Source organism: Neisseria sp. P0024.S006 (assembly GCF_051956595.1).
Lineage (GTDB): Bacteria > Pseudomonadota > Gammaproteobacteria > Burkholderiales > Neisseriaceae > Neisseria.
Genome location: NZ_JBQCXH010000002.1, coordinates 346,030 through 458,781 on the forward strand (window position 1 = coordinate 346,030; position 112,752 = coordinate 458,781).

General features: G+C 50.9%; 107 protein-coding genes, 1 other RNA gene and 2 pseudogenes (1 of these 110 only partly in view). 50 read left to right on the top strand and 60 right to left on the bottom strand.

The features are described 5' to 3' along the window. From nuoG to truC, 11 genes are all read right to left on the bottom strand, one after another. On the bottom strand, positions 1-1,571 hold the 5' portion of the coding sequence (gene nuoG / locus ACTHUF_RS05415; RefSeq protein WP_315093268.1) for an NADH-quinone oxidoreductase subunit NuoG. The gene continues 691 nt to the left of window position 1, outside the view; the window shows 1,571 of its 2,262 coding nt (coding positions 1-1,571); it begins with the start codon at positions 1,569-1,571; its stop codon lies beyond the left edge, outside the window. Positions 1,572-1,629: 58 nt separating this feature from the next. After that, positions 1,630-2,925, bottom strand: coding sequence for an NADH-quinone oxidoreductase subunit NuoF (nuoF, locus tag ACTHUF_RS05420; RefSeq protein WP_036492317.1), 1,296 nt, complete (start codon positions 2,923-2,925; stop codon positions 1,630-1,632). Positions 2,926-3,082: 157 nt separating this feature from the next. Next, positions 3,083-3,688 (bottom strand): cold shock domain-containing protein, encoded by a 606-nt coding sequence (locus ACTHUF_RS05425; RefSeq protein ID WP_440407302.1) that lies wholly within the window; start codon positions 3,686-3,688, stop codon positions 3,083-3,085. Between the two features lie 95 nt (positions 3,689-3,783). Next, a complete protein-coding gene (nuoE, locus tag ACTHUF_RS05430; protein WP_440407303.1) occupies positions 3,784-4,257 on the bottom strand; it encodes an NADH-quinone oxidoreductase subunit NuoE in 474 nt (157 codons plus the stop codon). Further along, positions 4,257-5,513 (bottom strand): NADH dehydrogenase (quinone) subunit D, encoded by a 1,257-nt coding sequence (gene nuoD, locus ACTHUF_RS05435; protein ID WP_440407304.1) that lies wholly within the window; start codon positions 5,511-5,513, stop codon positions 4,257-4,259. Before nuoD ends, nuoE begins: the two co-directional genes overlap by 1 nt. Further along, complete coding sequence (locus ACTHUF_RS05440; protein WP_440407305.1) at positions 5,503-6,096, bottom strand: NADH-quinone oxidoreductase subunit C; 594 nt, start codon at positions 6,094-6,096, stop codon at positions 5,503-5,505. The genes nuoD and ACTHUF_RS05440 overlap by 11 nt, the downstream gene beginning before the upstream one ends. Positions 6,097-6,108: 12 nt before the next feature. Then, complete coding sequence (locus tag ACTHUF_RS05445) at positions 6,109-6,591, bottom strand: NuoB/complex I 20 kDa subunit family protein (RefSeq protein ID WP_002215610.1); 483 nt, start codon at positions 6,589-6,591, stop codon at positions 6,109-6,111. Next, the gene (locus tag ACTHUF_RS05450) at positions 6,582-6,938 is read right to left on the bottom strand and encodes an NADH-quinone oxidoreductase subunit A (RefSeq protein WP_003747867.1); all 357 of its coding nucleotides are present in this window, start codon (positions 6,936-6,938) and stop codon (positions 6,582-6,584) included. The genes ACTHUF_RS05445 and ACTHUF_RS05450 overlap by 10 nt, the downstream gene beginning before the upstream one ends. Positions 6,939-7,263: 325 nt before the next feature. Continuing rightward, the gene (locus ACTHUF_RS05455; protein WP_003747865.1) at positions 7,264-8,721 is read right to left on the bottom strand and encodes an oligopeptide:H+ symporter; all 1,458 of its coding nucleotides are present in this window, start codon (positions 8,719-8,721) and stop codon (positions 7,264-7,266) included. 200 nt (positions 8,722-8,921) lie between these two features. Further along, positions 8,922-10,025 (bottom strand): peptide chain release factor 2, encoded by a 1,104-nt coding sequence (prfB, locus tag ACTHUF_RS05460; RefSeq protein WP_314060387.1) that lies wholly within the window; start codon positions 10,023-10,025, stop codon positions 8,922-8,924. A 97-nt stretch (positions 10,026-10,122) separates the two neighbouring features. Next, positions 10,123-10,839, bottom strand: coding sequence for a tRNA pseudouridine(65) synthase TruC (gene truC, locus ACTHUF_RS05465; protein WP_314060389.1), 717 nt, complete (start codon positions 10,837-10,839; stop codon positions 10,123-10,125). A gap of 140 nt (positions 10,840-10,979) precedes the next feature. Here truC and ACTHUF_RS05470 point away from each other — a divergent pair, with 140 nt between their 5' ends. Next, complete coding sequence (locus ACTHUF_RS05470) at positions 10,980-11,708, top strand: TIGR00730 family Rossman fold protein (RefSeq protein WP_003747857.1); 729 nt, start codon at positions 10,980-10,982, stop codon at positions 11,706-11,708. Positions 11,709-11,817: 109 nt separating this feature from the next. Here ACTHUF_RS05470 and ACTHUF_RS05475 read toward each other — a convergent pair whose 3' ends face one another. Together ACTHUF_RS05475 and sstT are read right to left on the bottom strand one after the other, a co-directional pair. After that, positions 11,818-13,674, bottom strand: a complete 1,857-nt coding sequence (locus ACTHUF_RS05475) for an ABC transporter ATP-binding protein (RefSeq protein WP_440407306.1) — start codon at positions 13,672-13,674, stop codon at positions 11,818-11,820. A gap of 227 nt (positions 13,675-13,901) precedes the next feature. Beyond that, complete coding sequence (gene sstT, locus ACTHUF_RS05480) at positions 13,902-15,125, bottom strand: serine/threonine transporter SstT (protein WP_440407307.1); 1,224 nt, start codon at positions 15,123-15,125, stop codon at positions 13,902-13,904. A gap of 447 nt (positions 15,126-15,572) precedes the next feature. On the opposite strand from sstT, the gene ACTHUF_RS05485 reads away from it, so the two are divergent. After that, on the top strand, positions 15,573-17,414 hold the full coding sequence (locus ACTHUF_RS05485; RefSeq protein ID WP_440407308.1) for an autotransporter assembly complex protein TamA: 1,842 nt from the start codon (positions 15,573-15,575) through the stop codon (positions 17,412-17,414). A gap of 78 nt (positions 17,415-17,492) precedes the next feature. Then, positions 17,493-21,641, top strand: a complete 4,149-nt coding sequence (locus tag ACTHUF_RS05490) for a translocation/assembly module TamB domain-containing protein (protein WP_440407309.1) — start codon at positions 17,493-17,495, stop codon at positions 21,639-21,641. Between the two features lie 239 nt (positions 21,642-21,880). Here ACTHUF_RS05490 and ACTHUF_RS05495 read toward each other — a convergent pair whose 3' ends face one another. The 10 genes from ACTHUF_RS05495 to gltX all read right to left on the bottom strand — a co-directional run bounded on the left by ACTHUF_RS05495 (position 21,881) and on the right by gltX (position 30,379). Beyond that, the gene (locus ACTHUF_RS05495) at positions 21,881-22,054 is read right to left on the bottom strand and encodes a hypothetical protein (RefSeq protein ID WP_003747841.1); all 174 of its coding nucleotides are present in this window, start codon (positions 22,052-22,054) and stop codon (positions 21,881-21,883) included. 12 nt (positions 22,055-22,066) lie between these two features. Continuing rightward, positions 22,067-22,645: a sigma-70 family RNA polymerase sigma factor gene (locus ACTHUF_RS05500; RefSeq protein WP_440407310.1), complete on the bottom strand. Its 579-nt coding sequence runs from the start codon at positions 22,643-22,645 to the stop codon at positions 22,067-22,069. A gap of 142 nt (positions 22,646-22,787) precedes the next feature. Further along, positions 22,788-23,474, bottom strand: a complete 687-nt coding sequence (locus ACTHUF_RS05505; protein ID WP_440407311.1) for an HvfC family RiPP maturation protein — start codon at positions 23,472-23,474, stop codon at positions 22,788-22,790. After that, positions 23,464-24,306: an HvfB family MNIO-type RiPP peptide maturase gene (locus tag ACTHUF_RS05510; protein WP_314061214.1), complete on the bottom strand. Its 843-nt coding sequence runs from the start codon at positions 24,304-24,306 to the stop codon at positions 23,464-23,466. Before ACTHUF_RS05510 ends, ACTHUF_RS05505 begins: the two co-directional genes overlap by 11 nt. Positions 24,307-24,392: 86 nt before the next feature. Then, complete coding sequence (locus ACTHUF_RS05515) at positions 24,393-24,665, bottom strand: hypothetical protein (RefSeq protein ID WP_440407312.1); 273 nt, start codon at positions 24,663-24,665, stop codon at positions 24,393-24,395. Between the two features lie 98 nt (positions 24,666-24,763). Continuing rightward, on the bottom strand, positions 24,764-25,213 hold the full coding sequence (locus ACTHUF_RS05520) for an HvfX family Cu-binding RiPP maturation protein (protein WP_440407313.1): 450 nt from the start codon (positions 25,211-25,213) through the stop codon (positions 24,764-24,766). 223 nt (positions 25,214-25,436) lie between these two features. Next, positions 25,437-27,746, bottom strand: a complete 2,310-nt coding sequence (gene recQ / locus ACTHUF_RS05525; RefSeq protein WP_440407314.1) for a DNA helicase RecQ — start codon at positions 27,744-27,746, stop codon at positions 25,437-25,439. Between the two features lie 216 nt (positions 27,747-27,962). Beyond that, entirely contained in the window at positions 27,963-28,298 is a 336-nt protein-coding gene (locus ACTHUF_RS05530; RefSeq protein ID WP_003747824.1) for a zinc ribbon domain-containing protein YjdM, read from the bottom strand. 59 nt (positions 28,299-28,357) lie between these two features. After that, a complete protein-coding gene (locus tag ACTHUF_RS05535; protein ID WP_049333033.1) occupies positions 28,358-28,696 on the bottom strand; it encodes a hypothetical protein in 339 nt (112 codons plus the stop codon). Positions 28,697-28,984: 288 nt separating this feature from the next. Next, complete coding sequence (gene gltX / locus ACTHUF_RS05540) at positions 28,985-30,379, bottom strand: glutamate--tRNA ligase (RefSeq protein ID WP_440407315.1); 1,395 nt, start codon at positions 30,377-30,379, stop codon at positions 28,985-28,987. Positions 30,380-30,538: 159 nt separating this feature from the next. On the opposite strand from gltX, the gene ACTHUF_RS05545 reads away from it, so the two are divergent. Next, entirely contained in the window at positions 30,539-31,633 is a 1,095-nt protein-coding gene (locus ACTHUF_RS05545; RefSeq protein WP_440407316.1) for an ABC transporter substrate-binding protein, read from the top strand. 106 nt (positions 31,634-31,739) lie between these two features. Further along, positions 31,740-31,991: a hypothetical protein gene (locus ACTHUF_RS05550; protein ID WP_315093232.1), complete on the top strand. Its 252-nt coding sequence runs from the start codon at positions 31,740-31,742 to the stop codon at positions 31,989-31,991. A 70-nt stretch (positions 31,992-32,061) separates the two neighbouring features. On the opposite strand, the gene ACTHUF_RS05555 is transcribed toward ACTHUF_RS05550, so the two are convergent. Next, positions 32,062-32,718 carry a YdcF family protein gene (locus ACTHUF_RS05555; RefSeq protein WP_315093230.1) on the bottom strand — a complete coding sequence of 219 codons (657 nt, stop codon included), beginning with the start codon at positions 32,716-32,718 and terminating at the stop codon, positions 32,062-32,064. A gap of 25 nt (positions 32,719-32,743) precedes the next feature. Continuing rightward, complete coding sequence (gene arsC, locus ACTHUF_RS05560; RefSeq protein WP_004519164.1) at positions 32,744-33,103, bottom strand: arsenate reductase (glutaredoxin); 360 nt, start codon at positions 33,101-33,103, stop codon at positions 32,744-32,746. 169 nt (positions 33,104-33,272) lie between these two features. Here arsC and ACTHUF_RS05565 point away from each other — a divergent pair, with 169 nt between their 5' ends. The 9 genes from ACTHUF_RS05565 to ACTHUF_RS05605 all read left to right on the top strand — a co-directional run bounded on the left by ACTHUF_RS05565 (position 33,273) and on the right by ACTHUF_RS05605 (position 42,270). After that, the gene (locus ACTHUF_RS05565) at positions 33,273-33,755 is read left to right on the top strand and encodes a TlpA disulfide reductase family protein (protein WP_440407317.1); all 483 of its coding nucleotides are present in this window, start codon (positions 33,273-33,275) and stop codon (positions 33,753-33,755) included. A 248-nt stretch (positions 33,756-34,003) separates the two neighbouring features. After that, entirely contained in the window at positions 34,004-34,654 is a 651-nt protein-coding gene (gene ftsE / locus ACTHUF_RS05570) for a cell division ATP-binding protein FtsE (RefSeq protein ID WP_004519169.1), read from the top strand. Further along, entirely contained in the window at positions 34,651-35,568 is a 918-nt protein-coding gene (ftsX, locus tag ACTHUF_RS05575) for a permease-like cell division protein FtsX (RefSeq protein WP_440407318.1), read from the top strand. Before ftsE ends, ftsX begins: the two co-directional genes overlap by 4 nt. Positions 35,569-35,764: 196 nt before the next feature. Continuing rightward, positions 35,765-37,018, top strand: coding sequence for a UDP-N-acetylglucosamine 1-carboxyvinyltransferase (murA, locus tag ACTHUF_RS05580; RefSeq protein WP_314553346.1), 1,254 nt, complete (start codon positions 35,765-35,767; stop codon positions 37,016-37,018). Between the two features lie 263 nt (positions 37,019-37,281). Further along, on the top strand, positions 37,282-37,761 hold the full coding sequence (locus ACTHUF_RS05585; protein WP_036493921.1) for a hypothetical protein: 480 nt from the start codon (positions 37,282-37,284) through the stop codon (positions 37,759-37,761). Positions 37,762-37,827: 66 nt separating this feature from the next. After that, positions 37,828-38,547 carry a hypothetical protein gene (locus ACTHUF_RS05590; RefSeq protein WP_003747791.1) on the top strand — a complete coding sequence of 240 codons (720 nt, stop codon included), beginning with the start codon at positions 37,828-37,830 and terminating at the stop codon, positions 38,545-38,547. Beyond that, positions 38,544-39,866: a lipase family protein gene (locus tag ACTHUF_RS05595; RefSeq protein WP_315093219.1), complete on the top strand. Its 1,323-nt coding sequence runs from the start codon at positions 38,544-38,546 to the stop codon at positions 39,864-39,866. The genes ACTHUF_RS05590 and ACTHUF_RS05595 overlap by 4 nt, the downstream gene beginning before the upstream one ends. Positions 39,867-39,994: 128 nt before the next feature. Continuing rightward, positions 39,995-42,052, top strand: a complete 2,058-nt coding sequence (gene metG / locus ACTHUF_RS05600) for a methionine--tRNA ligase (protein ID WP_440407319.1) — start codon at positions 39,995-39,997, stop codon at positions 42,050-42,052. Between the two features lie 23 nt (positions 42,053-42,075). Further along, positions 42,076-42,270 carry a virulence regulator gene (locus tag ACTHUF_RS05605; protein ID WP_314598416.1) on the top strand — a complete coding sequence of 65 codons (195 nt, stop codon included), beginning with the start codon at positions 42,076-42,078 and terminating at the stop codon, positions 42,268-42,270. A gap of 108 nt (positions 42,271-42,378) precedes the next feature. Here the strand turns inward: ACTHUF_RS05605 and rsgA are convergent, their stop codons facing one another. After that, a complete protein-coding gene (gene rsgA / locus ACTHUF_RS05610; protein WP_440407320.1) occupies positions 42,379-43,245 on the bottom strand; it encodes a ribosome small subunit-dependent GTPase A in 867 nt (288 codons plus the stop codon). 150 nt (positions 43,246-43,395) lie between these two features. Between rsgA and ACTHUF_RS05615 the strand changes: the two genes are divergently transcribed. From ACTHUF_RS05615 to ACTHUF_RS05635, 5 genes are all read left to right on the top strand, one after another. Then, a complete protein-coding gene (locus ACTHUF_RS05615) occupies positions 43,396-44,013 on the top strand; it encodes a tellurite resistance TerB family protein (protein WP_049349212.1) in 618 nt (205 codons plus the stop codon). 99 nt (positions 44,014-44,112) lie between these two features. Continuing rightward, positions 44,113-45,033: a patatin-like phospholipase family protein gene (locus ACTHUF_RS05620; protein WP_440407321.1), complete on the top strand. Its 921-nt coding sequence runs from the start codon at positions 44,113-44,115 to the stop codon at positions 45,031-45,033. Positions 45,034-45,141: 108 nt separating this feature from the next. Then, complete coding sequence (locus ACTHUF_RS05625; RefSeq protein WP_440407322.1) at positions 45,142-46,998, top strand: ribonuclease catalytic domain-containing protein; 1,857 nt, start codon at positions 45,142-45,144, stop codon at positions 46,996-46,998. A gap of 135 nt (positions 46,999-47,133) precedes the next feature. Next, positions 47,134-47,361 carry an exodeoxyribonuclease VII small subunit gene (locus ACTHUF_RS05630; protein WP_003681131.1) on the top strand — a complete coding sequence of 76 codons (228 nt, stop codon included), beginning with the start codon at positions 47,134-47,136 and terminating at the stop codon, positions 47,359-47,361. Continuing rightward, positions 47,345-48,241 (top strand): farnesyl diphosphate synthase, encoded by an 897-nt coding sequence (locus ACTHUF_RS05635; protein ID WP_315093211.1) that lies wholly within the window; start codon positions 47,345-47,347, stop codon positions 48,239-48,241. The genes ACTHUF_RS05630 and ACTHUF_RS05635 overlap by 17 nt, the downstream gene beginning before the upstream one ends. A 155-nt stretch (positions 48,242-48,396) precedes the next feature. Here the strand turns inward: ACTHUF_RS05635 and ftsY are convergent, their stop codons facing one another. Together ftsY and ACTHUF_RS05645 are read right to left on the bottom strand one after the other, a co-directional pair. Next, positions 48,397-49,704 (bottom strand): signal recognition particle-docking protein FtsY, encoded by a 1,308-nt coding sequence (gene ftsY, locus ACTHUF_RS05640; RefSeq protein ID WP_440407340.1) that lies wholly within the window; start codon positions 49,702-49,704, stop codon positions 48,397-48,399. Then, positions 49,705-49,917 (bottom strand): annotated as a pseudogene (locus ACTHUF_RS05645) (signal recognition particle-docking protein FtsY); the annotation flags it as partial. 145 nt (positions 49,918-50,062) lie between these two features. On the opposite strand from ACTHUF_RS05645, the gene msrAB reads away from it, so the two are divergent. Further along, complete coding sequence (msrAB, locus tag ACTHUF_RS05650; RefSeq protein WP_315093206.1) at positions 50,063-51,631, top strand: bifunctional peptide-methionine (S)-S-oxide reductase MsrA/peptide-methionine (R)-S-oxide reductase MsrB; 1,569 nt, start codon at positions 50,063-50,065, stop codon at positions 51,629-51,631. Between the two features lie 130 nt (positions 51,632-51,761). On the opposite strand, the gene purB is transcribed toward msrAB, so the two are convergent. Next, a complete protein-coding gene (purB, locus tag ACTHUF_RS05655) occupies positions 51,762-53,132 on the bottom strand; it encodes an adenylosuccinate lyase (RefSeq protein WP_036492421.1) in 1,371 nt (456 codons plus the stop codon). A 211-nt stretch (positions 53,133-53,343) separates the two neighbouring features. On the opposite strand from purB, the gene ACTHUF_RS05660 reads away from it, so the two are divergent. Next, on the top strand, positions 53,344-53,784 hold the full coding sequence (locus tag ACTHUF_RS05660; protein WP_063068604.1) for a surface-adhesin E family protein: 441 nt from the start codon (positions 53,344-53,346) through the stop codon (positions 53,782-53,784). 224 nt (positions 53,785-54,008) lie between these two features. Here ACTHUF_RS05660 and ACTHUF_RS05665 read toward each other — a convergent pair whose 3' ends face one another. Both ACTHUF_RS05665 and purD read right to left on the bottom strand, forming a co-directional pair. Further along, a complete protein-coding gene (locus ACTHUF_RS05665) occupies positions 54,009-54,578 on the bottom strand; it encodes an L-threonylcarbamoyladenylate synthase (RefSeq protein ID WP_440346513.1) in 570 nt (189 codons plus the stop codon). Positions 54,579-54,649: 71 nt separating this feature from the next. Next, positions 54,650-55,921 carry a phosphoribosylamine--glycine ligase gene (purD, locus tag ACTHUF_RS05670; RefSeq protein WP_440346511.1) on the bottom strand — a complete coding sequence of 424 codons (1,272 nt, stop codon included), beginning with the start codon at positions 55,919-55,921 and terminating at the stop codon, positions 54,650-54,652. Between the two features lie 140 nt (positions 55,922-56,061). Here purD and ACTHUF_RS05675 point away from each other — a divergent pair, with 140 nt between their 5' ends. Further along, complete coding sequence (locus ACTHUF_RS05675; protein ID WP_036492429.1) at positions 56,062-56,373, top strand: DUF4298 domain-containing protein; 312 nt, start codon at positions 56,062-56,064, stop codon at positions 56,371-56,373. Between the two features lie 54 nt (positions 56,374-56,427). Here ACTHUF_RS05675 and ACTHUF_RS05680 read toward each other — a convergent pair whose 3' ends face one another. From ACTHUF_RS05680 to ACTHUF_RS05700, 5 genes are all read right to left on the bottom strand, one after another. Then, the gene (locus ACTHUF_RS05680; protein ID WP_440407323.1) at positions 56,428-57,039 is read right to left on the bottom strand and encodes an IMPACT family protein; all 612 of its coding nucleotides are present in this window, start codon (positions 57,037-57,039) and stop codon (positions 56,428-56,430) included. A gap of 61 nt (positions 57,040-57,100) precedes the next feature. Next, a complete protein-coding gene (locus tag ACTHUF_RS05685) occupies positions 57,101-58,033 on the bottom strand; it encodes an electron transfer flavoprotein subunit alpha/FixB family protein (protein WP_440407324.1) in 933 nt (310 codons plus the stop codon). A gap of 10 nt (positions 58,034-58,043) precedes the next feature. After that, the gene (locus tag ACTHUF_RS05690) at positions 58,044-58,793 is read right to left on the bottom strand and encodes an electron transfer flavoprotein subunit beta/FixA family protein (protein ID WP_003686610.1); all 750 of its coding nucleotides are present in this window, start codon (positions 58,791-58,793) and stop codon (positions 58,044-58,046) included. A 185-nt stretch (positions 58,794-58,978) separates the two neighbouring features. Then, on the bottom strand, positions 58,979-59,947 hold the full coding sequence (gene waaC / locus ACTHUF_RS05695; RefSeq protein WP_315117054.1) for a lipopolysaccharide heptosyltransferase I: 969 nt from the start codon (positions 59,945-59,947) through the stop codon (positions 58,979-58,981). Positions 59,948-59,993: 46 nt separating this feature from the next. Beyond that, positions 59,994-60,629: a nicotinamidase gene (locus ACTHUF_RS05700; RefSeq protein ID WP_315117056.1), complete on the bottom strand. Its 636-nt coding sequence runs from the start codon at positions 60,627-60,629 to the stop codon at positions 59,994-59,996. A gap of 170 nt (positions 60,630-60,799) precedes the next feature. Between ACTHUF_RS05700 and tsaA the strand changes: the two genes are divergently transcribed. After that, the gene (tsaA, locus tag ACTHUF_RS05705; protein ID WP_315117058.1) at positions 60,800-61,474 is read left to right on the top strand and encodes a tRNA (N6-threonylcarbamoyladenosine(37)-N6)-methyltransferase TrmO; all 675 of its coding nucleotides are present in this window, start codon (positions 60,800-60,802) and stop codon (positions 61,472-61,474) included. 95 nt (positions 61,475-61,569) lie between these two features. Here the strand turns inward: tsaA and gap are convergent, their stop codons facing one another. Next, a complete protein-coding gene (gene gap / locus ACTHUF_RS05710; RefSeq protein ID WP_003747744.1) occupies positions 61,570-62,574 on the bottom strand; it encodes a type I glyceraldehyde-3-phosphate dehydrogenase in 1,005 nt (334 codons plus the stop codon). 650 nt (positions 62,575-63,224) lie between these two features. Here gap and lpxC point away from each other — a divergent pair. Beyond that, complete coding sequence (lpxC, locus tag ACTHUF_RS05715; RefSeq protein ID WP_315093187.1) at positions 63,225-64,139, top strand: UDP-3-O-acyl-N-acetylglucosamine deacetylase; 915 nt, start codon at positions 63,225-63,227, stop codon at positions 64,137-64,139. Between the two features lie 81 nt (positions 64,140-64,220). On the opposite strand, the gene ggt is transcribed toward lpxC, so the two are convergent. Continuing rightward, on the bottom strand, positions 64,221-65,990 hold the full coding sequence (gene ggt / locus ACTHUF_RS05720) for a gamma-glutamyltransferase (RefSeq protein ID WP_440407325.1): 1,770 nt from the start codon (positions 65,988-65,990) through the stop codon (positions 64,221-64,223). Positions 65,991-66,472: 482 nt separating this feature from the next. On the opposite strand from ggt, the gene gnd reads away from it, so the two are divergent. Beyond that, positions 66,473-67,921: a decarboxylating NADP(+)-dependent phosphogluconate dehydrogenase gene (gene gnd / locus ACTHUF_RS05725; RefSeq protein ID WP_315093183.1), complete on the top strand. Its 1,449-nt coding sequence runs from the start codon at positions 66,473-66,475 to the stop codon at positions 67,919-67,921. A 195-nt stretch (positions 67,922-68,116) separates the two neighbouring features. Here gnd and ACTHUF_RS05730 read toward each other — a convergent pair whose 3' ends face one another. Further along, positions 68,117-69,067 carry a D-2-hydroxyacid dehydrogenase gene (locus ACTHUF_RS05730; protein WP_315093181.1) on the bottom strand — a complete coding sequence of 317 codons (951 nt, stop codon included), beginning with the start codon at positions 69,065-69,067 and terminating at the stop codon, positions 68,117-68,119. A 198-nt stretch (positions 69,068-69,265) separates the two neighbouring features. On the opposite strand from ACTHUF_RS05730, the gene ACTHUF_RS05735 reads away from it, so the two are divergent. From ACTHUF_RS05735 to dinG, 4 genes are all read left to right on the top strand, one after another. Beyond that, positions 69,266-69,484, top strand: coding sequence for a hypothetical protein (locus ACTHUF_RS05735; protein WP_003743387.1), 219 nt, complete (start codon positions 69,266-69,268; stop codon positions 69,482-69,484). Between the two features lie 125 nt (positions 69,485-69,609). Continuing rightward, positions 69,610-70,194 carry an SMI1/KNR4 family protein gene (locus ACTHUF_RS05740; protein ID WP_070829737.1) on the top strand — a complete coding sequence of 195 codons (585 nt, stop codon included), beginning with the start codon at positions 69,610-69,612 and terminating at the stop codon, positions 70,192-70,194. Positions 70,195-70,228: 34 nt separating this feature from the next. Beyond that, positions 70,229-70,447 (top strand): DUF2061 domain-containing protein, encoded by a 219-nt coding sequence (locus ACTHUF_RS05745; RefSeq protein WP_070826381.1) that lies wholly within the window; start codon positions 70,229-70,231, stop codon positions 70,445-70,447. Positions 70,448-70,611: 164 nt separating this feature from the next. Beyond that, complete coding sequence (gene dinG / locus ACTHUF_RS05750) at positions 70,612-72,762, top strand: ATP-dependent DNA helicase DinG (protein WP_440407326.1); 2,151 nt, start codon at positions 70,612-70,614, stop codon at positions 72,760-72,762. A gap of 68 nt (positions 72,763-72,830) precedes the next feature. Here dinG and ACTHUF_RS05755 read toward each other — a convergent pair whose 3' ends face one another. Beyond that, positions 72,831-73,286 (bottom strand): GNAT family N-acetyltransferase, encoded by a 456-nt coding sequence (locus ACTHUF_RS05755; RefSeq protein WP_070873670.1) that lies wholly within the window; start codon positions 73,284-73,286, stop codon positions 72,831-72,833. A gap of 167 nt (positions 73,287-73,453) precedes the next feature. On the opposite strand from ACTHUF_RS05755, the gene ACTHUF_RS05760 reads away from it, so the two are divergent. Continuing rightward, positions 73,454-73,720: a DUF3079 domain-containing protein gene (locus tag ACTHUF_RS05760; RefSeq protein WP_003686685.1), complete on the top strand. Its 267-nt coding sequence runs from the start codon at positions 73,454-73,456 to the stop codon at positions 73,718-73,720. An 83-nt stretch (positions 73,721-73,803) separates the two neighbouring features. On the opposite strand, the gene ACTHUF_RS05765 is transcribed toward ACTHUF_RS05760, so the two are convergent. Beyond that, positions 73,804-74,286, bottom strand: coding sequence for a dihydrofolate reductase (locus tag ACTHUF_RS05765; RefSeq protein ID WP_003747727.1), 483 nt, complete (start codon positions 74,284-74,286; stop codon positions 73,804-73,806). 198 nt (positions 74,287-74,484) lie between these two features. Between ACTHUF_RS05765 and ACTHUF_RS05770 the strand changes: the two genes are divergently transcribed. Further along, a complete protein-coding gene (locus tag ACTHUF_RS05770; protein WP_315093453.1) occupies positions 74,485-75,282 on the top strand; it encodes a factor H-binding protein in 798 nt (265 codons plus the stop codon). 89 nt (positions 75,283-75,371) lie between these two features. Here ACTHUF_RS05770 and asd read toward each other — a convergent pair whose 3' ends face one another. Then, entirely contained in the window at positions 75,372-76,487 is a 1,116-nt protein-coding gene (gene asd / locus ACTHUF_RS05775) for an aspartate-semialdehyde dehydrogenase (RefSeq protein WP_049333106.1), read from the bottom strand. A 240-nt stretch (positions 76,488-76,727) separates the two neighbouring features. Between asd and ACTHUF_RS05780 the strand changes: the two genes are divergently transcribed. Both ACTHUF_RS05780 and mltA read left to right on the top strand, forming a co-directional pair. After that, on the top strand, positions 76,728-77,300 hold the full coding sequence (locus ACTHUF_RS05780; RefSeq protein ID WP_070587859.1) for an RDD family protein: 573 nt from the start codon (positions 76,728-76,730) through the stop codon (positions 77,298-77,300). An 89-nt stretch (positions 77,301-77,389) separates the two neighbouring features. After that, the gene (gene mltA / locus ACTHUF_RS05785) at positions 77,390-78,712 is read left to right on the top strand and encodes a murein transglycosylase A (RefSeq protein ID WP_049344924.1); all 1,323 of its coding nucleotides are present in this window, start codon (positions 77,390-77,392) and stop codon (positions 78,710-78,712) included. A 107-nt stretch (positions 78,713-78,819) separates the two neighbouring features. Here mltA and rnpB read toward each other — a convergent pair. The 7 genes from rnpB to ACTHUF_RS05820 form a co-directional block, all read right to left on the bottom strand. Continuing rightward, positions 78,820-79,181: RNase P RNA component class A (gene rnpB / locus ACTHUF_RS05790), an RNA gene on the bottom strand. Between the two features lie 53 nt (positions 79,182-79,234). Continuing rightward, the gene (locus ACTHUF_RS05795) at positions 79,235-79,945 is read right to left on the bottom strand and encodes a hypothetical protein (protein WP_315093171.1); all 711 of its coding nucleotides are present in this window, start codon (positions 79,943-79,945) and stop codon (positions 79,235-79,237) included. A 54-nt stretch (positions 79,946-79,999) separates the two neighbouring features. Next, positions 80,000-80,233, bottom strand: a complete 234-nt coding sequence (locus ACTHUF_RS05800) for a hypothetical protein (RefSeq protein WP_049322987.1) — start codon at positions 80,231-80,233, stop codon at positions 80,000-80,002. A 13-nt stretch (positions 80,234-80,246) separates the two neighbouring features. Next, positions 80,247-80,831, bottom strand: a complete 585-nt coding sequence (gene ruvA, locus ACTHUF_RS05805) for a Holliday junction branch migration protein RuvA (RefSeq protein ID WP_070646431.1) — start codon at positions 80,829-80,831, stop codon at positions 80,247-80,249. A 98-nt stretch (positions 80,832-80,929) separates the two neighbouring features. Next, positions 80,930-81,649: a septal ring lytic transglycosylase RlpA family protein gene (locus tag ACTHUF_RS05810; protein WP_315093167.1), complete on the bottom strand. Its 720-nt coding sequence runs from the start codon at positions 81,647-81,649 to the stop codon at positions 80,930-80,932. A 48-nt stretch (positions 81,650-81,697) separates the two neighbouring features. Beyond that, positions 81,698-82,162 carry a tRNA (uridine(34)/cytosine(34)/5-carboxymethylaminomethyluridine(34)-2'-O)-methyltransferase TrmL gene (gene trmL / locus ACTHUF_RS05815; protein WP_036492475.1) on the bottom strand — a complete coding sequence of 155 codons (465 nt, stop codon included), beginning with the start codon at positions 82,160-82,162 and terminating at the stop codon, positions 81,698-81,700. 64 nt (positions 82,163-82,226) lie between these two features. After that, the gene (locus ACTHUF_RS05820; RefSeq protein WP_440407327.1) at positions 82,227-82,943 is read right to left on the bottom strand and encodes a ComF family protein; all 717 of its coding nucleotides are present in this window, start codon (positions 82,941-82,943) and stop codon (positions 82,227-82,229) included. Between ACTHUF_RS05820 and bioH the strand changes: the two genes are divergently transcribed. Both bioH and ACTHUF_RS05830 read left to right on the top strand, forming a co-directional pair. Next, the gene (bioH, locus tag ACTHUF_RS05825; protein WP_070624861.1) at positions 82,942-83,688 is read left to right on the top strand and encodes a pimeloyl-ACP methyl ester esterase BioH; all 747 of its coding nucleotides are present in this window, start codon (positions 82,942-82,944) and stop codon (positions 83,686-83,688) included. The genes ACTHUF_RS05820 and bioH overlap by 2 nt on opposite strands. 60 nt (positions 83,689-83,748) lie before the next feature. Next, on the top strand, positions 83,749-84,555 hold the full coding sequence (locus ACTHUF_RS05830; protein ID WP_440407328.1) for a methyltransferase: 807 nt from the start codon (positions 83,749-83,751) through the stop codon (positions 84,553-84,555). Positions 84,556-84,624: 69 nt separating this feature from the next. Here ACTHUF_RS05830 and ACTHUF_RS05835 read toward each other — a convergent pair whose 3' ends face one another. The 3 genes and pseudogenes from ACTHUF_RS05835 to ACTHUF_RS05845 form a co-directional block, all read right to left on the bottom strand. After that, on the bottom strand, positions 84,625-84,873 hold the full coding sequence (locus ACTHUF_RS05835) for a BolA family protein (protein WP_003686612.1): 249 nt from the start codon (positions 84,871-84,873) through the stop codon (positions 84,625-84,627). A 125-nt stretch (positions 84,874-84,998) separates the two neighbouring features. After that, entirely contained in the window at positions 84,999-85,328 is a 330-nt protein-coding gene (locus ACTHUF_RS05840) for an FKBP-type peptidyl-prolyl cis-trans isomerase (RefSeq protein ID WP_094192864.1), read from the bottom strand. 139 nt (positions 85,329-85,467) lie between these two features. Next, positions 85,468-86,642, bottom strand: a pseudogene (locus tag ACTHUF_RS05845) (cytochrome-c peroxidase). A 395-nt stretch (positions 86,643-87,037) separates the two neighbouring features. Between ACTHUF_RS05845 and efeU the strand changes: the two are divergent. The 3 genes from efeU (at position 87,038) to efeB (ending at position 90,442) form a co-directional block, all read left to right on the top strand. Further along, positions 87,038-87,862, top strand: coding sequence for an iron uptake transporter permease EfeU (gene efeU, locus ACTHUF_RS05850; protein ID WP_036492490.1), 825 nt, complete (start codon positions 87,038-87,040; stop codon positions 87,860-87,862). Positions 87,863-87,874: 12 nt separating this feature from the next. Beyond that, positions 87,875-89,041: an iron uptake system protein EfeO gene (efeO, locus tag ACTHUF_RS05855; protein ID WP_049335642.1), complete on the top strand. Its 1,167-nt coding sequence runs from the start codon at positions 87,875-87,877 to the stop codon at positions 89,039-89,041. Positions 89,042-89,176: 135 nt separating this feature from the next. Then, positions 89,177-90,442 carry an iron uptake transporter deferrochelatase/peroxidase subunit gene (gene efeB / locus ACTHUF_RS05860; RefSeq protein WP_128582165.1) on the top strand — a complete coding sequence of 422 codons (1,266 nt, stop codon included), beginning with the start codon at positions 89,177-89,179 and terminating at the stop codon, positions 90,440-90,442. Positions 90,443-90,522: 80 nt separating this feature from the next. Here efeB and ACTHUF_RS05865 read toward each other — a convergent pair whose 3' ends face one another. The 3 genes from ACTHUF_RS05865 to ACTHUF_RS05875 form a co-directional block, all read right to left on the bottom strand. Then, positions 90,523-90,990 (bottom strand): CinA family protein, encoded by a 468-nt coding sequence (locus ACTHUF_RS05865; RefSeq protein WP_070695222.1) that lies wholly within the window; start codon positions 90,988-90,990, stop codon positions 90,523-90,525. A gap of 76 nt (positions 90,991-91,066) precedes the next feature. Beyond that, positions 91,067-91,912 (bottom strand): mechanosensitive ion channel family protein, encoded by an 846-nt coding sequence (locus ACTHUF_RS05870; protein ID WP_070587831.1) that lies wholly within the window; start codon positions 91,910-91,912, stop codon positions 91,067-91,069. Between the two features lie 111 nt (positions 91,913-92,023). Further along, positions 92,024-93,025 (bottom strand): thiamine ABC transporter substrate-binding protein, encoded by a 1,002-nt coding sequence (locus tag ACTHUF_RS05875; RefSeq protein WP_440407329.1) that lies wholly within the window; start codon positions 93,023-93,025, stop codon positions 92,024-92,026. 64 nt (positions 93,026-93,089) lie between these two features. Between ACTHUF_RS05875 and ACTHUF_RS05880 the strand changes: the two genes are divergently transcribed. From ACTHUF_RS05880 to ACTHUF_RS05910, 7 genes are all read left to right on the top strand, one after another. Further along, the gene (locus ACTHUF_RS05880) at positions 93,090-93,737 is read left to right on the top strand and encodes a pyrimidine 5'-nucleotidase (RefSeq protein WP_440407330.1); all 648 of its coding nucleotides are present in this window, start codon (positions 93,090-93,092) and stop codon (positions 93,735-93,737) included. Positions 93,738-93,798: 61 nt separating this feature from the next. After that, positions 93,799-94,074 (top strand): membrane lipoprotein lipid attachment site-containing protein, encoded by a 276-nt coding sequence (locus ACTHUF_RS05885; RefSeq protein ID WP_039861930.1) that lies wholly within the window; start codon positions 93,799-93,801, stop codon positions 94,072-94,074. A 64-nt stretch (positions 94,075-94,138) separates the two neighbouring features. Then, entirely contained in the window at positions 94,139-95,512 is a 1,374-nt protein-coding gene (gene glmU, locus ACTHUF_RS05890) for a bifunctional UDP-N-acetylglucosamine diphosphorylase/glucosamine-1-phosphate N-acetyltransferase GlmU (RefSeq protein ID WP_188211804.1), read from the top strand. A gap of 301 nt (positions 95,513-95,813) precedes the next feature. Next, positions 95,814-96,209, top strand: a complete 396-nt coding sequence (locus ACTHUF_RS05895) for a hypothetical protein (RefSeq protein ID WP_440407331.1) — start codon at positions 95,814-95,816, stop codon at positions 96,207-96,209. A gap of 162 nt (positions 96,210-96,371) precedes the next feature. Next, the gene (gene glmS / locus ACTHUF_RS05900) at positions 96,372-98,210 is read left to right on the top strand and encodes a glutamine--fructose-6-phosphate transaminase (isomerizing) (protein ID WP_315093148.1); all 1,839 of its coding nucleotides are present in this window, start codon (positions 96,372-96,374) and stop codon (positions 98,208-98,210) included. A gap of 72 nt (positions 98,211-98,282) precedes the next feature. Continuing rightward, complete coding sequence (locus tag ACTHUF_RS05905; RefSeq protein WP_440407332.1) at positions 98,283-99,140, top strand: hypothetical protein; 858 nt, start codon at positions 98,283-98,285, stop codon at positions 99,138-99,140. A gap of 133 nt (positions 99,141-99,273) precedes the next feature. Continuing rightward, a complete protein-coding gene (locus ACTHUF_RS05910) occupies positions 99,274-100,554 on the top strand; it encodes a calcium-binding protein (RefSeq protein WP_440407333.1) in 1,281 nt (426 codons plus the stop codon). Positions 100,555-100,692: 138 nt separating this feature from the next. Here the strand turns inward: ACTHUF_RS05910 and ACTHUF_RS05915 are convergent, their stop codons facing one another. Further along, positions 100,693-101,991: a M16 family metallopeptidase gene (locus ACTHUF_RS05915; RefSeq protein WP_283121523.1), complete on the bottom strand. Its 1,299-nt coding sequence runs from the start codon at positions 101,989-101,991 to the stop codon at positions 100,693-100,695. A gap of 58 nt (positions 101,992-102,049) precedes the next feature. Beyond that, a complete protein-coding gene (locus ACTHUF_RS05920; RefSeq protein ID WP_315093134.1) occupies positions 102,050-103,399 on the bottom strand; it encodes a pitrilysin family protein in 1,350 nt (449 codons plus the stop codon). A gap of 194 nt (positions 103,400-103,593) precedes the next feature. Here ACTHUF_RS05920 and ACTHUF_RS05925 point away from each other — a divergent pair, with 194 nt between their 5' ends. Beyond that, positions 103,594-104,772, top strand: a complete 1,179-nt coding sequence (locus ACTHUF_RS05925) for a phosphoglycerate kinase (protein WP_036493913.1) — start codon at positions 103,594-103,596, stop codon at positions 104,770-104,772. 95 nt (positions 104,773-104,867) lie between these two features. On the opposite strand, the gene yccS is transcribed toward ACTHUF_RS05925, so the two are convergent. The 3 genes from yccS to ACTHUF_RS05940 form a co-directional block, all read right to left on the bottom strand. Next, positions 104,868-107,009, bottom strand: a complete 2,142-nt coding sequence (gene yccS / locus ACTHUF_RS05930; RefSeq protein ID WP_440407334.1) for a YccS family putative transporter — start codon at positions 107,007-107,009, stop codon at positions 104,868-104,870. A 163-nt stretch (positions 107,010-107,172) separates the two neighbouring features. Continuing rightward, positions 107,173-108,402 (bottom strand): PilT/PilU family type 4a pilus ATPase, encoded by a 1,230-nt coding sequence (locus tag ACTHUF_RS05935; protein WP_070646398.1) that lies wholly within the window; start codon positions 108,400-108,402, stop codon positions 107,173-107,175. Between the two features lie 86 nt (positions 108,403-108,488). Beyond that, positions 108,489-109,535, bottom strand: coding sequence for a type IV pilus twitching motility protein PilT (locus ACTHUF_RS05940; protein WP_004519239.1), 1,047 nt, complete (start codon positions 109,533-109,535; stop codon positions 108,489-108,491). Between the two features lie 117 nt (positions 109,536-109,652). Between ACTHUF_RS05940 and ACTHUF_RS05945 the strand changes: the two genes are divergently transcribed. From ACTHUF_RS05945 to dksA, 4 genes are all read left to right on the top strand, one after another. Beyond that, positions 109,653-110,351, top strand: coding sequence for a YggS family pyridoxal phosphate-dependent enzyme (locus ACTHUF_RS05945; RefSeq protein ID WP_315093129.1), 699 nt, complete (start codon positions 109,653-109,655; stop codon positions 110,349-110,351). A gap of 75 nt (positions 110,352-110,426) precedes the next feature. Then, complete coding sequence (gene proC, locus ACTHUF_RS05950; protein WP_315093127.1) at positions 110,427-111,224, top strand: pyrroline-5-carboxylate reductase; 798 nt, start codon at positions 110,427-110,429, stop codon at positions 111,222-111,224. 2 nt (positions 111,225-111,226) lie between these two features. After that, entirely contained in the window at positions 111,227-111,784 is a 558-nt protein-coding gene (locus tag ACTHUF_RS05955) for a YggT family protein (RefSeq protein WP_049349128.1), read from the top strand. A gap of 232 nt (positions 111,785-112,016) precedes the next feature. Next, complete coding sequence (gene dksA, locus ACTHUF_RS05960; RefSeq protein ID WP_003747644.1) at positions 112,017-112,433, top strand: RNA polymerase-binding protein DksA; 417 nt, start codon at positions 112,017-112,019, stop codon at positions 112,431-112,433. The last annotated feature ends 319 nt before the right edge of the window (positions 112,434-112,752 follow it).

Consider the following 112,752-nt stretch of genomic DNA (forward strand, 5'->3'; position numbering starts at 1 on the left):
ACGTTGAGCAGCAAAACTGCCTGTTTCGGCGCGTTTGCCATTTCAACAACGCTCTCGCCGGAGTTTACGCCCAAGACATCCGCACCGACGCTGTTGGCAGCTTGCGGCAAAATGCCCAGCACTGCGCCGGTCGCATCTGCCAGCTCTTGCGCGGCGGCATAAATAGCGGCGGAATCAGGATGGTTTTGCACTTCCGCGCCTAAAATCACCGCTGCTTTTTCAGCGTTTTTCAGGCTGGCGGTAACGGCGTGTTCCGCATTGGCAGACAGGTTTTTCAGACGGCCTGCCCACTCGTCGGGATGCACCGCTTCTTGAGACAGAAGCGGCATAAACAATTCTTCTTTACTGCTGGCCAATACGCTCAAGGCCATACGGTCTTTGGCGGCGCGGCGCAGACGGGCGGTCAGGAGCGGCTGTTCTTTGCGCAAGTTCGCACCAACTACCAATACGGCATCGTTGTCAGCCAAAGATTCGATGCTTTGTCCCAACCATTGCGCACCTTTAAGGCCGTCTGAAAGACGTTTGTCTTGTTGGCGCAAACGGGTGGCAAAGTTTTTAACGCCCAAACCGTCGGCAAGTTTTTTGGCCAGATACAGCTCTTCAACCGTATTCATCGGATTGGCCCAAACGCCGACTTGGTTTTGGTTGCCGTCTTTGGCGATACATTCAATCGCGCTGCGGACATATTCCAACGCAGTTTTCCAATCCACGTCCATCCACTCGCCACCCTGCTTGATTTTCGGGTTTTTCAGACGGCTTTCGTGATACAGACCTTCATAGGCAAAACGGTCGCGGTCGGACAGCCAGCATTCGTTGATGGCTTCGTTTTCCAACGGCAACACGCGGCGGACTGTATGGTCTTTGGTCTGCACAATCAGGTTGCTGCCCAAAGCGTCATGGGCGGAAACGGATTTGCGGCGGTTCAGCTCCCAAGTACGCGCGTTAAAGCGGAACGGTTTGCTGGTCAATGCACCGACAGGACACAAATCGATGACGTTGCCTGATAATTCGGTTTCCACTGCTTTGCCGATAAAAGGCATGATTTCGGAATGTTCGCCGCGGTTGGCCATGGCGATTTCTTGCACGCCGGCGATTTCTTCAGTGAAACGAACGCAACGGGTACAGTGGATACAACGGCTCATTTCCTCGGCGGAAATCAAAGGACCCATGTCTTTGCCGACGACGGAACGTTTTTCTTCGGTATAACGGCTGGTATTTTTGCCGTAGCCCATCGCCAAATCCTGCAACTGGCATTCGCCGCCTTGGTCGCAGGTCGGACAATCAAGCGGATGATTGATGAGCAGGAACTCCATCACGCCTTCTTGCGCCTCTCGGGCTTTTGCCGAATGCGTACGCACGATCATGCCGTCTGTAACCGGCGTGGCACAGGCGGGCAGAGGTTTGGGGGCCTTTTCCACGTCCACCAAACACATACGGCAGTTGGCAGCGATGGAAAGTTTTTTGTGGTAACAGAAATGCGGGATATAAGTACCGAGCTTGTGCGCGGCTTCAATCACCGTCGCGCCCTGCTCCACAGATACCTGTTTGCCGTCGATTTCGATTTGTAACATGGTTCGTTCCTAGTTACGGGTATTTAATAAATAATTCTTTTAGAGGCCGTCTGAAAACTTAGCACCACTTATTCGGTTTCATCGGTCCGCCGTGTTCGATGTAATGCACAAACTCATCACGGAAATGCTTGGTAAAGCTGCGGACGGGGAAGACGGCGGCATCGGCGAGGGCGCAGATGGTGCGACCTGCCATTTGGTTGCCGACAGAATCCAGCAGATCCAAGTCTTCCATGCGGCCTTTGCCTTCTACGATGCGGTGGACGATGCGATAGAGCCAGCCTGTACCTTCTCGGCAAGGCGTACATTGGCCGCAAGACTCGTCGTAGTAGAAGTAGCTCAGGCGCTCAAGGGCTTTGACCATGCACACGTCTTCGTCCATGACGATAATCGCGCCGGAACCCAGCATCGAGCCTGCTTTGGAAATCGAGTCATAGTCCATATTGGTCTGCATCATGATATCGGCAGGCAACACGGGCGCGGACGAACCGCCGGGAATGACAGCTTTGAGTTTTTTACCGCCGCGCATACCGCCTGCCATTTTCAGGATTTCGGCAAACGGCGTACCCAATGGCACTTCATAGTTGCCCGGACGTTCAACGTGGCCGGAAATACAGAACAATTTGGTACCGCCTGCATTCGGAATACCTTTGTCGGCAAACGCCTGTCCGCCGTCACGGATAATGAATGGAACGGAGGAGAACGTTTCGGTATTGTTGATGGTGGTCGGTTTGCCGTACAGGCCGAACGAGGCGGGGAATGGCGGTTTGAAGCGCGGCTGGCCTTTTTTGCCTTCCAGCGATTCGAGCAATGCGGTTTCTTCACCGCAAATATATGCGCCGTAGCCGTGGTGGGCGAAGAGTTCAAATTCAAAATCCGAACCCAAAATATTTTTACCCAAAAAACCTGCAGCACGCGCTTGGGCAAGTGCGGCCTCAAAGCGTTGGTAGCCTTCGAAAATTTCGCCGTGAATGTAGTTGTAGCCCGCTTTCGCACCCATCGCGTAACCGGCGATAATCATGCCTTCAATCAGGGCATGGGGATTGAACATGATGATGTCGCGGTCTTTAAATGTACCCGGCTCGCCTTCGTCGGTATTGCAGACGACGTATTTTTCGCCCGGGAAGGAACGGGGCATAAAGCTCCATTTCAAACCGGTCGGGAAGCCCGCACCGCCACGACCGCGCAAGCCGGAGGCTTTGACCTCGTCAATCACATCGCTTTGCGAGATGTTTTCGGACAGGATTTTACGCAGGGCGGTATAACCGCCACGTTTGACGTATTCGTCCAATGTCCAGCAATCGGGATTGGCGGTATCCACTTGGTCAAAAATCACGCCTGATTGGTAAATAGCCATTTTTGGTGTGCCTGTTCGTTTTCGTATAAGTTGCAGCCGTTGTTTCAGACGGCCTAATATACCTTTGTATATCGATTACATGCCGACTAAATAAAAATATTGGTTTATAAAATTGATATTTCAGACGACCTTGTGTTTCGTTTTCATGGTTGTAGACCTAGCCTACTTTGCTGAAGTTATTACCATCCACCGCATTTATCTTCACATGGAATACCATCACCATCACCATCCATTTTGGTATCAGAACAATTCTGTAAAAACCATTTAGCCTCTTCACATGACACCATCTGGGAACAATATTGCCTACCATCACAACGATATTTATTACTATTGTTTTTTTAGCTTGTATCGCAGCTGGATCATTAAGCTCTACTGGTGCATTAGTTTGTTTAGGGACTAATTTTGCTGCGGCGAATTGATATATCTGATAACCAATTAACCCGAAAAGTGCCAACCCTACCAATTTCGTCAATATGGAAGACGACGTATCTAAGGCAAAAAATGATTTTTTCTTTGCACTCGAACGATGGTTATGATTCCGCTTAAAATCTCTTGCCTCACGATTCAAGTAACGAATCTGTTTAGCAACATTTTTTCCTTTTCCGTTAGAAGATACTTCAAAGCCAACCGCCTCATTAAGTTCAGGACGAGGGCTTCTTTGGGAAAAGTCAGAAATATGGCAGAAAATTTCTTGTTTACTACCATCTATCCGTATAAAACCATAACCTTTTTCATCATCCCACTTAACAATTATCCCTTTCATTAACCGCTTCCCTTTTTATTGTTACTTTTAAATCACAATTTAAAATTTTGGAATAACTAGTAAGTTTGATTACAAACCGAATATGTTCAGACGATCTATTCTAATTCTGCTAATTTTTTCTCAATTGCTTCTTCGGTCATAAAGCTGCACATGCTGTGGTTGTTGACCAGCATGACCGGTGCATCGCCACATGCGCCCATGCATTCGCCTTCGACAAGGGTAAATTTACCGTCGGGCGTGGTTTCACCGTAGCCGATACCGAGTTTTTTCTTCAGGTATTCGCCGGTATCCATACCGCCGCGCAGGGCGCAAGGCAGGTTGGTACAAACGGTTAATTTGTATTTGCCGACAGGCTCAAGGTTGTACATATTGTAGAAAGTAGCGACTTCGTAGGCTTGTGCAGGCGAGATGCCGATATAGTCTGCGACAAAGGCGATGGTCTCGGGAGCGAGCCAGCCTTTTTCGGTTTGGGCGATACGCAATGCACCCATAATCGCGGAGCGACGTTGGTCAGCAGGATATTTTGCCAACTCGATGTCAATTTGTTTTAAAGATTCTGCGGATAACATTATCGGTCAACCTCCCCGAATACGATGTCCTGCGTACCGATGATAGCAACAACGTCGGCCAGCATGTGGCCTTTTGCCATTTCGTCCATGCCTTGCAGGTGGGCGAAGCCGGGTGCGCGGATTTTCAGGCGGTAGGGTTTGTTCGCGCCGTCTGAAATGATGTAAACGCCGAACTCGCCTTTCGGATGTTCGACAGCGGTGTAGGTCTCGCCCTCAGGAACGTGCATACCTTCGGTAAAGAGTTTGAAATGGTGAATCAGGTCTTCCATACCTGTTTTCATTTCGGTACGTTTGGGCGGAGCGAATTTGTGGTTTGTGGTAATGACCGGACCCGGATTGACACGCAACCACTCGGAACATTGTTTAATGATGCGTACGGATTGACGCATTTCTTCCATACGGCAGAGGTAACGGTCGTAGCAGTCGCCGTTCACACCGACGGGAATATCGAAATCCATTTTGTCGTACACTTCGTAAGGCTGTGTCTTACGCACGTCCCATTCCACGCCCGAACCGCGCAACATGACGCCGGTAAAGCCTTTTTGCATGGCGCGCTCAGGAGAGACAACGCCGATGCCGACGGTACGCTGTTTCCAAATGCGGTTGTCGGTCAGGAGGGTTTCGAGTGTATCGATGTTTTTTGGGAAACGTTCGCAGAAGGCGTCAATAAAGTCGAGCATGGTGCCTTCGCGGGATTCGTTAAGCTGCTTCAATACTTTGGCGTTGCGGAATTTGCTGCTCTCGTATTTGGGCATGAAGTCGGGCAGGTCGCGGTAAACGCCACCGGGACGGAAGTAGGCGGCGTGCATACGCGCGCCGGACACGGCTTCGTACAAGTCCATCAACTCTTCGCGGTCGCGGAAGGCGTAAAGGATGGCGGTCATCGCGCCGATGTCGAAGGCGTGCGAACCGATGCCCATCAGGTGATTAAGGATGCGCGTTACTTCGGCGAACATGACGCGGATGTATTGGGCGCGGACAGGTACATCGATACCGGCGAGTTTTTCTACTGCCAAACAATACGCCTGCTCGTTAACCATCATGGAAACGTAGTCCAAGCGGTCCATATAGGGCAGGGCTTGCAGATAGGTTTTGGTTTCAGCCAGTTTTTCAGTACCGCGGTGCAGGAGACCGATATGCGGGTCGGCACGGACGATTTGTTCGCCGTCCAACTCCAAAATCATACGCAATACGCCGTGCGCCGCAGGGTGTTGCGGACCGAAGTTGATGGTGTAGTTTCTTAATTTATTGGCCACCGTAGTTCTCCTCACGGACGATACGCGGCGTGATCTCGCGCGGCTCAATGGTAACAGGTTGATAAATCACGCGTTTTTGCTCTTCGTCGTAACGCATTTCGACATAGCCGGAAATCGGGAAGTCTTTGCGGAACGGATGTCCGACAAAGCCGTAATCGGTCAGGATGCGGCGCAGGTCGGGATGGTTGTTGAACATGATGCCGTACATATCGAAGGCTTCGCGTTCGTACCAATCCGCGCTGTTGTAAATATCGACTATGGATTCGACTACGGGGAAGTCGTCGTCTGAAACCCAGACGCGTACGCGGATGCGTTGATTGTTTTTAACGGAAAGCAGCTGGCTGACGACGGCAAAGCGTTTGCCCTGCCATGCTTCGTTTTTGTAAGTGCTGTAATCGACGCCGCACAAGTCAACCAGAAGCTCGAAATGCAAATCTTCATGGTCGCGCAATGCGGTCATGACTGAAATATAATGTTCGGGCAGACACTCGACAGTAATCTCGCCCAAAGCGGAAATGACTTTGCTTGCCTGCTCGCCGAGCACGCCGACGACGGTCTCGTATAAGTTTTGAATGCTTGCCATATCGTCCTCTCCTTACTCGTCACGCGCGATGGTGGAAGTGCGCTTGATTTTTTGCTGGAGCTGAATCAGGCCGTAAATCAGGGCTTCCGCAGTCGGCGGACAACCCGGCACATAAACGTCTACCGGCACGACACGGTCGGCACCGCGCACGACGGAATAAGAATAGTGGTAATAGCCGCCGCCGTTGGCACACGAGCCCATAGACAATACCCAGCGCGGTTCGGCGAGCTGGTCGTACACGCGGCGCAGTGCGGGCGCCATTTTGTTGGTGAGCGTACCCGCCACAATCATCAGGTCGGCCTGACGGGGGGACGGACGGAAAATGATACCGAAACGGTCAAGGTCATAACGCGCCATACCCGCGTGCATCATTTCCACGGCGCAACAGGCCAAACCGAAAGTAACCGGCCACAATGAACCGGTACGCATATAGTTCAGCACCGTATCCGCGCTGGTGGTGATGAAACCTTTTTTCAAAACGCCTTCTATTCCCATTCCAGCGCACCTTTTTTCCATTCGTAAACAAAGCCTACCGTCAAAACGACGATAAACACCAGCATAGACCAGAAGCCGTATGTACCCAATTCTTTAAATACCACTGCCCACGGCAGCATAAACGCGACCTCCAAATCGAATAGGATAAAGAGGATGGCGACGAGGTAATAACGTACGTCGAACTTCATCCTTGCGTTTTCAAAGGCTTCGAAACCGCATTCGTAAGGCGCATCTTTTTCGGCGTAGTGGTGTTTCGGACCCAAAATCGTGCCGAGCAGGATAAACAGCACACCGGCCGCAAGGCCGACGAGGATGAATACGAGGACGGGAAAATAACTGGCCAACATGGTCGTACCTAACTGGTTGACAGACAAATCTTAAAAATAGATTACCATTTTATCGAATTTCAAAAGCCATTTAAAGGTAAATATCAGCAAATCAGCAAAAAAACCTCAATAAATTCAATAAAGTTATGAGAACAATTCTTATTTGTATTTAATATTTCCAAATTTTAATTTCGGTTTAATCATGTATCATTTCATTCGGATTCTCCGCCTATCCGATTTATGCCCCGAATCCGCCCTCTTTCCAATTCCCAATAAAACATGAGGCCGTCTGAAATAGATTATTTTCAGACGGCCTGCGTACATCACATCCATTTAAATGGAAAAATCAATCGACACCTTTGAGCATGCGGTTCAATACCGGGGCGAGTACCAACAGGATACCGCAGGTTACCGCGCCGATGGTGGCCAGCATCCAGTAGAAATCCAATGGCGACTGAGCATTGTAGTAGTCTTTAAACAACACTCCGCCCAAGGTAAAGCCGATGGACAATGCCAAGAAATTCAAAGCAACCATTTGTGTTTTAAACATGCTCGGTGCGATTTTGGTAGAAAACGACAGCGAAATCGGCGACAGCATCAGCTCGCCTATCGTAATCGCCAGCAACACCAGCATAAACACGATAATCGGCATCGGGGTTCCGGATGAAATATATGGAATAAAACTCAAATAAGAGACGCCGGTTACCAACATGGCCAGTGCAAACTTCAACGGCGTTTTAGGTTGGCGTTTGCCCATTTTCGTCCACACCGCCGCCATCACGCCGGAAAATAGGACCACCCACATGGCCTGTATTGAATCTTTCCATGAGACAGGCACGGTAAAGCCGAAGAAAGTACGGTCCACCGTTTCGTCAAAATAGACCGTCGCAACGGTGTACACCTGAAACCAAACCGCCCAGAACATACAAATGGTCAAAAACAGCGGAATATAGGCCACAATATAGCGTTTATTGGCCGCTTCAACGTGGCTGCTGCCCAACAGGCGCGCGAAATAAGCGACGACGGTAACGATAACCACGCCCAAGAGCCAGCGGGAGAAGTTTTCAAGGGTGAGCGCGCCGGAAGCAATCACGCTGCCCAACACCAAAACCAGCAACACGCCGACAGCCATGGCGGTCTGCACCTTTTCAGGGCGTAACGGATTGGGAACCGGCGTATGCGGCAGGTTTTTACGGCCGCGCGAATACCACAGCAGGCCGAATGCCATGCCGACGGCCGCCGCGCCGAAACCGTAATGGAAACCCATCCTGTCTTGCAAAATACCGGTCAACAACGGGCCTAAGAAGCCGCCGATATTGATGGAAATATAGAAAATAGAGAAACCGGCATCGCGCAATTCGCGCAGGTCTTCCCGTTCATACAAAGAACCGACCATCGAACCGGCAGACGATTTCACGCCGCCGCTGCCCAGCGCGATAAATACCAAGCCCAACAGCAATCCCATTAAACCCGGTACGATTGCCAATAAAATATGGCCGGTCATCACGACGATGCCGGCGATAAACAGGGTACGCTCCGCACCCCAAATGCGGTCGGCCAACCACGCACCGAGAATGGTGGACAGGTAAACGCTGCCGCCGTACGCGCCGACAATGCCTCCGGCCAAGGCTTTATCCATACCCAAACCGCCTTGACTCGCGGTGTAATACAGATAAATCAGCAGGATGCCCTGCATACCGTAGAAGGAAAAACGCTCCCACAGCTCAATATGGAATAGGGTGGATAATTGCAAAGGATGGCCGAAGAAAGTTTTCTCGGCAGAAGACAGCTTTTGACCGGACATTTAATAAGTTCTCCTAATTATATTGGACAGGATCAGGCTTCAGACGGCCTATTGCACCTACCAATCATTTTTATAGAAACTATATATTACCGCCAATCTTTGCATTTGCAAAACATGTTTTAATATTTGCAAAATATTGTTTCTTTCAAACTGAAAAATGCCGTCTGAAATCTTTCAGACGGCATTTTATGTTTTACGGTTTATACGCCTTGTTTCAGGCTGGCTTCGATGAAGCCGTCCAAGTCGCCGTCCAAAACGGCTTTGGTGTTGCCGACTTCGTAGCCTGTGCGCAAGTCTTTGATGCGTGAGGAGTCCAAGACGTACGAACGGATTTGGCTGCCCCAACCCACATCGGACTTGCCGTCTTCCAAGGCCTGTTTCTCTTCGTTGCGTTTGCGCATTTCCAATTCGTACAGTTTGGATTTCAACATTTCCATCGCGGCGGCTTTGTTGGCATGTTGCGAGCGGTCGTTTTGACACTGCACCACAATTCCCGTCGGCTCGTGGGTAATGCGCACGGCGGAGTCGGTTTTGTTAATGTGCTGACCACCGGCACCGGATGCGCGGTAAGTGTCGATACGCAAATCGGCCGGGTTGATTTCGATTTCGATGGAATCGTCGATTTCGGGGTACACAAACACGGATGAAAAAGACGTATGGCGTTTGTTGTTCGAGTCAAACGGCGAATAGCGCACCAAGCGGTGAACGCCAGTTTCGGTACGCAGCAAGCCGTAGGCGTATTCGCCTTCCACGCGGATGGTGGCGCGGTTGATGCCCGCGATTTCGCCGTCGTCTTCTTCAAGGATTTCGATTTTGAAGCCTTTGCGCTCGGCGTAGCGGCTGTACATGCGGAACAGCATGCCCGCCCAGTCTTCGGCTTCGGTACCACCCGCGCCTGCTGTGATGTCGATAAAGCAGTTGTTCGGGTCGGCAGGCTGGTTGAACATTCGTTTGAATTCGAGGTCGGCCATTTGTGTTTCCAAACCGGCCACATCTTCCTGCACGGCGGCGAAACCTTCTTCGTCGTTTTCTTCGACGGCCATTTCAATCAGCATGCGGTTGTCTTCAATGCCTGAGGCGATGTTGTCGAGCGTCAACACGATGCCTTCGAGGATTTTGCGCTCTTTGCCGATTTCTTGGGCGCGTTTGGGGTCGTTCCAGAGTTCCGGGTCTTCGGAAAGGCCGATGACTTCTTCCAATCGGTCTTTCTTGCCTTGATAGTCCATGTAGACGCGGATGTCTTCGCTGCGCTTCTCCAAGTCGTTTAGGGTGTTGTTAAGCTGGTTGATTACTTCGGCTTCCATGATTCTTGTGTTCTTTCAAAATTTTAGGGGCGTATTGTAAGGGATTTGCCTGTTTTTTTCCATGACCGGGCCGTCTGAAAATGTGCGGTTTGGATTTTCAGACGGCCTCGGTTTTGAATTTTTTCAACCAAAGCCGCCAGTCGTTGTCTATCGGCGCTTGTACGGTTATCCGGCTGCCGTCTTCTATGCTTTGAAAACTGAGGCTTTGCGCGTGCAACATCAGGCGTTGCGTGCCGACATGTTCGGCAACGGCATGGTTTTGGCGCAAATCGCCGTAGTTGGTGTCGCCGACGATGGGGTGGAAAATGTGTTTCATATGGCGGCGGAGTTGGTGTTTGCGGCCGGTGTGCGGCGTGAGTTCGGCCCACGAATAACGCGAGGTCGGATAACGCAGGGCGGATTGGAACGGCAACTCGGTTTGCGCCAGACAGCGGTAGGCGGTTTGCGCTTCCTGCAATGTGGCTTCGGTCTGCGCTTCGGCGATTTTGTCGGGCATATATTTGAGGGCATAATCAATCAGGCCGTCTGAAGGCAGATGGCCGCGGACAATCGCCCAATAGGTTTTTTCGATGGTTTTGTTTTCAAACTGCTGCGTTAATAATCGTGCGGCTTCCGTATCGAGGGCAAACAGCAAGACGCCGGAAGTCGGGCGGTCGAGGCGGTGGACGGGATAGACGTGCTGCCCGATTTGGTCGCGCAGGGTCTGCACGGCAAAACGGGTTTCATGTTTGTCTAACCAGCTTCGGTGCACCAGCATTCCGGCAGGTTTGTTGACGGCGATGGTGCGGCTGTCGCGGTGGATAATATCGAGCATGGCGGAGCAGTCGGAATAAAAGCAGATATTGTAACGGGCTTTTGAAAATGTGGCAGGTACACTTGCCTCCGAAACCCGACTTTCAGACGGCCCGCCCCTTTCGGGTTACAATACGGCACACAAAACACGAAGGAAAAGCCGTGAGCCTGCTCAAAAAACTGCCCAAACCCATGCTGCCCGACGAAACCCGCCGCGATATTCAGGCGCGCGAGTCGTATCATGTATTGAAGATTATTTCCGAATTTGTCGAAGCCGGCGAAGAATTGCGCGCCATTCAGCCGGCCGTCAGCATTTACGGCAGCGCGCGCACGCCCGAAAACCATCCCGACTACGCGTTCACATTGCGCTTGGCGCGCAAGCTGTCGGATGCCGGATTTTCCGTCATTTCCGGCGGCGGGCCGGGCATTATGGAAGCGGCCAACAAAGGCGCGTTTGCAGGCGCAAGTCCGGCGGTGGGGCTGAATATCGTGTTGCCGCACGAGCAAAAAGCCAATCCGTATCAGGATTTGTCGATTAAATTCCAACACTTCTTCCCGCGCAAAGTCATGTTCGTCAAACACGCCGTGGCGTATGTCGTCATGCCCGGCGGTTTCGGCACGTTGGACGAATTGTTTGAAAGCCTGACTTTGGTGCAAACCGGCAAAACGCCCGACCGCCCGATTATCTTAGTGGGCAAAGCATTTTGGGCGGGACTGTTGGACTGGATACGCGAGCAGTTGCTGGGCAGAAACCTGATTTTGGAAGAGGATTTGAACCTGATCCGCGTCATCGACGACGAAGACGAAATCATCGAAGAAATCTTCGCCCATTACGAAAACCGCTTGGAAGACTTGTCCGAACACCAAAATGCTTGGTCGCTGGGGCTGTAAAAAACTAAGGTTTCAACTGAAAAAGCAGTTATCCCGCCTGCCCTTTGCTTCATGAATAAAGGCCGTCTGAAAATGTTTTCAGACGGCCTTTTATCTTCTTTCAAAGCGTTTAATTGTTTTCCCACTCGACATGCTCACTCAAGAAGCCGCCGCTTTGATGCGCCCAAAGTTTGGCGTACAGGCCTTGTTTCGCGAGTAACTCAGTGTGGCTGCCTTCTTCGATGATGCGGCCTTTGTCCAAGACGATGAGGCGGTCCATCGCGGCGATGGTGGAGAGGCGGTGGGCGATGGCAATCACGGTTTTGCCTTCCATCATTTTGTCGAGGCTTTCTTGGATGGCGGCTTCGACTTCGGAGTCGAGCGCGCTGGTGGCTTCGTCAAGCAACAGAATCGGCGCGTCTTTGAGCATAACGCGGGCGATGGCGATGCGTTGACGCTGGCCGCCGGAAAGTTTCACGCCGCGTTCGCCGACGTGTGCGTCATAACCGCGCCGGCCTTTGGCGTCGGAAAGGTTAGGGATGAAATCGGCGGCTTCGGCGCGTTCGGCGGCGGAAATCATTTCGGCGTCTGTGGCGTCGGGGCGGCCGTAGATAATGTTGTCGCGCACGGAGCGGTGCAGCAGGGAAGTGTCTTGCGTCACCAGACCGATTTGGGCGCGCAGGCTTTCTTGGGTTACGCTGTCCACGTTTTGCCCGTCAATCGAAATCGTGCCGCTTTGCGGTTCGTAAAAGCGCAGGAGTAGGTTGACGATGGTGGATTTGCCCGCGCCGCTGCGGCCGATCAAGCCGACTTTTTCGCCGGGTTTGATGTTCAAGTTAAAGCCGTTGAGGAGCGGTTTGCCTGCTTCGTAGGAGAAATCGACGTGTTCAAACTTGATTTCGCCCCGGGTGACTTTCAGCGGCAGGGCTTGCAGCTTGTCAAGGATGGTGTGGGGTTTGGACAGAGTGGCCATGCCGTCGTTGACGGTACCGATGTTTTCAAACAATCGGGCGGATTCCCACATAATGTATTGCGACAAACCGTTCACACGCAATGCCATGGCCGTGGCGGTGGCTACCGCGCCCACGCCGACTTGGCCGTGATACCAAAGCCAAATGCCCAAGGCGGTCGTGCCGACGGTCAGCGAGCTGTTGACGATAAAGCTGCAGGTGTGAAGCAGCGTTGCCAAACGCATTTGGGCATGGACGGTTACCATAAACTCTTCCATCGACTGCTTGGCATAAGCGGCCTCGCGTGCGCCGTGTGAGAAGAGTTTGACGGTGGCGATATTGGAATAGGCGTCGGTAATGCGGCCGGTCATCAGCGAGCGCGCATCGGCCTGACGCGCAGCGGTTCTGCCGAGCTTGGGAATCAGGAAACGCATAATCATGGCAAATCCAATCATCCAGCAAATAAACGGCACGATAAGCCAAGCATCGAATGAGGACAGAATCACGCCGGAAGTGATGAAGTACACCAACACATACACAACCATATCGGCAACGGTCATCACGACATCGCGCAACGCCAGCGCGGTTTGCATGACTTTGGCGGACACGCGGCCGGCAAACTCGTCCTGATAAAAGCCCAGGCTTTGACCCAGCATCAGGCGGTGGAAATTCCAGCGCAGGCGCATGGGGAACACGCCTTGCAGAGTTTGCAGGCGCACATTGGAAGCGAAAAAGGTCCAAACGGCAAAAAATGCCACCATGGCCATCATGCCGATTAATGCATGGCCTTTTTCAACAAAAAGCGTTTGCGGCGTATAAGCGCCGAGCCAGTCGACCACCTTACCCATAAATTGGAACATCAAGGCTTCCATAATGCCGACGCCGACCGTAAACACGGCCAACACGGCAATCCATTTGCGCACGCCTTCAATATTGCTCCAAATAAACCGCCACAACCCTTTTTCAGGCGTTTTCGGGGCGGCTTCGGGATAAGGGTCGATGCGGGACTCGAACCATGAAAATATTTTTTTAATCATTGTTTTTGCAAATTTGATAAGACGGCCAGGCCGTCTGAAAAGGATAACTCAAATACATTCAAGACTGTATTTTACGGGAAAAATCCGACTGATGACAGCAGATACCGTCAGTCCGACCAAACCAATCTATCGATTTGTCCATCTAAAAATCCCTTTGCTTTGCCCAAAACAAAGGCCGTCTGAAACTTTTCAGACGGCCTTTGCTGGATTTAGGCTAATCCTAAAAATTACTCTTTACGTTGGCGGCCCAAATCGGCAGCGGCAGTGAACAAAACGTCGGTGGAAGAGTTCAACGCAGTTTCTGCAGAGTCTTGAATCACACCGATAATGAAGCCGACAGCAACCACCTGCATGGCCACATCGTTGTCGATACCGAACAGGCTGCACGCCAAAGGAATCAGCAACAACGAACCACCGGCCACACCGGACGCGCCACACGCGCTGACGGTAGCCACCAGGCTCAACAGCAGGGCGGTGGCGAAGTCAACCGTAATGCCTTGCGTGTGCGCCGCAGCCATCGCCAAAACGGTAATGGTGATTGCCGCACCGGCCATATTGATGGTTGCACCCAATGGAATGGAAATAGAGTAAGTGTCTTCGTGCAGACCCAGTTTTTTCGCCAATGCCATGTTCACAGGGATGTTGGCGGCGGAAGAACGGGTGAAGAAGGCGTACACGCCGCTTTCGCGCAGGCAGGTAAACACCAGTGGGAAAGGATTGCTGCGGATTTGCGTCCACACAATAATCGGATTGACCACCAACGCGATAAACAGCATACAGCCGAGCAATACGGCCAACAGCTGCATATAACCGGAAAGCGCTTCAAAACCGGTTTCCGCAATGGTAGAAGACACCAAGCCGAAAATACCCAGCGGCGCAAAACGGATAATCCATTTCACAACGGTCGAAACGGTATCGGCCAAATCGGCCGCCACTTGGCGGGTCGTATCCGAACCGTGATGGCGCAAAGCCGCACCCAATATCAGGGCCCAAGCCAAAATGCCGATATAGTTGGCATTGGCCAGCGCGTTAATCGGGTTGGCCACCAAATTCATCAGCAGCGTTTTCAACACTTCGATAATACCGGAAGGCGGTGCAACGGATACATCGCCGGCCGCATGCAGAATCAGCGTGGTCGGGAATACCATGCTGGCGACAACCGCCACCACAGCCGCTGCAAACGTACCAAAAATATACAAAATCAAAATCGGTTTGATGTAGGCCTGATTGCCTTTTTGGTGTTGCGCGATGGCGGCAGTCACCAAAACAAATACCAAAATCGGCGCGATAGCCTTAAGCGCACCGACAAACAGACTGCCCAGCAGTCCTGCGCTGATACCGACTTGCGGCGAAACTGCGCCCACAAGAATACCTAAAACCAAGCCGATGGCGATTTGTGCCACCAGGCTGACGCGATTGAGCGCGTTCAAAAGCGGATTGCCACTTGCCATATCCGTTCCTTCAATTTAAAGATATGTTAAAAAAGTCTTACATTCTAAAATAAAAAATCATTTGTCGGCGAGGTTTTCATGCACACCTCACAAAAACGGCATTAAAGTTTAGCATTTATGACACAGTTAGCACTTTATGCCAAAAATATAGCAAAACCCACTCAAACCCTAATTTAAAGCATACCCATACCATTGCCTTATCCCTCTGTAGCTTGATTTCAGACGGCCTGAAATCTGCGCCATAAGGCCGAATACAAAGGCAACTTCATCAGTCAAAATACAAAAACATAAGTATTACAATCGTATAGAAACAAACCAAAATCTTCCCTTAAGTCGCATTTGGCAACATTATCGCGCTAAATTTCCGTTTATAACCATAGCCTGAAACCTTGCAGAAATAATGTTAAAATCCACAGACTGAAGAATTGTCGCTGTCGAACACACATCATGACCAAACTGACCTACCCTGTTTTATTCGCATCTTTGGCGCTCGCCTACGGACACGCGTTGGCAGTAGATACTTCCGTTCCCAAAGCGGAAGACTACGAGGCCGTCCCCGAATCCGAAATGCCCAAGCAGCCCAAAGACGACCAAACAGGCAAACTCAAGCCCAAATTCCCCGTCAAAATCGACACCCAAGACAGCGAAGTCAAAGAAATGCTTGAAGAATACCTGCCGCTGATTACCCAGCAGCAGGACGAAGAGCTGGACAAAGAGCAGGTCGGCTTCCTCGCCGAAGAGGCGCCCGACAACGTCAAAACCATGCTCCGGACCAAAGGCTACTTCAACAGCAACGTTAATATTCAAGACCATGGCGAGAGCTACACCGTCAACGTTACCCCCGGCCCGCGCACCAAAATCGACAACGTCAGCGTGGCCATCCTCGGCGACGTATTAAATGATGAAAATCTGGCCGAGTACTACCAAAATGCGATGGAAAACTGGCAGCAGCCCATTGGCGAAAACTTCGACCAAGACGGCTGGAATGCGAGTAAAACCTCCGTCCTCAGCGCGGTAACGCGCAAAAAATACCCCTTGGCGAAACTCACCACCACCCAGGCCACCATCAATCCCAATACCCAAAAAGCCGACTTGAACGTCATCGTGGAGAGCAACCGCCCCATTTACTTTGGCGATTTCCAAATCACCGGCACACACCGCTACCCTGAGAGCGTGGTTTCCGGCATGGCGCGTTTCCACCCCGGTTCGCCTTACGACTTGGACAAAATCCTCGACCTGCAACAGGCGCTAGAACAAAACGGCCACTATTCCGGCGCGTCCGTACAAGCCGATTTCGACCAACTGCAAGGCGACCGCGTTCCCATCAAAATCAACGTGACCGAAGTCAAACGCCACAAACTGGAAACCGGTATCCGCTACGACTCCGAATACGGAATCGGCGGCCGCATCGCCTATGACTATTACAACCTCTTTAACAAAGGTTACATCGGTTCCATCGTTTGGGACATGGACAAATACGAAACCACGCTGGCCGCCGGTATCAGCCAACCGCGCAACAACCGCGGCAACTACTGGACAAGCAACGTTTCCTACAACCGCTCAACCACGCAAAACCTTGAAAAACGCGCCCTGACCAGCGGTATTTGGTATGTCCGCGACCGCAACAATATCGATGCCCGCTTCGGCCTAGAATTCATTACCGAAGACCGCAAAGTCCCCGACACCAGCTACGATTTGGGCCGCAGCCATGCCACCATGCTGACCGCCTCATGGAAACGGCAAAGCATCGAAACCGAGCTGCACCCTCAAAACGGCTACTACCTCGACGGCAAAATCGGCTCGACCTTGGGCAAACTCCTCTCCTCCACCCAAATGGCGCGCGCTACAGCACGCGCAGGCTATTTCTTCACACCTGAAAACAAAAAAATCGGTACGTTCATCGTACGCGGACAGGCAGGCTACGTTTATGCCCGCGAAGGCGAAGAAGTGCCGTCCAGCTTGATGTTCCGCACCGGCGGCGCAACTTCCGTACGCGGTTACGAACTCGACAGCATCGGCTTGGCAGGCCCCAACGGCTCCGTCCTGCCGCAACGCGCCTTGGTGGTCGGCAGCCTCGAATATCAATTCCCGGTTACCAAAAGCTTCTCCGGCGCCATCTTCCACGATGTCGGCGATGCGGCAAGCAACTTCAAACACATGACCTTAAAACACGGTACCGGCTTGGGCGTGCGCTGGTTCAGCCCGGTTGCGCCGTTCTCCTTCGACATTGCCTACGGCCACCACGACAAAAAAATCCGCTGGCACATCAGCTTAGGCACAAGGTTTTAACAAACATACACCATCCATTTTTTCAGACGGCCTCAGCCATTCCAGGCCGTCTGAACAACAGACAAACAGAAAAATATCATGACCGATACTGCAAACACTTCCACGCCGTCTGAACAACAGCCCGCCCCGCCAAAGCGCAAAAAACGCCTGTTGCGCGGCTTTGTCCTGTCCGCCTTGGGCGTATTGACCGTTTCCGCCGGCGCGATCGGCTGGCTGGTCGGTACGGAATCGGGTTTGCGTTTCGGTTTGTACAAAATCCCGTCATGGTTCGGCGTCAAAATCTCTTCGGACACACTGAAAGGCACGCTGATTGAAGGTTTTGAAGGCGACAAATGGTTGATTGAAACAGACGGTGCGGACATCAAAATCAGCAGCTTCCGCTTTGATTGGAAACCGTCCGAGCTGACCCGTCCGTCCTTGCACATCACCGAAGTCGTGGCCGGCGACATCGCCATTGTGACCAAACGCACGCCGCCCAAAGAAGAAGAGCCGTCAAAAGGCCTGCCCGACAGCATAGACTTGCCCGTTACCGCCTATCTCGACCGTTTGGAAACCGGCAAAATCAGCGTGGGCAAGCGTTTTGACAAGCAGACCGTCTATCTCGACCATCTGCACGCGGCCTATCATTACGACAAAAAAGAACACCGCCTCCACATCAAAACCGCCGACACGCCCTGGAGCAGCTCGACAGGCGCGGTGGTGCTCGGTTTGAACAAACCTTACGTCCTCAATACCGCCATCTACACCAAAGGCCAGCTTGAGGGCGAAACCATACACGGCACGGTGCGCCTGTGGGGCAGCCTGCAAGACGTGTACACCGACCTGCTGCTCGACGGCGACAACGTTCATTTGTCTGCCAAATCCACCATCCACCCATTCGCCGACAGCCTCAACGAAACCGTCGGCGAAATCCTGGTTAAAGGTTCCAACATCAATCCGCAGGCCTTCCTGCCCACTCTGCCCAAAGCACGTCTGAATTTCGACGCCACCACCATTCCGTCCTTTACAGACGGCGTTGCACTGGAAGGCTCGATTGACTTGGAAAACGACCAAGCCGGTTTTGCCGATGAAAATCATATCCCCGTCAAACGCATCCTCGGCGAATTCATCGTCGACGACAAAGGCACGGTCAAAATCGAAGACATCGGCGTCGGCCTGCTCAAAGACGGCAGCATTGATGTATCCGGCTCTATCGACACCGCCCAAGATCAGCTCAAACTCGCACTGGGCATCAACAATACCGGCGCAGACGACTTTGTCCGTCAAAACATTGCAGGCCGTCTGAACGGCAGTATCGACGTCAAAGGCGAAACCTCCTCCCCCGTCGTCAACTGGAATCTCGACAGCGGATTTGCGCGCACAGACGGCATGCTGTTTTTCCAAACCGACAAACAGCTCGGCCAGCGCACGCTCAAGCTCGACAAAGTCCGCCTGGTTCCGCAAAACGGCGGCGAACTCAACGCCAAAGGCTCGCTCGAACTCTTCAAAGACCGCAAACTGCAACTGGACATCGTCAGCAAAGCCTTCAACCCTGCGCGCATCGATCCGCAGCTTCCTCAAGGCAGCGTCAACGGCAACATCAACTTGACCGGCATACTGGCGCAAGAAAAATTCGCCGGCAAAATGCAGTTTGCACCGAGTACGCTCAACGGCGTTCCACTCAGCGGCAAAGCCGACGTCGCCTATGAAAACAAACACCTCTCTCGCGCCCTGACCGACCTGACCCTCGGCAACAACATCGTCAAAACCAACGGCAGCTTCGGCAAAAAAGGTGACCGCCTCAATCTCAATATTACCGCCCCCGATTTGTCGCGTTTCGGCTTCGGCTTGGGCGGGCTGCTCAACGCGCGCGGCTACATCTCCGGCAGTTTTTCAGACGGCCTCAAAACCCTTGAAGCCGATTTGAACGGCGAAGCGCGCAACTTCAAAGTTGCCGATACCGTCAACATCCGCACCCTCGACTTCAAGCTTAAAGGTTCACCCGATACCAACCGCCCGTTGAGTGCCGATATTAAAGGCGAACACATCGCCGTCTCCGGCGGTGCGGCCATGATCGACAACGTCAACCTGCTCATCAGCGGCACAGGCTCGCACCACCACATCCGCGGCAACAGCAGCATGGCGGTGGACAACAAACGCTACAAGCTCGACCTCGATGCCACCGGCGGCCTCAACAAAGACCAAACCCAATGGAAAGGCACGGTTGACACGCTCGACATCAACGGCGCGTTCAACCTCAAACTGCAAAACCGCCTCAACCTCGAAGCCGGCAGCGAACGCGTTTCCCTCAGCAGCGCACGCTGGGCGGCCATGGGCGGCAGCCTCAACCTGCAAAATTTCGTTTGGGACAAGAAAGCCGGCATTACCAGTAAAGGCAGCGCGCAGAATCTGCACATTACCGAATTGCACAACTTCTACACTCCGCCTATCGAACACAACCTCGTCTTGGGCGGCGACTGGGATTTGGCGTACAGTCAAAACGCGCGCGGCTTCCTCAACATCAGCCGACAAAGCGGCGACATCATCCTTCCGGGCAAAGACCCGAAAAACAAACAGCCTTTGGGACTTTCCGCGCTCGCCCTGCGCACCCGTTTCCAAAACGGCCGCATCGACAGCACGCTGGAAGGCAACACCCGCTTCGGCAAAGTTGACGGTACGCTCGGCATCGCCCAACAGTTCGGCAACAACATCAACAACGCCCCCGTCAGCGGCAAGGTCAATATTAGCGTTCCCGATTTGGGCTCGCTCAAATCCTTTATGCCGGCCACAGCCCAAGGCATTGCAGGCCGTCTGAACGCGACCGCCACCATCGGCGGCCGACTCGGTTCGCCTACCGTCAACAGCAACCTCGACCTCCAAACCAATTACGGCCGGGCCGACGGTACCGTCAACATCGGTCAGGGCAGCAGCTTCGACACCGCCCCTCTGAGCGGCAAACTCAACCTGAACGTTGCCAACCTCGAAGTCTTCCGCAATTTCCTGCCCGTCGGCCAGACCCTCAAAGGCCGTCTGAACGCCGCCGTCAACTTGGCAGGCCGTCTGAACGATCCGCAACTGAGCGGCCAGATTAACGGCGACAACCTCTATTACCGCCATCAAACCCAAGGCCTGATTCTCGACAACGGCGTCTTGCGTTCACGCCTGCAAGGTCAAAAATGGGTCATCGACAGCCTCAAATTCCACCGTGGCGGCACGATTGAGCTTAAAGGCGCGGTCAACCTTGCCAACGCCAACCCCGATGTCGACGTGGACATCGTCTTCGACAAATACCGCACCCTCTCGCGTCCAAACCGCCAACTGCAGCTCTCCGGCGCGGCCAAAGTCCTCTACAATCCGGAAAAAGGCGTATCGCTCAACGGCACGCTCAACACCGACTACGGCAGGTTTGGTTCGCAAAAATCCTCCATGCCGACCCTCGATGACGACGTGGTTGTACTGGGCGAAACCAAAAAAGAAGCAACGGCCACCACGCCGATTAATCTGAACCTTGTCTTGAACATCAACGACAATGTCCGTTTTGTCGGCTACGGCGCAGACGTTACCATCGGCGGCAAACTGACCATCACGTCCCGTCCGGGCGAAGCCGTCCAAGGCGTCGGTACCGTGCGCGTTGTCAAAGGCCGCTACAAAGCCTACGGCCAAGACCTCGACATCACCAAAGGCTCGGTTTCCTTTGTCGGCCCGCTGACCGATCCAAACCTCAACATCCGTGCCGAACGCCGTCTCTCCCCGGTCGGCGCAGGTGTCGAAGTCCTCGGCAGCCTCAGCAATCCGCGCGTAACCCTGGTTGCCAAAGAAGCCATGAGCGAAAAAGACAAACTCTCCTGGCTCATCCTCAACCGTGCCAGCAGCGGCAGCGACGGCGACAACGCCACACTCTCCGCCGCTGCCAGCGCATTGCTTGCCGGCCAAGTCAACGACCGCATCGGCCTTGTCGATGATTTGGGCTTTACCAGCAAACGCAGCCGCAACGCCCAAACCGGCGAGCTCAACCCTGCCGAACAAGTCCTGACCGTCGGCAAACAGCTCACCAACAACCTCTACGTAGGTTACGAATATGGCATCTCCAGCGCCGAACAATCCGTCAAACTCGTGTACCAACTGACCCGCGCCATCCAAGCCATTGCCCGCATCGGCACACGCTCATCCGGCGGCGAGTTGAAATACACCATCCGCTTTGACAACTGGTTCGGCAAAGACGAACCCGAGCCGGAAGAACAACACTAAAAGCCGTGAAAAAGGCCGTCTGAAATTCATCTTTCAGACGGCCTTTTTCTTGTTCTACCGTATTAGAATCTTTCTCCCATGCCTCAAAAGACAAAGGCCAACGGCGCAAGTTTGAAAATAAAGGCAACTAAAAAAGTGAGCGGCCAGCCACGGCTTATTCAAGATTAGCGATAAATCAAGCGGACACAAAAAGGCCGTCTGAAACGGACAGGGGTAGGTTTCAGACGGCCTTTTTTGAATCATCGAAACATCTTGTGCATGGCGTTGCTAATTAATGCGAGCTGTTTCTTATATTCGCGGCAACGGGGACAGAGCGACAGGTGCACGGCAAGGGCAATGCGGTTAAAAAGACTGAGACGCACTTGGTCTTGCTGTTTGGAAATCAGATCGGTTATTTTGCGGCATTTTTTCATGGCGTTTTCCTGTCAGGCATGGGAGAACCATTTGATTTGCAGGCACTGGCGCAAGGTTTCGCGCGCACGGTGCATGATGGTGTGGTAGTTGGCATGGCTGATGCCGCATTGCTCGCGGATTTCATCGCTTGAAAAGCCAAGAATCTCTTTCATGGTAAACACGCGGGCGGTGTTTTCCGGCAGCTGGTAGAGGCAGGTCTGCAAAACTTGGTAGAACTCTTTATTGTTCAAACTGGCTTCGGGCGAGTCCCAACCCTGAGGCTGTCCTTCGTCCGTCCAATGCCCGTCGGCGGCAAAATGTCCTTCAAAGGCTTCATCCAAAGCTTCTTCGTCGCGCGTGACGAAAACTTGGCGTTGCCGCCCGATTTGGCGCAGGCAGTCGGTAATTTTGTTTTTTAAGATTGCAAACAGCCAGCTGCTCACTTGGGCGCCGCCTTTAAAACCCTCGGCCGCGCGGTAGGCGGAAAGCATGGTTTCCTGTACGAGGTCTTCCGCCAAATCGGGGCGGTCGGGCAGCTGGATATGGGCAAAGCGCAGCAACAGTTTGCGAGATTCGGCAAGCTCGGCATCGGTCAGTTCGGGTAGGGCCATAATGTATCAGTATGAAATGAATGATCAATATGCTTCTGATTTTACGCTGATACGGCAAGAGCATGTGATTGAATCTATAAACGATTTCAGTAGTATTTTTGTTTCGCCGAAACCGACTGCGTCCGTTTCAGACGGCCTTGATTTATGCCGCAACCAAAATGCCCTGTTCCAGCCAATCCGTCCATTTCTGCCTTAATGCGTCCTGCCAAGCGTTTTCAGACGGCATGAACTCTGCCAGCATGGTTTGCAGGCCGTTTAGGGAAGTAGGCGTCTCTGCCAGCGTTTCCAGCAATAAGGCGTCGAAATCGTTGAGCGTTTGATACATCACATCGTCTTCCTTATCGCGCCACACCAAAACGGCAGTTTCCGCCTCCTGTAATTCGTCCGTCACATCATACTGATAACGGCGCACAAAGGCGGCGGGAGAAAGGGTGTAAGCCAAATCGTCTGAATCGGCGGACGAGGCTTGGCTGTTGGTTTGCGCGGTTTCAGCGAGCAGCTGGGTGTGTTCAAAGTCCATCAGTGCCAAGAGGTCGTCTGAAAACGGCAGGCTTTGGCAATATCGGAGGAACTCGCCGGGAATTTCTTGAAAATAGGGCGTTTGGGCGCGCGCGTCGCGGACGAAACCCTCTTTCAGACGGCCCCATTCTTCGCTGTCAAAGTATTGCAGCGTTTCGGTATAGCAGCGGTCGATGAAGCTGTGGATATTGTTGCGTATCAGGCGGATATAGACGTTCAGGCGCTCTTGCGGCAGTCCGTCGGCGGCTTTACCTTCGCGTATGGCTTGGGCAAAGCGGTGTTGATATTGAGCGGAGGTTTCAGGCTGCACGGCGGTATTCCTTTCCGGCACGCGTTTGATAGTCGGCGATTTTGGCGACTTCGGCTTCGAGTTCGGCAAAAGGCGGAAAATTGAAATCGCGTTCCAACAGGGTGGGCGGAATCGTCGGCAGTTTGGCATAGGCCAGTTCGAGCAAATCCCAAACGGTCGGCAATACCGCCGCGCCGTGGGTATCAATTAAAAGCTCAGGGGTTTCCACGTCGTGTCCGGCAATGTGGATATAGCACACGCGCCCTGCATCCACATTTTCTAAAAAGGCTTCGGGCGACAACAGGCCGTGATTGACGGCGTTGACGTAAATATTGTTCACGTCCAAATGAATGCCGCAGTCGGCTTCACGGGCAACCGCGTTGAGGAACTCAACTTCGTTCATCTCGGCAAGCGGGGAATGCAGGTAGTAGGAGGTGTTTTCTACGGCGATACGGCAGCCCAATCGGTCTTGCACTTCGCGGATACGCCGCGCGGTATGCCGCACCATTTCTTCGGTGAAGGGCAGCGGCAACAAATCGTAAAGATGACCGCCGTCGTGGCAGTAGCTCAAATGGTCGGAGAAAAACGTGCAATCGTAACGGCGCATCATTTCTTTGATTCCGTCTATCAAGGCGGTATCCAGCGGGGCTTGTCCGCCCAGCGACATGGATAATCCGTGCAACGCCAGCGGCAGCCGTTCCGCCACGCGGTCAAACTGTTTGCGCGCCCTGCCGCCCATTTTCAGCCAATTTTCGGGGGCGGCTTCGATAAAGCGTATCGGGCTGTCGTCTGAAAGCGAGAGGAAGTCTTCCGCCAAGTCGCGGCGGTAGCCCAAGCCTGCGTGTTGAATCATGGTGATGTCCTATTATGGTGCCGTATGAACGACAAAGTCGCATTTTCGTTCATAAAATGCGACTTTGTTAAAGGTATGTTGCAGGATTATTTAGAACCGCATTTACCTTCGCCGCATTTGCCTTCTACTACTTTGGCAGCTTTGGCTTTAGATGCTTTGCCTTTTTTGGCGTGTGCTTTTTTCATGGCTGCGCCGCAAGAACCTTCACCGGCTTTGGCAGCCGCGCCGCAAGTACCTTCGGCAGCTTTAACAGTTTTCTCAACAGCCGCGTCGCTGGCGGCTTTATCAGCGGCAACAACACCGGCAGCCAAAGACAGGGACAGTGCACCGGCCAGAGCAGCAGCTACATTTTTTTTCATTTCAACTTCCTTTTTAAAATATGGGTTTTAAAACAAATCAAGGGATAATATCGGGCATTTAAAGTCGGCCCGCGACCATTAATCCTTAAAGATAATCCTTAAAGAAAATGCTTGATGCGACAACAGCGTTTCTTCAGCAGGGCATCCAAAGACAGACGGCCAGCGCCCTGTAACAGGACAGGAAATAAAACCACCAAATAAATCAGTGCCATTTTATAACCGTTGTCGCACACATTGTAACCCAAGCCGGCATGTACCGCAGACCATGCGACAGCCGTTACAACCATCAATCCCAACGCAGACAGCCGCGTTGCCAAGCCGACGATGAGCAGCGCAGGCAAAACCAGTTCCGCCCACATGGCCAAATTCCAGTTGACCGTATCCGGAAACAAATTGAACGGAAAGGGAAATTGACTGTTTATTTCTGCAAACCAGTTTTCCCCGTTCCATTTTTCCAAGCCGGATTCAAGAAATTCATACGCGGCAAAAAGCCTGAGTGCTAACAAACCGAAAGCAGCCTGCCAAGAGGGGTTGGATGAGGGGTTCATTTATTTTCCTAATCGATGTGTGTCGAATGGGCTGGGACGAAAAATCCATCGGCACCATCCCATTTTTCATGCCTGTTTAGACGCGACAACTTTAAAAAACTGACAAAACAAATGAAGATATTTTCTTATTCATTGTTTTATAAAGATTAAAAATTCAAAAAGGCCGTCTGAAACACCATGTTCGATTGGGTCTCAGACGGCCTTTGATGATAATTGCAATCCATTAATCCGCTTGTTTGCACAATTCGACAATTTCCGCGCCGTATTTGTCGGTTTTCTCCGCACTCATGCCGTGGATTTCCGCCAGCTCCGCCAAATCTTGTGGCCGTCGGGCGGCAATGGCGCGCAGGGTAACTTTGCTGCATATCTGATATGCTTCGAGGCCTTCATGGCGGGCAGTATCGATGTTCCACTGAAGCAGGCGGCGCATCAAGCGGCGTTTGCGTTTATCCTCTTCGCTCAGGCCGTCTGAAAACGGGCGGCAGATGTTTAAAATGCCCTCGCCGTATTGTTCGATACGTTTTTCTCCGAGTTTATACACGCCCAAAAGGTCGATGGGTTCGGCAGGCGTATTGGTCAGCAAATCGTCCATGCTCTCGTTGGAGAACACCGTTCCCAGCGTCACTTGATCGGCACTTGCCTGCTGCTCGCGCCAAGTTTCCAAAGCCTGTTTTAAGGCCTGTTCGCGCTCGCCCAAACTGTGGATAACTTGTGTGTTATCTGTGGAAACCGTACCGGCTTCAGCCGTTTCGCAAACGTTGAGTATCTCCAAACCGAATTTATTGATTTTCGCCTCGCCCAAGCCGTAGATTTGATGTAAATCTTCCAAACTTCGGGGCATTTTTTCGACAATATCGCGCAGGGTTTTGTCGCCGCAAACCACATAGGCCGGCACTTCCTCTGCCCGGGCGCGTTGTTGCCGCCACTGGCGCAATGCCTGCCACAAACGCTCTTCGCGCTCGGTACGCAACCAATCGTCTTTCGGCTTTTGGGTGGCCGTTTTTTCGCGGCGCAGGGGGCGCAGCATGACTTCGGTTTCGCCCTTGAGGACTTTTTTTGCCGCTTCGGTCAGCTGCAGGGCTTGATGTTGCTCGACGTTAACAGTGAGATAGCCCAGGCTGATGCACTGGCGGATGACGCTGCGCCATTCCTTGTCGGTCTGTTCGCTGCCGATGCCGAATGTGGATAACTTGTCATGGCCGTTGCGCTGTATCCAATCGTCGCTTTTACCGCGCAAAAGGTTGGTGATGTAACCGGCGGCAAAACGTTGTCCGGCGCGGTACACGCAGCTGAGTAATTTTTGCACCAACACCGTGCCGTCAAACCGCACGGGCGGATGCAGGCAGTTGTCGCAATGGCCGCAGGGTTCGGATTCTTCGCCGAAATGTTTGAGCAGCAACACGCGGCGGCAGGCGGCGGTTTCACAGACGGAAAGCATGGCATCGAGTTTTTGCATTTCGATTTGCTTTTGCACTTCGTCGCTGTTGCCTTCTGCAATCCGTTCTCGCAGCAACACCCAATCGTTCAAGCCGTAACACAGCCAGCTCACGGCAGGCAGCCCGTCCCGGCCGGCACGCCCCGATTCCTGATAGAAATGTTCGACACTTTGGGGCATATCGAGATGGGCAACAAAGCGCACATCGGGTTTGTCTATGCCCATGCCGAACGCCACGGTCGCCACCACAATAATATTGTCTTCATGCGTAAAGCGGCGTTGGTTTTCCTCGCGCACGTCCATGCTCAAACCGGCATGATACGGAATCGCCTCCAATCCGTTTTCACACAAAAACTGCGCCACATCCTCGACTTTTTTGCGGCTTAAACAATACACAATGCCGCTTTGCCCATGCATCTGCTTGCGGATGAAATCCAGCAATTGTTTTTTACCATTATTTTTTTCGATAACCTGATAATAAATATTTGGACGGTCAAAGCTGGAGACAAATTCGGGCGCATTGTCCAAATGCAGATAATGCTTGATGTCGGCGCGCGTGGCCGCATCGGCGGTAGCGGTCAGGGCGATGCGCGGGACGTTCGGATAGCGTTCGGCAAGCATGCCGAGCTGTTGATATTCGGGGCGGAAATCGTGTCCCCATTGGCTGACGCAATGCGCCTCATCAATGGCAAACAGGCTGACGGTTTGTTGGTCGAGAAAACGCAAAAAGCGGTCGGTAACCAAGCGTTCCGGCGCGACATAAAGCAGTTTCAGACGGCCTTGGGCAAGCTTGTCGGCAATCTCGCGCGCCTCATCTGCCGATGTGCTGCTGTTGACTGCCGCCGCTTCAATCCCGGCCACATGCAGGCTGGCCACTTGGTCGTTCATCAGCGCAATCAGCGGCGATACGACAACCGCCACGCCTTCGCGCATCAGCGCCGGAATCTGGTAACACAAAGACTTACCCCCGCCTGTCGGCATCAGCACCATCAAACTCTCGCCGCCGGCCAAAGCATTGACGATAGCCTCCTGCTTGCCACGAAATTCGGGATAACCGAATACTTCGTGCAAAATCTGTTTGGCGGTCGGCTGAGGCATAATGGTTCCGTAGAATAGGGGAAAGCGTTATTTTAACGGTTTTGCACCCGCGTATGTGCGGAACATTTTGCCGCCGCTTTTTCAGACGGCCTGAAATTCAACTCTATTAAACTTGTTTAATTTTAAATAAAGATTTGTTTTGCTTTGAATGAAATGTATGAAGGCCGTCTGAAACCTGATATTAGGATTTCAGACGGCCTTTCAAAGATAAAATCTTTAGGCTTTCTTGACGAACTCAGATTTCAAGTTCATCGCGCTGCCATCGATTTTGCAACCGATATTGTGGTCGCCCTCTTGCAGGCGGATGCCTTTGACTTTGGTGCCTTGCTTGATGACCATAGAGCTGCCTTTGACTTTCAGATCTTTAATCAAGACAACCGTATCGCCATCTTGCAAGACCGCGCCGTTGGCATCTTTGACTTCCAATACATCATCGCTTGCAGCCGCAGCATCGGCCTCGTTCCACTCATGGGCGCACTCAGGGCAAACGTATTGGGCACCGTCTTCGTAAGTGTATTCGGAGTGGCATTTCGGGCAGGGAGGTAGGGACATGAGGTTTCCTTATAAATATGATAAAAGAAGCGTAAAACGCAAATAATACAATGTCTAAATTATTGATTCGCCTTGCTGCCGCCTACGCCGTAAACGGCATTCCACGCCGCATCCAACATCTGGCCGGCTTGTTGCAGCTTAGCATTTTGCTGCTCTTTCTGAGCCAAGGCCGTCTGAATTTCGCCTTTCAAACGGTCAATATCGGATTGCGCAGCCTGCAAACGGCGCTGCGCGCTTTCCAAATCGCTTTGCAGGGAAATGATTTTGCTGTCGTTGCTGTTTTGCTCATTCAAAGCGGCACGGTAAACCGATTGGACGGACAGCAAACGGTCTTCCGCCTCACCGGCATACGCGGCGGCGGCGGATAACATCATCAGGGCAAGTAAGGTTTTTTTCATGGGTTTTCCTTTAAAGTTGTTTGATTTGTAAAGTAAAGCGCAGAGCCGATTTTTCAGCAGCCAAGTTTACATAACATGCTTGTTGGTCTTTGTTCTTGATGGCTTATTTTATCCAATCCGGACATTCAGCTGCTGATAAAAGTTAATCCAATCATCTGTTTCGAGAGGCAGGCGGCTATTATTTTCTCATATTCTCTGCCTTATTCCATTATTTTCTGGTTTTATTAGAAAAGGCCGTCTGAAAACTTGGCATTCCCAGTTTTCAGACGGCCTTTTATCATTCATGCCTTACGAACGAATCCGTTTCAACACTTCTTCTTTGCCGATTAATGCCAATACGGCATCGACGCTTGGGGTTTTTGCCGTACCGCAGACAGCGAGGCGCAGGGGCATGCCGAGTTTGCCCATTTTGATGCCTTCTTCGTCGCAGAAAGGTTTGAAGAGGTCGTGGATGGCTTCGGCGTTCCAGTCTTCCAGCCCTTCGAGGCGTTCGGCGAAGCGCAACATACGGGCGGCGGCCTCGTCGTCCCAATGTTTCTGCACATCCGCTTCGGCAGGGGTTTGTTTGACGTAGAAGTAGAGGCACTCGTCGGCGAGGGTGTTCAGGTCTTGGGCGCGGTCTTTGACCAATGCCAACACGTCTTCCAAAGCGGGCTTGCTGGTTTCGTGGATATCGCGTAGGGCGAGGCGGGGTTTTACCATTTCAGCCAGTTTGTCGTTAGGCGTGATTTTGATGTGTTCGCCGTTAATCCAGTAGAGTTTCTTCAAGTCCATGCGGCTTGGAGATGGGGAAACGTCTTTCAAATCAAACCATTCGATGAATTGTTCCATCGTGAAGAACTCATCGTCGCCGTGCGCCCAGCCCAAACGTGCCAGATAGTTGAGCATGGCTTCGGGCAGGATGCCCATCGCGCCGAAATCGGTGATGGCGACGGTATCGCCGCTGCGTTTGGAGATTTTTTTGCCTTGTTCGTTGAGAATCATGGGCAAGTGGCCGTATTCGGGCAGGGTAGCGCCGATGGCTTTTAAGATGTTGATTTGTTTCGGGGTGTTGTTCACATGGTCGTCGCCGCGGATAACGTGGGTAACGCCCATGTCGTAGTCGTCCACGACGACGCAGAAGTTGTAGGTCGGCGTGCCGTCGGCGCGGGCGATGATCAGGTCGTCGAGCGCTTCGTTGGGAATGGAGATTTCGCCTTTGACCAAGTCCGTCCATTGGGTAACGCCTTCCAAAGGTGTTTTGAAGCGGACGACGGGTTGCACGTCGGCAGGGATTTCGGGCAGGGTTTTGCCTGCTTCGGGACGCCAGCGGCGGTCGTAAGTCGCCGTGCCTTCTTTTTCGGCTTTCTCGCGCATGGCTTCCAGCTCTTCTTTGCTGCAATAGCAATAGTAGGCGGCGCCTTTTTCCAAGAGTTCGGCGATGACTTCTTTATAGCGGTCGAAACGGCGGGTTTGGTACACGACGTTGTCGGCGTTGTCGTAATCAAGGCCGACCCATTTCATGCCGTCGAGTATGATGTTGACGGATTCGGCGGTGGAACGCGCCAAGTCGGTGTCTTCGATACGCAATAAGAACTCGCCTTTGTGATGGCGGGCAAACGCCCATGAAAACAGGGCGGTGCGTACGCCGCCGATGTGCAGGTAGCCGGTGGGGCTGGGGGCGAAACGGGTTTTGACGGTCATGATGGCTCCAAAATCTTTTAAAACAGTTATTTTACTTTTTCGGCGTGGTTTAAACAATGTAAGGCCGTCTGAAAATAATGTCGGCGCAGAAGGACTATCTGGGAACTTTTCTCCTGAAAACAAAACAAATGATAATTATTTCTTTGAAAGTATCCGCTCATGAACAAACGCGCTTTATTTACCGCCCTTGCCCTCCTGCCCCTTTTTGCCCAAGCCGAAATCAAAACTATCAAAGACGTATTGGGACGCGAAGTCAAAGTCGATGTCCCTGTCAAACGCGCGGTTTTGGCGTTTTACTATCCCGACTATATCGCGGTAACGGGCGCGGACAAATTTAAAAACGTCATCGGCATTTCGCGTGAGTTTTGGGAGAAATTCAATCCCGGCAGCTGGGCGATGTTCAAACAGAAGCTGCCTACGCTGCAAAACATTGCGGACATCGGCAACATCAACACCGGCACGTTTTCACTGGAGAAAACGCTCGCGCTCAAGCCGGACGTATTGATTCTGGCCGACTGGCAGTATAAGGCCATCGCCACCCACCTGCCGCGCATTAAAGCGGCAGGCATACCCGTCGTCGTGGTCGATTTCAACGCCGAAACCGTCGCGCGGCACACGCGCAGTGCGGAAATTTTCGGTGAACTCAACGGTACGCAGGCGCGCGCCCAAAAAATTGCCGCCGAATACGCCCGAGGCATTGCCGACATCCAAAAACGCGTCGCGCGTGCCAAACAGTCCAAACCGAAAATCTATATCGAGTTCGGCGACAAAGGCCCGTCCGAATACAGCTACACCTTCGGCAAAGATATGTGGGGCGCGATTGCCGACACAGTAGGCGGCAACAATATCGCCGCGCCTTACGTTAAAAACTGGGGACCGATAAACCCTGAAAAATTCCTGACGGCCAAACCCGACGTCATCGTCATTTCGGGGACGGAAAACGGCCATAAAGACAAGCCTGGCATTATGGCAATGGGCATAGGCATCAGCCAGGCCGATGCGCAACGCCGCCTGGCCGGATTTGTCAAACGCAAAGGCTGGGCAGACATTCCCGCCGTCAAAAACAAACGCGTTTACGGCATCTACCACACCGCCTCCCGCTCGCTCACCGATTTGGCCAGCGCGCAATTTATCGCCAAAACCCTGTATCCGCAGCAGTTTGCCGACATAGACCCAAACAAGACCTATCTGGACTTCTACCGCAAATACCTGCCCGTCGTGCCGGACGGTACGTTTTACATCCGATTGAAATAGCGGCTGCAAAAATCATAGGCTCAGGCCGTCTGAATATGTATGCTATACTAATAAGGCTTCATTATGTATAATTATTATTCTTTTTATTTAATATATTGGACAAGATATGATTGAACAAAACCAAATCGGCCATCAACAGGCTCCGATTGTAAGCGTCAAAGAATGGTTGATAACAAACTTGATTTTGATGATTCCGATGGTCAATCTAGTTATGATTTTTGTATGGGCATTCAGCTCAAACACCAATCCGAATAAAGCCAATTATTTCAAGGCTGCCTTGATTCTGTTTGTCATCTATCTGGTACTGGCTGTAGCTGTAGTCATTTTTGGCAGTGCAGCTGCAAATCAATATCAATAAGTAAGCATACATTTAGGCCGTCTGAAACCTAAAAGGATTCAGATGGCCTTTTACATGGATTACCGAAGGCTCAACCATCTATCCAATTCCAAACTGCATCGCTCCATTTGCCGATACGGTAGAGAAACAATGAATAGCTCTCCTGCATCAGAAACTTGGCTTTCTTGCTGCGCTCGTCAAAGCGCGTGGTCGGAGTGGCGGAGAACTGCGCGTCTGACAAGCCCAAATCGGCGGCCATTTCTTCGGCACGCGCCAAATGATACGGGTCGCTAACAACGATAATGCTGCCGACTCCGTTGGCGTGCATGATGGGGACGATATTGCGCAGGTTTTCGTAAGTGTTGCGCGAAGTGTTTTCAAACAGGATATTGTGCGCCGGTATGCCCTGCTTGAGCGCGTATCGGCGCCCCACTTCGGCTTCGGTCATGAATCCTTTTTTGGGCGTACCGCCGGTGAAAATGATTTTGCCGACCCGGTGGCTTTGGTAGAGCGTGATGGCATGGTTGATGCGCTCACGGAATACCGGCGACGGGCGTTTGTCCCACGCCGCCGCACCTAACACCACCGCCGCATCGGCATGAGCATCCTTCGGCAAGGTTTGCGAACCTGTCCGGTAAATCTGCCATGTGCCGCTCAAAAAAATACCGCACACCAGCAAGACGCTCAAAGCAAGGCCGCGAAACAGGTAGTATCGCAGTCCATTGCGGCTTTTAAGCAGGGAAATCATCTTCAGACGGCCTTATCCAACCCTATCAGCCGAGTAGGGCGGCAATGTTTTCCAACGGACGGCCGATGGCTGCGCGCGTAGGCGTTACCAAAACGGGACGCTCAAGCAGGGCGGGGTGTTCGGCGATTGCCTGAAGCAGGGCGGCATTGTCCAAATCGGGGTTGTCCAAACCCAATTCCTTGTACAAATCGTCTTTCGTGCGCATCATGCCGCGCACCGATTCGATACCGAGTTTGGCAAACATATCCTGCAAAGTCGCCAAATCAGGCGCGGTATCTAGATATTTGACCACGTCGGCGGCAACGCCTTTTTCTTCGAGCAAAGCCAGCGCGGCACGCGATTTGCTGCAACGCGGGTTGTGATAAAGTGTGAATTCAGACGGCATGAAATTCTCCGTATTATTGCAAAATCATTCAATGATGGCGGTTATTATCGTCTGCAACTGATTTTTACTCAAACTTTTTACCTGATCTCTTGATATGAATCGGTAGGCATGCCCACCAAACCGTTTTACAATAAACCCAATTTCGATTGGCAACCTCAAGGATACAACCATGAAAGCCTTAACCGCCCTTCTCTTGTCCGCCGCCGTTTTTACCACTGCACCGGTCTTTGCCGCCGATGAAACGGCAGGTTGGCAGGACAACAAACCGCAAAGCCTGGAATCGCTCAAAGCCCCCGTGCGCGTGGTCAATCTTTGGGCAACCTGGTGCGGCCCCTGCCGTAAAGAAATGCCCGCCATGTCCGCATGGTACAAAGCGCAGAAAAAAGGCAGCGTCGATATGGTCGGCATCGCACTGGATACGACCGACAACATCGGCAAGTTCCTGAAACAAACGCCGGTCAGCTACCCAATTTGGCGTTACACCGGCGCCAACAGCCGCAACTTCATGAAAGCCCACGGCAACAACGTCGGCGTATTGCCTTTCACTGTCGTCGAAGCGCCGAAATGCGGTTACAAACAAACCATCACCGGCGAAGTCAACGAAAAAAGCCTGACCGCCGCCGTGAATTTGGCCAAAACCAAATGTAAATAAAACAGCGGATAGGTGGCTTAACCTACGCTGATACCGAGGCCGTCTGAAACCCAATCGTTCAGACGGCCTTTTTTCAAACCATGTTGTTTTGTGTTGCAAACCGGCAGTGTATCCGCCGGCAGAACCGGGGTTTCACTATCAAAAAGCAGCCGAAATATTTATAATCTGTGAATATCCCCATTTTTTCAGACGGCATGTTGCCCTATCGATGATGCCGGCCGTCTGAATCCCTATTTTCAGGAAAACCCATGATCCGTTTCGAACAAGTTTCCAAAACCTATCCCGGCGGTTTCGAAGCCCTGAAAAATGTCAGTTTCCAGATTAACAAAGGTGAGATGATTTTTATCGCCGGCCATTCGGGCTCGGGCAAATCCACCATTTTGAAGCTGATTTCAGGCATTACCAAGCCTACCAAAGGCAAGGTTTGGTTCAACAATCAAGACCTCGGCACCTTGAGCGACAATCAGATCGGCTTTATGCGCCAACATATCGGCATTGTCTTCCAAGACCACAAAATCCTCTACGACCGCAATGTTTTGCAAAACGTTATCCTGCCTTTGCGGATTGGCGGCTACCAGCCTCGCAAAGCGGAAGAGCGCGCGCGTATTGCGATTGAGAAAGTCGGCTTGAAAGGCCGCGAAAACGATATGCCCATCACTTTGTCCGGCGGCGAACAACAGCGTTTGTGCATCGCACGCGCAGTGGTTCACCAACCCAGCCTGCTGATTGCCGACGAGCCGTCCGCCAGCCTCGACCGCGCCTACGCGCTGGATATTATGGAATTGTTTAAAACCTTCCATGAAGCAGGCACGACCGTGATCGTTGCGGCGCACGATGAAACGCTGATGGCGGATTACGGCCACCGCGTCTTGCGCCTGCAGAAAGGACGCCTCGCATGAGCATGATTCACTACATCTCGTTACACGTCGAATCGGCGCGCGCCGCGCTCAAAGAGCTTCTGCGCCAACCCATCGGCACGCTGCTGACCCTGCTCATGCTTGCCGTTGCCATGACCTTGCCGCTGTTTATGTATTTGGGTATCCAAAGCGGACAAAGCGTGTTGGGCAAACTCAACGAGTCGCCACAGATTACGGTTTATATGGACACCGATGCGGCAAGTTCTGATGCCGATACGGTAAAAAACCTGCTCCAACGCGACAGCCGTATCGATAAAGTCCGCTTTATCGGCAAGCAGGAAGGTTTGGAAGAATTACAGACCAATCTCGACCAAAACCTCGTTTCCATGCTCGATGGCAACCCGTTGCCCGATGTCTTTATCGTTACGCCCGACCCTGCCACTTCGCCGGATCAGATGCAGGCTATCTATAAAGACATTACCAAACTGCCGCGCGTCGAATCTGCAACCATGGATACGGAATGGGTACAAACCCTTTATCGTATTAACGAATTTATCCGCAAGATTTTGTGGTTCCTCTCGCTGACTTTGGGCATGGCCTTTGTCTTGGTGGCACACAACACCATCCGCCTGCAAATCCTCAGCCGCAAGGAAGAGCTGGAAATCACCAAGCTATTGGGTGCGCCCGCTTCCTTCATCCGCCGCCCTTTCCTTTATCAGGCAATGTGGCAGAGCATTTTCTCCGCCGCCGTCAGCTTGGGCTTGTCGGCCTGGCTTTTGGCCGAAGTACGGCCGCTGGTGGACGCGATTTTCAAACCCTACGGCCTGAACATCAGCTGGCGTTTCTTCACATTTAGCGAAGTGTCGCTGGTATTCGGCTTCGTCATCGCGCTGGGCGTATTCGGCGCATGGCTGGCCACCACGCAACACCTCTTAGGCTTCAAAGCCAAAAAATAAGCCTTGGCAAACAGGCCGTCTGAACCATTCAGACGGCCTGAAATCTTATCCTTTCGCAACTTAAACAAACCTTGTGAAAATTTAATACTGCCAAATCTAACAGCAAGGGCATAATCCCTTATAATTGATGGTTTATTACCCATCTCATTTCATTTGTGCGGCATAAGCCGTGCAGACAAATAACGAAAGACATCCTGTGGACAAACTCAAAATCTCTGCCAACGGCCCCCTCAACGGCGAAATCACCGTATCCGGCGCGAAAAACGCCGCCCTGCCGCTGATGTGTGCCGGCCTGCTGACTTCCGGCACTTTACGCCTGAAAAACGTACCCATGCTCGCCGACGTCAAAACCACCCAAAAACTGCTGCAAGGCATGGGCGCACGCGTTTTGACCGACAACATTTCCGAATTTGAAATCAACGGCGGCACCGTCAACAACACCTGTGCACCTTACGAGCTGGTGAAAACCATGCGCGCATCCATCTTGGTTTTAGGTCCGACCCTCGCCCGCTTCGGCGAAGCCCAAGTCAGCCTGCCCGGCGGCTGCGCCATCGGTTCGCGCCCGGTTGACCAACACCTTAAAGGCCTCGAAACCATGGGTGCGGAAATCACCATCGAACACGGTTACGTCAAAGCCAAAGGCCGTCTGAAAGGCACGCGCGTCACCATGGACGTCGTAACCGTAGGCGGCACCGAAAACCTGCTGATGGCGGCCACGCTTGCCGAAGGCACCACCATCCTTGAAAACTGCGCCATCGAGCCCGAAGTCGTCGATTTGGCCGAATGCCTCGTCAAAATGGGCGCAAAAATCAGCGGCATCGGTACAGCAACCATGACCATCGAAGGCGTAAAAGAGCTGCACGGCTGCGAACACAGCGTCGTTCCCGACCGTATCGAAGCCGGTACCTTCCTCTGCGCCGTCGCCATGACCGGCGGCAAAGTCGTCCTGCGCAATGCCGCTCCCAAAACCATGGAAGTCGTGTTAAACAAACTGACCGAAGCCGGCGCCATCATCGAAGCAGGCGACAACTGGATTTACATCGACATGCAACAACGCCCCAAAGCCGTGGACATCCGCACCGTCGTCCACCCAGGCTTCCCAACCGACATGCAGGCACAGTTTATGGCCATGAACGCCATTGCCGAAGGCAGCAGCCGCGTGGTGGAAACCATTTTTGAAAACCGCTTCATGCACGTTCCCGAACTCAACCGCATGGGCGCAGACATCACCACCGAAGGCAACACCGCCTACATCAAAGGCGTGGAAAAACTCTCCGGCGCCGTCGTGATGGCAACCGACCTGCGCGCCTCCGCCAGCCTCGTCATGGCCGGTTTGGTCGCAGAAGGCGAAACTATCGTCGAACGCATCTACCACCTCGACCGCGGCTATGAATACATCGAGAAAAAACTCGGCGGCGTAGGCGCAAAAATCGAACGCGTACGCGGTTAATCCCATACGCAGCCGATAAATAAAAGGCCGTCTGAAAACAAAATCTAGCAAACTCGCTATGCTTGTTTTCAGACGGCCTATCTACTTGTGAAATAAAAAGCAGGTAACAAGATAAGAAATAGGATTTTTCGATTAGTAACCACTCAGAAAACCTACCGTCCCATCTTCTCAAAATTAATCTGATTGATACAAAAATAATCATTAAAGCAGTAGTAAACCTAATGATTATTCACTGCTAATCTTCCATATAATCAATATTCATTATGAACAGTTCATCACACACGACAAAGAAACGGATAACCCATTATGGCCATAAACTATGTTTCTTTATTGCCATTTTCATTTGGATTTGTTCCTTATTTCAAAATGTATTTACTTTCGGAAAAGAAGGACAATATGAGGGATTTTTTGTTCTCATTATTGGAACAATATTTGGACCTGGTTTAGGCCACATTGGATATTTTGCTGTTTATGCAAATTATATTTGGTTCATTTTAATATTCATATCTCTTATCCGACCTCAAGCAAAAAAACTTATCTTTACTTTGCATGGTTTATTATGGGTTGTGGCACTACTTACATTTACCTTAAACGAAGTAATTGTGAATGAAGCGGGAGGGCATGAAAAACCAACTTACGGATTAGGATTGTATTTATGGTTTACAGCATTTTTATTGACAACCATTGCAGAGTTTCTAAAACAGCGTATTTATCAAAATTTGAAAGAAAATACAAAAGAATAAAGTAACAACAAATATTCCTGTATACTTTGAATCAAGATTCAAAGTCTTATTGTAGAAGGAACTCTTATGAAACCTTTTATCTTACTATTCGGTCTCTGTGCCGCTTTATCATTAACTGCCTGCAACAAGGAGAAAAACATGTACGAGGAATACGGATTTAAAGAATCGGAATTCCCTACCTATAAACTGCCAAAAGGAGATGCTCCTCCAAAGGATGTCAAAATTAACCCAAACCGTAAAGAACATTATCAAGCAGTGGTTAAAATTAAAGATGCGCCTCTAGCTTTCCAGATTGTGACGGGAGATGAACTTTACCAATCGGAAAACTGCAAATATGTAACCAATCGCTGGGTAGGTGCGACAACGTGGCCTCAATACCGAAAAAAACTGGAGATGACTAAAATTGATAATAATACATATGCTACAGACTTTTATTCGGATACTCCTTTAGATGAAGATTACTATGGGGAAGGCGTATGTAAATGGCAGTTTTTAAGTGCTGCCATAGTAATGGAACCGACAGGAAAAGATAAGCGAGAAACAGCTTTGATTGTCCGTATTGATTCGGAAGATTTAAAAAAACTGACTGAGGAAAATCCTGAATTAAAAGTAACCAATCATTATGAAAAAAACCTTTATCCCATAGCAACCGAATTTCAAGGTAATGGTTCAATTGATAGCGGATATTCTGATAGAGGTATTGAAAGTTGGCATAAAAATGTGGCGGATTATAAACCGGATTCTCTTTTTACAGTTGAATTAACATTAAGAAAGGTTGAAAAATGAGAGCATTGAATAGTCAGGATTTTGCCCTGCTGTCTGATCACATTTATGGGAAGAAAGATGAAAACGGCGAAAAAAAACTGGTTTTTGATAACGAAAAAAATAAAGAAATAACTTTAAACGGTATTAAATATGCTGTTGAAAGAATCAGCGACAATCCCAAAAATGGTTATTTTGGTGCCATTTACCGTCGCTTAGACACCAACGAGTTAGTAGTCGTCCACAGAGGTACGGAGTTTGAAACACGCCAAGACCGAGAAGCCGATATGCGTATGGTTAAAAGCCATACCAATCCTCAGTACAACGATGCTAGAGCGTTAACTGAAGTAGCAAATGCAATGGCAAAACATAACGGAGCAACAATCTACCAAACCGGCCATTCACTAGGAGGAGCACTTGCCCAGCTATGTGGTAATCGTTATAGCCACCGTACCGAAACTTTCAATGCCTTTGGAGCAGCAGGCTTGAAAGAAGCTCTCCCAATTAACCCTTTAGCAGACAGATTAATCATCAATCACCGCATGGGTGGAGACTATGTCTCATCTGCAAGCAATCATTTAGGCAGAAGTATTTTGTATACTACAAAAAACGAAGTAGATAATCTGCGTAAAGGTGGTTTTGCCACACAAGATACTTCGGATGACAACTTTTTGGCTAACAAGTGGAATCTTTACTCATCTCATGCTATAAACAATTTTACCCCTGAAAAGGGATTATCTGTTTTATCTCCACATTCTCCAGCTCATCAACTGGCTGAAAAAAATATGGCTATGCTAAGCAGATTTAATAATCTAGTAAAAGAAAAAATTCGTCAATCACCACAAGCATTTGAAAAATATATTAACTGGGCTGATAAATTTATTGCAGAAAACCAACCCCAGTATTCAAATCCATATGAACAACAGGATCGTCCTCAATACGCCTTTTTAGATCCGCAAATAAATGCTACAAAACTACAAAACATTTCGCCCGAAACCCAAAAACTCTTCAATACTGCAATGGCACACCTAACGACTTATCATAAGACAAACAACCTGTCTATTGATGAGGGAAAACTACAAAATTCCGCTATGGCACTTACCGCCTTGGCTCAGTCAAAAAATATAACTGATCTTACTTTATTTAGTGTAAAAAACGACCAGTATCTAATCGGGAACCGAAATCCTACATTAAATCTTGCTTCTATGGATATAGGACTATCTGCATCTATTCCCGTGGAAAAGAGTTTTAATCAAATCCAGCAAACGGCACAACTCTCTGAATATGAAGAGCAACAGAAACAATTAATGCAATCTCAATCGCGTGGAATGAGTATCGGGTAACAAAACCTTTCTATAACGTCTCAAAAGGCCGTCTGAAACACCGGCAATCGGGTTTCAGACGGCCTTTGCGTATTGTTTTGCGGTATAATTCCTGACATCTTTATCCATTGTTTTTAAAAGCACAAACCATGACACGCAAAATCCTTGTCACTTCCGCGCTGCCGTATGCCAACGGCAGCATCCACCTCGGCCACATGGTCGAACACATCCAAACCGACGTTTGGGTACGCTTCCAAAAACTGCGCGGCCACGAATGCTACTACTGCTGCGCCGACGACACCCACGGCACGCCTGTAATGCTTGCCGCGCAAAAACAAGGCATTGCGCCTGAAGACATGATTGCCAAAGTGCGCGAAGAGCACCTCGCCGACTTTACCGGTTTCAATATCGGCTACGACAATTATTACAGCACCCATTCCCCTGAAAACAAACAGTTTTCCCAAGACATTTACCGCGCGCTGAAAGCCAACGGCAAAATCGAAAGCCGCGTCATCGAGCAGCTTTTCGACCCTGAAAAACAAATGTTCCTGCCCGACCGCTTCGTCAAAGGCGAATGCCCCAAATGCCACGCCCAAGACCAATACGGCGACAACTGCGAAGTCTGCGGCACGACCTATTCCCCGACCGAACTGATCAACCCGTATTCCGCCGTTTCCGGTGCCAAACCCGAATTGCGCGAATCCGAACACTTCTTCTTCAAACTGGGCGAATGCGCCGACTTCCTCAAAGCCTGGACTTCCGGCAACAATCCGCACGACGGCAAGCCCCATCTGCAACCCGAAGCCCTCAACAAAATGAAAGAATGGCTGGGCGAAGGCGAAGAAACCACCCTGTCCGACTGGGACATCTCCCGCGACGCGCCGTATTTCGGTTTCGAAATCCCCGACGCGCCGGGCAAATACTTCTACGTCTGGCTGGATGCGCCCGTCGGCTACATGGCGTCGTTTAAAAACCTGTGCGACCGCATCGGCATCGATTTTGACGAATACTTCAAAGCCGACAGCCAAACCGAGATGTACCACTTCATCGGCAAAGACATCCTCTATTTCCACGCCCTGTTCTGGCCCGCCATGCTGCATTTCTCCGGCCACCGCGCCCCGACCGGCGTGTACGCACACGGCTTCCTGACCGTGGACGGGCAAAAAATGTCCAAATCGCGCGGCACCTTCATTACCGCCAAATCCTATCTGGAACAAGGCCTGAACCCCGAGTGGATGCGCTACTACATCGCCGCCAAACTCAACAGCAAAATCGAAGACATCGATTTGAACCTGCAAGACTTTATCAGCCGCGTAAACAGCGACCTCGTCGGCAAATACGTCAACATCGCCGCCCGCGCGTCAGGTTTCATCGCCAAACGCTTTGAAGGCCGTCTGAAAGACGTTGCCGACAGCGAATTGCTGGCAAAACTGACTGCGCAAAGTGAGGCCATTGCCGAATGCTACGAAAGCCGCGAATACGCCAAAGCCCTGCGCGACATCATGGCCTTGGCAGACATTGTCAACGAATACGTTGATGCCAACAAACCTTGGGAACTCGCCAAACAAGAAGGCCAAGACGCACACCTGCACGAAGTATGCAGCGAACTCATCAACGCCTTTACCATGTTGACCGCCTACCTCGCCCCCGTATTGCCGAAAGTAGCCGAAAATGCAGCCAAATTCCTGAATTTGGAAGCCATCACTTGGGCAAATACACGCGAAACCTTGGGCGAACACGCCATCAACAAATACGAACACCTCATGCAACGAGTGGAGCAAAAACAAGTGGACGATTTGATCGAAGCCAACAAACAAAGCATCGCCGCCGCAGCCGCGCCTGCTGCCGAAGAGAGCAAATACGAAAAAGTCGCCGAACAGGCCAGCTTTGACGACTTTATGAAAATCGACATGCGCGTCGCCAAAGTATTGAACTGCGAAGCCGTCGAAGGCAGCACCAAACTTTTGAAATTCGACCTTGATTTCGGTTTTGAAAAACGCATCATCTTCTCCGGCATCGCCGCGTCTTACCCAAATCCTGCCGAATTGAACGGCCGCATGGTCATCGCCGTCGCCAACTTCGCCCCGCGCAAAATGGCAAAATTCGGCGTATCCGAAGGCATGATCCTCTCCGCCGCCACGGCAGAGGGCAAACTGAAGCTCCTCGACGTTGACGCAGGCGCACAGCCTGGGGATAAAGTGGGCTAAGTATCAAATCTTAAGGAGAAACCATGTTAAACCTTTCCGCACCGATACTTAAAGAAATTGAGTTGCTTCATGATGCAGGCTTATCGGTTGGCGCTATTGTTACAGTGTTGCGTCTGAAATTTCCGGTAGAACTCCATGATCGGGAGGACAAAAAAATTGAAGAAGCCGTTCTTCTCATGATCAATCCACCGCGAAAAGCACCTTCTCTTTCCCGCTAAGGTAGCGATACCGGTTGAAAGGTAAATTTGGTTATGCTTCAACAAAAGGCCGTCTGAAACTTTCAGACGGCCTTTTTATTTATCCAAACACTTATTTCCGTTAAAACTTTATCTCAACAATTCATCGGTAACGCGTTGCAGAAATTCGATGCGCTCGGGTTTGGCTTCGCCTGATTCGGCAGCGGCTTTGACGGCGCAGCCGGGTTCGGCGCGGTGGGTGCAGTTGTGGAAACGGCACTGGCCGATAAGGTGGCGCAGGTCGGGGAAGTATTGCAGTAAATCGGTGGCTTGGAGATGGTGCAGGCCGAATTCTTGCAGGCCGGGGGAATCGATGAGTCGTGTTTCTGCGTTTAAATCGTATAGTTGGGCGTGGGTGGTGGTGTGTTTGCCGGAATCGAGCGCGGTGGAAATGTCGCCGGTTCGGGCGGCTTGGTTGCCGAGTAGGGCGTTGGTCAGGGTGGACTTGCCCATGCCGCTTTGTCCGAGCAGGATGTTGGTTTGCCCTTCTAAAATGGGACGCAGGATGTCGGCGTTTTCTAATGCGTTGGTTTCGACCACTAAATAGCCGAGGGTTTCGTAGAATTTGAGTTTCTCGCGCCATTGGGCGGTTTCGGGGAGATCGGCTTTGTTAAGGACAATGACGGCGTCGATGCCGGCCGCTTCTGCCGCGAGGAGGGCGCGTTGCAACAGGGCTTCGCTGGGTGAGGGGCTGGCGGCGGTTACGATGAGCAGTTGGGTAACGTTGGCGGCAATCAGTTTGGTTTTCCACGCGTCTTGGCGGTAGAGCAGGCTTTCTCGCGGAAGATAGTCTTCAATCACGACTTGTTCGCCGTTGATGGGGCTGATGCGGACTTGGTCGCCACAGGCGAAATCGACGCGTTTTTTGCGGGTGGTGGCGTCATATGTTTGGCCGTCGGGGGTCCGGACAATATAGCGGCGGCCATAGCTGGTAATGATTTGGGCGGTATCGGTCATGATGGGGTTTATTGTTTGGAATGGTGTGATTGTACCGAAAGTCGGCTATGGCCGTCTGAAAACTTGTTTGCACCTTTTAACTTTCTTTGGCTTGGTTTTTTGGTGTTTCTGCCCTATATTTGCAATGTATTTGTTTTCAGGAGATTTTTTATGGATTTCAGTCAGTTGCTCAATCAGGTTTTGGGTGCGGCTCAAAAAGGCGGCAAAGCGGTTGCGGACAGCCCGCTCAATTCTTTCGGCGGCGGCGCGTTGACGGGTGCTTTGGCATCGATGCTGTTGAAAAAGAAAAACACGAAGAAGCTGGTCAAGGCCGGATCGGTTGCTGCTTTGGGTTTCCTGGCTTATAAAGGCTATCAAAACTGGAAGCAAAACCGCCAGCAGGACGAATTGCCGCAAAGTGCGTTCCAACCTGCCGGTCTGATTGGTGAAAACCACAGCCGTGTGATTTTGCAAACGATGATTGCGGCAGCGGCTTCAGACGGCCTGATTGACGATGCGGAACGCGCGGCCATTGAGCGTGAAAGCGGCAGCGATGCGGAAACGGCGGCATGGCTGCAGGCTGAATATGCGCAACCGGCCTCTATCGAGCAAATTGCCGCTTCTGTCGGCAGCGACGAGGCTTTGGCAGCTGAAACTTATCTGGCGGCCAGATTGGTCTGCGCGGACTTGTCGCGCAAGGAAATTGTGTTCCTGAGCCGTTTGTCCCAAGCTTTGAATTTGGACGACCAGCTGGTCGAAAGCTTGGAAAAACAGCTTGAATTGGCTTAATCTTGATTGAAAAGGCCGTCTGAAACCTGATTTCAGACGGCCTTTCGACTTAATTTCAGAGTAAAATAACCCTTTCGACATATTAAAGGCTGTCTGAACATGAATAAACTTTTTTCCACATTCAAAACGTTTTTAGCCGCTTCGTCCGTCTTGGTATTGGCTGCCTGTCCGAGTGGCAACGCGCCGCAATCCAAACCTTCTACGCAGGGTCAAAATACGGTTTCGCATCCTGCACCCAAACCAAAAGCCACGGTTGCGCTGGCTTTGGGCGGCGGCGCATCCAAAGGCTTTGCCCATATCGGGATTATTAAGGTCTTGAAAGAAAACAATATTCCGGTCAAAATTGTTACCGGTACATCCGCAGGCTCGATTGTCGGCAGTATGTACGCTTCGGGAATGTCGCCCGACCGCCTCGAATTGGAAGCGGAAATTTTGGGTAAAACCGATTTGGTGGATTTGACCTTGTCCACCAGCGGCTTCATCAAAGGCGAAAAACTGCAAAACTACATCAACCGCAAAGTCGGCAACCGTCCGATGCAGCAGTTCCCCATCAAATTTGCTGCCGTTGCGACCGATTTTGAAAGCGGTAAACCGGTGGTGTTCAACGTCGGCAATGCCGGACAGGCCGTCCGCGCTTCTGCATCGATTCCGAACGTGTTCCAACCCGTCGTTATCGGCAACCGCAAATATGTAGACGGCGGCCTGTCTCAGCCCGTACCGGTCAGCGCGGCGAAAAAACTGGGCGCAAACTTCATCATTGCCGTCGACATTTCCGCCCGTCCGGCCAAAAATGTCAGCCAAGGCATGTTCTCCTATCTTGACCAAACCTTCAACGTAATGAGTCAAACTGCGTTGCGCCAAGAATTGGGACAAGCCAATGTGGTCATCAAACCGCAGGTTCTGGAGCTGGGTTCGGTTGGCGGTTTCGACCAAAAACAACGCGCCATCCAATTGGGCGAACAGGCCGCACGCGCCGCACTGCCTGAAATCAAACGCAAACTGGCGGCATATCAGTATTAATTATCCGCCGTTTGAACAGGCCGTCTGAAAGTATGTTTTTCAGACGGCCTTTCTTGTGCAAATCTGCTAAAATCACGCGTTTCCTACAAATCATAAAATCCTAAAAAAATGAATATCTTTTACGAAGAGTCCGGCCAATTCAAAGTTGCCTCCATCGTCCAAAAAAACGACGCCACCTACCAAGTCGATACCCAACACGGCAAACGCACCAAAGTGAAGGCGAACAATGTCTTTGCCGAGTTTGACGGCGATATGGCGGCGTTTTTGGAAAACGCGCAGGCACAGGCGGCAGACATCGACACCGATTTATTGTGGGAAGTATGCGGCGAAGAAGAATTTTCCGCCGAGGCCATCGCCGAAGAATATTACGGCCACACGCCGACCAAGACCGAGCTGGCGGCGACTTTGATTGCGCTTTACGCCGCGCCGATGTATTTCTACAAAAAAGCCAAAGGCGTGTTCAAAGCCGCGCCCGAAGAAACCTTAAAACAAGCGCTTGCCGCCATCGAACGCAAAAAACAGCAAGACGCGCAAATCGACGCTTGGGCGGAAGCCTTGAAACGCGGCGAGATGCCGTCTGAAATCGCGGCGGATTTGAAAACCATCTTACACGCACCCGACAAGCAATCGCTGACCTACAAAGCCTTTACCAAAGCCGCCGACGAGCTGAAAATCTCCGCCTACGAACTGGCGAAAAAAACAGGTGGCATTACGTCCATTCCCCAATACCTGCAAGACGGGTTTGAAATCAAATATTTCCCCAAAGGAACAGGCTTCCCCGACCTTCCGCTCCCTGAAATGCCCGACTTACCCAAGGCTGACGTTACCGCCTTTTCCATTGACGACGAATCGACCACCGAAGTGGACGACGCTTTAAGCCTGACCGACTTGGGCAACGGCACGAAGCGCGTCGGCATCCACATCGCCGCGCCGTCGCTTGCCATTAAGCAAGGCGACAAAATGGAAAAAAACATCATGGAACGCTTGAGCACGGTCTATTTCCCCGGCGGCAAAATCACCATGCTACCCGAAAACTGGATTGCCGCGTTCAGCCTCGATGCAGGCGCATACCGCCCTTCCATCAGCATTTATTTCGATGTGGACAGCGAGTTCAACGTCGGCGCACCAACCTGCAAAATCGAAGCCGTCAACATCGCCGAAAACCTGCGCATTCAAGCCATTGAGCCGCATTTCAACACCGAAACCGGCTTGGACGAAGCAGGCGAAATGATGTTTGCCCACCATCAAGACCTGATTTGGTTCTATCAATTCGCCATCGCCCTGCAAAAAGCGCGCGGCAAATACGAGCCCGACCGCGCGCCGCAATACGATTACAGCATCGAATTGGATGAAGAAGGCAACGTATCCGTCGTCCGCCGCGAACGCGGTTCGCCCATCGATACGCTGGTCAGCGAGATGATGATTCTTGCCAACAGCACTTGGGCGCAAATGCTGGACGAAAACGAGCTGCCCGGCCTTTTCCGCGTCCAACCGGCAGGCAAAGTGCGCATGAGCACCAAATCCGAACCGCACATCGGCATGGGCGTGCAACATTACGGCTGGTTTACCTCGCCGCTGCGCCGCGCCGCCGACTACATCAACCAAAAGCAGCTGATCAGCCTGATTGACGACACTGTCGAGCCGCTGTATCAAAACAGCGATGCCGAGCTTTTTGCCGCGCTGCGCGACTTCGATGCCGCCTATACAGCCTACGCCGACTTCCAACGCCAAATGGAAGCCTACTGGAGCCTCGTCTACCTGCAACAGCAAGGAATGAGCGAGCTGACGGCCACCATCCTCAAAGAAGACCTCATCCGCATTGAGGGGCTGCCGCTGGTAACGCGCGCGACCGGTATTCCGTTTGACGCGCTGCCCAAATCGCAGGCATTGTTCAAAATCACTGAATTGGATGCCGAGAAGCAGTTTATCGCGCTCAACTATCAAAAAGCCGTTTTACCGGGCTGATAACATTATTCCGTTTGAAAAAAGGCCGTCTGAACGCAAAAACAGAAATCTTTGATTTCGTTTTCATCCCTGTTCAGACGGCCTTCATCATCTAAAAATGCTACAATTCCCCTTTTCTGCCCATCATTTCAAACCATGAAAAAAAACGCCCCCCAATCCTTTGAAGAAGCCTTATCCCGCCTCGAAACCCTGACCCAGGCCATGCAAAGCAGCGAAATGCCGCTGGAAGACGCTCTGGCCGCCTATCAGGAAGGCAACGAATTGGTCAGATACTGCCAAACCAAATTGGCGGAAGTCGAGCAGAAACTGCAAGTCTTGGATGCCGGCGAACTGAAGGAGTTGAACCTTGAACCCGGCGAATGAACTCAAAACATGGCAGCAAAAAGCCCAAGCGCAAACCGAATTGCTGCTGGCGCATTTCTTGCCGTCTGAAAGCCAAGTGCCGCACACGCTGCACGAAGCCATGCGTTACGTTACCCTCGGCGGCGGCAAACGGCTGCGCCCGCTCTTGGTGCTTGCCGCGTCCGAATTGGGCGAAGCAAACCAAAATGCCGTCGAGCAGGCGATGGCGGCCATTGAAATGGTGCACGTCTATTCGCTGGTTCACGACGATATGCCGGCGATGGACAACGACAGCCTGCGCCGCGGCAAACCGACCTGCCATGTGCAATACGACGAAGCAACCGCCCTTTTGGTCGGCGATGCGCTGCAAACCCAAGCCTTTGATGTATTGAGCCGTCCGACAGGCCTGCCTGCCGAACGCCAGCTTGCCATGTTGTCCACGCTGGCCCAGGCATCCGGCAGCCTCGGCATGGCGGGCGGACAAGCCATCGACCTGGCCAATGTCGGCAAAGCCATGAATCAGGCTGAATTGGAACAGATGCACAGCCTCAAAACCGGCGCACTCATCCGCGCGGCCGTGGCCTTAGGCGCACTTTCCTGCCCGGACTTAATACCGGCGCAAATCCAAACCTTAGACCGCTACGCTGCCAAATTGGGCTTGGCTTTCCAAGTGATCGACGATGTATTGGACTGCGAAGCCGATACCGCCACATTGGGCAAAACCGCCGGCAAAGACTCGGACAACGACAAACCGACCTACGTCAAACTGATGGGGCTGCAGGCCGCGCGTACTTACGCAGAAACGCTGATTGCAGAAGCCGTTGCCCTGATTGAGCCATTCGGCGACAAAGCCCTGCGCCTGCGCCAACTGGCCGAGTTTGTTACCGCACGGAAAAACTAAACCTGCAAATAAATAAAGGCCGTCTGAAACCTGTTTTTAGGTTTCAGACGGCCTTTTTAACAGCCTATTTGGCTGGTTCAACCGAATGCTGAGTCTTTCTAAATACGGCTCAAAAATCCCCCGCAAACTGCGTTGACAAGCCTCAGCCTGCCTGTTTAATCCAATAGGGCATCTACAAACGCTTTGGCATTAAACGGACGCAAATCGTCGATGCCTTCGCCTACGCCGATGTAGCGGACAGGAACAGGGCGGTCAGAGGCAAGGGCGGCAAGGATACCGCCTTTGGCCGTACCGTCGAGTTTGGTGACGATCAGACCGGTCAAACCCAATGCTTCGTCAAAGGCTTTCACTTGGTTGACGGCGTTTTGACCGATATTGGCATCAAGCACAACGATGATTTCATGTGGCGCATCAGGCATGGCTTTTTGTAACACGCGTTTCACTTTTTTGATTTCTTCCATCAAATGAAGCTGCGTCGGCAGGCGGCCGGCTGTATCAGCCAGCACGATATCGATACCGCGCGCTTTCGCGGCTTGGACGGCATCAAAACAAACGGCTGCGGAATCGCCTGTGGTTTGCGAAATCACGGTCACATTGTTGCGCTCACCCCAAGCTTGAAGCTGCTCACGCGCGGCGGCACGGAAAGTATCGCCTGCCGCCAGCAATACAGATTTGCCCTGCGCTTGGAAATATTTGGCCAATTTGCCGATAGACGTGGTTTTGCCTGCGCCGTTGATACCGGCAAGCATAATCACGAAAGGCTCCTTGGTTTCCGGCAAGACCAAAGGCTTCTCCAGAGGCTTAATCAAATCGTACAGCGCATCTTTCAGTGCGCCGCGCAATTCGTTGCCGTCTTTGAGGCCTTTGAGGCTGACACGGTCGCGCACGTCTTTCATCAAGTATTCGGTGGCTTCCATGCCCATATCGCTGGTAATCAGCACGGTTTCCAGCTCTTCGTACAAATCCTCGTCGATTTGTCCGCCGCCGAACACGCCGGCCAACGATTTTGCCATTTTATCGCGTGATTTGGTCAAGCCTTGTTTCAAACGCGCGGCCCAACTGAGCTTGTGTTCTTCTACCGGAGCAGGGGCTTCAACCGGTGTTTCCGTAACGGCTTCTTGAACTTGCTCGACAGCTTCGCTAACTGCCTCAACAGCTTCTTCTTTGCCCGCTTCGGCCTGTTCCGCTGCTTCTTCAGCAACCTCAGCTACTTCAGACGGCATCTCGGCAACGGCTTCTTGAACTTGCTCGACAGTCTCGCTAACTGCTTCAACAGCTTCTTCTTTTACTGCTTCGGCCTGTTCTGCTGCTTCTTCAGCAGCCTCGACCGCTTCAGACGGCATCTCGGCAACGGTTTCTTGAACCTGTTCAACAGCTTCGCTGACGGTTTCAACAGCCAATTCTTTTGCCGCTTCAACGTGTTCTTCTACTTTTTCAACTGTTTCAGACGGCGTTTCGGTCAAAGCTTCCCGCACCTGCTCGACGGTTTCGCTGACAGTTTCAACAGCCGATTCGACATGCCCTTTGACGCTTTCTGCTAAAGATTCGGCATCTTCTTTAATATTTTCAACTACTTGAGCAACTTCAGATTCTACTTTTGCTGCGGTTTCCTGAACTTGAGCCTCCTCAGGAGCCGGAGTTTCCTGTTTTTTCTTGCGACGGAAGAAGCTGAACATTAAATTTTCCTTTTAATTTTAGAAACTTGAAATAGGGAGTATTGTAGCGTATTTTACGTGGCAAGGTCGTCTGAAAATCAAGGTTGTCAGGTTTTGGCATTTCCAACGTCTAACAAGGCAAACCATCCATACAGGAAACATAGAGATGAAACCCCGTACCTTCTTTTCCCTTTGCACCAAGTTCGGCTGCCTGCTTGCGCTTGGCGCCTGCTCATCCAAAATAATGGATACCGAAGCCGCAACCGTACCGCAGGCATTGTCCTCATTGAAAACTCCTGATAACCGCCCTGCCAGTGTTTTCCTGAAAAAAGACAAACCCACCCTGATTAAATTTTGGGCAAGTTGGTGTCCTTTGTGTTTGTCCGAATTGGGACAAACCGAAAAATGGGCGCAAGATACAAAATTCGGTTCTGCCAACCTGATTACCGTTGCCTCGCCCGGTTTTCTGCACGAGAAAAAAGACGGCGACTTCCAAAAATGGTATGCCGGTTTGAACTATCCCAAGCTGCCCGTTGTGACCGATAACGGCGGCACCATCGCCCAAAGCCTGAATATCAGTGTTTACCCTTCTTGGGCGTTAATCGGTAAAGACGGCGACGTGCAGCGCATCGTCAAAGGCAGCATCAACGAAGCGCAGGCATTGGCGTTAATCCGCGACCCGAATGCCGATTTAGGCCGTCTGAAAAATTCGTTCTACAAACCCGACACACAGAAAAAGGATTCAGCAATCATGAATACGCGCACCATCTACCTCGCCGGCGGCTGCTTCTGGGGCTTGGAAGCCTATTTCCAACGCATAGACGGTGTGGTTGACGCCGTATCCGGCTACGCCAACGGCAAAACAAAAAATCCGAGCTACGAAGATGTGTCCTACCGCGACACGGGCCATGCCGAGACCGTCAAAGTGACCTACGATGCCGACAAACTCAGCCTCGACGACATCCTGCAATACTATTTCCGCGTCGTTGACCCGACCAGCCTCAACAAACAAGGCAACGATATCGGTACGCAATACCGCAGCGGCGTGTACTACACCGACCCCGCCGAAAAAGCCGTCATCGCCGCCGCCCTCAAACGCGAGCAGCAAAAATACCAACAGCCCCTCGTTGTCGAAAACGAGCCGCTGAAAAACTTCTACGATGCCGAGGAATACCATCAGGACTATCTGATTAAAAACCCCAACGGCTACTGCCACATCGACATCCGCAAAGCCGACGAACCTCTACCGGGCAAAACCAAAGCCTCCCCGCAAGGCAAAGGCTTCGACGCGGCAACGTATAAAAAACCCGGCGATGCCGAACTCAAACGCATTCTGACCGAAGAGCAATACCAAGTGACCCAAAAAAGCGCAACCGAATACGCCTTCAGTCATGAATACGACCATCTGTTCAAGCCCGGCATTTATGTAGACATCGTCAGCGGCGAACCCCTGTTCAGCTCCGCCGACAAATTCGATTCCGGCTGCGGCTGGCCGAGCTTCACCCGCCCGATTAACGCTGCCGCCGTTACCGAACACGACGATTTCAGCTACAACATGCGCCGCACCGAAGTGCGCAGCCACGCTGCCGATTCGCACTTGGGACACGTCTTTCCCGACGGCCCCAAAGACAAAGGCGGCCTGCGCTATTGCATCAACGGCGCAAGTTTGAAATTCATTCCTTTGGAAGAAATGGACGCTGCCGGCTACGGCGCATTGAAAGACAAAGTGAAATAACGGATTGAATCGAAAAAGGCCGTCTGAAAGAGATTTCAGACGGCCTTTTTAATTTGTCGGATGTAGAGGGTTGGTTTCTTATCTATCAAAAAATCTCAATAACTAAGAAAGTATGCCCTACAAAAACCTTTTAAATTCGTTTTGCCAACTCTTCGGCTTTACCCACATACAACGCAGGGGTCAGCTCAAGCAATTTGGCTTTGGCTTCTGCCGGAATTTCCAACGACTCGATAAAGAGTTTCAACACTTCAGGCGTAATGCCGTCTTTACCGCGTGTCAGGTCTTTCAGCTTCTCGTAAGGATTGGCTACGCCGTAACGACGCATTACGGTTTGAATCGGCTCGGCCAACAGCTCCCAAGTAGCGTCCAAATCGGCAGCAAGGGCGGCAGGATTCGGTTCAAGCTTGTTCAGACCGCGCAGATGGGCGGCAAAGCCCAATACGGTATAGCCCACGCCTACGCCCATATTACGCAATACGGTGCTGTCGGTCAGGTCGCGCTGCCAACGGGAAATCGGCAGTTTTTCAGACAAAAAGCCCAATACGGCATTGGCCATACCGAGGTTGCCTTCGGAGTTTTCAAAGTCGATCGGGTTGACTTTGTGCGGCATGGTGGAAGAACCGACTTCGCCTGCTTTGACTTTTTGTTTGAAGTAACCCAATGAAATATAGCCCCAAACGTCGCGGTTGAAGTCGATCAGAATCGTGTTGACACGGCTGATGGCTTGGAAGAATTCAGCCATATAGTCGTGCGGCTCGATTTGAATGGTGTAGGGATTGAAGGTCAGGCCGAGGCTGATTTCGACAAAGTTGCGGCAATGGGTTTCCCAATCCACATCGGGATAAGCGACCATATGGGCATTGTAGTTGCCGACTGCGCCATTAATTTTGCCGAGGAACTCTTGCGCTTGCAGGTTTTTGAACTGACGTTGCAGGCGGTACACGACATTGGCGATTTCTTTACCCAATGTGCTTGGTGTAGCAGGCTGGCCATGCGTGCGGCTCATCATAGGGACGGCAGCCAACTCATGCGCCATGCCGGTCAGTTTTTCGATGATTTCGGCCAGTTTCGGCAGCAAAACAGTCTCACGCGCTTCTTGCAGCATCAAAGCGTGGGACAGGTTGTTGATGTCTTCACTGGTGCAGGCAAAGTGGATGAACTCGCTGGCAGCAGCCACTTCAGGCACGCCGGAGAAGCGTTCTTTAAGCCAATATTCGATGGCTTTGACGTCGTGATTGGTGGTCGCCTCAATGGCTTTGACGGCGGCGGCATCTTCAAGTGAGAAGTTTTCGATCACTTTGTCGATTTCGGCAAGCGTAAAATCGCTGAAAGCAGGAACTTCTGCAATCTTAGGCTCGGCGGCAAGGGCTTTGAGCCAGTTTAATTCAACTTTGACACGCGCACGCATCAGGCCGTATTCGGAGAAAATCGGGCGCAATGCTTCAACGGATTTGGCATAGCGGCCATCTAATGGGGAAAGTGCAGCGATAGGGTTAATCATGTCGGATCTTCCTATGGGATGAAAACCAAATTGTTTGCAATTATACATGGTTTTACACTTCCAGGCCGTCTGAAAGACAGGTTTCAGACGGCCTTTTAGGCGTATTTTTCATAAAATTCTTTTTCGGAGGTTCAACTTTGCAAATTCGATTTACGATATATGCCATCTTCACGGATAATATCGGCTGACTTTCTGTAAATAATGAGGTTTTATGAATATCAAACGTTTTTCCCTAGCTGCAACCGTATTTGCGGCTTTGATGTTGAGTGCCTGTGAAACAACCACTACATCGAGCAGTGGCGGCAGCTGGACCAATATCGGCACCATCTCTGAAGGCAATATCAAAGTGGCCATTGATAGAAGCAGCATTAAAAGAAATGGCGCACTGGTTACTTTCCGCGATAAAAAAACCGTTTCCAAACTGAAAGAGGAACGTTTCGTCAACACACCGGCCTATAAAACGGCCATCGGCAGCTGGGAAATTCATTGCTCAAACAAAACCTATCGCCTGGCAGCGCTGCAACTGATGGACGAACACGGCCGGGTGATTTCCAACCAAAGCTATACACCGACCAGCATCCGCCCAATGAGCGTCATGAGCGGCACGATTACTGAAAAACAATACGAAACAGTGTGCGGACATAAGCTTTAATCCACACTTATTCACAAAGTTATCCACAGTTTAAATATTTAAAAGGCCGTCTGAATGCTTTGAATATCAAGTGTCAGACGGCCTTTTTATGTTTTTATGGAAATTTATCTTCAAATTTATCCACAAATTTTGTTTATTCAAAAATAATTTATTACAGCGATTCTTTTACGCTCAAAATTTGCTTCTCCAAATAAATACCTTTCCTTTGAAAATACAGCCCTTCTTTAACGCAGCCTTGTTCCTGTTTCTCCATCAATAATCTGGCTGGGCATTTTCTGCTTACCTATCAATCCGCCTACAACCCATACTTTCCTGCCGAACTGTCTTCTGACTTCCCTTTCCGTTTTGCACGCCCGTTTGCCTGCACGATTGCATGAAGTAGAGACTAAAGGCATTTCCAAAACCTGACACAAACGCCTTGCACCTGCATGCGCAGGAACCCTGACAGCCAATTTACTGCGTCCTTTCCCACGCAATAAGGGCAATACTTTTTTACCGGTCGGCAATAAAAAAGTTTTCGGAGCCGGCCATGCTTCATGCAGCATGGTTTGGATATCTTCAGACGGCCTTTGCAGCAAAGGTTGCAACTGTTCCAAGCTATGCCCAATGACAATCATGCCTTTGTGTTGCGGTCGTTTTTTCAGATGGATTAGTTGATTGAGTGCTTTGGGCAAAGTAGGGATACAGCCCAAGCCATAGCAAGACTCAGTGGGATAGGCGACCAAACCGCCTTTTTTAAGATGCGCCTGCAACCTGCGTTGGACTGCAGCCGATAAAATTCTAGGGAACATCATCATATACCAAGGCCGTCTGAAACCGCGATTGTCGGACAATCTGTGTTCAGACGGCCTATTTCTATTCATTATTAACGGTTGATGGCTTTATCGGCAATGTCTTTACGGTATTGCATACCGTCAAAACGGATAGTTTCCAATGCCTCATAAGCCTTGCTTTTAGCTTGTGCAACATCATCGCCCAAACCGACGACACACAACACACGGCCGCCGTTGGTTACCACTTCGCCTTTTTCATTCGTTGCAGTACCGGCATGGAAAACTTTACCGATTTGATTGGCCTTATCCAAGCCGAAGATCACATCGCCTTTTTTCGGAGAGTCAGGATAGTTTTGTGCGGCCAACACCACGCCTACGGCAGTCTGCGGATTCCATTCGGCGGTAACACTATCCAGTTTGCCGTCGATTGCCGCTTCAACCAAATCCACCAAATCGCTATCCAAACGGCTCATAATCGGCTGGGTTTCAGGGTCGCCGAAACGGCAGTTAAATTCGATGGTATAAGGCGCACCGGTTTTATCAATCATCAAGCCCGCATATAAAAAGCCGGTAAACTCATGACCTTCTGCTTTCATACCGGCCACAGTCGGCAAAATAATTTCATTCATCGCACGCTCGTACACATCAGGCGTTACCACCGGAGCAGGGCTGTATGCACCCATACCGCCGGTATTAGGGCCTTTGTCATCATCCAACAGGCGTTTATGGTCTTGACTGGTTGCCATCGGCAAAACATGATTACCGTCCACCATAACGATAAAGCTCGCTTCCTCGCCTTGCAGGAAATCTTCAATCACGACGCGCGCACCTGCATTACCCATTTTGTTGCCCAACAACATATCGTCAATAGCGGCATGGGCTTCATCCAAAGTCATAGCGACAATCACGCCCTTACCGGCAGCCAAACCATCCGCTTTAATAACAATCGGCGCACCTTTTCGGTTGACGTAATCATGTGCTGCATCGGCATTTTCAAAGGTTTGGTATTGCGCAGTTGGAATGTTATATTTTGCCATAAACGCTTTAGCAAAATCCTTTGAGCTCTCCAACTGGGCCGCGTATTGAGTCGGGCCAAAAATCTTCAATCCGGCAGCACGGAAGTCATTCACCACACCGGCAGCCAAAGGAGCTTCAGGGCCGACTACGGTAAAGGCAATATTTTCATTACGGCAAAAATCAATCAAATCTTGATGCGCCGTCAATGCCACATTCTGCAGTTTAGGCTCAATTGCCGTTCCGGCATTACCAGGTGCAACAAAGACAGTTTCTACTTTAGACGACTGCGCCAATTTCCAAGCCAGTGCGTGTTCACGTCCACCATTACCAATAACGAGCAATTTCATACCGTCTCCTTGAAGAATAGATGTTGTCAATTAAATTCAATCGATGGAATTATTGTTCCATCTTGTATAGCTGTTTCAAATTAAGAATAATATTGCACCAAGACAACCATACTCTAATTTCAAACAACGAAAGGAAAATCATGCAAAAGCGTATTGACGAAATTCAAAGCAAATACCGCGAATGGTGCGAATTACTGCCGCAACTGGAGGCAGATATCGCCCGATGGAAACATGCTGCAAGCCTCATGCAGGACATGGATGAATTCTATACCCACGAATACCAAGCGTGTTATCAAGCCATTGAAGAAGGTGCAGATGTTGATTTGCGTACACAGGGCGAATACAGCATCATGAGCGAAGATGCCCTATGGAACGCACTGGGAGAATTTCATCAACTGGCTTGGGAGCACCTGCGCTCAAGCGTAAATGCTTTAGACAGATACCAAGGCTAAAACTTCAAAGGCCGTCTGAAACTTTTGATTGATCAAATATGTTCAGACGACCTTTTATTCAAACGGCTTCTCAGTATTTACTTCAATTTGGCGTGTATTTTTCCAGGCGGCAATACAGGCTTCATAATCGGCCAACGCTATTTTCACTGTCAACTTACAATCCAGCTGCAAATCCTGTTCCACAATATCGGCCTGATATTGTTTGGCAATCCGTATCGCCTCATTCAAAACAGGATATTCACATTTCAACCAAACTGTCTTTTCGACATTCTTTTCAACAACTTCTGCTATTGCCAGTGCCTGAGCCGTTGATTCCTTATACGCATTAATCAAACCGGGAACACCCAATAGCGTACCGCCAAAATAACGCACAACCACAACCAATACATCCGTTACGCCGACAGAATCAATCTGCCCCAGAATAGGGCGGCCAGCGCTCCCGGACGGTTCTCCATCATCATTTGCGCGAAACTGCATTCCATCCACACCCAATCGGTAGGCGTAGCACCAATGTCGTGCTTTGTGATGCTCTTCCTTTAATGGGTCGAGATATTTCTTCACATCAGCCAACGTGCGGATCGGATAGGCATATGCGATGAAGTGGCTGCCTTTATCTTTAAATTCAGCCTGTGTCGGTGTGGTAATGGTTTTATAAGTCGTAATCATGCCGAAATATTTTCAGACGGCCTTTTATAACAAAGGCCGTCTGAACGTTTCACGTGAAACATTAGTTTTTCAGTGCTTCTGTCAGTTGAGGCACAACTTCAAACAAATCACCAACCAAGCCGTAGTCTGCCACATTGAAAATAGGCGCATCAGCATCTTTGTTGATGGCAACAATTACTTTACTGTCTTGCATACCGGCAACGTGTTGGATAGCACCGGAAATACCGATAGCGAAGTACAGTTGCGGCGCAACCACTTTACCGGTTTGACCCACTTGGGCATCGTTTGGCGCATACTCGGCATCCACTGCCGCACGGGACGCACCAATCGCCGCACCCAAAACATCTGCCAAAGGAGTCAACACTTCATTAAATTTTTCAGCACTGCCCAATGCACGGCCACCGGAAACAATCACTTTTGCCTGAGTCAATTCAGGGCGGTCAGACTGAGAAAGTTGACGGTTTACGAAACGGCTCAGGTTTTGAGCAGGTGTTGCCTCAACATTGACCACTTCTGCATTACCGCCTTGTCCGGCAGCATCAAATGCTGTCGCACGGAAAGTCAGCACCAGTTTTTCAGAATTGGATTGAACAGTTTCAAACGCATTACCGGCATAAATCGGACGGACGAATGTCGAGTTATCCACAACTTCGGTTAAATCGGAAACTTGTGGCACATCCAATAGGGCTGCTACTCGGGGCAGAAGATTTTTGCCAAACGCAGTTGCAGTCGCAGCCACATAGCGGTAATCCGCAGCCAGTTTAACAACCAAAGGCGCCAATTCTTCTGCCAAACCTTCAGCGTAATAGGGCGCATCGGCTACCAAAACTTTCGCTACACCTGCAACCTGTTTTGCCTCTTCAACGACTGCAGCAGCATTACTGCCGGCAACCAATAAATCTACATTACCCAATTGAGCGGCAGCCGTTACCGCATGCAAAGTGGCAGGATTCAAATGTTGGTTATTATGTTCCGCGATAATCAATACGCTCATTTCATACTCCTTAGATCACTTTGGCTTCGTTTTTTAGCTTTTCAACCAACTCAGCAACATCAGCCACTTTCACACCGGCTTGACGTGCTTTAGGTTCGGCAAATTTCACGGTATTCAAACGCGGAGAAATATCCACAGCCAAATCGGCAGGACTTAATTTTTCCAAAGGCTTTTTCTTTGCCGCCATGATATTAGGAAGTTTGACAAAGCGTGGTTCGTTCAAACGCAAATCCGCACTGATCACCGCAGGCAGCTTCAACGCAACAGTCTCTTCGCCGCCGTCAATTTCACGGGTTACTAATGCTTCTTCGCCTTCAATTTGCACTTTTGATGCAAAAGTACCTTGAGCCGCATTCAACAACGCAGCCAGCATTTGGGCAACTTGGTTGGCATCATCGTCAATTGCCTGTTTGCCCAGCAGTAAAATTTGTGGATTTTCTTTATCCGCAACAGCTTTCAGCAATTTTGCAACGGCCAAAGGCTCCAACTTCGCATCAGTCTCAACATGAACCGCACGGTCGGCACCCATCGCCAAAGCAGTACGCAACGTCTCTTCGCATTTTTTCTCGCCAAGAGAAACAGCAACAATCTCGCTTACTTTTCCGGCTTCTTTCAAACGGACAGCTTCTTCTACCGCGATTTCATCAAACGGGTTCATCGACATTTTGACATTACCGATATCCACATCGGAACCATCGGCTTTCACACGAACTTTGACGTTGTAGTCCACTACGCGCTTTACTGCGACCAGTGCTTTCATTCAATTCTCCTAAAAAGAATGTCCATCAAACTCAAGCATACTGCTTTTGATACATTCTTTATATAAAATCCAATTCGGTTTTCACCAACATGACAAAACCAAATTTGTATAAATCTTGGCAAATAGAGCGGAATTATATCATTTCTAAAGCATTTACTCAGAAAATAAATCTAACTCCCCAGCAATTATTTACCGTATGCAGCAACACAATCCATCAAGGTTTGATAAACCTCGTCAATATTGGGAATTTGAGCAATACCGCCTAAATTCTTTGCATAAGCCGAAACTTGAACGCCGGTCTTGGTCGGATCTGTATCTGTATAAATTCCTACGACAGGCTTTTCCAATGCATTGGCAAGATGCAGTAGTCCGGTATCTACGCCAATAATACCTACTGCGTTTTTCAATAAAAATGCAGCCTGTAATAAATTCATTTTGTCGCAAACTGAAGCAAACGGTAAATAGCTTGCAATCTGCTCCGCACGCATTTTTTCGGTTTCATTTCCCCACGGCAGATATACATTGCATTGTTGCTCTTCATTCAACTTCTTCAATAATGCACGCCAGTGTTCTACCGGCCATAATTTACTGTCGCGACTGGTTGCATGCAAAGCAACATAATAGGGGGATTGCACATTTTTCAGACGGCCTGATTCAGGAACCGACAAACCAAACACCTGCGTTTCAGGCATTGTATAACCAAAAACTTGGGCGAATAATTCACGGTTTCGCCAGACCGCATTTTTACCTTTTGGCACGGCAAACGTTTTGCTGTACGCAAGAGCAGCCAAACTTTCACGCGCGCTGTGTTTATCCAAACCGTAAATAGGGGATTTCGCCATTTTGGCAAAACATGCGCTTTTAATCAGTCCTTGACTATCTAAAACAAAATCAAAAGATTCAGCCTGTAAATCCGTTTTCAGACGGCCTATTTCACGCCACGTTTCAGCCTGAAAAAGGTGCTTGCGCCATTGCCGCCATTTCATTACATGAACTTTTTTGACAAAAGGATGTAAGCGGGCAATATCTGCAAACCCTGCCTCACACAGCCAATAGAGCTCTACCTCAGGACATTGTCGCGCCAAATCTTCAACTGCAGGCAACGTATGAATTAAATCGCCCATACTGGACAAGCGGACAAGTAAAATCTTCATATTTTGAAAGATGTTTCACGTGAAACAATAGGATTTAAAATATATTTTATTGATTATTAATGTATTTTTTTATTTCTTCGGCGTTTTCTAAAATAATAGCCCCGGCGGAACGCATTTCCTGCCATGCGAATTCAACCGTTTCCGGAGTAATGCCGCGACAAGCCGCCTGATTGACGATGACTTTCCAAGCCCCGCCTTTAAGCAACTGTAAAACCGTTGTCTTCACACAATAATCCGTTGCCAAGCCGCCGACAATAACTGTATCTGCATTTTGACAGCGCAACCATTCGATCAAACCTGTACTGAGTTTTTCTTCAATATCGTGAAAACATGCGCCGTAAGGATGCAATTCAGGATCAACGCCTTTCCAAACGCAATAATCGTATTCTTTGGCTGAAGGCAGGCCATCCAACAATTCATAGCCATATGTTCCAACCATCGCATGCGCCACCCAAGTCAAATCCGCATCGGGTAAACCTGTCGGCTTCAACATATCAACAGGATTATCCACAAGCCATTTTGCCGCGGCATGATGCGCATCTTTCGTCATCACGCGCAAATCCGCCAATGCAGCTTGGGCATTGAGTTCATCCGCAATCAGATGACCTTCGACAACAGGCAATTCTTTCGGGCACAAAGGCGTAAACGTTTTTTGTGCATCTACATCGATAGAAACAATCATGGATTAATATAACCTATTGATTTTATTTTAAATAATTTAAATTTTGCATTTATTGCCCATGTTCGGACATTTGGAATAAATGCTTTGTATTATAACAAATTACGACTGCAAAATGTGGGAAAACATCTGTGATATGATGACAGTTTGTACAGAATATTTATCCACAAATTATGTCCTATTCGATTACGCCTATTGCAACCGTTCATTCCCCCTACAAGCAAAAATTCGGTATTGCCCGCCAACCCGGCTTGGTTCCTGCAGCAGAAATTTGCATTGAACTCACTCCTGAATTTACCGCAGACAGCGTTCGGGGCTTGGAAGATTTCGACTATGTGTGGATAAGTTTTATTTTCCACGGCGTATTGGATGAAGGTTGGGCGCAAATGGTGCGTCCGCCACGGCTCGGAGGCAAACAAAAAATGGGCGTATTTGCCACGCGCAGCCCACACCGCCCCAATCATCTCGGTTTATCCCTGCTGAAACTCGAACGCATCGAAACAGGCAAACCTGTCCGCATTTATTGCAGCGGCGCAGACCTGTTGGACGGTACTCCGGTAGTGGATATCAAACCCTACATCCCGTTTGTCGAATCCAAACCAGACGCATCATCGGGCTTTGTCAGCGGCAAACCTAAAGAATTGAGCGTAGTCTGGGCAAAAAGTACGCTTGCGGAACATTTATCCACAGAAGAAAAACATCTTATTGAACAAAGCATTGCCCAAGATCCCCGTCCTGCTTACCAAGATATTCCCGAACGGATTTATGTAATGAATATTGCGGATTATGAAGTGCAGTTTAGGATAGAAAACAAATGTGCCACAGTGATTAAACTATCCACAATCTGATTACAAATTGAATCTTTCTACAAACAAAAGGCCGTCTGAAATGTTCAGACGGCCTTTGAGTTATCCACAGACTGATTGATTCAGCCTGTTATCCTTTAGATTTTGCTGGCAAAGAATTCCAAGGTACGAACCAATTGGCAAGTGTAAGACATTTCATTGTCGTACCAAGCAACGGTTTTCACCAATTGTTTGTCGCCTACGGTCATCACGCGGGTTTGAGTAGCATCGAAGAGTGAGCCGTATTCAATACCGATGACGTCGGAAGAAACAATTTGATCTTCAGTGTAACCGTAAGACTCGCTGGCCGCAGCTTTCATCGCGGCATTGATTTCTTCTTTGGTCACAGGACGCTCAAGAACAGAAACCAGTTCGGTCAAAGAGCCGGTAGCAACGGGAACACGTTGGGCAGAACCATCAAGTTTACCGTTCAATTCAGGGATAACCAAGCCGATGGCTTTAGCGGCACCGGTGCTGTTCGGTACGATATTCAAGGCAGCGGCACGGGCGCGGCGGAAGTCGCCTTTGCGGTGTGGCGCGTCAAGGGTGTTTTGGTCGCCGGTATAGGCGTGGATGGTGGTCATCAAGCCTTCGACAATACCGAATTCTTTTTGCAATACCGCAGCCATAGGAGCCAGGCAGTTAGTCGTACAAGAAGCGGCAGAGATGACGGTTTCGCTGCCGTCCAAAATATCTTGGTTTACGCCGTATACGACAGTTTTCACATCATTGCCGCCGGGAGCCGAAATCACAACTTTGCGCGCACCGGCACGGATATGGGCTTCCGCTTTGGTTTTATTGGTAAAGAAACCGGTACATTCGAGGACGACGTCCACACCCAGCTCGCCCCAAGGCAATTCTTCAGGATTAGGATTGGCAAATACTTTGATTTCTTTGCCGTTAACAACAATAGCGTCGTCTTTCAATTCGGCAGAGCCTTCAAAGCGGCCTTGGGTACTGTCGTATTTGAAGAGGTGCAACAGCATGTCTGCAGGAGTCAAGTCGTTAACAGCAACGACTTCGATACCTTGGGCTTTTTCAATTTGACGCAATGCCAGACGACCGATACGGCCAAAACCATTAATCGCTACTTTAATACTCATTTTGCTACTCCTATTAGATGGAATGGGAAAAATTTCTCAGTGAGGCCATTGTATCCTGAAATAAAATTACTTTCTAGAATTACATGTAATTACTTTTAAAATGTTTGATTTAAATAAACAAAACGTGAAATTCTTGATTGTAGGAAAATATCGGATTTGTCTAAATAGTCCTATTTTTTGGTATTTTATTTCATAAATTTCATTTTTTTATCTTAATTTTTTTGTAAGCTTATGATTTTCATAAATTTAGTTCTATTTTTCTGTATTTTGCCGTTTTTGTGCTGATAACTCAGTTTTTTCTTCAAATCATAGTATTTAAATTTTTAAAACGATGATTTTGATGATGGTCCTAATCCTTTGTGGATAACAGAAGATTTTTCTTTAAAACCAATCCAATAATCACTTTTTATCTTTGAGGCAAATCCTAACTGAATGTCGGAATAAAAAGGGATAGAATCTTAGTTTCCCTATTTATCTGTGGATAAAAACCAAATTACCCACTTCAATTTCACACACATTTGTGGATAATTCAAAACGTGAAGTTCATCCCTGCAAAACATCCATATTGGCAAATACTATTAAAAATGATGGCTTGTTTTTTCCTTTTTAACGTATCATTTGTCCATCAGACTTTTTAAAAGGAAGCAATTATGCTGCAACGGACTTTAGCCAAATCAGTAAGCGTTACCGGCGTTGGCCTGCATTCGGGCGAAAGGGTCGCTCTGACTTTGCATCCTGCCGAAGAAAACAGCGGTATTTCGTTCCGCCGTACTGATTTGAGCGGGGAAATGGGCGAAGTCATCCAATTGAATCCTTATTTGATCAACGATACCCGCCTCTCTTCAACCATTGTTACCGATAAGGGCGTGCGCATCGGTACGATTGAACACATTATGTCGGCTCTGTCTGCCTACGGCATCGACAATGCCTTGATTGAATTGAACGCGCCTGAAATTCCGATTATGGACGGCTCCAGCCTGCCGTTTATTTATCTTTTGCAAGATGCGGGCGTTGTCGATCAAAAAGCCCAAAAACGTTTTTTAAAAATCCTCAAACCCATTGAAATCAAAGAAACCGGCAAATGGGTGCGCTTTACGCCTTACGACGGCTTTAAAGTTACTTTAACCATCGAATTCGACCATCCTGTATTCAATCGCAGCGCACCTACTTTTGAGATTGATTTTGCAGGAAAATCCTATATCGATGAAATTGCCCGCGCCCGTACCTTCGGCTTTATGCACGAAGTGGAAATGATGCGCGCCCATAATCTCGGACTGGGCGGCAATTTAAACAACGCCATCGTGATTGACGATATGGACGTTTTGAATCCGGAAGGTTTGCGCTATCCCGATGAATTTGTCCGCCATAAAATCCTGGATGCGATTGGCGATTTGTACATTGTCGGCCATCCGATTATTAGCGCATTTGAAGGTTACAAATCAGGTCATGCCATCAATAATGCACTCTTGCGTGCCGTTTTGGCAGATGAAACGGCTTACGAATGGGTTGAGTTTGCCGATGACGAAGAATTGCCCACCGCTTTTCACGAGCTGCCGGCAGCCTGATAAAAAATAGATAAAGCAGTCCAATGAGAAGGCCGTCTGAAACCAAGTTCAGACGGCCTTTTTCATGTCAAACCAACAATATCAATCGCCCATAACCTTGCCTTCACGGCGCGGGTCGGCACCGCCGAGCAAACCGTCTTTGCCGATCACAATGCCTTGTACGCCGGAATTCAAATCGCGGATTTGGACTTTGTAGCCCAGTTTTTCCAACGCTGCCGCTTTGTCCGCCGCAGCGGTTTTTTCCTCAATTTCATACTGGCTGCCGCGATTGAGCATATTCGGCAGGGAGATTGCCGCCTGAATGTCCATGCCCCAATCGATATGCGCCACCAGCGTTTTGGCGACGAAGCCGATAATGCGGCTGCCGCCGGGCGAACCGACCGCCAGATAAGGCTTGCCGCCTTTCATCACAATGGTCGGCGCCATCGAAGAACGCGGCCGCTTGCCGCCCGCCACGCTGTTTGCCACCGTTTTACCGTCTGCGCCGACAGGGTTGAAAGCGAAATCGGTCAATTCATTGTTGAGCAGATAGCCGTTTGCCATCAGTCCCGAACCGAATGCGTTTTCAATCGAAGTCGTCATCGATACGACGTTGCCGTCTTTATCCACAACCACCAAATGGCTGGTGGATGGCAGCTCGACCGCCATACCCTGCGCGTATGCCTTGCCGAACTTGCCCGCCTGAATATTTTCCAATGCCTTGTCAGCTTTGCGGATTTCTTCGGCGCGCGGTTTCAGGTAAGCCTGAGAAATCAGGGCGAGGGCCGGGACGTTGACAAACGCGGGATCGCCGACATAATAATCGCGGTCGGCAAACGCAATCCGCGACGCATCGCCTATCCAGCGCCAACTGTGGATATTTTCCGCGCCCAACGCCTTCATATCCTGATTCTGCAATACGCCCAAAATCTCGCCCAAAGCAATCGCACCCGAACTTGGCGCGCCCATGCCGCAGACTTCGTATTCACGATACGGCGCACAAACCGGTTCGCGCTCGATAACGCGGTAGTTTTTCAAATCCGCCATGCTGATTTTGCCGGGATTATCCACAGCATCGGTAACGGCACGGACAATATTCTGCGCCTGCGCCCCCTGATAAAACGGCGCGCTGCCTTTTTCCGCCAACAGGCGTACGGAGCGGGCAAATTCAGGGTTTTTCAACACTGTTCCCGCTGCCAAAGGCTTGCCGTCGGGCAGGAAATACGCGGCGGTTTGCGGATAACGTTTCAAAGGCTCCAGATTCTGCTCGATGGATTTCGCCATGCGTGGTGAAACGGTAAAGCCTTGTTCCGCCAAAGCAATCGGTTTGTCAAACAGACTTGCCCAAGGCAATTTGCCGTAACGCTTGTGGACATCTTCCAGCAGCTTCGGAATCCCCGGCACGCCGACCGAACGGCCGCCGACCACTGCGTTCATAAAGCCCATCGGCTTGCCGTTTTCATCCAAGAAAAGCGCCGGCGTTGCCGCTTTCGGCGCCGTTTCGCGGGCATCAAACGTCGTCAGCTTTTTCGCCTTATTGTCCCAATACACCAAAAACGCGCCGCCACCCAAACCGGAAGACTGCGGCTCGGTCAGTCCCAAGGTCGTCTGCATAGCGATCATCGCATCTATCGTGCTGCCGCCGCGTTTCAAAACCTCGTATCCTGCCTCGGTTGCCAACGGATTGGCAGACGCTGCCATATAATGCTTGGCGCGGATCAATTTCTGCTCGGTCAGCCCCGTTCCTTGTTCCGGCGCATGGTTATCCACAGATACGGAGGGCAGGGTAACTTGAGGCTTTTGAACCGGCTGTTGCGCACAAGCAGCTAAGACCAAAACAGGTAATAATTTAATACCAAAGGAAAATTTCATATTCACTCCATTAATTTAAATATTTTCAGACGGCCTTTTCCCAACTTGAACAAGAGGGAATATGAAAATATTCAGAAATAAAAAACCATTTGACTATTTCCCTACTCAATCAGTTCCGATTGGAGAAGTATAAAAAAGCTAGGATTGTGCACAGGCGAAAATTTATCCACAGAATGAAGCAGCAGAAAAATTTTATCCACATATGCAAACAAGACCGGCCATACTTTATCCTCATCAAAAAATATCAGCTAAGTATTTGAAAATTTGTTTTAATCAAAGTTATCAACAAGGTGTGGCAACACTCAATATCATCTTCTATTTATTATTTAAAATCTTATTTATAGTTTGTTTTCCCAAAGGCAAAGGCCGTCTGAAACGTAAAGGCATCTTTTCAAAAAATTAAAAAGTTAAGGATTGTTAAAAACGTGTAAATCAGCTAGAGTTACGCTTGATAAAATTAATCAATAACGGAGTTTCACGAAATGAAAGGCGACATTGGCGTAATCGGCCTTGCCGTAATGGGGCAAAACCTGATTCTCAACATGAACGACAACGGCTTTAAAGTTGTCGCATACAACCGTACGACCAGCAAAGTAGATGATTTTTTAAACGGTGCAGCCAAAAATACCAATATTATTGGTGCATATTCACTGCAAGATCTAGTTGATAAATTAGAAAAACCGCGCAAAATCATGATGATGGTTCGCGCCGGTTCTGTCGTGGACGATTTTATCGAGCAACTTGTCCCGCTTTTGGACGAAGGCGACATTATTATTGACGGCGGCAATGCCAATTATCCCGATTCCACCCGCCGCACGCACAAGCTGGCGGCAAAAGGCATCCGCTTTATCGGCGCGGGCGTTTCCGGTGGCGAAGAAGGCGCGCGTCACGGCCCGTCCATCATGCCCGGTGGCGACGAAGCCGCATGGCCTGCCGTTAAGCCGATTTTCCAAGCCATCTCCGCCAAAACGCCTCAAGGCGAGCCTTGCTGCGACTGGGTCGGCCGCGACGGCGCGGGCCATTTCGTCAAAATGGTGCACAACGGCATCGAATACGGCGATATGCAGTTGATTTGCGAAGCCTACCAATTCATGAAAGACGGCTTGGGCCTGTCTTATGACGAAATGCACCAAATCTTCAACGAGTGGAACAAAACCGAGCTGGATTCCTACCTGATTGAAATCACCGCCGCGATTTTGGGCTACAAAGATGAAAACGGCGAACCTTTGGTCGAAAAAATCCTTGATACTGCCGGTCAAAAAGGCACGGGCAAATGGACCGGCATCAACGCCCTCGATTTGGGTATTCCGCTGACACTGATTTCCGAAGCCGTGTTTGCACGTTGCGTATCCGCGTTTAAAGACCAACGCGTCCAAGCAAACAGCCTGTTTGGCAAAACCATTACCCCGATTGAAGGCGACAAAGCCGCATGGGTGGATGCGTTGCGCCAAGCCCTGTTGGCATCCAAAATCATTTCCTACGCACAAGGCTTCATGCTCATCCGTGAAGCCAGTGAAAACAACGATTGGGCATTGAATTACGGCAACACCGCCCTCTTGTGGCGCGAAGGCTGCATTATCCGCAGCGCCTTCTTGGGCAACATCCGCGACGCATACGAAGCCAATCCCGATTTGGTCTTCTTGGGTTCCGATCCTTATTTCAAAGGCGTATTGGAAACCTGTCTGCCTGCATGGCGTAAAGTGGTGGCCAAAGCGATCGAGTGCGGTATTCCGATGCCTTGCATGGCTTCTGCCATTACCTTCCTTGACGGCTACACTTCTGAGCGTTTGCCTGCCAACCTGCTGCAAGCGCAACGCGACTACTTCGGCGCGCACACCTACGAGCGTACCGACAAACCGCGCGGCGAGTTCTTCCATACCAACTGGACAGGTAAGGGCGGCGATACCGCTTCAACCACATACGATATCTAATTTGCCCAGGCAAACAAAAGGCCGTCTGAGTATTTCAGACGGCCTTTTTATAGGGTTATCCACAATGAAGAATGAAACGATTTAAAGTATTTGATAGATAACTTTATGAAATAAATAAAGATTAATAAAGGCCATCTGAATATTTCAGACGGCCTTTAAAATTGTTCACAACCTTATCAACAGGTTTTCCATAGATTAAACCAGATTTTGCGGATTGCCGACCACGAAGCGGTTGATGTTGTCCAAAAGGATGTCAAACAGGCGGTTGGCAGCCTCTTGGCTTGCCCATGCAATGTGTGGCGTGACGATGAGGTTGGGCAGTCGGGCTTTCAGCAGAGGATTGCCGTCGCGTGGTGGCTCTTGTGTCAACACGTCAAAACCTGCCCCGCCGATTTGGCCGTATTTCAACGCCGCAACCAAAGCGGCTTCATCAACCAGGCCGCCGCGCCCGCAGTTGATGAGGATGGCGCCGGGTTTCATTTGCTGCAATTCGGCTTCGCCTATCATGTTGGCCGTTTGCGGCGTGAGCGGGCAATTAAGCGACACGACATCGGCGGAGCGGATGGCTTCGTCAAAGGAAACATAGCCGTCGCGGACGCTTTGGGCATTTTTATGTTCGGCGAACACGACATTCATTTTGAAAGCCTGTGCATAAGTTGCCAGCGTTTTACCGATATTGCCGCGACCGAAAATCGCCAGCGTTTTGCCGTTTAAATCACGCATCGGTGCGCCGAGGTGGCAGAAAAACGGCGAGTTTTCCCACAAGCCTGCCGCAACGTCGCGCTGATAGGCAGGCAGGTTGCGCATCAGGGTAATCATCATCATAAACGCGTGTTCCGCCACGGATTCATTACCGTAAGCGCGGATATTGCACACGGCCGTGCCGTTTTGTTTGGCGGCCTCAACATCCACATTGTTGACGCCTGTCGCGGTAACGGCAACCAGCTTGAGTTGTGGATTTTCGGCAAATGCTTCGGCGGAAATCACGACTTTGTTGGTAATCACAATGTCCGCGCCGCGGATACGCGCCAGCGTTTCGTGCGCTTCGGTTGTGCCGTAGCTGCTTAATGTGTGTGGAAAATCAAATTCAAACGGACGGTTGACGAGGGTATCGCGGTCGAGGACGACAATTTGGAGCGAATTCATAAAATTCCTATCAAAAATAAAATATCGATTTATAAAATCTAAATAAGGATAAAGGATTTAAAATATACGCGTTAGTTGATAATAATTATTATATAGTGATTAAAACATCAATGTATCAGGAAAATAAGCTGATTGTTACACCAAAATTCCATAAAGAGATACTAGACCCGAAATACCATTTTGGAAGAGGATAGCATTATGTTAGATAGATTATATTTAATCAAATTGATTGATCAGTTAAGAAATTTTGAAGGTTCAGAAGAGGATGAAGATGTATTTCTTGAAAAATTAGAAAATTTGGTCACAGATCCAAATATATCAGATTATATATATTGGACAAACATGAGCTCCGAGGAAATAGCTGATAAAGTACTTAGTTACAAACCTATTATCCTCCCTGATTTAAGCAATTCTTAGTCTACATGAAATTTTCAGTTTTAATGTAACGTATATGTGGAATACATACATGTACTATGCGTAATAAACAACCTAAGGAGAAATGTTGATTATTTGACAAATTATAACTGAAAGGAGTAATGAAAATGAAAATTAAGAGTTTAGTTGAGAAAATGGGTGGAGTTCAAAGGTTTACATTTGAACCACTGATTCCTACATCTAGAAAATTAATGTCCAAATTTTTAGATATTACTAAAGAAGAATTTTCAGATTATTTGGATTATCTTGAATTATTTGGTGGAGAGACAGGATTTATAAAAGAATTTAAGTTAACCCCATATAGTGATTTGCCTGAATATTGTTATCCTGATGACGATATTCCTGTAGGTGGTAATATCGAATGGAGTGGTGGTGATTTAGGTTTTTTTTATGGTGAAAATATAAACTACCAAAAAAACTCCCAAATTAGTGAAAGGCTTGAAAAATACAAAAATAGAATACCAGATAATTTTCTACCAATATCAAGTAATGAATTTGGTGATTTGATTTGTCTATGTACTCAAGGAGAAAGAATTGGGCAAATTTTCTATTGGGATCATGAAAATGAATGGGATGAAGAAGATTATTTTGATGAATTTGGTGTACAAATGCCTGAAGAAGTAAAATTCCAAAATATCTATTTAATTGGTAAAAATCTATATGATTGCTTTAGCAGAATGATTCCAGTTTAATAATTGAAACAAGCCGTAGCCCGCACAAAACCTAATGATTAAAACCATTACATTTGCTATTTTGCATTTCAGCGTCGCATTTAGTGTCGCCTATATTCTGACCGGCAGTATCGGTGTTTCCAGTGCGGTGGCTTTGGTCGAACCCATCGTCAATACCGTCGTCTTTTATTTTCATGAAAAAGCGTGGAACCGCTACGAGAAAAACAAATCCGAAAAGCAAAAATTGTGGGTGCCTCTGCATCAGTGCGGCTAAAGTTTCAGATGGCCTTTTGCTTGATCAAAACCGATTATGGTTTTTCGGTTCGGCCATCGCCATCAAAATGCCAAACCCTAAAATAGAGTAAGACTTTACAAGGGCTTCATGAAGGTAAAAATGCTAAAATACGCTATTCTTGCAAACCCATTCAGACGGCCTCAATGCTCACCGATTTAGAAAAAAACGCCATCCGCGACCATTACCAAAACATCGGCAAAAACCTGCCCGGTTTCCGTCCGCGCGCTTCGCAGCGGGAAATGATTGCGGCGATTGCCAACGCTTTTTCGCGGACGTTGACGCGTGAAGAAGGCGAAGAAGCGCCCAAACGCGAGGGCGAGAGCATTGCCGTGATCGAAGGGCCGACCGGCGTGGGTAAATCGTTGGCCTATCTTTTGGCCGGTGGAATCATGGCGCAAACGCGCGGCAAACGGCTGATTGTCAGCAGCGCGACGGTGGCCTTGCAGGAGCAGTTGGTCGACCGCGATTTGCCGTTTCTGGTCGAAAAAAGCGGTTTGGAGCTGACCTTTGCGCTTGCCAAGGGGCGCGGCCGTTATCTTTGCCCCTACAAACTCTATCAACTGACGCAAAACAATGCCCAGCAAAACCTGCTTGGTTTTGAAGCGCCGGAAGTGTTGTGGGACAGCAAACCCAAGCCGGAAGAATTGAACCTGCTGCGCGACATTGCCGATGAATTTTCCGCCCGCCGCTTTAATGGCGACCGCGACACTTGGCCGGAAAAAATCGATGACGCGATTTGGCTCAAAGTGACCAACGACCGCCACGGCTGCCTGAAATCCGCCTGTCCCAACCGTCCGGAATGCCCGTTTTACCTGGCGCGCGATGTTTTGGAAACCGTCGATGTCGTCGTTGCCAACCACGATCTTCTGCTTGCCGACATCAGCATGGGCGGCGGTGTGATTCTGCCTGCGCCCGAAAACAGTTTTTATTGCATAGACGAAGCGCACCACCTGCCCAAAAAAGCCCTCAGCCGTTTTGCCGCCGAACATTCATGGAATATTGCCGTTTGGACGCTGGAAAAACTGCCGCAGCTTACCGGCAAAATTGCCGCGCTGACCGATAAAGCCGAACTTGCCAACCTTGCCGACGAAGCTGCCACATCCTTGCTCGACAGCCTGCACGAATGGCAGTTCCATTTGGTGGAAGAGCCGTCTTTAAGTCTGGGGTCGTCTGAAAATGACAGGCGGAAACACAACGAACCGACTTGGCTGTGGGAAGACGGCAAAATCCCCGAAGGCCTTGAAACCACGGTTTCCAATACGGCCATTGCTGCGCGCAGCCTGCTCAAACACGTTATCGGCCTGAACGATGCGCTTTCCGACGCACGCCGCGAAAAAGAACAGGACGGCGCGCTCCTCGACCGCCTGACCAGCGAGTTCGGCCTTTTTATCGCCCGTATCGAACAAATCAGTGCGGTTTGGGATTTACTCTCCACCGTTCCCATCGAGGGCGAAGAGCCGTTGGCGAAATGGATAACCCGCCGTGCCGACGACAAAAACGACTATATTTTCAACGCCAGCCCCATCAGCAGCGCATCCCACCTTGCCAACAATCTGTGGCGGCGCGCGGCAGGTGCGGTGCTGACTTCGGCTACCCTGCAATCGCTCGGCAGCTTCAACCTGATTTTGCGCCAAACCGGCCTATTATGGCTGCCCGAAACCACCACGCTTGCTTTGGAAAGCCCGTTTAATTTCGATGCGCAAGGTGAGCTGTATATTCCGCCGGTTCATGCCAGCCCGAAAGACCCTGATGCGCATACGGCCGCCATTGTCGAATGGTTGCCGAAGCTGGTTTCGCCGGTTGAAGCCATCGGCACGCTGGTGTTGTTTTCCTCGCGCAAGCAAATGCAGGACGTCGCCTTGCGCCTGCCTGACGAATACTTGCCACTTCTGCTTGTGCAGGGCGAGTTGCCCAAGGCCGTTCTTTTACAAAGGCACCATCAAGCCATTGCCGAAGGTAAAGCCAGCATTATTTTCGGCCTTGACAGTTTTGCCGAAGGCCTCGACCTGCCCGGCACGGCCTGCGTGCAAGTCATTATCGCCAAGCTACCGTTTGCCATGCCGGACAACCCCATCGAGAAAACGCAAAACCGCTGGATTGAACAACGCGGCGGCAATCCCTTTATCGAAATTACGGTGCCTGAAGCCAGCATCAAACTGATCCAAGCCGTCGGCCGCCTTATCCGTACCGAACAGGATTACGGCCGCGTGACCATCCTCGACAACCGCGTCAAAACGCAACGCTACGGCCAACAATTATTGGCCTGTCTGCCGCCGTTTAAACGGATAGGGTAGTTGTGGATAATTCAAAGGCAAAGGCCGTCTGAAACCAAATGTTCAGACGGCCTTTTATTCTTTTCAAGCTATAAATCCAATTTCATGACGGATACGGTTTCCCCGTTGTGCCAAGTCTGCGTGATTTCTTTCCAGCCGAACTTTTCATACACGGCCTGCACATCCGGCGTATAGAGAAACAGATGCGGCAAACCCAGTTCGTGTGCTTTATCCAGACAAAACGAAACCAGCTGCCTGCCTACGCCCAAACCGCGAAATTGCGGCAAAACGAACACATCGCCCAGCCAATATTCGTATTCGGGAAAACACGCCATATCAAACCGCTTCAATGCCGCCGAACCCATCAGCCGCCCTTCCTTATCCACAGCCGCAAACGCCAGCGGCAAGTTATCCCCATTAAGGCACTGCGCGTAATACGCACGGATTTTGTCCAGAGACGACCACGGCGCAAAATCGTGCCATTCCTCAAACAGCGCGAGGGCTAAAGGCTCGACAAATTCAGGCTTCAGACGGCATATGTTCATATTGGGTCCTTTTGTTGTACCGCATAGGGATAGTTTTTACAGTATAGGCCGTCTGAAAGGTTAACACATCTTAAAAAATCAGCGTAAAACACGATAAACCCGCCGCCAGCCCCATTCAAATCACTTATAATTCTGTCCATACCGCACACAAACAAAAGAAGAACATCATGGCCAAGAAATTTCCCATTTTCCCGAAAAATCCCGAGCGTATCTGCTGGGGTTGCGACAAATACTGCAAAGAAGACGATTTGCAATGCGGCAACGGTTGCGAGCGCATCCAACATCCCATCGAATTGGACGGCCGCGACTGGTATAAAAAAGGCGACTGGAGCAATTTGTTGAGCGAAGAGCAGCAAATCGAGCTTGGACTGAAAGAAGCACCCAAGCCGGCCAAACCGCATATCAAACTGCCTTTGAAAAACAAAACGGCTTAAACGGTATGCCGTAAACAAACGAGATAAAAAAAGGCCGTCTGAAACCTGAAAACAGGGTTTCAGACGGCCTTTGCGTTGTCGGATTATGCCTTCACATAATGCACAAACGCGTATTCGATGCCTTTGGCGGAAACATGATTTTCCCGAGAGGCTTCTTGCCATGTTTCTGTGGAAAACTCAGGAAAAAACGCATCGCCGTCCACATCCAAACCGACTTCGGTCAAGCGCAAATCGGTGGCAATCGGCAGGGCTTGTGCATAAATTTGCGCGCCGCCCATGATGATGACTTCTTCAACCCCCTGACACAAAGCCAGTGCATCTTCCAAAGAAGCCGCCGTTTGCGCGCCTTCGGCCTGATAAGCTTGGCGGGTGATGACGATATTTTGACGGCCGGGTAGAGGTTTGCGCGGCAGCGATTCCCATGTTTTGCGGCCCATAATGACGGGTTTGCCGGTGGTGTAGGATTTGAAAAAGGCAAAATCCTCGGGCAAATGCCAAGGCATGGTGTTGTTGATGCCGATACAGCGGCGGGCGGCGTAGGCGGCGATAAGGGTGATTTTCGGCATGATGAAATCCGTTTGTAAAATAAAATGATTATAGCGGAAGGGACTTTGAATAGACTGAATACCCGATATTTTAAAAATGTTTCAATATTTATAAAATCAATATTCAAAATACTTAATTTTGACAAAAATCATTTATTGTTCATTTTTTTAGGTATATGATAAATATCATACCAAATAAAAAAGGAAAGGAAAAAAATGATGAGAACCCTCCGTATTTCTGCTTTGACGGCTTCCCTGTCTTTGATGTTGGCTGCCTGCGGCGGCGCAACAAGCGGCTTGTCAAATGCCGTTACCGAGCCGCTCAATCCGCATCCGAAAGGCGTGTTGTCCGTTGAATTGAACGAATCCGTCCCTGAAAACGGTACGTTGGACCTGACAGCCAACGGTAAAACGCAAACCCTGCAAAAAGGTGACAAACTCGATACCGGCTTTTTGAAAACCGATAAAGTATCCTCTTACGACTACGCCCAAAAAATCAAGGTAAACGGCCAAGTCATCACTTTGGAAACGGGCGACTTTCAAGTGTATAAACAAAATTATTCCACTGTTGCCGCGCGTTACGCCAAACAAAAAGCCGATGACGCAGGCAAGCTGCAAAACCTCGATACATACACATTCACCGTCGGCGAAGTCCAAGGCGATGAAACTGCGTATCGCAATTTGCCCAAACAAGGCAGCTATCAGTATTCGGGTATCGCGTTTAACGGCGACGACCGCAGCGGCCGTCTGAAATACACCGTCGATTTCGATAAAAAACAAGGTTACGGCAAAATCAGCAGCATGGCTTCCCACAATAATGTCGACCTGCTTGCCGCAGGCATTGCCAATAACAACGGCAAAGCCGCCATCAGCGGTAAAACCAGTTTGAACGGTGTCGAAAACGGCCGTTACGATTTGAAACTCTTCGGCCCGCAGGCTGAGGAAATTGCCGGTAAGGCGCAAATCAAAGTTGGCGATTCCACCAAAGAAATCGGTTTGGCCGGTAAGAAAGAATAGGAAAAAGGCCGTCTGAAAGGTTCAGACGGCCTTGTTATTATCCAAAAAAGCAACGGCTCAAACCGTTGCTTTTTTCATGCCAACCTCAATTACAGGCTGCCCAAGATAATGCGCAATACGCGGCGCAACGGTTCGGCAGCGCCCCACAAGAGTTGGTCGCCGACAGTGAACGCGCTGATGTATTCGCCGCCCATTTCCAGTTTGCGGATACGGCCGACGGGAACAGACAGCGTGCCGGTTACTTTGGCGGGCGTCAGCTCGTGGATGCTGGCTTCTTTTTCGTTGGGGATGACTTTCACCCAGTCGTTCGCGCCTGCCAAAATCGCTTCGATTTCAGAAACAGGCAGGTCTTTTTTCAGCTTCAGGGTAATGGCTTGGCTGTGGCAGCGCATAGAACCGATGCGCACGCACAAGCCGTCGATTACGGTCGGATTGTCGCTGCGGCCGAGGATTTTGTTGGTTTCCACGCCGCCCTTCCATTCTTCTTTGGACTGGCCATTACCCAAATCCACGTCAATCCAAGGAATCAGGCTGCCGGCGAGCGGTACGCCGAAGTTGGCTTTCGGATAGTCTTCGCTGCGCAGGAAATCGGACACTTTGCGGTCGATGTCGAGGATCGCGCTGGAAGGGTCGGCAAGCTCGTCTGCCACTTGGGCGTGAATCGCGCCCATACCGCTGATGAGTTCGCGCATGTTTTTCGCACCCGCGCCGGAAGCGGCTTGGTAGGTCATGCTGGTTGCCCATTCGACCAAATCGTTTTGGAACAGGCCGCCCAAAGCCATCAGCATCAGGGAAACGGTGCAGTTGCCGCCGATGTAGTTTTTCACGCCGTTTTTGAGGCCGTTGTCGATGACGTTGCGGTTGACCGGGTCGAGGACGATAATCGCGTCGTCTTTCATGCGCAGGGAAGAAGCCGCGTCAACCCAGTATCCGTTCCAGCCGCTGTCGCGCAGGGGTTGGAACACGGATTTGGTGTAATCGCCGCCCTGACAGGTAACGATGATGTCCATTTTTGCCAATTCGGCAACATCGTTGGCATCCAACAATGTTTTGGCCGCCTGACCGAAATCAGGGGCAGCACCGCCGACGTTGGAAGTGGTAAAGAAAAACGCTTCGGGAATATGGGCGAAGTCGTTTTCTTCTTTCATACGCTGCATCAAAACAGAGCCGACCATACCGCGCCAGCCGACAAAACCTACTTTCATGTGTTACTCCTTACAAAGAAAATCCGGATAAGTTTATAGTGCATTAACAAAAATCGGAACGGCATCGCCTGCCGCTTTGTTCAGATTTTTGTTAACCCACTATAAAAAAGGGGAAAACAAACGTTTTAACGCCGTCTGCGGAAAATGTAAAGGTTTTTATCGAAAATTTTTAGAATGATAGGAAAATAGGTTAAGATGGCAATGAAATTGCATTTCATTAATGGTACAGAGGAAGATTAAATGAGCAAAATCAATTTGTCGGATTTGCCCCAAACAGAAATAGTAGATGTCCATATTGCTTCGCCGGGGGCGAGGGTTGCGGCATATTTGTTGAATAATCTGTTTACTTTTTTGATATGGTTACCATTCATTGTGATGGTAGTTTTCACTTTAGATGAAAGCAAAGAATTAGTTTCGGAGTCTTCTCTTTCTAATACCCCTGAATATTTTGCCATAACATTTTTTATTTCTTTGGCTGTTTATTTGGTTTTCGGTATCTTCCAACTGTATTACATGAGCCGGGACGGTCAGTCTTTAGGTAAAAAAATTATGGGCATCCGCGTGTTAAAAAGTGACGGGAATAATCCAGGTTTTGAAGGAACAGTTTTAATCCGCGAAGTTGTTTGGGCGCTTGCTGTTGGTGTTGTGGTAACTATTGTATCGTTGGCAATAAGTGACACGGGTGGAAACCTGATTTCTCTGCTTATAGCCTTCATCAACTTCATCATGCTCTTTTCCGTCAAACGCGACCGCCGCACGCTCTACGATATGCTGGCCGATACGGTTGTCGTCAAATTGCCGCCGCGCCGATAAATCGCTTTTTTGTGTTAAAATCAGCACTTTCCAACATAGGCCGTCTGAAAAATCGCTTTCAGACGGCCTTTCGACACGCTATTGATTTCATGAAAAAACATTTGTACCGCATTACGCTCGTCAGCATTGCCGCGGCCATTCTTGCCGCCTGTCCGAGCAAAAGCATTAAAAACCTCCCCGAAACCGACACCAGCGTTATCAAAGGCCCTGACCGCCCCACCGGTACGCCCGATCCCGTCGGTACGACAGTGAGCGGGGGAGGAGCAAACTACACCGTAGTTTCCTACAACGAATTGCCGCACTGGGACCTCCAACACTTTACCAAAAGCCTGCAATCTTTCCGTTTAGGCTGTGAAAAACTTAAAAACCGCCAAGGCTGGCAGGACGTTTGTATCCAGGCCATGCAAACACCGGTGCACCATTTCCAAGCCAAGCACTTTTTCGAGCGCTATTTCACCGCATGGCGCGTCGATAACGGCGGCAATCCTGCCGGCACCATTACCGGTTATTACGAACCGGTCCTGCGCGGCGACGACAAATCCACGAGCCAATCCCGTTTCCCTATTTACGGCATTCCGAACGATTTTGTTTCCGTTCCGCTGGCTGCAAACTTGAGGGGCAGCAAAGCCACCGTCCGCATCCGCCAAACCGGCCCAAACAGCGGCGTCATCGACAACAGCGGCGCATACACGGCCGACTTGTCCAGATTCCCGATTACAGCACGCAGCACTGCGCTGAAAGGCCGTTTTGAAGGCAGCCGTTTCGTTCCTTACTACACCCGCAGCCAAATCAACGGCGGCGCGCTTAACGGCAAAGCGCCGATTTTGGGTTATGCAGATGATCCGGTCGAACTTTTCTTTATGCACATTCAAGGTTCAGGCCGTCTGAAAACACCGTCCGGCAAATACATCCGCGTCGGATTTGCCGATAAAAACGAGCATCCGTATGTTTCCATCGGCCGCTATATGGCGGACAAAGGTTATCTGCCGCTGGGTCAGACCAGTATGCAGGGCATCAAGGCCTATATGAAGCAAAACCCCGGCCGCCTTGCCGAAGTTTTGGGACAAAACCCAAGCTATGTCTTCTTCCGCGAGCTGACCGGCAGCGGCGATTCCGGCCCGGTGGGCGCATTGGGTACGCCGTTGATGGGCGAGTACGCCGGTGCCATCGACCGCCACTACATCACGCTTGGCGCACCGTTATTTGTCGCCACTGCCCATCCGATCACCAAAAAAGCCCTCAACCGCCTGATTATGGCGCAAGACACCGGCAGCGCGATCAAAGGCGCGGTCCGTGTGGATTATTTCTGGGGCTATGGCGACGAGGCAGGCGAAGTGGCCGGCAAAATGAAAACCACCGGCTATGTATGGCAGCTTTTGCCCAACGGCATGAAACCGGAATACCGTCCATAAACAGCGGTTTTAAAAAAGGCCGTCTGAAACCTGAATCTTGGTTTCAGACGGCCTTTTTATTTCGATAAAAATGCGGCAGGTTTTTAAAACCTGCCGCGGTATGGGGACATACAGCTCGGACGGTAAGCCGGGTTCTGTCGCGGACAGTCATTCCTCTAGGCACATCATTGCTGGTGTGCTCAAGCAACCTACCCGAACGCTCGGCGAGCAGCGTCATCGCGTTCTGTTTGGTCTTGCTCCGAATGGGGTTTAGCCTGCTGCGCTTTGTTACCAAATGCACGGTGCGCTCTTACCGCACCTTTTCACCCTTACCTGTTTTGCCCGAAGGCAATCATCGGCGGTATTGCTTTCTGTTCCACTTTCCGTCGCGTTGCCGCGCCCGGCCGTTAGCCGGCATTCTGCTCTGTGGAGCCCGGACTTTCCTCCCCGTATGCCTTACGCGATACGCGGCGACTGTCTGTCCGACCTGTATGAGGTGCGGATTATAACACAGCCGCCATAGGGTTCAGACGGCCTAAATATTTATTTTTTCTTTTTAAATGCTATTTCGGTCAAACCCAATTCCTGTGCTTTTTTGCGAACTGCGGATTCGGGCATTTCGCGTGCCAGGCGGCTGGTGCAGTATTCGGTCATGGTGGTGGCGCAGGCTTTGAAGTTGCCGGTAAAGTCGCTGGCGGCACTTAAAAACGGGATGAGGCGGCCGGCCATGATTTCTTCGGCCGGTGCGTCTGTTTGGGCGGATACGCGTCCGGACTCGACCGCCGAGAAGATTTGTTCGGTAAAGCGTCGGGCGAAGTTTTCTTCTGTTTGGCAGTCTTGGAAGGCGGTGTTTTCATGTTGGCAGACAAGGGTAACTTCGCCTTCTGCTTCTTGCAGCGGCTCGGCCAAATCGAGTTTGAGGGTTTGCTTGTCGGTTTGCAGCCAGGCGGTGCGGCCTTGGGTTTTGATGATTTTGCCGTAAACGCCGATGGCATCGTTTTGGGGGATGTTTTTCTGTTCGGCAAGTTGCTGGGCCGAGAATAAGGGGGCTTGTTCGGCAAATGCGCCGCCGGTTTCGTGTTTGAAGTAGGCGGCGAGGTCTTGTTTGATGAGGGCTTGGGTCAGCAGTTTTTCGCCTTCGGTCAGGCGGTGTGCGAAGCCGTGTGTTTTGGGGGCGGATGCGGCATCCGTGGTGGTCTTGGCGTCCGGTGTGCAGGCGCTCAGGAGTAAAAGCAGGGGAAGGATGTATTTCATGGTTGGTCTCTCAACAGGCCGTCTGAATATATGGTTTCAAACGGTCAGCATTGTTTATCGATAACGATAAACCCGGCGGGGATAAACGGGATAGGCCGGGTAATTGCGGACGGGTTCGCTGTCTTGATAGATGACGGTCGTCCCGGGCGGGGCGTTGATGGTCACGGTTTTGTTGACAGTGGTTTGCGCGTGGACGGGCAGGTCTAAGACGGCGGTGCGCCCGTACGGAGTCTCGGTATAAACGCACGCGCTTAGAAGCAAGGCGGCACTCAGGACGGCAGTTTTCATGTTTCAGACGGCCTTATTTGAGCAGGTTTTTTAAGGCCAGACGCACACCTTCGCCGACTTCCGTGCCTTTGGGAATGCCTTTGGTGGCGGCTTTGGCTTCGCGTTCGTTGTAGCCGAGGGCAAGCAGGGTGTTGATGATGTCTTGGCTTTCGTCGGCAACGGCATCAGGGGCAAAAAGGCCGTCTGAAACGGTATGGGACACGAGTTTGCCGCGCAGTTCCAACACCATGCGCTCGGCGGTTTTCTTGCCGATGCCGGGGGCGGAGGAGAGGCGTTTGACGTCTTCTTCGGCGATGGCTTGCGCCAGCTCGTCGGCATTCATGGCCGACAAAATGCCCAATGCGGTTTTGGCACCGATGCCGCTGACTTTGACCAGTTGGCGGAAGGTGGCGCGTTCCTCGGCCGAGGCGAAACCAAACAGCAAATGCGCGTCTTCGCGGACGACAAGCTGGGTGTAGAGATGGACGGTTTCGCCAACGGGGGGCAGGTTGTAGAAAGTCTGCATGGAAACGTCGGCTTCATAACCGACGCCGTTGACGTCGATAACGACCTGCGGCGGATTTTTCTCAATCAATTTGCCTGTGAGCCTGCTGATCATGGTGTTCCCCTGTGATTAAAAAAGGCCGTCTGAAACCTTGCAATCGGGTTTCAGACGGCCTTGTATTGTATCAAACTTCAGCGCTAACGCGGACGAAATCAGATGGCGGATGCCAGGTTCAAATGACGGGCGCGTTCGCCTGCTTCGGCGGCACGTTCTTGACTGCTGAACGGACCCATTTTGACAACGTATTCGTAGTTGCGTTTTTCCAGCATGACTTTGCTGTCTGACGGCAGGCTTTGTGCGGCTTGGTTCAGATAAGCCTGCGCTTCGCGTTGGGTACCGAAGGATTTCAAATCAACAAAAAATTCTTTGTTGTTTGGGGAAACAATGGTTTGAGCGGCGGTTTGGCCGGGGATGATTTGCTCAACTTTGACGTTGGCCGTGCCTTGGTTGATGAAACCTAATTGTTGGGCGGCGGCGCGGGAAACATCGATGACGCGGTTGCCGTGGAAAGGGCCGCGGTCGTTGACACGGACGATGACGCTTTTGCCGTTTTGCATATTGGTCACGCGTGCGTAGCTGGGAATAGGGAGGGTTTTGTGGGCGGCGGAGAGGGCGTTCATATTGTAACGCTCGCCGCTGGAAGTTTTACGGCCGTGGAATTGGTTGCCGTACCATGAGGCTTTACCGGTTTGGCTGAAAGAGGAAACTTGGGTCAGCGGCGTGTAGCGTTTGCCGGCAACTTTGTAACTGCGGTTGGCAGAAGGATGCAGTTTTTCGACTCGGACCACGCTGTCGGCGACGGCGGCATTGATGGAAAGGACGCCGATGGTGGCGGCGGCTAAGGAAAGGAGGGTTTTTTTGGTAAAAGTCAAAACGGGTTCCGTTCTTGAGTTGATAACGCAGCGGTTTCAGACGGCCTGTTATACGCCGCCGGCAAAACCGTTTTGCCGCCATGCTTCAAACAGAATCACGGCGACGGTATTGGAAAGATTCATGCTCCTGCTGCCGGGCATCATCGGCAGGCGGATTTTTTGTCCGGCAGGCAGGCTGTCGAGAATTTCGGCAGGCAGGCCGCGCGTTTCGGGACCAAACAGCAACACGTCGCCTTCGCGGAAGGAAACTTCGTCGGGGCGGGTAGAGCCTTTGGTGGTCAGCGCGAAAATGCGGCGGCCTTCGAGTGCCTTGAGGCAGTCTTCGAAATTCTCATGTACCGTCAGTTTGGCAAACTCGTGATAATCCAAACCCGCGCGTTTCATTTTGGACGAATCCAGCGGAAACCCAAGCGGCTTGACCAAGTGCAAATCTGCACCGGTATTGGCGCACAGACGGATGATATTGCCCGTATTGGGCGGGATTTCGGGTTGGTACAAAACTATGGTAAACATATAAATCAATCACTTATAGAGTGGCATAATGCCGAAATGTTCCATGGGTGTCAAAAACTTTAAGCTATTTTTTCATTGGCGGCCGCGCCAAAGACCAACAACAAATTCGGCCTGCGCCTGATTTTTTCAGCGTTTTCGCCAATTCGTCCAAAGTCGAGCCGGTGGTGAAGACATCGTCAATTAACAGAATATTACACTCCTTCGGCAATTCGGCTTTGATTTTAAATGCATTCTTGATATTTCGCCGACGTTCGTCGCTTTTCAGCGTACTTTGCGGCTCGCCATGCCGTCTGAAAACCGCGTGGCGCGGCAGCAGCGTCCAGCCGTAGCGTTTCGCCAAAATATCCGTCAACGCCTCGCTTTGGTTGAATCCGCGTTTGAGCCGCCGCTCTTTGCTCAAAGGCATGGGCAGGACGAAATCGAAGTGTTCCGTCGCCAGCCAGCCGGGTGCGTTTTGGCACATCAAATCCGCCAACGGACGGCTCATGCCCAAATCGGCCAAGTGTTTCAGCTCGCGTATCATGCTGCTGACGGGCGGTTCGTAATACAGCGAGGCCCACATTCTATCAAATGCGGGCGGCTTTTTCTGACAACTGCCGCATACTGCCCCGCCCGCGACATGGCGGAAACATAAAGGACAGTTTTGTGCCGCGTCGATAAAATATTCCGTCAAATCGTTTGCGCAGCCTCGACAAAGGCCGTCTGAAACGGAATCGTGGCATAATACGCAACGTCGCGCATTGAGCCGTTTCAAATTGCGCCACCAAGAAAGAACATTCATGCCACACTCCGCCAAAAAAGTTTATCTGATACACGGTTGGGCGGCGAACCGCCATGTATTCGACGATTTGATACCGCGCCTGCCTGCCGGTTGGGATGTCCGCGCGCTTGATTTGCCCGGACACGGCGATGCGCCTTTTACCGAACCGTTTGATATTGCCGCCGTTGCCGAAGCCTTCGCCGGACAAATCGACACGCCGGCACACATTCTCGGCTGGTCGCTGGGCGGACTGGTTGCTCTGTATCTGACCGCGCTTTATCCCGACAAAATCCAATCGCTCTGCCTGACGGCAAGTTTTGCCCGATTGACTGCCGACACGGATTATCCCGAAGGCTTGGCGCAACCTGCCTTGGGCAAGATGGTCGGCGCATTCCAGCAGGATTATGCCAAACATATTAAGCAGTTTCTACAACTACAACTGCTGCACACGCCCCATTCCGGCGAAATCTTAAACCGGGTGCTGCCCGATTTAGCGCGCTGCGGCACGCCTTCCGCCCTGCAGGCCGCGCTTGAAGCGGTCAACCATGCCGATGCGCGTCCGCTGTTGCCGCTGATTCAGACGCCGTCACTGCTGGTGTTTGGACAGAAAGACGCCATTACACCGCCGCGCATGGGCGAATATTTACACCGCCATTTGAGTAACAGCGAGCTGGTCCTTATCGACAAAGCCGCACACGCGCCCTTTTTAAGCCATGCCGACGAATTTGCCGAAACCTACCGCAATTTTGTCGAAAAGGCCGTCTGAAACAGCCTTCAACCATAAAAACAGAATATTGTCGGGCAAAGCCCGCTGACACGACCCACCATGACCGAACAAGACAAACGCTGGCAAATTCACCGCCATCTCGCCCAAGACACCGACGAGCGCCTGCAGCTGGTCCGCAATGCACCCAAACGCATCATGCTGATTGGTGCTGATGCCGACATCAGCCGCAGCCTGCTGGCCGCGCGTTATCCCGACGCCGTGTTTGAAGAATACGATCCGAATGCCGACTTTTTGAAAACCGCCGCCGCCGCGCGCAAAGGCGGTTTCTGGCAGAAGCTGACCGGCAAAACCATTCCGCAACATTGCCAAGCCCTGACTGCGCCGTTGCCTGAAGCAGCTGCCGATATGTTGTGGGCCAACCTCAGCCTCAGCCGCGCCGACGATATTTTGCCGGTATTGAAAAACTGGGCCGCAGCCTTGAAAACTGACGGATTATTGTTTTTCACGCACTTTGGCCGCGACAGCCTGACCGAGCTGACAGGCCGTCTGAACCATGAAGGCATCGAATGCGAAGCGCCCACGCTGATTGATATGCACGACTTGGGCGATATGCTCGCCGACAACGGCTTTTACGATCCGGTAACCGATACGGCCAAGCTTGAGTTGAGCTATAAAAAAGCCGGGACGTTTTGGCAGGACATGGAAACCTTGGGATTGTGGAATGCGTTGAAGTTCAGCCATCCGAAGGCGGCCAAGGAATGTGTGGATAAGATTTTTGCCAACGAAGGCCGTCTGAACATCACGCTTGAAACCGTGTACGGCCATGCCGTGAAGAAATTGGTGTTGCCGCAAGGGGAGAACGTGGTGCAGTTTTTCCCGAAAAAACAGATGCAGGCCGGAAGCTGAGGCTGCTTGGATTTGAATGCAAAAAGGCCGTCTGAAAAGTTTTCAGACGGCCTTTTGTTTGATTCCGAATTAAGCCTGTTTGGCCGCCCATTCGGCCGGCGTGGCGGCAACGGAAATCGACAGCGCGTGCAATTCATTGCTTTCGAGTTGCGGCTTGAGGCCGTCTTTAATCAGGCGGTGGCGGGCGAGGCGGGCTTTGCCTTCAAAGGAAGAGGAAACGATTACGGCGAAGAAGTGATGGCCATCGCCTTCGACTTCGACGTGTTCGCAAGGGGTAACGCCTTCAATCAGGGTTTTGACTTGTTCGGGTAAAAGCATGAGGGTTCCTTGGGAAATGGTTTGTTTGTAAAACAGGCATTATACCGAATCTTGATAAAAACAGGCCGTCTGAAAAACCAAACTTCGGGTTTCAGACGGCCTCGGTCTTTGGAAGCGTCAAATGCTTATTCGTACACTTTCAGCAGCTCGACTTCAAAAATCAAAGTCGCGTGCGGAGGAATCACGCCGCCGGCACCGTGTGCGCCGTAGCCCATTTCGGAAGGAATGGTCAGCTTGCGTTTGCCGCCTTCTTTCATGCCGCCGAAGCCTTCGTCCCAACCTTTAATCACTTGGCCGACGCCCAGGGTGATGGTCAGCGGTTGACGGCGGTCGAGGCTGGAGTCGAATTTGGTACCGTCTTCCAACCAGCCGGTGTAATGTACGGTGATTTCTTTGCCTTTGACGGCTTCTTTGCCGTGGCCTTCTTGCAAGTCTTCAATAATCAGGCTCATGATGTTCCTTTCGGATGTATGGTGAAAATCGGCTCAAGATTACCATATTGTGCGCAATCGTGAAACAAAGCCGCCCATATGGCCGGCAGCAAAAAGGCCGTCTGAAACGGATTTTCAGACGGCCTTTGTTTTATGCTAACCCTTATTTGTTGTCAGGTCGGGATTTGACATCGGTGGATACAGGCAGCTCAGGCATGGTTCGGGCAGATTCAGGAACATTGCCGGAGAGGGCTTTCAAGAAGGCAACGATGTTTTCAGTGTCTTCCGGAGCCAGGGTTTTACCCAATTGCGCTTTCGCCATGATGTTGACGGCTTTATCCAATTCCCAAACGCTGCCGTTGTGGAAGTATGGGTAGGTGCGCTCAACGTTTCTCAAGCCGGGAACGCGGAAGAAGAATTCGTCTTCGGCTTTTTTGGTTACGTCCGCACGGCCTTTGTCGTGTTTAGGATCGTCGATGTGTTTCCAGTAAGGACCATCCACCAAACCGAATTTTTGGAACATGGCACCGCCCAAGTTGACGCCGTTGTGACAAGCGATACAGCCGTTGTCCATAAATGCGCGTACGCCTTTGCGTTCTTGTTCGCTCAGGGCAGATACGTTGCCTTTCAGGTAGTCGTCCCAACGGGTCGGAGTCAGCAGGGTACGTTCAAACGCGCCCAATGCGGTGGTGATGTTTTTGAAGGAAACCGCGCCGTCTTCAGGGAATGCGGCTTTGAATTTTTCTTGGTATTCAGGGATACCGGCGATTTTGGCGGCGGCATCGGCTTCGGTAGCGTTGGCCATTTCAACAGGGTTGAGCAATGGGCCGCCGGCTTGTTCTTCCACATCGGCGGCACGGCCGTCCCAGAATTGGCTGCCCAACAAGGCGGCATTCAGAGCAGTTGGGGAGTTACGGCCACCGAATTGGCTTTTGTGACCCGCGCTGGTCGGCATGTTGTCTACGCCGGCAGTTGCCAAGTTGTGGCAAGAGTTACAGCTGACGGTGTTGCCTTTGGACAGGCGGTTTTCGTACCAAAGTTGTTGGCCGAGTTTGACCTGTTCTTCGGTAAACGGACGAACTTTTTGCATTTCGCTAAGTCAGGCAAAGGTTTGAACGTAGCTTGCGCGCGTTCCAACAGGGCTTTGTCTTCGGCAGAAACATCGGCGGAATTTTGAGGGGCCGAAACAGCGGCGGTGCTTGCGGCAGCATCGGCACCGCTCGCGGCAGAAGCTGCTTGAGGGGTTTCGGTTGTTTGAGCCGTTTTCTCGCCGCAGGCGGTCAGCGCGGCAGAAACGGCCAAAGCCAAAGCGATTTGGTGGAGTTTTAAACGTGGCATAGGAGGGTTCCTTTGTTATGCGTTTGTTATGTCATGGATTGCTGATTGCACCAGCAATATGCCAACTATAAAAGATAAGGCGGTTTTAATTTTTGTTGTAAATCAACCTTTTAAATTTGATAAATTCTGAAAATATCACTGATAGGGAAATTTATACTATGGAACTTTTTTATTATTTATTTACAATTGCTTAGATAAATTAAGGCCGTCTGAAAAAATAAAATTCAGACGGCCTTATTCAGACGGCCTTTTAGTTTTTATTGATTACGTCCGTTATTTTATTTTAAAAAATCTTAATAAATATGGGGTTATTAAAAAATAAAAATAATTTGCGTTATTAAGCATAAAGCGTTATAAATGCGTTAACAAATGAACATTTCACTTTAGAGTTTTTTATGCTGATTGCTTTATTGATTATGCTGCGCGAGGGCATCGAAGCCGCCCTGATCGTCGGCATTGTTGCCAGTTTTTTGAAACAGTCGGGACACAGCGAGCTGATGCCGAAGGTTTGGCTGGGCGTGTTTTTGGCTTCGGTCATGTGTTTGGGTATTGGTTACGGCATTCATTCCGCTACCGGCGAGATTCCGCAAAAAGAACAGGAATTGGTGGTCGGCGCCATCGGCCTGGTGGCTGTGGCGATGCTGACGTACATGATTTTGTGGATGAAGAAGGCCGCGCGTTCGATGAAACAGCATCTTCAGGATTCTGTTCAGTCGGCCTTAAACCGCGGCAGCGGCCAGGGTTGGGCCTTGGTCGGCATGGCGTTTTTGGCTGTGGCGCGCGAAGGTTTGGAGAGTGTGTTTTTCCTGCTGGCCGTGTTCCAGCAAAGCCCGACGTGGTCTATGCCGATAGGCGCGGTGTTGGGTCTGTTGGTGGCGGTTGTCATCGGTACGCTGATTTATCAGGGCGGTATGCGCCTGAACTTGGCGAAGTTTTTCCGTTGGACGGGCGCGTTTTTGATTGTGGTAGCGGCCGGTCTGTTGGCCGGTTCATTTCGCGCGCTGCATGAGGCCGGCGTATGGAATGTGATGCAGGATATTGCTTTCGACACATCGAAATATTTGCATGAAGACAGCCCTTTAGGCGTGCTGCTCGGCGGTTTCTTCGGCTATACCGACCACCCGACCGAAGGCGAAGTCCTGATTTGGCTGCTGTATCTGGTTCCCGTCATGATTTGGTTTTTGCGCGGCAGTGCGCCGGCAAAAACGTTAACTAAATAAGAAGGAAGTAAAATGAAAAAATTCAATCTGACTGCTTTGTCTGTAATGCTGGCTCTGGGTTTGACCGCGTGTCAGCCGCCTGAAGCCGAAAAAGCCGCGCCTGCCGCTTCAGGCGCATCCGCTGCCGCCAATGCCGACGGTTCGGTCAATATCGGTGTGAACGATACTGCCTGCGAACCGATGGAATTGACCGTCCCCAGCGGCCAAGTCGTGTTCAACATTAAAAACGACAGCGGCCGCAAGCTGGAATGGGAAATTCTGAAAGGCGTGATGGTGGTGGACGAGCGTGAAAACATCGCCCCGGGTTTATCCGACAAAATGACCGTTACCCTACTGCCGGGCGAATACGAAATGACTTGCGGCCTGTTGACAAATCCGCGCGGTAAGCTGATTGTTACCGACAGCGGCTTCAAAGACACTGCCAACGAAGCGGATTTGGAAAAACTGTCCCAACCGCTCGCCGACTATAAAGCTTACGTTCAAGGCGAGGTTAAAGAGCTGGTGGCGAAAACCAAAACCTTTACCGAAGCCGTTAAAGCCGGCGACATTGAAAAGGCCAAATCCCTGTTTGCCGCCACCCGCGTCCATTACGAACGTATCGAACCGATTGCCGAGCTTTTCAGCGAACTCGACCCCGTCATCGATGCGCGTGAAGACGACTTCAAAGACGGTGCGAAAGATGCCGGATTTACCGGCTTCCACCGTATCGAACACGCCCTTTGGGTAGAAAAAGACGTATCCGGCGTGAAGGAAATTGCAGCCAAACTGATGACCGATGTCGAAGCACTGCAAAAAGAAATCGACGCATTGGCGTTTCCTCCGGGTAAGGTGGTCGGCGGCGCGTCCGAACTGATTGAAGAAGTGGCCGGCAGCAAAATCAGCGGCGAAGAAGACCGTTACAGCCATACCGACTTGAGCGACTTCCAAGCCAATGTGGAAGGCTCCAAAAAAATCGTTGATTTGTTCCGTCCACTGATCGAAGCCAAAGACAAAGCGTTGTTGGAAAAAACCGATGCCAACTTCAAACAGGTTGAAGACATTTTGGCGAAATACAAAACCCCGAACGGTTTCGAGCTGTATGACAAACTGAGCGAAGAAGACCGCAAAGCCCTGCAGGCGCCAATTAATGCCTTGGCAGAAGACTTGGCCAAACTGCGCGGCATTTTGGGTTTGAAATAAGATAACGCGTTTTCAGACGGCCTTTGGATATTGAAAGGCCGTCTGAATCTTATTGTCGCCCACACAAAATATGCTTGAAAACCGACCTTACTTCACACGATTGCAATCTTTCCGTTCCCTGCCAAGGAGCAGACCATGAGCCAAAACAAACAACCGGAGCAACCCGAAAAACGAACCCTTTTCAAAACTGCCCTTGCCGCCGGCGCCATCGGCGTTGCCGGTTATTTTGCCGGTAAAAAACAAGGCGAAGCCGCCGCCGAAACCCAAAACAACCAACATTCCGAGCTGGCCTATCCGTGTTATGGCGAGCATCAGGCAGGCATCGTTACGCCACACCAGCTCTTCGGCATCATGTGTGCCTTTGATGTTACCGCCAAAGACGCCAAACAACTTGAAAACCTGTTCCGCGCCCTGACCGCCCGCATCGAATTCCTCACCCAAGGCGGCGAATACCAAGACGGCGATGACAAGCTCCCGCCTGCAGGCAGCGGCATTCTCGGCAAACAATTCCGTCCCGACGGGCTGACGGTTACCGTCGGCGTCGGCAGCAGCCTCTTTGACGACCGCTTCGGCCTCAAAGACAAAAAGCCGAAACACCTGCAGGAAATGCGCGACTTCCCCAACGACAAACTCCAAAAATCTTGGTGCGACGGCGACCTCAGCCTGCAAATTTGCGCATTCTCCCCCGAAACCTGCCAAGCCGCCCTGCGCGACATCATCAAAAACACCGCCCAGTTTGCCGTCATCCGCTGGAGCATAGACGGTTGGCTCCCTAAAGCCGAACCCGGCGCCATTGCCGCGCGCAATCTTTTAGGTTTCCGCGACGGCTCCGGCAATCCCAAAGTCGAAGATCCCAAAGTCGCCGATCAAGTCCTGTGGACGGGCGTTGCTGCCAACAGCTTGGACGAACCGGCATGGGCGAAAAACGGCAGCTATCAGGCCGTCCGCCTTATCCGCCACTTTGTCGAGTTTTGGGACCGCACCCCGATGCAGGAACAAACCGATATTTTCGGCCGGCGCAAATACAGCGGCGCGCCCATGGACGGTAAAAAAGAGGGCGACACCGCCGATTTTGCCAAAGACCCCGACGGCAAAATCACGCCCAAAGACAGCCATATGCGCCTTGCCAATCCGCGCGATCCGGAGTTTATGAAAAAACACCTGCTCTACCGCCGCGCCTTCAACTACTCGCGCGGCCTTGCCGCCAACGGCCAGCTCGATGTCGGCCTGATTTTTATCTGCTATCAGGCCAACCTTGCCGACGGCTTCATCTTCGTGCAAAACCTGCTCAACGGCGAGCCGCTGGAGGAATACATCAGCCCGTTTGGCGGCGGCTATTTCTTCGTCCTGCCGGGTGTCGAAAAAGGCAGCTTCCTCGGCAAAGAGCTTTTGGGCGTATAAATCCGCCGATGGTTTGAATAGATAATAAAAGGCCGTCTGAAAACTGATTTCCAGATTTCAGACGGCCTGAGTTTTTTCTATCAAACTAAATGTTTCGCCAAGAAAGCCAATGCGTATTCGACGGCTTGCGCCCTTACTGCTTCGCGGTCGCCTGTGAATAGCGCGGTTTGCTCAAACGAGTCTTCGGGCGTGGCCAGGCCGAACCAGACTGTGCCGACCGGTTTGGCCGCGCTGCCGCCGCCAGGGCCGGCGATGCCTGAAATACTCAAGGCGTAATCTGCCTGCGCGACGGCTTTTGCGCCGCGAGCCATTTCATAGACGGTCTCGCGGCTGACCGCGCCGTGTTTCAGCAAGGTGTCGGGCATGACGCCGAGGCGGTCTTGTTTGGCTTGGTTGCTGTATGTGACGAAGCTTTGGTGAAACCACTGCGAGCTGCCGGGAATGGAAGTCAGCGCACCTGCAAGTAGGCCGCCGGTGCAGGACTCGGCGCAGGTAACGGTTTGGCGGCGGCTGGTCAGGTGTTCGGCGATGGTTTGCAGATGGGACATGGCGGCTCCTTATGGAAAAGGGTGGAATGGGGCGGGCGTTTGACCCGCCGGGTTTCAGACGGCCTGAAAGCTGAAATCAGGCTTTCGGCTGAATGAGGTGGACATCACATTGTGGGAACGGGATGTTGATGTTGGCGGCACGCAGGTTTTCAACCACTTGCTCGTTCAGGGCGAATCGGAACGGGCCGAGATTTTCTTCTTGCGTCCACGCCCAAAGGGTAATTTCGATGGCGCTGTCGCCAAGGTTGGTAATGTATACGACGGCAGGTCGTTCTTCGGTTTGAACACACAATGGATGCTCGGTTGCCGCTCTCAATACGGCGGCTTTGGCGGCTTTCAAGTCGCAGGCGTAGTCGACGCCGACAACGACTTGGGCGCGGCACAGGGGCAGGGAGGAGCGGTTGGTGATGCTGTTGGTCATGACCACGCTGTTGGGCAGGACGACTTCTTCGTTGTCCGGCGTACTCAAAGAGGTCTGCACCATTTTGATTTCGCGGACGATACCTTCAAAACCGTTGACACGGATAAAGTCGCCGACTTTAAATGGGCGGAACAGGATAATCAGCGCGCCGGCGGCGAAGTTGGACAGTTGGTCTTTCAAAGACAAAGCCACGGCCAAGCCTGCGCCGCCGATCAAGGCGGTAACGGAAGTGGTCGGGATGCCGAGTTTGCCCAGTGCGGCGATGATGACGAGGATCAGCAGGCCGATGTTGGCGACGTTGCCGAGGAAGCTGACCAGTGTTTTATCGACTTTGGCGCGTGTCAGCGCGGCTTTCATCAGTGTTACCAAGCGTGTGGCGATCCAGCGGCCGATAAAGAAGATGGCTAAGGCGGCCAGCAGGTTGGTACCGAAAGACATGCCGGTTTGGGCGAGTTGTTCCCAACCGGAGAAGGAGGAGAGGACTTGAAGATCGAAATTCATAATTGTGTGTGCGTGTGAAGTTGTTTAAAAGGTCATTGTAAAACAAGGCCGTCTGAAAAACTAATGATTTGTTTTTTCAGACGGCCTTGATGTGTTTTTAAGTTTTTCGGTTTAACGTAAAACGGTTTTGCTCCAACGGCTCACCCATTGTTTTTGTTTGGTGTTGATGTCGGCGCGGTTGGGGGAATCGCTGTGTTTCGGTGTTTGGGCAAACTCGAATACTTTGGGCAGCGGTGTGTTTTTGACTGCCGGATAGACCCACATTTCGGCAGGCAGGGCTTTTTGCACTTCGCCGCTTTGCAGCCAGCTCACCAGTTTGGCCGCCAGCTCGGGTTGTTTTGCGCCTTTCAAAACGGCCGCGCCTTCAACTTGGCGGAATGTGCCGCCTTTGAGGAAGAGGTTGCCGGTGGGCGGGGTGCTGTATTTGCCTTTGGAGTAGTGGACTTCGGCCGCCGGGCTGGTGGCATAGCTGACCACGAGGGGATAGGCGCCGCCGTTTTGGGTGAAGTCGGTGTAGTAGGCTTCGCTCCAGCCTTTGGCGACTTTCACGCCGTTTTGGCGCATTTGCGCCCACCATTTGAACGCGCCTTCTTCACCCATGCCGCCAATGTTGGCCAAGAGGAAGGAGAGGCCGGGCGAGGAGGTGGCGGGAGACGGGGTTACCAGAAGGTTTTTATATTCCGGTTTGGTCAAATCTTGCAGGGTTTGCGGCAGGGGCAGTTTTTTCTGTTCAAACCATTTTTTGTCGTAGTTGATGGTGACATAGGCGTAATCGACGGCCAACGCATCGGGCAGGGACGCGGTTACGGGTGCGGATTTGGGTTGGTTGGCGGCGAGGATGCCGGCGGCTTTGGCTTTGCCGATGTTGGCGTTGTCCAAACCGTAAACCGCATCGGCAATCGGGTTGGCCTTGCTCAAAATCAGTTTGTTGAGCATTTCGTTGCCGCTGCCTGCCTTGATGACGGACACTTTGGCATCGTTGGCTTTTTCAAATTGCTCGATGACGGATGGGGGCAGGCTGAAGGATTTGTGCACGGCCAGACGCACTTCGGTTTGGGCGTACAGGTTTGCCGAAGCCAGTAATAGAGCCACTGCGGACAATTTCAGTTTCATTCTCTTTCCTTTGTGCGGGTAAAATACGAAATATCATAACAAAATCTGCATATCAAGGCACGATATGAATCATTCCCCCGTTTGGCTGTTTGACCTCGACAATACTTTGCACAATGCCGAAGCCGGCATTTTCTACATCATCAACCGCGCCATGACCGAATACATGGCAGGCCGTCTGAAGCTTTCCGAAGAGGCCGCCTCCCAACTGCGCCAAGATTATTGGCACCGATACGGCGCGACGCTTGCCGGTTTGCAAATCCACCATCCCGAAGTCGATATTGATGAATTTTTGCGTGAAAGTCACCCGCTTAAGCAAATTTTGGCAAAGGTGGAGGGTATGGATGGAACTGATGACGTTTTAGGCCGTCTGAAAGGGCGAAAAGCCGTATTTTCCAACGGGCCTTCGTTTTATGTCCGCGCATTGGTTGAAGCATTGGGCTTGGAAGCGCATTTTGACGGCTTGTTCGGCACGGACGACTTCGGCCTGCTCTACAAACCCAATCCGCAAGCCTATCTCAACGTCTGCCGCCTGTTGGGCGTCAATCCCGAACAGTGCATTATGGTGGACGACAGCGCCGACAATCTGCACCAAGCCAAAGCCTTGGGCATGAAGACCGTTTGGTACGGTGAAAAAGCCCATCCGTTGCCATTTGCCGACGGCATAGCGAAAGATATGCAGGATTTGCTTGAATTTTGCACAAAACTGCCGTGAAATTTTTAAAAATCAAGTACAATACACGGTATTGACGACATTTAAAAACAAGGACAACATCATGCGTAAACTCGCTTTAATCCTGACCGCCGCCGCCGTTTTGGCCGGTTGCTCTTGGGAAACCTACACCAACGAATCCGGCCGTACCGCCGTACGCCAAAAATATGCTACCGGCACACCCATTGTTTATCAGGACGGTACTTATTCTAAAAACATGAATTACAACCAGTTCCGCCCAGAGCGCCGCGCCGTCCAATCCAATCAAGCGGAACACGCTGAACGCGGCCAAAACTGGCAAAAACCGCAATTTGCCAACCAACAGCCAGCAACCGAATAACAATATCCCCAAGGCCGTCTGAACTTTTCAGACGGCCTCAAACAACGACAACGGAAACCGTATCATGGCTCAGACAGCTTTAAATATCGTCATCCTCGCCGCTGGCAAAGGCACGCGCATGTACTCCAAAATGCCCAAAGTGCTGCACCGCATCGGCGGCCTTCCCATGGTTGAGCGCGTTATCGACACCGCCGCCTCCCTGAATCCCCAAAACATCTGCGTCGTCATCGGCCACGGCAAAGACCAAGTCTTGGACACCGTCAAACGCGATGTCGTTTGGGTTGAACAAACCGAACAGCTCGGCACTGGCCACGCCGTCAAAACTGCCCTGCCGCACCTGTCTGCCGAAGGCCGCACGCTGGTGTTGTACGGCGACGTTCCCCTAATTGACGCCGCCACCCTCGAAACCCTGCTCGAAGCCGCAGGCAACGAAGTCGGCCTGTTGACCGACGTGCCCAACGACCCTACAGGCTTGGGCCGCATCATCCGCGACAGCAACGGCAACGTAACCGCCATTGTCGAAGAAAAAGACGCCGATGCCGCCCAAAAAGCCGTAAAAGAAATCAACACCGGCATTTTGGTTCTGCCCAACGCCAAACTCGAAGCTTGGTTGAACAGCCTTTCCAGCAACAATGCCCAAGGCGAATACTATCTGACCGACCTCATCGCCAAAGCCGTTGCCGACGGTATTAAAGTTCATCCCGTCCAAGTGCGCGCCTCCCATCTGGCCGCCGGCGTGAACAACAAACTCCAACTGGCCGAACTCGAACGCATCTTCCAAACCGAACAGGCGCAAGAATTGCTCAAAGCAGGCATCACCCTGCGCGATCCGGCGCGTTTTGATTTACGAGGCCGTCTGAAACACGGACAAGATGTCGTGATTGACGTCAACGTCGTCATCGAAGGCGAAGTCGAGCTCGGCGACAACGTCGAAATCGGTGCCAATTGCGTGATCAAAAACGCCAAAATCGGTGCCAACACCAAAATCGCCCCATTCTCCCATTTTGAAGGTTGCGAAGTTGGTGAAAACAACCAAATCGGCCCATACGCCCGCCTGCGTCCGCAAGCCAAACTGGCCGACGACGTACACATCGGCAACTTCGTCGAAGTCAAAAACGCCACCATCGGCAACGGCACCAAAGCCAACCACCTCACCTACATCGGCGATGCCGAAATCGGCAGCAAAACCAACTTCGGCGCCGGCACGATCATCGCCAACTACGACGGCGTGAACAAACATAAAACCGTCATCGGCGACGAAGTGCGCATCGGTTCAAACTGCGTCTTAATCGCCCCCGTAACGCTGGGCAACAAAGTCACGACAGGCGCAGGCAGCGCGATTACCAAAAACGTCGAAGACGGCAAACTCGTCCTCGCCCGTTCACGCCAAACCGTCATCGAAGGCTGGGTGCGTCCGGAAAAAGGCGATAAGAAGTAAAACCGGCCTTTTATTTATTTTCAGACGGCCTTGAGAAACAACAGGCCGTCTGAAGGTAAGAAAGATTTATATATCGTTAACATTAGCAACTTTAATTATGGGGGGACATTGGGTTAGTTTTATTTAAGCGTTATTCAGAGTAAGAAAATTAATGCAGATATGATTAAACGGATCAGTTAAGTGGATATTGTCTATTACAGAAATAATTTATACACGAGGACAGGTAAAGTCGGAGAAAATGAGTATAGGATTATTCGTAAACAGTAAAAAATGATACATACTGAATATTTAGAGAGTAAAAATGAAAAAATATATTTTATTTCTTTTGTTAATTCCATTGATGTCATATGCTCACGCTTCATCTTTTTCTGGCACTTGGTCATATACTGATCAGGTTGGAGATACTGTGGGGGGGGAAGAATTGGTTCTTAAACAGAAGGGTAATTTAGTTACAGGAGTATGGAATGAAGGAATTTCGACAGGTAGCGGAGGAAGTGGAAAATTAAAAGGATATGTGAAGGGCAATAAACTATTTTTAAGTTATTGTTCTGACGAGGGAAATAATTGGTATAAATCTTGCCCCCAATATGATAATAATAGAAGTTATTTTATTATAAAAAATAATAAAATCATTGAATATAATGCGATGAATAATAAAAAATATAAAAAAGGTAATGAATTTATTTTAGTAAAATAATGAATTTAAAGTAAGGAATATTTTTAAAAATATATTTTACCTTGCGGTAGGTATTTATTCTTATTAAGAATTAAATTTTATAAATTGATAGAAGTAATCCCCTATGCCGTCTGAAAGTCAGTGGCGTAGATTTTCTCAAACTTTTGATACTAAGGAACTTATATGTGCGGTATCGTAGGTGCTATTCGCGCCAATCACAATGTAGTCGATTTTCTGACCGACGGTCTCAAACGCCTTGAATACCGAGGCTATGATTCGTCGGGTATTGCCGTAAACATGGACGGCAAAATCAAACGCGTCCGCCGTGTCGGCCGCGTACAGCTGATGGAAGATGCAGCACGCGAAAAAGGCGTGTTCGGCCATATCGGCATCGGCCATACCCGTTGGGCAACCCACGGCGGTGTAACCGAGCCTAACGCCCACCCCCATATTTCCGGCGGCATGATTGCGGTTGTCCACAACGGCATCATCGAAAACTTCGAAGCCGAACGCGAACGCCTGCAAGCTTTGGGTTACACCTTCGAATCGCAAACCGATACCGAAGTCATCGCCCACAGCGTCAACCACGAATACACAAAAAACGGCGGCAAACTGTTTGAAGCCGTCCAAGCTGCGACTGCCCGTTTCCATGGTGCATACGCCATTGCCGTTATCGCACAAGACAACCCTGAAGAAATGGTTGTTGCGCGTATGGGCTGCCCGCTATTGGTGGCCTTGGGCGACCAGGAAACCTTCATCGCTTCCGACGTATCCGCCGTGATTGCCTTTACCCGCCGCATCGCCTACTTGGAAGATGGCGACATCGCCCTGCTGAACGCAAACGGTATCGAAAAACTGCTCGACAAAACCGGTGCGCAAACCGAACGCGCGGTTAAAGTATCCGAATTGTCTCTGGCTTCTTTGGAGTTGGGCCCATACAGCCACTTCATGCAAAAAGAAATCCACGAACAACCCCGCGCCATCGCCGATACCGCCGAAGTCTTCCTTGACGGCGGCTTCGAACCCGAAAACTTCGGCGCGAACGCCCGCGAAGTGTTCGACGATATCCACAGCATCAAAATCCTTGCCTGCGGCACGTCCTACTATGCCGCGCTGACCGCCAAATACTGGCTCGAATCCATCGCCAAAGTGCCGACTGACGTAGAAATCGCCAGCGAATACCGCTACCGTGACGTGATTGCCGATCCGAAACAATTGGTTATCACCATTTCCCAATCTGGTGAAACTTTGGACACCATGGAAGCCCTGAAATACGCGCAGTCTTTGGGACACAAACACAGCCTGTCCATCTGCAACGTTATGGAATCCGCCCTGCCGCGCGAGAGCGAATTGGTGCTGTACACACGCGCCGGCGCAGAAATTGGCGTCGCTTCTACCAAAGCGTTCACCACGCAACTGGTTGTTTTGTTTGGCTTGGCGGTAACGCTGGGCAAACAGCGCGGTTTGGTTTCCGCCGAAAAAGCGCGCGAATACGTTGAAGAATTGCGCCAACTGCCGGGCAGCATTCAGCACGTTCTCAATCTTGAGCCGCAAATCGCCGCTTGGGCGCAAAAATTTGCCAAGAAAACCAGCGCACTCTTCTTGGGCCGCGGCATCCACTTCCCAATCGCCCTTGAAGGCGCATTGAAGCTGAAAGAGATTACCTATATCCACGCCGAAGCGTATCCTGCGGGTGAGTTGAAACACGGCCCGTTGGCTTTGGTGGACGAGAACATGCCTGTTGTCGTGATTGCCCCGAACGACAGCCTGTTGGACAAAGTGAAAGCCAACATGCAGGAAGTCGGCGCACGCGGCGGCGAATTGTTCGTCTTCGCCGACCTCGACAGCAACTTCAACGCCACCGAAGGCGTGCACGTCATCCGCGCCCCACGCCACGTCGGCGTACTCTCTCCGATTGTGCACACCATCCCCGTGCAACTCCTGTCTTACCACGCCGCCCTCGCACGCGGTACAGACGTGGACAAACCACGCAACTTGGCTAAATCGGTAACGGTTGAGTAAAGCCTAGCTTGAACGATAAAAGGTCGTCTGAAAATTTTCAGACGACCTTAATTATTAATTAAAGGCAAACAAATGAATAAAATCTACAAATACCTACTGGCAATCGCTGCTTTGGCGGCAGCAGGCTTCGGTATATATGAATATACTGCGCCCGATAAATACCAATACTGGAAAGAACTGATTGCCAAGGATCCCAAACCTGACGGGATTTCAGAACAGGAATACAGGGAAAAACTTAGGGCAGGTTACTGCTGGAGGGACAGGAAGTTTTACACCCCAGAGGAATTACACAGGAAAGCAATGGTCAGTTTTGCAGGTAGGTTATTGGGAGAAACAGAAGCCTATAAGGCCAATATGACCACCAATCAGGGCGGACGGGATTATTCTACGGGAGCAGACTGCGTACGTCACGAAAAGGCCTGTAGCGTCTGGTTTGTCCCGCAAGATTACACCAATGAGCAATGGGACAGGAGGTTTTTGGCGGAGAAAGACCCGATGGATGGGGCATTGCTGGCAAAATATCCCAAAAAGGAAATCAGACAGGAAAATGATTTGAGAAACTATTTGGAACAATATGACAATAAAGGTTTTACTTTGATTCTTAGAGGTCCCAGTAAGAACGGTGCCGATGTGTATGGTTCTGATTGCTGTACAGTTTTAAGTAAAAAAGAGACTGAACCAATAATTAAAAAAGATGCTTTAATTACCTATTTGGAAGGAGCAGCAATTTTTCCAGAAAATGACATACCCCAAAATATCAATATTCAAAATTACGGAGTAGGTAATTTTTATTTTAAATTTACTGGTGTAGATCCTGGCCTGCATAGATGGAATGTAAATAAAGAGAGAACGTATCAACAATACGCTACAGAAATATTATTCATGAACAATTGCGGAGATGTTTTGTGGCAACCTTTTTATGCCAAATAACTTATCTTCTTAACGAGGAGCAACATTATCATGTCAGATAACCAAAAAATCTTTAGCTGTATCCGATGTTACAGTAGATAGAATTTTATCCCAATATTTGTGGAACAGCCCGATACCACCCAAAAGAGAAGATATGGGAATATCGATAACATCAGCTAATCGTACACCAGTAAAAATTGACGCAACCGACTATATGAAAAATGGTGCAGGCAGATATGCCACGGCAGCAGATTTCAAGATGTTTGAAAATTTTTTTAAAGCCTCGAATTTACCTGCAAGAAATACACCTTATTCTTTCGATGAGATTGGCAATAAAATCTATGGGATAGAACGATTTAACAGTTGGAAAAATGGTTTCTACAGTACGACTCCAGGAAAAGGTTTTACTGTCGCTATTTCTCAATATGGAATCGACACTTCATCTTCAGACTATGTCGAACGTGCTTTTATCTTCGGTTCAACACAAGTAGTTGTTACACCTGATGATCTTAGAAAACTTCAATTCTTCGTCCGTCCGGACGGCAGTCGCGAAATCCGCAACCTCAGAATCACGCCCAAAGACGACAATTTCGATTTTATCGGCGGTTCATCTTCTCAAGATGCTTCGGGCAGGATGCTAAAAATGATGGTAGATACGGCAAACGCGGGGTTCAAGAAAGCTATTGATCCGAAAGGTATAGGCAGGTCTGTACCCCTTGTCTATACCGATACCGACAAGCTGCCGTTTGTCACTATTACGGATAAGGACTTCAAAAAACTCCAGTCAGAGAAATTGAATCGGAAAATATCCGATGCTTTGATAGAAGAAACAGGTATTCCTCTGTTTCGTCAAGGAGGAGGGTTATTTAATAAGCTGAAAAAATCACCAGCCTTATATGATAAAAGCCTGCTGGGGCGTTGGCGAGACATTGAGCAGAATGCCAACGAAAAGTACCAAAAAACCCGTAACCTTATCAAAGAAGATCTGAACAAGATGTCTTTGGATGAAAGGAATGAACGCGATCAATACGCGGCGGATATTGATAAACCAACGGCCTTAACTATTGAGGATATGCCGCAAAACGCCCAAAAAATCTATCATCAAGGGAAACAGATTTTTGCTGATTTTTGTGCCCAGAAAAACATCGTTTACGATGCAAATAGTTTGGACAATATTGCGATGTCGTTAGCTTCAGTGGCTTATGTAAACAATATGCAGGACGTGTCTTTAATCAATATTAAAGGTAATGGGGAAGTCTTGATCGGACACAAAGCCCCCGGATTAATAATGGCTTCTGTAAATATGTGGGAAGCGGCTAAGACGCCGGTAGAGGAAAGCCTGAGCCAAATTCAGCAAACGGCACAACGAATTGAATATGAGGAGCAACAAAAACAAATCGTGCAATCCCAATCACATGGAGCGAGGCTTTCTTAAGCAGAATCAAAAGAAAATGTAAAAAGAGGACTTAAATTCTATAAATTATCTACAAATGGTTTGATTGATTTTAAACAAAGCTAAAGGCCGTCTGAAACCTATTTCAAGGTTTCAGACGGCCTGTTGTTTTAAAGCGTTTTATTCTGCGCCGACAACGACGGTGTTGAGGTCTTTGAATTTGACGCGGCGTTGCCATGCGTCGCGGACTTGTTCGACGGTCAGGCTGTTGATGGCTTTGGGGTAGGCTTCCAAGTAGTCGTTGGGCAGGTCGTAGAGGCCGATCAGGCTCAGGTAGTTGAGCAGTTTGTCGTTGGAGTCGTAGCGCAGGGGGAAGCTGCCGACGATGTTGGCCTTGGCCTGTTTCAGTTCGGCTTCGGTCGGGCCTTCGGCGATAAACTGCTCGATGACGGCTTGGGTGTCGGCCAGTGAGGCTTTGGTGTTTTTCTTTTGGGTGGAGTAGGAAACGGCAAACGTGCCTTCTTCTGTCGCCGGGGCAAGGCTGCTGTATACGCCGTAGGTGTAGCCGTGTTGGTCGCGCAAAACTTTCATGAGGCGGCTGTCGAAACCGCCGCCGCCGAGGATGTAGTTGCCGGCAACGAGGGCGTAGTAGTCGGGGTCGTGGCGTTTGATGAGGGAGGTGCCGAGCAGGACTTGTGCCTGTGTGCCGGCAAAGGGGATGTCGCGGCGTTGGGCGGTTTGTTTGGGAACGGGCGGGATGGCGTGGGTTGCGGTGGCTTTGGCCGGCAGGTCTTTGAGGACGCGATCGACCAGTTGCTCTGCCTGTTTGCGGTTGAGGTCGCCGACGATGGCGACGATGGCGTTGTCTTTGCCGTAGTGGGTGCGGTGGAAGGCGCGGATGTCGTCGAGGTTGACGCGTTTGAGGCTGTCAACGGTTATGTTTGCGCCGCTGCCGTAGGGGTGGTTCGGGTAGATGAGTTTGGTCAGTTCGCGCGTGGCGGTGTAGTCGGGGGTGGTTTCTTGTTGTTGCAAGCCGGTGATGGATTGGGTTTGACGGCGGCGGAAAACGGCTTCGTCAAAGCGCGGACGGGTCAGCGAGTGGTTGAGCAAGTTGGCGGCTTTGTCGCGGATGTCGGCTTTGCTGAGGCTGCGGAAGCCTGCGGACGCGCTCTCGGCATTGCTGTCGCTGCTGATTTGTGCGCCGATGTTGTCGGCTTCGGCATTGAAGGCTTCTTCGTCCAGCTCTTGGGTGCCGTCGGTCAGGAGGGCGGCGGTAAATTCGGCAACTTGGCTTTTGCCGTCCGGATTGGCGACGCTGCCTGCGCCCTTGAAGCTGACTTCAAGGTCGATGATGGGGTTTTCGTGGCGTTCGACAAGGAGGATTTGGGTGCCGTCGCGGTTGCGCCAGCGTTGGATGTCGGTGGCGGCTTGGACGCTTAAGGGCAGGAGGAGGGCAAGGGCGAGCAGGGTGGGTTTCATGTTATGGCTTTCTGTTAGGGTCGTCTGAAAGGATATGGGCTTTCAGACGGCCTGATGTTTATCGGCGGTTGGCAGCTTTTTTGCTTGGCGCGGCGGCTGTTTTTTGCGGTTCGATGATGACGGTACTCATGCGCTCGTCGGTCAACATCCGGGCGGCGGCCTGTACTTCTTGTGCGCTGACGGCCTGTAGGCGGCGGTGGATTTCTTGTTCGTCGGTATATTGGAAACCGCGCGCTTCGAGGCGGCCCATCATGGAGGCTTGGGAAGACATGGAGTCTTTGGCGTAGATTTCGCTGACCGCTGCCTGGGTTTTGACGCGCTGCAATTCTTCTTCGGAAACGCCGTTGTCGGCAATGTCTTTGATTTCTTGGCGCAGCTGGGCAATCAGAGTATCGGTTTTCACGCCTTCGGCAGGCATGGCTATTACGCTGAACAGCGGCATTTCGCGGCTGATGATGTCGTAATGCGTTCCTGCGCTCAATGCGGTTTGCTTGCCGCGCACGAGATTTTTGTCAAAACGGCTGGACGCGTTGCCTGCCAAAATATCGGAGAGGATGTCGAGGGCGAAAGGCATCGTGTCATCAAGTTTTTGGAGTTTCGGCACACGGAAGTTGATGGCAATCAGCGGCTGGTGTGTAACCGGAGAAGTGGCTTTGACTGTAACAGGTTTGCGCAAATAGGGTTCGGTATTCAGTTTGTTGCGCGGCGGCTGGGCTTTGGCGGGAATATCGCCAAAGAGTTTGGCGGCCGTCTGAAGCGTTTGTTTGGCATCGACATCGCCGACAATGACCAATACGGCATTGTTGGGCGCGTAATACTGTTTGTACCACGCGCGCAGGTCGTCGGCTTTTAGGGTGTGCAAATCTTTCATGTAGCCGATGACGGAGGCGCGCATGGACGGTTGGGTAAAGGCGGCAAGATAGGCTTGTTCCCACATTTTGCCGTCGGCAGTGTCTTCCGTGCGCTGGCGGCGTTCTTCACGGATGACGTTCATCTCGTTGAGGAATTCTTTGTCGCTGAAGTTGAGGTTGTGCATGCGGTCGGCTTCGAGTTTCAGAATCTCGGGCAGGTTGGCGGCGGCGACGTTTTCGTAATAGACCGTTTCATTGCGGTTGGTGTAGGCGTTGTTTTGCCCGCCCAGCTCGGACACGCGGCGGTTGAATTCGCCGGAGGGAACGTCTTTCGTGCCTTTAAACATCATGTGTTCCAAAGCATGGCTCAGGCCGCTTTTTCCCGGTTTCTCATCCACGCTGCCGATTTTGTACCAAATCTGCGAAACGGCCACAGGCGCGCGGTGGTCTTCTTTGACGATGATTTTCAGACCGTTGGGCAGGGTTTCAGAAAGCGTCTGCGCCCATGAAGCGGCAGGCAGTGCGAAGGCAAGCATTAAAGCAATTCGGCGTAACATGGTTCAATCCGTAAAATGAAAATCAATCGCCAAAGTATAGCGGAAATCTGCAAAGATTGGCCGAATGTTTCAGACGGCCTGCGGCTTTATCTGCTGATTCACATCAAGCGCGGCCGTTGCCAATCTTTACCGTCGCGCTTCATTCGCGGATAATCCCAAACATTCCCGTTCCCAACCATCACAAAGGAATCATCATGGCATTTTTGAAACTGACTGAACAAAATGTTCAAGGCAAAACCGTTCTGATCCGCGCCGATATGAACGTACCGTTCAAAGACGGCAACATCAGCGACGATACCCGTATCCGCGCTTCGCTCGCATCCATCAAATACTGCTTGGACAACGGCGCGTCTGTGATCGTGATGACCCACCTCGGCCGTCCGACCGAAGGCGAATTCCATCCTGAAGACGATGTAGCGCCTGTTGCTGCGCATTTGGGCAAACTGTTGGGCAAAGACGTGAAAGTATTGAACGACTGGCGTGAAAACAAACCGACTTTGAACGCCGGTGATGTCGTGATGCTGCAAAACGTGCGCATCAACAAAGGCGAGAAGAAAAACGACTTGGAGCTGGGCAAAGCCTACGCTTCTTTGTGCGACGTGTTCGTTAACGACGCATTCGGTACCGCCCACCGCGCCCAAGCTTCGACTGAAGCCGTTGCCCAAGCCGCACCGGTTGCCTGCGCAGGCGTGTTGATGGCGGGCGAACTCGACGCTTTGGGCAAAGCCCTGAAACAACCGGCTCATCCGATGGTTGCCATCGTTGCCGGCAGCAAAGTGTCCACCAAGCTGACCATCCTCGAATCTTTGGCCGACAAAGTCGACCAACTGATCGTCGGCGGCGGCATTGCCAATACCTTCCTGTTGGCAGAAGGCAAAGCCATCGGCAAATCTTTGGCCGAACACGATTTGGTGGAAGAATCCAAAAAAATCATGGCGAAAATGGCGGCCAAAGGCGGCTCTGTTCCGCTGCCGACCGATGTGGTTGTCGCTAAAGCCTTCGCCGCCGATGCGGAAGCTGTGGTGAAAGACATTGCCGACGTTGCCGAAGACGACATGATTTTGGACATCGGCCCGAAATCCGCCGCTGCTTTGGCCGAGCTGCTCAAAGCCGCAGGCACTGTCGTATGGAACGGCCCGGTCGGCGTGTTCGAGTTTGACCAATTTGCCGGCGGTACCAAAGTATTGGCCGAAGCGATTGCCCAAAGCGATGCGTTCTCGATTGCAGGCGGCGGCGACACTCTGGCGGCGATTGCCAAATTCGGCGTAACCGACCAAATCAGCTACATCTCCACCGGCGGCGGCGCGTTCCTCGAATTCTTGGAAGGCAAAGAGTTGCCTGCCGTAGCCGCTTTGGAAAAACGCGGCGCGTAATCGGTTTTAATCTCGATGGCTGAATAAAGGCCGTCTGAAATCTGGAAATCAGGTTTCAGACGGCCTTATTTATTTTGTTGAAATGTGTTATCGGTTTAGGCGGTTTGTGTATCCGACTGTCTGTGCAATGCCTGATAACACGGTGCAAGCTGGCGGATGATGAGGTCGAGTTGGTGTTTGAGGATTTGGTTTTGTTGGGACTGCTCTTTGTCGGTCTGCTCCAAATCGGCAAATTCCTGTCGGATGGCTTCGATGCTTGCATCGAAGGTGGCCGGTTCGGTCTGCGGCATTTGTTTGAGGAGTTCGGCGATGTGGTGGGTCAGGCGGGCATATGGGGCGAAGGTATCGCTGCCGTCGTGATGAACCTGGTCGCGGTATGCGCCGAGCGCGGAAATGTGGCCGGTCAGCGCATAGCTGGTTTTGAGCAGGGTAAAACCGTCTTGCAGGCGGTCTTGGTATTTTTTCGGGTTGCTGCTCATGTCGGATAAGGTGCTGCTGAGGGCGGCAGTGCTTTCGTGGGCTTGGCGGCGGGTGAGGCGGTAGTCGACATCGTCGCGGCTGCCGTTTTGCAGCTGGTCGAGGATGGCGTCGAGATAGCGGCCGTTGGCAGTGATGGTCTGGGCGGCGGTGTGGCTGAGGGTGAGGTAACGCCAATCGGGCCAGAGGTAGGTGGCGGCGGCCCATGCGATAACGGAACCGACGATGGTGTCGATGATGCGGATGGGCATGGCGTGGTACACGTCCAAACCGGCAAGCGAAAGGCTGGTCAGGGCTTGGATGGTGATGAAGAAGGTGGAGAAGCTGTATTTGTAGCTTCGGGTGATGAAAAACAGGGTGGTGCTGGCAATGACAATCCAGAGTTTGGTTTCAACGGACGGGGTGAAGTAGGGGACGAGCGAACCGACAATCACGCCGAGAATCGTGCCGGCGATACGTTGGTACACGCGGCTTTTGGTGGCGGTGTAGTTGGGCTGGCAGACGAAGAGGGCGGTCAGTAGAATCCAGTAGCCGAGGTTGAGATGGAGGATTTCGACGATGATGCAGGCCGCGGCCACGACGATGGAAAGGCGGGTGGCATGACGGAAGACGCCGGATTCGAAATTGAGCTGGCTGAGGACGGTCTCGCCGATGTTGCGGAACTTGGTGTTTTCAAGGGCGGCAATGCGGGTGTCGGTGTTGTCGTTTTCAGCAAGGGACGCATCGTTTTGCAGTTGCCGCAGTTGGTAATCGACGCTGCTGAGGTTGTCGAGCAGGCGGCGGATATTGTGGAGGTTGGCATTGTCGGCGTGGGTCTCGGCAAAATGGCCGAGGGATTGGCGACAGCCTTCCATGGCGCGGCCGAGGCGTTTGCTGTATGCGTAGGGTTTGTTGTTGCGCAGGGTGGCGGCAATGTTGCGGCACGCCTGACCCTGCATTTCGAGCAGGCGGCGGATGCGGAAGATGAGGTCGGTGTTTTTGAGCTGCTCGGCCATTTCGCTGTAATCGACGTGGGCGGAGCTGATGCGTTCATGCATGTCTTGCGCGCTGAGGTAGTAGCGCAGCATTTTGGCGGTGCGCGGATGGCGGTGTTGGCCGCGTAATCGGTAGAAAAGTGCGGCACGGCATTGGTTGAAGGCGGTAATCACGCCGGTGTTGCTCATGGCCAGGTCGATTTGACGGTTGCCCAGCCATGCGGCTTCGTCGGGGTCGAAAAAGTCGGCTTTGGCATCGAAGTAGTTGCTGAGTGCGTCGTAGGCGTTGGCGACGGTTTCCTGGACGGGGCGGTGGGGCAGGATGATTTGGAAGATCAGGGTGTTGACGCTGTATAGGACGGTGCCCAGCAGAATCATGACGGGATTGGTCAGCCAGTAGCTTTCGGGGGTGTAGGTCAGCGTGGTGTAGGTGGCGACGGCGAGCGCACCGAAAGCGATGGTACGGTATTTGAGGCCGACGGTGCCGAGGATGGTGAAGCCGAAAGTCATCAGGGTCATGGCCAAGATGAAGGGAACGCCTGTGCCGATGGTGCTTTGGGCAAGCAGTGAGGAGAGGGTAAACAGGGCGACGGTGATGACGATGTTGATCAGACGGCCTGTGAGGCGGTTGTCCAAATCGACCAAACCGCCGGCAATAATGCCGAGTACGAAGGGCATGGCAAGTTTGGGGGTGTTAAAGTGCCAAACAAGGGTGGCGGCGATGAATACGCTGGCGAAGACGGGTAGGGAGGCAATGATCAGAGGTTTGAGTGGCGGGGTGCTCATGGTTGGGTTGTTTTATTTGTTATGAGATGAATGATTGGATTTTAACAGGATTTTCAGTCGGTTTCAGAATGCTTTAAATGAGATAAGGCCGTCTGAACGGATACGGCGAAATGCTTGATTTCGTTTCCACATCTGTTCAGACGGCCTTGTTTGGCCTGCGTCATCAGGTCATCAGGTTGAGGTCGCTGATGCGGTCGTAGAGACGCTCGGTATTGTTGCCCTCGTCGTGCATTTGAATGCGCAGGCGCAAATCGTTGGCGGAAAACGCTTGGCGCAGGGCTTCGCTGAGTTCGATTTGGCCTTGTGCATAGAGGTTGAAGAGGTTTTGGTCGAACGTCTGCATGCCGTTGCTGCCGGAGCGTGCCATCAGGTCGCGGATTTCCAGCAATTCGCCTTTGAAAATTAGGTCCTGCATGGCCGGAGTGTTGAGCAGGAGGTCGGTAACGGCCGTGCGTTGGCGGTTTTTCTTGACGACGAGGCGTTGGCCGATGATGCCGACGAGGTTCAACGCCAAATCCATCAAGACCTGTTGGCGGCGGTCTTCCGGATAGAAGTTGATGATGCGCTCGATGGTTTGGGAGGCTGTGCTGGCGTGGATGGTGAAAACGCACAGATGACCGGTTTGAGCCAGTTGGAGGGCGTATTCCATGCTTTCTTCGCTGCGGACTTCGCCGATACAGACGACGTCGGGCGCTTGACGCATGGCGCTTTGAACGGCGGTTTTCCAGTTGTCGGTATCGATGCCGATTTCACGCTGGGTGAAGATGCTGCGGCAAGGTTTGTAGATAAACTCGATGGGGTCTTCGATGGTAACGATATGGCCGGGCAGCTTTTGGTTGCGGTAGTTGAGCATGGAGGCCATGGTGGTGGATTTACCCGAACCAGTCGGGCCGGCGAGGATCAGCAGGCCGCGCGGCGCGAGTGCAAGCTCTTGGAGCTTTTCGGGCAAACCTAGGGTCTTCATTTCGGGAATGTCTTGGCTGACGCGGCGCAATACCATGCCGACGCGGCCTTGCTCGTGGTAGGCGTTGACGCGGTAGCGCGTGTTGCTGCGCGATTGGACGGAATAGTTGATTTCCCAGTCTCGGTTGAAGGCTTCGAGCTGGTCGGGGTTCATGGTGGATTCGGCGATGGCGGCGGTGTCCGCGCCGGTCAGCGCTTTGTGTGGCATGGGCGTGAGGGTGCCGCCGACTTTGATGGCAGGGGGAAAGCCTGCGCTGATGAAGATGTCGGATGCGTTGCGTTTTTCGGCCTCTTCACACATACGGTCGAGCAGGGGATGAAGATGCGTGCCGATTTCGGCCGGGGTGGGGATGTGCGGTGCTTGGTTTTTTTGTGAGTAGGCTTGCACCATTTCGCTTAACAGGTCGTGCAGAGGGGCGAGGTCGCTCATGATGATTCTCTTTAAAACGGGTATTCGGTCAGGCTGAAAGGCCGTCTGAAAACGGGATGATGGGGTTCAGACGGCCTGAGTATGGTTTAGAAAACAGAGAGGTTTTCGATGTTTTGCGCCTTGCTGCGTGCCAGCTCTGGGCTGATGGTGCCTTGGCGGACAAGGGTTTGCAGGGCTTGATCGAGGGTTTGCATACCGTGGGCCTGACCGGTTTGGAGGGCGGCGTTGATTTGGGCGATTTTGTTCTCGCGGATGAGGTTGCGCACGGCCGGTGTGGAAATCAGGATTTCGTGTGCGGCGACGCGGCCGTTGCCGTCGCGGGTTTTCAGCAGGGTTTGGGAAATGATGGCGCGCAAGGATTCGGACAACATGGAGCGCACGATTTCTTTTTCGCCTGCAGGGAATACGTCGACAATACGGTCGATGGTTTTGGCGGCGCCGGTCGTGTGCAGCGTGCCGAAAACCAAGTGGCCGGTTTCGGCGGCTGTCAGGGCGAGGGAGATGGTCTCAGGGTCGCGCATCTCACCGATCAAAATCACGTCGGGGTCTTCGCGCAGTGCGGAACGCAGGGCGTTGGTGAAGCTGTGGGTGTGTTGATGCAGCTCGCGTTGGTTGATGAGCGCCTTTTTGCTTTGGTGGACGAACTCAATCGGGTCTTCGATGGTCAGAATGTGGGCCGGTTGGGTTTCGTTGATGTAGTTGACCATCGCCGCCAACGTGGTGGATTTACCCGAACCGGTCGGGCCGGTTACCAAGACCAAACCGCGCGGATTTTCGGCAATTTTTTGGAAAATGCGCGGCGCACGCAATTCTTCCAGCGTCAGAACGGTGCTCGGAATGGTACGGAATACGGCAGCCGGGCCGCGTTCGGTCATAAAGGCGTTGACGCGGAAACGGGCAACATTAGGCAGCTCAAATGAGAAATCGACTTCAAAATCCTGTTGATAGAGCTTGCGCTGGTGGTCGTTCATGACCGAGGTAATCATGGTGCCGACTTCTTCCGAACTCATCTCGGGCAGGTTGATGCGGCGGATGTCGCCGTGTACGCGTATCATAGGGGAAATGCCCGAACTCAAATGGAGGTCGGAGGCTTTGTTTTTTACGCCGAACGCGAGTAAGTCGGTAATCTGCATAATGTGGCCTTGTTTTGGTTTAGAATAATAAAATCGCTTTATTTTAAATAGATAAATCCGTTCGACCAAGTAAAATTTTTAAAATGCCGAGTGATGAACGGGTAAAAGGAGAAAACCATGTCGGTATTGCAACAAAACTATCAGGACGTATGCCGGGCGGTTGAACAGGCGGCAGAGGCTGCAGGACGGCCTGCGGATGCGGTGAAGCTGGTGGCGGTCAGCAAGACGTTTCCGGCAGACGATATCCGCGAAGTGTATGCGGCCGGTCAGCGCGATTTTGGCGAGAACTATATTCAGGAATGGTTTGAAAAAACGGAAACGCTGGCTGATTTGCCGGATATTGTTTGGCACGTTATCGGCGATGTGCAGTCCAATAAAACCAAATTTGTGGCCGAACGCGCACATTGGGTGCATACGGTAGGTCGTCTGAAAACGGCGCGGCGCTTGAGCGAACAAAGGCCGTCTGAAATGCCGCCGTTGCAGGTGTGCATTGAAGTGAACATTGCCGCGGAAGAGGCGAAACACGGTGTGGCGCCCGATGAAGCGGTTGCGCTGGCCCTTGAAGTGGCCAAGTTGCCGAATATTAAAGTGCGCGGATTGATGTGTGTGGCCAAGGCCGACAGCAGCAATGATGAGTTACGCAGCCAGTTTCACACCATGCAACGGCTGTTGGCTGAGTTGAACGCGGCAGGTGTCGAAGCAGATGTTTTGTCTATGGGTATGTCCGGCGATATGCCAATCGCGGTAGAATGCGGCGCAACCCATGTCCGCATCGGCAGCGCGATTTTCGGCAAGCGGCATTATCCTCAAGCGTAAAATTAATGGCCGTCTGAACAGGGTAGACAGCAGTTTCAGACGGCTTGATCGATATCACAAAGGAGTGACATATATATGAAAATCTATTTTCTCGGCGGCGGCAATATGGCGACTGCCATTGCAGGCGGTTTGGTCAAACAAGACGGCTATCGTGTCCACATTGTCGAACGCGGCACCGAAAGACGGGCGCAGTTGGTTCAAGAATTGGGTGTAGCCACTTCTGAAAACCTGCCCGAATTGAGTGCGGACGACGTCCTCATTCTCGCCGTCAAACCGCAAGACATGCAGGCAGCCTGTCAAAACATTCGTTTGAATGGCGCGCTGGTGTTGTCCGTAGCGGCCGGATTGTCCATCGATACCCTCAGCCATTATCTGGGCGGCACACGCCGTATCGTACGCATCATGCCCAATACGCCGGCCAAAATCGGTTTGGGCGTATCCGGTATGTTTGCCGATGCAAGCGTTTCAGAAGCCGACCGCGCAGCCGCAGACGGCATCATGCGCTCTGTCGGCACGACCGTTTGGCTGAACGAGGAAGAGCAACTCCACAATATTACCGGCATCAGCGGCAGCGGCCCCGCCTATGTTTTCTATTTGTTGGGCGCGCTCCAAAACGCGGCTTTGGCACAAGGTTTCAACGAACAAGACGCACGCGAACTGAGTCTCGCCACATTTAAAGGCGCAGTGGCTTTGGCCGAACAAACCGGCGAAGCATTCGCACAATTACAGCAAAACGTAACTTCTAAAGGCGGCACAACACACGAAGCCATCGAAACCTTCAAAGCCCGTCATGTTGCTGAGGCCATCGAACAGGGCGTAGAAGCCTGCGTTAAACGTTCGCAAGAAATGGCGCAACAATACAAGGCCGTCTGAACATGCGCGGCGACTTGCTTCTATTATTGGCAGACGCCGTTGCCATCCTGTGTATCACACGCTTTTTGCTCCGATACGCAGGATTGGCAGCAGAACACCCCCTGCTCAAATTCAGCATACAGGCAACAGGCTGGCTGACCAAACCTTGGCAAAAAGCATTTCCAAGCGGCGAGAAAACCGATTGGTACTGCCTGCCCGCAGGTTTTCTGGTGTATTACCTTGCCTGTACCGCCATTATTTTCATCTCGCCGGCATTATCCATCAGCAATAAGCTGATTCTGGCAAACTTCTGGTTTGCCATACTCCATATGCTGAAAGCCGCAGCCTATACATTACTTATCGCTCTGATTATCAGAATGGTGTCCAGCATACAGGGCCGCTATTCGCCGTTGACCTATGCCATCGAACGAATCCTGCAGCCATTGCTCAAACCGTTTTCCTTCTTACGCGCAGGGCGATACGATTTTTCAGGCAGTTTGTTGGCACTCTTATTATGGTTGTGGCTGACACGATGGTTTCCCCAGCTTATCCAGCAAACGAATTTATGGTTGCTCCAATAGGCCGTCTGAAAGCGCAGTAGGTATTAACGACCAAAAATACAACGTCCTAAAAAGCACATTAATATATTTAGGCGTAAGCTAGTGCAAAAAAGTGCAAATCGAAATATAAAGAACAAATGAATAGGTAAAACATGATATGATTCGCCCAATTTCCAAAACGGAAATTCAAGAAAACCCAATAAAAGCAAACCCGTAGCATCCAAATCATTAACATAAACCGAAAGCAGACACCATGGCAAAGCTGACAGAACAAGATATTTTAAACTGGGATGGTCCCGAAGAGGACTACATGAACAGCGACCAATTGGCCTTCTTCCGCGAACTACTGGTTAAAATGCAAGAAGAGCTGATTGAAAATGCAAACACCACTACCGGTCATCTCCAAGAGCACGAATCCGCCCCCGATCCTGCCGACCGCGCTACCCAAGAAGAAGAATACGCTTTAGAACTGCGCACCCGCGACCGCGAGCGTAAACTTCTCAGCAAAGTGCAAGCAACCATCCGCAGCATTGACGAAGGCGATTACGGTTTCTGTGCCGATACCGGCGAACCCATCGGCCTTAAACGCCTGCTGGCACGTCCGACCGCGACACTGTCCGTAGAAGCGCAAGAGCGACGCGAACGAATGAAAAAACAGTTTGCCGACTAAAATATAGACATAAAACCTCAAAAAGGCCGTCTGAAACCAAAATTTCAGACGGCCTTAGTATTGAACCGGGTTGGATATTGGAAGCGAATAGGGAAGATTTGAGGTGTTTTTAGAAAAATAAAAACCCTGTTAAAACAGGGTGGTGATTAAATTTTCGAAAATAATTTTGCGAAAGGTGTTGACTGGTTTTGTTGGGAGGCGTATAGTTCGGTTCTTCGCTGCTGACGCGGTGAAGAAAACGAAGCAGACAGTATAACACAGTTGGTTGAAATTTTCGATAATTTTAGTTGACTTTTAAAAATTGTACTGTATAATTCGA

Bases quoted from the DNA above. Each gene is read 5' to 3' on its own strand.
- ACTHUF_RS05780 (WP_070587859.1), top strand. From the start codon at position 76,728: ATGAGCAAAATCAATTTGTCGGATTTGCCCCAAACAGAAATAGTAGAT.
- rsgA (WP_440407320.1), bottom strand. From the start codon at position 43,245: ATGACCGATACCGCCCAAATCATTACCAGCTATGGCCGCCGCTATATT.
- ACTHUF_RS05865 (WP_070695222.1), bottom strand. From the start codon at position 90,990: ATGTCCCATCTGCAAACCATCGCCGAACACCTGACCAGCCGCCGCCAA.
- ACTHUF_RS05585 (WP_036493921.1), top strand. From the start codon at position 37,282: ATGAACAGTTCATCACACACGACAAAGAAACGGATAACCCATTATGGC.
- ACTHUF_RS05445 (WP_002215610.1), bottom strand. From the start codon at position 6,591: ATGGGAATAGAAGGCGTTTTGAAAAAAGGTTTCATCACCACCAGCGCG.
- gltX (WP_440407315.1), bottom strand. From the start codon at position 30,379: ATGACCGTCAAAACCCGTTTCGCCCCCAGCCCCACCGGCTACCTGCAC.
- ACTHUF_RS05870 (WP_070587831.1), bottom strand. From the start codon at position 91,912: ATGAATTTCGATCTTCAAGTCCTCTCCTCCTTCTCCGGTTGGGAACAA.
- asd (WP_049333106.1), bottom strand. From the start codon at position 76,487: ATGAAAGTAGGTTTTGTCGGCTGGCGCGGTATGGTCGGCTCTGTTTTG.
- prfB (WP_314060387.1), bottom strand. From the start codon at position 10,025: ATGGAAGCCGAAGTAATCAACCAGCTTAACAACACCCTAAACGACTTG.
- ACTHUF_RS05835 (WP_003686612.1), bottom strand. From the start codon at position 84,873: ATGCTTTTACCCGAACAAGTCAAAACCCTGATTGAAGGCGTTACCCCT.
- ACTHUF_RS05885 (WP_039861930.1), top strand. From the start codon at position 93,799: ATGCGTAAACTCGCTTTAATCCTGACCGCCGCCGCCGTTTTGGCCGGT.
- ACTHUF_RS05450 (WP_003747867.1), bottom strand. From the start codon at position 6,938: ATGTTGGCCAGTTATTTTCCCGTCCTCGTATTCATCCTCGTCGGCCTT.
- ACTHUF_RS05880 (WP_440407330.1), top strand. From the start codon at position 93,090: ATGAATCATTCCCCCGTTTGGCTGTTTGACCTCGACAATACTTTGCAC.
- ACTHUF_RS05910 (WP_440407333.1), top strand. From the start codon at position 99,274: ATGGGAATATCGATAACATCAGCTAATCGTACACCAGTAAAAATTGAC.
- lpxC (WP_315093187.1), top strand. From the start codon at position 63,225: ATGCTGCAACGGACTTTAGCCAAATCAGTAAGCGTTACCGGCGTTGGC.
- ACTHUF_RS05425 (WP_440407302.1), bottom strand. From the start codon at position 3,688: ATGAAAGGGATAATTGTTAAGTGGGATGATGAAAAAGGTTATGGTTTT.
- gap (WP_003747744.1), bottom strand. From the start codon at position 62,574: ATGAGTATTAAAGTAGCGATTAATGGTTTTGGCCGTATCGGTCGTCTG.
- ACTHUF_RS05515 (WP_440407312.1), bottom strand. From the start codon at position 24,665: ATGAAAAAAAATGTAGCTGCTGCTCTGGCCGGTGCACTGTCCCTGTCT.
- truC (WP_314060389.1), bottom strand. From the start codon at position 10,839: ATGCTCGATATTATCCACCGCGACAGCCGCACCATCGCCGTCAACAAA.
- yccS (WP_440407334.1), bottom strand. From the start codon at position 107,009: ATGAGCACCCCGCCACTCAAACCTCTGATCATTGCCTCCCTACCCGTC.
- ACTHUF_RS05755 (WP_070873670.1), bottom strand. From the start codon at position 73,286: ATGAACATATGCCGTCTGAAGCCTGAATTTGTCGAGCCTTTAGCCCTC.
- msrAB (WP_315093206.1), top strand. From the start codon at position 50,063: ATGAAACCCCGTACCTTCTTTTCCCTTTGCACCAAGTTCGGCTGCCTG.
- ACTHUF_RS05555 (WP_315093230.1), bottom strand. From the start codon at position 32,718: ATGATTTCCCTGCTTAAAAGCCGCAATGGACTGCGATACTACCTGTTT.
- ACTHUF_RS05500 (WP_440407310.1), bottom strand. From the start codon at position 22,645: ATGGCCCTACCCGAACTGACCGATGCCGAGCTTGCCGAATCTCGCAAA.
- ACTHUF_RS05530 (WP_003747824.1), bottom strand. From the start codon at position 28,298: ATGTCCCTACCTCCCTGCCCGAAATGCCACTCCGAATACACTTACGAA.
- metG (WP_440407319.1), top strand. From the start codon at position 39,995: ATGACACGCAAAATCCTTGTCACTTCCGCGCTGCCGTATGCCAACGGC.
- ACTHUF_RS05820 (WP_440407327.1), bottom strand. From the start codon at position 82,943: ATGAATGTTCTTTCTTGGTGGCGCAATTTGAAACGGCTCAATGCGCGA.
- ACTHUF_RS05485 (WP_440407308.1), top strand. From the start codon at position 15,573: ATGACCAAACTGACCTACCCTGTTTTATTCGCATCTTTGGCGCTCGCC.
- ACTHUF_RS05685 (WP_440407324.1), bottom strand. From the start codon at position 58,033: ATGAGCGTATTGATTATCGCGGAACATAATAACCAACATTTGAATCCT.
- ACTHUF_RS05605 (WP_314598416.1), top strand. From the start codon at position 42,076: ATGTTAAACCTTTCCGCACCGATACTTAAAGAAATTGAGTTGCTTCAT.
- ACTHUF_RS05675 (WP_036492429.1), top strand. From the start codon at position 56,062: ATGCAAAAGCGTATTGACGAAATTCAAAGCAAATACCGCGAATGGTGC.
- ACTHUF_RS05915 (WP_283121523.1), bottom strand. From the start codon at position 101,991: ATGAAACCCACCCTGCTCGCCCTTGCCCTCCTCCTGCCCTTAAGCGTC.
- ACTHUF_RS05935 (WP_070646398.1), bottom strand. From the start codon at position 108,402: ATGAGCGACCTCGCCCCTCTGCACGACCTGTTAAGCGAAATGGTGCAA.
- ACTHUF_RS05625 (WP_440407322.1), top strand. From the start codon at position 45,142: ATGAATATCTTTTACGAAGAGTCCGGCCAATTCAAAGTTGCCTCCATC.
- arsC (WP_004519164.1), bottom strand. From the start codon at position 33,103: ATGCCGTCTGAATTCACACTTTATCACAACCCGCGTTGCAGCAAATCG.
- ACTHUF_RS05535 (WP_049333033.1), bottom strand. From the start codon at position 28,696: ATGAAAAAAACCTTACTTGCCCTGATGATGTTATCCGCCGCCGCCGCG.
- purD (WP_440346511.1), bottom strand. From the start codon at position 55,921: ATGAAATTGCTCGTTATTGGTAATGGTGGACGTGAACACGCACTGGCT.
- nuoF (WP_036492317.1), bottom strand. From the start codon at position 2,925: ATGGCTATTTACCAATCAGGCGTGATTTTTGACCAAGTGGATACCGCC.
- glmS (WP_315093148.1), top strand. From the start codon at position 96,372: ATGTGCGGTATCGTAGGTGCTATTCGCGCCAATCACAATGTAGTCGAT.
- ACTHUF_RS05565 (WP_440407317.1), top strand. From the start codon at position 33,273: ATGAAAGCCTTAACCGCCCTTCTCTTGTCCGCCGCCGTTTTTACCACT.
- recQ (WP_440407314.1), bottom strand. From the start codon at position 27,746: ATGCCTCAGCCGACCGCCAAACAGATTTTGCACGAAGTATTCGGTTAT.
- ACTHUF_RS05740 (WP_070829737.1), top strand. From the start codon at position 69,610: ATGAAAATTAAGAGTTTAGTTGAGAAAATGGGTGGAGTTCAAAGGTTT.
- glmU (WP_188211804.1), top strand. From the start codon at position 94,139: ATGGCTCAGACAGCTTTAAATATCGTCATCCTCGCCGCTGGCAAAGGC.
- ACTHUF_RS05760 (WP_003686685.1), top strand. From the start codon at position 73,454: ATGGCCAAGAAATTTCCCATTTTCCCGAAAAATCCCGAGCGTATCTGC.
- ACTHUF_RS05490 (WP_440407309.1), top strand. From the start codon at position 17,493: ATGACCGATACTGCAAACACTTCCACGCCGTCTGAACAACAGCCCGCC.
- ACTHUF_RS05955 (WP_049349128.1), top strand. From the start codon at position 111,227: ATGCGCGGCGACTTGCTTCTATTATTGGCAGACGCCGTTGCCATCCTG.
- bioH (WP_070624861.1), top strand. From the start codon at position 82,942: ATGCCACACTCCGCCAAAAAAGTTTATCTGATACACGGTTGGGCGGCG.
- ggt (WP_440407325.1), bottom strand. From the start codon at position 65,990: ATGAAATTTTCCTTTGGTATTAAATTATTACCTGTTTTGGTCTTAGCT.
- ACTHUF_RS05795 (WP_315093171.1), bottom strand. From the start codon at position 79,945: ATGAAATACATCCTTCCCCTGCTTTTACTCCTGAGCGCCTGCACACCG.
- ACTHUF_RS05905 (WP_440407332.1), top strand. From the start codon at position 98,283: ATGAATAAAATCTACAAATACCTACTGGCAATCGCTGCTTTGGCGGCA.
- ACTHUF_RS05495 (WP_003747841.1), bottom strand. From the start codon at position 22,054: ATGAAAAAATGCCGCAAAATAACCGATCTGATTTCCAAACAGCAAGAC.
- ACTHUF_RS05520 (WP_440407313.1), bottom strand. From the start codon at position 25,213: ATGAACCCCTCATCCAACCCCTCTTGGCAGGCTGCTTTCGGTTTGTTA.
- ACTHUF_RS05800 (WP_049322987.1), bottom strand. From the start codon at position 80,233: ATGAAAACTGCCGTCCTGAGTGCCGCCTTGCTTCTAAGCGCGTGCGTT.
- efeB (WP_128582165.1), top strand. From the start codon at position 89,177: ATGAGCCAAAACAAACAACCGGAGCAACCCGAAAAACGAACCCTTTTC.
- ACTHUF_RS05940 (WP_004519239.1), bottom strand. From the start codon at position 109,535: ATGCAGATTACCGACTTACTCGCGTTCGGCGTAAAAAACAAAGCCTCC.
- purB (WP_036492421.1), bottom strand. From the start codon at position 53,132: ATGATTAACCCTATCGCTGCACTTTCCCCATTAGATGGCCGCTATGCC.
- ACTHUF_RS05590 (WP_003747791.1), top strand. From the start codon at position 37,828: ATGAAACCTTTTATCTTACTATTCGGTCTCTGTGCCGCTTTATCATTA.
- dksA (WP_003747644.1), top strand. From the start codon at position 112,017: ATGGCAAAGCTGACAGAACAAGATATTTTAAACTGGGATGGTCCCGAA.
- ACTHUF_RS05665 (WP_440346513.1), bottom strand. From the start codon at position 54,578: ATGATGTTCCCTAGAATTTTATCGGCTGCAGTCCAACGCAGGTTGCAG.
- ruvA (WP_070646431.1), bottom strand. From the start codon at position 80,831: ATGATCAGCAGGCTCACAGGCAAATTGATTGAGAAAAATCCGCCGCAG.
- ACTHUF_RS05830 (WP_440407328.1), top strand. From the start codon at position 83,749: ATGACCGAACAAGACAAACGCTGGCAAATTCACCGCCATCTCGCCCAA.
- ACTHUF_RS05700 (WP_315117056.1), bottom strand. From the start codon at position 60,629: ATGATTGTTTCTATCGATGTAGATGCACAAAAAACGTTTACGCCTTTG.
- ACTHUF_RS05875 (WP_440407329.1), bottom strand. From the start codon at position 93,025: ATGAAACTGAAATTGTCCGCAGTGGCTCTATTACTGGCTTCGGCAAAC.
- dinG (WP_440407326.1), top strand. From the start codon at position 70,612: ATGCTCACCGATTTAGAAAAAAACGCCATCCGCGACCATTACCAAAAC.
- ACTHUF_RS05690 (WP_003686610.1), bottom strand. From the start codon at position 58,793: ATGAAAGCACTGGTCGCAGTAAAGCGCGTAGTGGACTACAACGTCAAA.
- ACTHUF_RS05895 (WP_440407331.1), top strand. From the start codon at position 95,814: ATGAAAAAATATATTTTATTTCTTTTGTTAATTCCATTGATGTCATAT.
- gnd (WP_315093183.1), top strand. From the start codon at position 66,473: ATGAAAGGCGACATTGGCGTAATCGGCCTTGCCGTAATGGGGCAAAAC.
- ACTHUF_RS05730 (WP_315093181.1), bottom strand. From the start codon at position 69,067: ATGAATTCGCTCCAAATTGTCGTCCTCGACCGCGATACCCTCGTCAAC.
- ACTHUF_RS05925 (WP_036493913.1), top strand. From the start codon at position 103,594: ATGGCATTTTTGAAACTGACTGAACAAAATGTTCAAGGCAAAACCGTT.
- ACTHUF_RS05765 (WP_003747727.1), bottom strand. From the start codon at position 74,286: ATGCCGAAAATCACCCTTATCGCCGCCTACGCCGCCCGCCGCTGTATC.
- trmL (WP_036492475.1), bottom strand. From the start codon at position 82,162: ATGTTTACCATAGTTTTGTACCAACCCGAAATCCCGCCCAATACGGGC.
- ACTHUF_RS05550 (WP_315093232.1), top strand. From the start codon at position 31,740: ATGATTGAACAAAACCAAATCGGCCATCAACAGGCTCCGATTGTAAGC.
- ACTHUF_RS05680 (WP_440407323.1), bottom strand. From the start codon at position 57,039: ATGATTACGACTTATAAAACCATTACCACACCGACACAGGCTGAATTT.
- waaC (WP_315117054.1), bottom strand. From the start codon at position 59,947: ATGAAGATTTTACTTGTCCGCTTGTCCAGTATGGGCGATTTAATTCAT.
- ACTHUF_RS05735 (WP_003743387.1), top strand. From the start codon at position 69,266: ATGTTAGATAGATTATATTTAATCAAATTGATTGATCAGTTAAGAAAT.
- ACTHUF_RS05920 (WP_315093134.1), bottom strand. From the start codon at position 103,399: ATGTTACGCCGAATTGCTTTAATGCTTGCCTTCGCACTGCCTGCCGCT.
- ACTHUF_RS05660 (WP_063068604.1), top strand. From the start codon at position 53,344: ATGAATATCAAACGTTTTTCCCTAGCTGCAACCGTATTTGCGGCTTTG.
- efeO (WP_049335642.1), top strand. From the start codon at position 87,875: ATGAAAAAATTCAATCTGACTGCTTTGTCTGTAATGCTGGCTCTGGGT.
- ACTHUF_RS05455 (WP_003747865.1), bottom strand. From the start codon at position 8,721: ATGTCCGGTCAAAAGCTGTCTTCTGCCGAGAAAACTTTCTTCGGCCAT.
- nuoE (WP_440407303.1), bottom strand. From the start codon at position 4,257: ATGTTATCCGCAGAATCTTTAAAACAAATTGACATCGAGTTGGCAAAA.
- ACTHUF_RS05745 (WP_070826381.1), top strand. From the start codon at position 70,229: ATGATTAAAACCATTACATTTGCTATTTTGCATTTCAGCGTCGCATTT.
- ACTHUF_RS05545 (WP_440407316.1), top strand. From the start codon at position 30,539: ATGAACAAACGCGCTTTATTTACCGCCCTTGCCCTCCTGCCCCTTTTT.
- ACTHUF_RS05630 (WP_003681131.1), top strand. From the start codon at position 47,134: ATGAAAAAAAACGCCCCCCAATCCTTTGAAGAAGCCTTATCCCGCCTC.
- mltA (WP_049344924.1), top strand. From the start codon at position 77,390: ATGAAAAAACATTTGTACCGCATTACGCTCGTCAGCATTGCCGCGGCC.
- efeU (WP_036492490.1), top strand. From the start codon at position 87,038: ATGCTGATTGCTTTATTGATTATGCTGCGCGAGGGCATCGAAGCCGCC.
- ACTHUF_RS05615 (WP_049349212.1), top strand. From the start codon at position 43,396: ATGGATTTCAGTCAGTTGCTCAATCAGGTTTTGGGTGCGGCTCAAAAA.
- ACTHUF_RS05770 (WP_315093453.1), top strand. From the start codon at position 74,485: ATGAGAACCCTCCGTATTTCTGCTTTGACGGCTTCCCTGTCTTTGATG.
- ACTHUF_RS05945 (WP_315093129.1), top strand. From the start codon at position 109,653: ATGTCGGTATTGCAACAAAACTATCAGGACGTATGCCGGGCGGTTGAA.
- ACTHUF_RS05440 (WP_440407305.1), bottom strand. From the start codon at position 6,096: ATGGCAAGCATTCAAAACTTATACGAGACCGTCGTCGGCGTGCTCGGC.
- ACTHUF_RS05620 (WP_440407321.1), top strand. From the start codon at position 44,113: ATGAATAAACTTTTTTCCACATTCAAAACGTTTTTAGCCGCTTCGTCC.
- proC (WP_315093127.1), top strand. From the start codon at position 110,427: ATGAAAATCTATTTTCTCGGCGGCGGCAATATGGCGACTGCCATTGCA.
- ACTHUF_RS05510 (WP_314061214.1), bottom strand. From the start codon at position 24,306: ATGATTCAACACGCAGGCTTGGGCTACCGCCGCGACTTGGCGGAAGAC.
- sstT (WP_440407307.1), bottom strand. From the start codon at position 15,125: ATGGCAAGTGGCAATCCGCTTTTGAACGCGCTCAATCGCGTCAGCCTG.
- ACTHUF_RS05475 (WP_440407306.1), bottom strand. From the start codon at position 13,674: ATGATTAAAAAAATATTTTCATGGTTCGAGTCCCGCATCGACCCTTAT.
- ftsX (WP_440407318.1), top strand. From the start codon at position 34,651: ATGAGCATGATTCACTACATCTCGTTACACGTCGAATCGGCGCGCGCC.
- tsaA (WP_315117058.1), top strand. From the start codon at position 60,800: ATGTCCTATTCGATTACGCCTATTGCAACCGTTCATTCCCCCTACAAG.
- ftsE (WP_004519169.1), top strand. From the start codon at position 34,004: ATGATCCGTTTCGAACAAGTTTCCAAAACCTATCCCGGCGGTTTCGAA.
- ACTHUF_RS05595 (WP_315093219.1), top strand. From the start codon at position 38,544: ATGAGAGCATTGAATAGTCAGGATTTTGCCCTGCTGTCTGATCACATT.